Source organism: Micromonospora sp. DH13 (assembly GCF_020873825.1).
Taxonomy (GTDB): domain Bacteria; phylum Actinomycetota; class Actinomycetes; order Mycobacteriales; family Micromonosporaceae; genus Micromonospora; species Micromonospora haikouensis.
The window spans coordinates 1-113,329 of record NZ_JAHWGR010000012.1 but is presented as its reverse complement, the minus strand read 5'-3'; the positions used below and the strand labels follow the sequence as shown (position 1 = coordinate 113,329).

The 113,329-nt window shown below is 72.7% G+C and carries 101 protein-coding genes, 3 tRNA genes, 1 rRNA gene and 4 pseudogenes (1 of these 109 cut by a window edge); 59 read left to right on the top strand and 50 right to left on the bottom strand.

Features of this window, described 5'->3' with window-relative positions; all coding sequences use genetic code 11:
- The 5 genes from LPA42_RS14340 to LPA42_RS34440 form a co-directional block, all read right to left on the bottom strand.
- On the bottom strand, positions 1-665 hold the 5' portion of the coding sequence (locus LPA42_RS14340) for an alpha/beta fold hydrolase (RefSeq protein WP_228986612.1). Its footprint begins 166 nt before the window's first position; only the first 665 of its 831 coding nucleotides appear in the window; the start codon lies at positions 663-665; its stop codon lies beyond the left edge, outside the window.
- 14 nt (positions 666-679) lie between these two features.
- Positions 680-1,489 (bottom strand): alpha/beta fold hydrolase, encoded by an 810-nt coding sequence (locus tag LPA42_RS14335; RefSeq protein WP_077938623.1) that lies wholly within the window; start codon positions 1,487-1,489, stop codon positions 680-682.
- Between the two features lie 136 nt (positions 1,490-1,625).
- Positions 1,626-2,396, bottom strand: a complete 771-nt coding sequence (locus LPA42_RS14330; protein ID WP_228986611.1) for an MBL fold metallo-hydrolase — start codon at positions 2,394-2,396, stop codon at positions 1,626-1,628.
- 151 nt (positions 2,397-2,547) lie between these two features.
- Entirely contained in the window at positions 2,548-5,271 is a 2,724-nt protein-coding gene (locus tag LPA42_RS14325) for a LuxR family transcriptional regulator (protein WP_228986610.1), read from the bottom strand.
- Between the two features lie 154 nt (positions 5,272-5,425).
- Positions 5,426-8,248 (bottom strand): LuxR family transcriptional regulator, encoded by a 2,823-nt coding sequence (locus LPA42_RS34440; protein WP_198956638.1) that lies wholly within the window; start codon positions 8,246-8,248, stop codon positions 5,426-5,428.
- Positions 8,249-9,370: 1,122 nt separating this feature from the next.
- On the opposite strand from LPA42_RS34440, the gene LPA42_RS14315 reads away from it, so the two are divergent.
- From LPA42_RS14315 to LPA42_RS14300, 4 genes and pseudogenes are all read left to right on the top strand, one after another.
- Entirely contained in the window at positions 9,371-10,336 is a 966-nt protein-coding gene (locus LPA42_RS14315; RefSeq protein WP_158229438.1) for an ABC transporter substrate-binding protein, read from the top strand.
- Positions 10,337-10,392: 56 nt separating this feature from the next.
- Positions 10,393-11,235, top strand: coding sequence for an ABC transporter permease (locus tag LPA42_RS14310; protein WP_144082701.1), 843 nt, complete (start codon positions 10,393-10,395; stop codon positions 11,233-11,235).
- Positions 11,232-12,077, top strand: coding sequence for an ABC transporter permease (locus tag LPA42_RS14305; RefSeq protein ID WP_077938629.1), 846 nt, complete (start codon positions 11,232-11,234; stop codon positions 12,075-12,077). The genes LPA42_RS14310 and LPA42_RS14305 overlap by 4 nt, the downstream gene beginning before the upstream one ends.
- Before the next feature lie 128 nt (positions 12,078-12,205).
- Positions 12,206-12,736: pseudogene (locus tag LPA42_RS14300) on the top strand (ABC transporter ATP-binding protein); the annotation flags it as partial.
- A 449-nt stretch (positions 12,737-13,185) separates the two neighbouring features.
- Here the strand turns inward: LPA42_RS14300 and LPA42_RS14295 are convergent.
- The 13 genes from LPA42_RS14295 to LPA42_RS14235 all read right to left on the bottom strand — a co-directional run bounded on the left by LPA42_RS14295 (position 13,186) and on the right by LPA42_RS14235 (position 26,065).
- Positions 13,186-13,728 (bottom strand): dihydrofolate reductase family protein, encoded by a 543-nt coding sequence (locus tag LPA42_RS14295; RefSeq protein ID WP_228986625.1) that lies wholly within the window; start codon positions 13,726-13,728, stop codon positions 13,186-13,188.
- 929 nt (positions 13,729-14,657) lie between these two features.
- The gene (locus tag LPA42_RS14290; protein WP_077938630.1) at positions 14,658-16,280 is read right to left on the bottom strand and encodes a DNA-processing protein DprA; all 1,623 of its coding nucleotides are present in this window, start codon (positions 16,278-16,280) and stop codon (positions 14,658-14,660) included.
- Between the two features lie 1,453 nt (positions 16,281-17,733).
- Positions 17,734-19,296 carry a hypothetical protein gene (locus LPA42_RS14285; RefSeq protein ID WP_077938631.1) on the bottom strand — a complete coding sequence of 521 codons (1,563 nt, stop codon included), beginning with the start codon at positions 19,294-19,296 and terminating at the stop codon, positions 17,734-17,736.
- Positions 19,293-20,222: a bifunctional DNA primase/polymerase gene (locus LPA42_RS14280; protein WP_077938632.1), complete on the bottom strand. Its 930-nt coding sequence runs from the start codon at positions 20,220-20,222 to the stop codon at positions 19,293-19,295. The genes LPA42_RS14285 and LPA42_RS14280 overlap by 4 nt, the downstream gene beginning before the upstream one ends.
- Before the next feature lie 30 nt (positions 20,223-20,252).
- The gene (locus tag LPA42_RS14275) at positions 20,253-20,492 is read right to left on the bottom strand and encodes a hypothetical protein (RefSeq protein WP_077938633.1); all 240 of its coding nucleotides are present in this window, start codon (positions 20,490-20,492) and stop codon (positions 20,253-20,255) included.
- 133 nt (positions 20,493-20,625) lie between these two features.
- Positions 20,626-22,572 (bottom strand): conjugal transfer protein TraB, encoded by a 1,947-nt coding sequence (locus LPA42_RS14270; RefSeq protein ID WP_228986609.1) that lies wholly within the window; start codon positions 22,570-22,572, stop codon positions 20,626-20,628.
- Positions 22,569-22,955, bottom strand: coding sequence for a hypothetical protein (locus LPA42_RS14265; protein WP_077938634.1), 387 nt, complete (start codon positions 22,953-22,955; stop codon positions 22,569-22,571). Before LPA42_RS14265 ends, LPA42_RS14270 begins: the two co-directional genes overlap by 4 nt.
- Positions 22,956-23,100: 145 nt before the next feature.
- A complete protein-coding gene (locus LPA42_RS14260) occupies positions 23,101-23,565 on the bottom strand; it encodes a Pycsar system effector family protein (RefSeq protein ID WP_077938635.1) in 465 nt (154 codons plus the stop codon).
- Between the two features lie 87 nt (positions 23,566-23,652).
- Positions 23,653-24,507 (bottom strand): ABC transporter permease, encoded by an 855-nt coding sequence (locus tag LPA42_RS14255; protein WP_228986608.1) that lies wholly within the window; start codon positions 24,505-24,507, stop codon positions 23,653-23,655.
- Positions 24,504-24,668 carry a hypothetical protein gene (locus tag LPA42_RS14250; RefSeq protein WP_158229439.1) on the bottom strand — a complete coding sequence of 55 codons (165 nt, stop codon included), beginning with the start codon at positions 24,666-24,668 and terminating at the stop codon, positions 24,504-24,506. Before LPA42_RS14250 ends, LPA42_RS14255 begins: the two co-directional genes overlap by 4 nt.
- Complete coding sequence (locus LPA42_RS14245) at positions 24,668-24,976, bottom strand: hypothetical protein (protein WP_077938655.1); 309 nt, start codon at positions 24,974-24,976, stop codon at positions 24,668-24,670. Before LPA42_RS14245 ends, LPA42_RS14250 begins: the two co-directional genes overlap by 1 nt.
- 228 nt (positions 24,977-25,204) lie before the next feature.
- Complete coding sequence (locus tag LPA42_RS14240) at positions 25,205-25,456, bottom strand: DUF6284 family protein (protein ID WP_077938640.1); 252 nt, start codon at positions 25,454-25,456, stop codon at positions 25,205-25,207.
- A gap of 363 nt (positions 25,457-25,819) precedes the next feature.
- Positions 25,820-26,065 (bottom strand): helix-turn-helix domain-containing protein, encoded by a 246-nt coding sequence (locus tag LPA42_RS14235; protein ID WP_228986607.1) that lies wholly within the window; start codon positions 26,063-26,065, stop codon positions 25,820-25,822.
- A gap of 136 nt (positions 26,066-26,201) precedes the next feature.
- On the opposite strand from LPA42_RS14235, the gene LPA42_RS14230 reads away from it, so the two are divergent.
- A complete protein-coding gene (locus LPA42_RS14230) occupies positions 26,202-27,479 on the top strand; it encodes a hypothetical protein (protein ID WP_228986606.1) in 1,278 nt (425 codons plus the stop codon).
- On the opposite strand, the gene LPA42_RS14225 is transcribed toward LPA42_RS14230, so the two are convergent.
- Positions 27,459-28,493: an NAD-dependent epimerase/dehydratase family protein gene (locus LPA42_RS14225; protein WP_077938642.1), complete on the bottom strand. Its 1,035-nt coding sequence runs from the start codon at positions 28,491-28,493 to the stop codon at positions 27,459-27,461. The two genes, LPA42_RS14230 and LPA42_RS14225, sit on opposite strands and share 21 nt — an antisense overlap.
- Positions 28,494-28,746: 253 nt before the next feature.
- Here LPA42_RS14225 and LPA42_RS14220 point away from each other — a divergent pair, with 253 nt between their 5' ends.
- Positions 28,747-29,493: a hypothetical protein gene (locus LPA42_RS14220; protein ID WP_144082702.1), complete on the top strand. Its 747-nt coding sequence runs from the start codon at positions 28,747-28,749 to the stop codon at positions 29,491-29,493.
- A 19-nt stretch (positions 29,494-29,512) separates the two neighbouring features.
- Here LPA42_RS14220 and LPA42_RS14215 read toward each other — a convergent pair whose 3' ends face one another.
- From LPA42_RS14215 to LPA42_RS14200, 4 genes are all read right to left on the bottom strand, one after another.
- Positions 29,513-31,012, bottom strand: coding sequence for a tyrosine-type recombinase/integrase (locus LPA42_RS14215; protein WP_077938643.1), 1,500 nt, complete (start codon positions 31,010-31,012; stop codon positions 29,513-29,515).
- 68 nt (positions 31,013-31,080) lie between these two features.
- Positions 31,081-31,153 (bottom strand) — tRNA-Arg (locus LPA42_RS14210).
- Between the two features lie 126 nt (positions 31,154-31,279).
- Positions 31,280-32,374: an alpha/beta fold hydrolase gene (locus LPA42_RS14205; RefSeq protein ID WP_198956639.1), complete on the bottom strand. Its 1,095-nt coding sequence runs from the start codon at positions 32,372-32,374 to the stop codon at positions 31,280-31,282.
- 96 nt (positions 32,375-32,470) lie between these two features.
- Positions 32,471-32,917 carry an HPF/RaiA family ribosome-associated protein gene (locus tag LPA42_RS14200; protein ID WP_077938645.1) on the bottom strand — a complete coding sequence of 149 codons (447 nt, stop codon included), beginning with the start codon at positions 32,915-32,917 and terminating at the stop codon, positions 32,471-32,473.
- A 337-nt stretch (positions 32,918-33,254) separates the two neighbouring features.
- Here LPA42_RS14200 and ssb point away from each other — a divergent pair.
- The 4 genes and pseudogenes from ssb to LPA42_RS14180 form a co-directional block, all read left to right on the top strand.
- Positions 33,255-33,686 (top strand): annotated as a pseudogene (gene ssb, locus LPA42_RS34435) (single-stranded DNA-binding protein); the annotation flags it as partial.
- 886 nt (positions 33,687-34,572) lie between these two features.
- A complete protein-coding gene (locus tag LPA42_RS14190) occupies positions 34,573-35,679 on the top strand; it encodes a cobalamin biosynthesis protein (RefSeq protein WP_228986604.1) in 1,107 nt (368 codons plus the stop codon).
- Positions 35,676-37,220, top strand: a complete 1,545-nt coding sequence (locus tag LPA42_RS14185) for a cobyric acid synthase (RefSeq protein WP_228986603.1) — start codon at positions 35,676-35,678, stop codon at positions 37,218-37,220. Before LPA42_RS14190 ends, LPA42_RS14185 begins: the two co-directional genes overlap by 4 nt.
- Positions 37,221-37,495: 275 nt before the next feature.
- Positions 37,496-38,557 carry a hypothetical protein gene (locus tag LPA42_RS14180; RefSeq protein WP_077938647.1) on the top strand — a complete coding sequence of 354 codons (1,062 nt, stop codon included), beginning with the start codon at positions 37,496-37,498 and terminating at the stop codon, positions 38,555-38,557.
- A gap of 70 nt (positions 38,558-38,627) precedes the next feature.
- On the opposite strand, the gene LPA42_RS14175 is transcribed toward LPA42_RS14180, so the two are convergent.
- On the bottom strand, positions 38,628-39,029 hold the full coding sequence (locus LPA42_RS14175; protein ID WP_043966639.1) for a rhodanese-like domain-containing protein: 402 nt from the start codon (positions 39,027-39,029) through the stop codon (positions 38,628-38,630).
- Here LPA42_RS14175 and LPA42_RS14170 point away from each other — a divergent pair.
- The 4 genes and pseudogenes from LPA42_RS14170 to LPA42_RS14155 all read left to right on the top strand — a co-directional run.
- Positions 38,964-39,828: pseudogene (locus LPA42_RS14170) on the top strand (uridine kinase); the annotation flags it as partial. The gene LPA42_RS14175 and the pseudogene LPA42_RS14170 overlap by 66 nt on opposite strands.
- Positions 39,821-41,173 (top strand): dipeptidase, encoded by a 1,353-nt coding sequence (locus LPA42_RS14165; protein ID WP_198956641.1) that lies wholly within the window; start codon positions 39,821-39,823, stop codon positions 41,171-41,173. The pseudogene LPA42_RS14170 and the gene LPA42_RS14165, both read left to right, overlap by 8 nt.
- Positions 41,174-41,286: 113 nt before the next feature.
- A complete protein-coding gene (locus LPA42_RS14160) occupies positions 41,287-41,493 on the top strand; it encodes a hypothetical protein (RefSeq protein WP_043966249.1) in 207 nt (68 codons plus the stop codon).
- A 266-nt stretch (positions 41,494-41,759) separates the two neighbouring features.
- A complete protein-coding gene (locus tag LPA42_RS14155) occupies positions 41,760-43,397 on the top strand; it encodes an ATP-dependent DNA ligase (protein ID WP_198956642.1) in 1,638 nt (545 codons plus the stop codon).
- Positions 43,398-43,455: 58 nt separating this feature from the next.
- Here the strand turns inward: LPA42_RS14155 and LPA42_RS14150 are convergent, their stop codons facing one another.
- Together LPA42_RS14150 and LPA42_RS14145 are read right to left on the bottom strand one after the other, a co-directional pair.
- Positions 43,456-44,214, bottom strand: a complete 759-nt coding sequence (locus LPA42_RS14150) for a hypothetical protein (protein WP_228986602.1) — start codon at positions 44,212-44,214, stop codon at positions 43,456-43,458.
- A 236-nt stretch (positions 44,215-44,450) separates the two neighbouring features.
- A complete protein-coding gene (locus LPA42_RS14145) occupies positions 44,451-45,272 on the bottom strand; it encodes an SURF1 family protein (protein WP_077938652.1) in 822 nt (273 codons plus the stop codon).
- A 220-nt stretch (positions 45,273-45,492) separates the two neighbouring features.
- Here LPA42_RS14145 and LPA42_RS14140 point away from each other — a divergent pair, with 220 nt between their 5' ends.
- On the top strand, positions 45,493-46,884 hold the full coding sequence (locus LPA42_RS14140) for a cobyrinate a,c-diamide synthase (protein ID WP_077938653.1): 1,392 nt from the start codon (positions 45,493-45,495) through the stop codon (positions 46,882-46,884).
- Between the two features lie 10 nt (positions 46,885-46,894).
- On the opposite strand, the gene LPA42_RS14135 is transcribed toward LPA42_RS14140, so the two are convergent.
- The gene (locus LPA42_RS14135; RefSeq protein ID WP_077938654.1) at positions 46,895-49,027 is read right to left on the bottom strand and encodes a transglycosylase domain-containing protein; all 2,133 of its coding nucleotides are present in this window, start codon (positions 49,025-49,027) and stop codon (positions 46,895-46,897) included.
- Positions 49,028-49,148: 121 nt separating this feature from the next.
- Between LPA42_RS14135 and cobC the strand changes: the two genes are divergently transcribed.
- The 3 genes from cobC to cobA are packed head-to-tail and all read left to right on the top strand — an operon-like array spanning position 49,149 to position 52,728.
- On the top strand, positions 49,149-50,375 hold the full coding sequence (gene cobC, locus LPA42_RS14130) for an Rv2231c family pyridoxal phosphate-dependent protein CobC (RefSeq protein ID WP_228986601.1): 1,227 nt from the start codon (positions 49,149-49,151) through the stop codon (positions 50,373-50,375).
- The gene (cobT, locus tag LPA42_RS14125) at positions 50,375-51,487 is read left to right on the top strand and encodes a nicotinate-nucleotide--dimethylbenzimidazole phosphoribosyltransferase (RefSeq protein WP_077938658.1); all 1,113 of its coding nucleotides are present in this window, start codon (positions 50,375-50,377) and stop codon (positions 51,485-51,487) included. Before cobC ends, cobT begins: the two co-directional genes overlap by 1 nt.
- The gene (gene cobA / locus LPA42_RS14120; RefSeq protein ID WP_077938659.1) at positions 51,484-52,728 is read left to right on the top strand and encodes a uroporphyrinogen-III C-methyltransferase; all 1,245 of its coding nucleotides are present in this window, start codon (positions 51,484-51,486) and stop codon (positions 52,726-52,728) included. The genes cobT and cobA overlap by 4 nt, the downstream gene beginning before the upstream one ends.
- 144 nt (positions 52,729-52,872) lie before the next feature.
- Here the strand turns inward: cobA and otsB are convergent, their stop codons facing one another.
- The 4 genes from otsB to LPA42_RS14100 all read right to left on the bottom strand — a co-directional run bounded on the left by otsB (position 52,873) and on the right by LPA42_RS14100 (position 57,679).
- Positions 52,873-55,479, bottom strand: a complete 2,607-nt coding sequence (otsB, locus tag LPA42_RS14115; protein WP_077938660.1) for a trehalose-phosphatase — start codon at positions 55,477-55,479, stop codon at positions 52,873-52,875.
- Positions 55,476-56,876 carry a trehalose-6-phosphate synthase gene (locus LPA42_RS14110; protein ID WP_077938661.1) on the bottom strand — a complete coding sequence of 467 codons (1,401 nt, stop codon included), beginning with the start codon at positions 56,874-56,876 and terminating at the stop codon, positions 55,476-55,478. The genes otsB and LPA42_RS14110 overlap by 4 nt, the downstream gene beginning before the upstream one ends.
- A gap of 141 nt (positions 56,877-57,017) precedes the next feature.
- Positions 57,018-57,404: a hypothetical protein gene (locus LPA42_RS14105; RefSeq protein WP_077938662.1), complete on the bottom strand. Its 387-nt coding sequence runs from the start codon at positions 57,402-57,404 to the stop codon at positions 57,018-57,020.
- Positions 57,401-57,679 carry a hypothetical protein gene (locus tag LPA42_RS14100; RefSeq protein ID WP_043966268.1) on the bottom strand — a complete coding sequence of 93 codons (279 nt, stop codon included), beginning with the start codon at positions 57,677-57,679 and terminating at the stop codon, positions 57,401-57,403. The genes LPA42_RS14105 and LPA42_RS14100 overlap by 4 nt, the downstream gene beginning before the upstream one ends.
- Before the next feature lie 214 nt (positions 57,680-57,893).
- Here LPA42_RS14100 and ettA point away from each other — a divergent pair, with 214 nt between their 5' ends.
- From ettA to LPA42_RS14080, 4 genes are all read left to right on the top strand, one after another.
- The gene (gene ettA, locus LPA42_RS14095; protein WP_077938664.1) at positions 57,894-59,570 is read left to right on the top strand and encodes an energy-dependent translational throttle protein EttA; all 1,677 of its coding nucleotides are present in this window, start codon (positions 57,894-57,896) and stop codon (positions 59,568-59,570) included.
- A gap of 2 nt (positions 59,571-59,572) precedes the next feature.
- Positions 59,573-60,028, top strand: a complete 456-nt coding sequence (locus tag LPA42_RS14090; protein ID WP_077938665.1) for a thioesterase family protein — start codon at positions 59,573-59,575, stop codon at positions 60,026-60,028.
- Positions 60,029-60,099: 71 nt separating this feature from the next.
- Positions 60,100-60,813 (top strand): hypothetical protein, encoded by a 714-nt coding sequence (locus LPA42_RS14085; protein WP_077938675.1) that lies wholly within the window; start codon positions 60,100-60,102, stop codon positions 60,811-60,813.
- A gap of 131 nt (positions 60,814-60,944) precedes the next feature.
- Positions 60,945-61,529, top strand: coding sequence for a YbjN domain-containing protein (locus LPA42_RS14080; RefSeq protein ID WP_043966274.1), 585 nt, complete (start codon positions 60,945-60,947; stop codon positions 61,527-61,529).
- 49 nt (positions 61,530-61,578) lie between these two features.
- Here LPA42_RS14080 and LPA42_RS14075 read toward each other — a convergent pair whose 3' ends face one another.
- From LPA42_RS14075 to LPA42_RS14065, 3 genes are all read right to left on the bottom strand, one after another.
- Positions 61,579-61,989, bottom strand: a complete 411-nt coding sequence (locus tag LPA42_RS14075) for a globin (RefSeq protein ID WP_077938666.1) — start codon at positions 61,987-61,989, stop codon at positions 61,579-61,581.
- Between the two features lie 123 nt (positions 61,990-62,112).
- Positions 62,113-63,504 carry an MFS transporter gene (locus tag LPA42_RS14070; RefSeq protein ID WP_077938667.1) on the bottom strand — a complete coding sequence of 464 codons (1,392 nt, stop codon included), beginning with the start codon at positions 63,502-63,504 and terminating at the stop codon, positions 62,113-62,115.
- Between the two features lie 299 nt (positions 63,505-63,803).
- Positions 63,804-64,829, bottom strand: a complete 1,026-nt coding sequence (locus LPA42_RS14065; protein ID WP_077938676.1) for a mechanosensitive ion channel family protein — start codon at positions 64,827-64,829, stop codon at positions 63,804-63,806.
- Between the two features lie 318 nt (positions 64,830-65,147).
- Here LPA42_RS14065 and LPA42_RS14060 point away from each other — a divergent pair, with 318 nt between their 5' ends.
- Positions 65,148-65,690, top strand: a complete 543-nt coding sequence (locus tag LPA42_RS14060; protein ID WP_043966647.1) for an HNH endonuclease — start codon at positions 65,148-65,150, stop codon at positions 65,688-65,690.
- A 30-nt stretch (positions 65,691-65,720) separates the two neighbouring features.
- Here LPA42_RS14060 and LPA42_RS14055 read toward each other — a convergent pair whose 3' ends face one another.
- The 3 genes from LPA42_RS14055 to LPA42_RS14045 all read right to left on the bottom strand — a co-directional run bounded on the left by LPA42_RS14055 (position 65,721) and on the right by LPA42_RS14045 (position 67,881).
- Entirely contained in the window at positions 65,721-66,608 is an 888-nt protein-coding gene (locus LPA42_RS14055) for a class F sortase (protein WP_077938668.1), read from the bottom strand.
- A gap of 12 nt (positions 66,609-66,620) precedes the next feature.
- Positions 66,621-67,097 carry a hypothetical protein gene (locus LPA42_RS14050; protein WP_077938677.1) on the bottom strand — a complete coding sequence of 159 codons (477 nt, stop codon included), beginning with the start codon at positions 67,095-67,097 and terminating at the stop codon, positions 66,621-66,623.
- A 349-nt stretch (positions 67,098-67,446) separates the two neighbouring features.
- Positions 67,447-67,881 carry an Lrp/AsnC family transcriptional regulator gene (locus LPA42_RS14045; protein WP_043966285.1) on the bottom strand — a complete coding sequence of 145 codons (435 nt, stop codon included), beginning with the start codon at positions 67,879-67,881 and terminating at the stop codon, positions 67,447-67,449.
- Between the two features lie 145 nt (positions 67,882-68,026).
- On the opposite strand from LPA42_RS14045, the gene LPA42_RS14040 reads away from it, so the two are divergent.
- From LPA42_RS14040 to LPA42_RS13985, 12 genes are all read left to right on the top strand, one after another.
- Positions 68,027-68,989 (top strand): tryptophan 2,3-dioxygenase, encoded by a 963-nt coding sequence (locus LPA42_RS14040; protein WP_077938669.1) that lies wholly within the window; start codon positions 68,027-68,029, stop codon positions 68,987-68,989.
- A gap of 14 nt (positions 68,990-69,003) precedes the next feature.
- Positions 69,004-70,284 (top strand): kynureninase, encoded by a 1,281-nt coding sequence (gene kynU, locus LPA42_RS14035; RefSeq protein ID WP_077938678.1) that lies wholly within the window; start codon positions 69,004-69,006, stop codon positions 70,282-70,284.
- Positions 70,281-71,618, top strand: coding sequence for an NAD(P)/FAD-dependent oxidoreductase (locus LPA42_RS14030; protein ID WP_077938670.1), 1,338 nt, complete (start codon positions 70,281-70,283; stop codon positions 71,616-71,618). Before kynU ends, LPA42_RS14030 begins: the two co-directional genes overlap by 4 nt.
- A 23-nt stretch (positions 71,619-71,641) precedes the next feature.
- Positions 71,642-73,123, top strand: coding sequence for a 2-hydroxymuconic semialdehyde dehydrogenase (locus tag LPA42_RS14025; protein ID WP_077938679.1), 1,482 nt, complete (start codon positions 71,642-71,644; stop codon positions 73,121-73,123).
- Positions 73,120-73,914, top strand: a complete 795-nt coding sequence (locus LPA42_RS14020; protein ID WP_077938671.1) for a 2-keto-4-pentenoate hydratase — start codon at positions 73,120-73,122, stop codon at positions 73,912-73,914. Before LPA42_RS14025 ends, LPA42_RS14020 begins: the two co-directional genes overlap by 4 nt.
- Positions 73,911-74,699 carry a 2-keto-4-pentenoate hydratase gene (locus LPA42_RS14015; RefSeq protein WP_077938672.1) on the top strand — a complete coding sequence of 263 codons (789 nt, stop codon included), beginning with the start codon at positions 73,911-73,913 and terminating at the stop codon, positions 74,697-74,699. The genes LPA42_RS14020 and LPA42_RS14015 overlap by 4 nt, the downstream gene beginning before the upstream one ends.
- The gene (locus LPA42_RS14010; RefSeq protein ID WP_077938673.1) at positions 74,696-75,124 is read left to right on the top strand and encodes a RidA family protein; all 429 of its coding nucleotides are present in this window, start codon (positions 74,696-74,698) and stop codon (positions 75,122-75,124) included. The genes LPA42_RS14015 and LPA42_RS14010 overlap by 4 nt, the downstream gene beginning before the upstream one ends.
- Before the next feature lie 36 nt (positions 75,125-75,160).
- Positions 75,161-75,685 (top strand): 3-hydroxyanthranilate 3,4-dioxygenase, encoded by a 525-nt coding sequence (locus LPA42_RS14005; protein WP_077938674.1) that lies wholly within the window; start codon positions 75,161-75,163, stop codon positions 75,683-75,685.
- Positions 75,685-76,809 (top strand): amidohydrolase family protein, encoded by a 1,125-nt coding sequence (locus LPA42_RS14000; protein WP_228986600.1) that lies wholly within the window; start codon positions 75,685-75,687, stop codon positions 76,807-76,809. Before LPA42_RS14005 ends, LPA42_RS14000 begins: the two co-directional genes overlap by 1 nt.
- Positions 76,810-76,858: 49 nt before the next feature.
- Positions 76,859-78,322 (top strand): amidase, encoded by a 1,464-nt coding sequence (locus tag LPA42_RS13995; RefSeq protein WP_077938687.1) that lies wholly within the window; start codon positions 76,859-76,861, stop codon positions 78,320-78,322.
- Positions 78,323-78,395: 73 nt separating this feature from the next.
- A complete protein-coding gene (locus LPA42_RS13990; protein WP_043966299.1) occupies positions 78,396-78,680 on the top strand; it encodes a hypothetical protein in 285 nt (94 codons plus the stop codon).
- The gene (locus LPA42_RS13985; RefSeq protein ID WP_043966300.1) at positions 78,667-79,074 is read left to right on the top strand and encodes a DUF5130 family protein; all 408 of its coding nucleotides are present in this window, start codon (positions 78,667-78,669) and stop codon (positions 79,072-79,074) included. Before LPA42_RS13990 ends, LPA42_RS13985 begins: the two co-directional genes overlap by 14 nt.
- A gap of 224 nt (positions 79,075-79,298) precedes the next feature.
- Here the strand turns inward: LPA42_RS13985 and pepN are convergent, their stop codons facing one another.
- A complete protein-coding gene (pepN, locus tag LPA42_RS13980) occupies positions 79,299-81,854 on the bottom strand; it encodes an aminopeptidase N (RefSeq protein ID WP_077938680.1) in 2,556 nt (851 codons plus the stop codon).
- 222 nt (positions 81,855-82,076) lie between these two features.
- Here pepN and LPA42_RS13975 point away from each other — a divergent pair, with 222 nt between their 5' ends.
- The 3 genes from LPA42_RS13975 (at position 82,077) to LPA42_RS13965 (ending at position 84,622) form a co-directional block, all read left to right on the top strand.
- Positions 82,077-82,700: a disulfide bond formation protein DsbA gene (locus LPA42_RS13975; protein ID WP_077938681.1), complete on the top strand. Its 624-nt coding sequence runs from the start codon at positions 82,077-82,079 to the stop codon at positions 82,698-82,700.
- 163 nt (positions 82,701-82,863) lie between these two features.
- Positions 82,864-84,063, top strand: a complete 1,200-nt coding sequence (locus LPA42_RS13970; RefSeq protein WP_043966305.1) for a DUF1015 family protein — start codon at positions 82,864-82,866, stop codon at positions 84,061-84,063.
- Between the two features lie 91 nt (positions 84,064-84,154).
- A complete protein-coding gene (locus tag LPA42_RS13965) occupies positions 84,155-84,622 on the top strand; it encodes a ribose-5-phosphate isomerase (protein WP_043966306.1) in 468 nt (155 codons plus the stop codon).
- A 33-nt stretch (positions 84,623-84,655) separates the two neighbouring features.
- Here LPA42_RS13965 and LPA42_RS13960 read toward each other — a convergent pair whose 3' ends face one another.
- Together LPA42_RS13960 and LPA42_RS13955 are read right to left on the bottom strand one after the other, a co-directional pair.
- Positions 84,656-84,982 (bottom strand): hypothetical protein, encoded by a 327-nt coding sequence (locus LPA42_RS13960; RefSeq protein WP_043966308.1) that lies wholly within the window; start codon positions 84,980-84,982, stop codon positions 84,656-84,658.
- A gap of 66 nt (positions 84,983-85,048) precedes the next feature.
- Positions 85,049-86,281, bottom strand: a complete 1,233-nt coding sequence (locus LPA42_RS13955) for a GNAT family N-acetyltransferase (protein WP_077938683.1) — start codon at positions 86,279-86,281, stop codon at positions 85,049-85,051.
- Between the two features lie 109 nt (positions 86,282-86,390).
- On the opposite strand from LPA42_RS13955, the gene LPA42_RS13950 reads away from it, so the two are divergent.
- Together LPA42_RS13950 and LPA42_RS13945 are read left to right on the top strand one after the other, a co-directional pair.
- Entirely contained in the window at positions 86,391-86,954 is a 564-nt protein-coding gene (locus LPA42_RS13950; RefSeq protein ID WP_077938684.1) for a hypothetical protein, read from the top strand.
- A gap of 265 nt (positions 86,955-87,219) precedes the next feature.
- Complete coding sequence (locus LPA42_RS13945) at positions 87,220-89,100, top strand: propionyl-CoA synthetase (RefSeq protein WP_077938685.1); 1,881 nt, start codon at positions 87,220-87,222, stop codon at positions 89,098-89,100.
- Positions 89,101-89,178: 78 nt separating this feature from the next.
- Here the strand turns inward: LPA42_RS13945 and LPA42_RS13940 are convergent, their stop codons facing one another.
- The 3 genes from LPA42_RS13940 to LPA42_RS13930 form a co-directional block, all read right to left on the bottom strand.
- Positions 89,179-91,863: an Hsp70 family protein gene (locus LPA42_RS13940; RefSeq protein ID WP_228986599.1), complete on the bottom strand. Its 2,685-nt coding sequence runs from the start codon at positions 91,861-91,863 to the stop codon at positions 89,179-89,181.
- Between the two features lie 88 nt (positions 91,864-91,951).
- On the bottom strand, positions 91,952-92,716 hold the full coding sequence (locus LPA42_RS13935) for a pirin-like bicupin family protein (protein ID WP_077938688.1): 765 nt from the start codon (positions 92,714-92,716) through the stop codon (positions 91,952-91,954).
- Positions 92,717-92,757: 41 nt separating this feature from the next.
- The gene (locus LPA42_RS13930; RefSeq protein WP_043966316.1) at positions 92,758-93,321 is read right to left on the bottom strand and encodes a YceI family protein; all 564 of its coding nucleotides are present in this window, start codon (positions 93,319-93,321) and stop codon (positions 92,758-92,760) included.
- Between the two features lie 110 nt (positions 93,322-93,431).
- On the opposite strand from LPA42_RS13930, the gene LPA42_RS13925 reads away from it, so the two are divergent.
- Both LPA42_RS13925 and LPA42_RS13920 read left to right on the top strand, forming a co-directional pair.
- Positions 93,432-93,902, top strand: coding sequence for a MarR family winged helix-turn-helix transcriptional regulator (locus tag LPA42_RS13925; protein ID WP_077938689.1), 471 nt, complete (start codon positions 93,432-93,434; stop codon positions 93,900-93,902).
- Between the two features lie 244 nt (positions 93,903-94,146).
- Positions 94,147-94,896 (top strand): cellulose binding domain-containing protein, encoded by a 750-nt coding sequence (locus LPA42_RS13920; protein ID WP_228986598.1) that lies wholly within the window; start codon positions 94,147-94,149, stop codon positions 94,894-94,896.
- 19 nt (positions 94,897-94,915) lie between these two features.
- Here the strand turns inward: LPA42_RS13920 and LPA42_RS13915 are convergent, their stop codons facing one another.
- Positions 94,916-95,353, bottom strand: coding sequence for a hypothetical protein (locus LPA42_RS13915; RefSeq protein WP_096761680.1), 438 nt, complete (start codon positions 95,351-95,353; stop codon positions 94,916-94,918).
- Between the two features lie 178 nt (positions 95,354-95,531).
- Between LPA42_RS13915 and LPA42_RS13910 the strand changes: the two genes are divergently transcribed.
- Entirely contained in the window at positions 95,532-96,968 is a 1,437-nt protein-coding gene (locus tag LPA42_RS13910; protein WP_077938690.1) for an RICIN domain-containing protein, read from the top strand.
- 84 nt (positions 96,969-97,052) lie between these two features.
- Here LPA42_RS13910 and LPA42_RS13905 read toward each other — a convergent pair whose 3' ends face one another.
- Positions 97,053-97,553, bottom strand: coding sequence for a DUF1772 domain-containing protein (locus LPA42_RS13905; protein ID WP_077938691.1), 501 nt, complete (start codon positions 97,551-97,553; stop codon positions 97,053-97,055).
- Between the two features lie 255 nt (positions 97,554-97,808).
- Here LPA42_RS13905 and LPA42_RS13900 point away from each other — a divergent pair, with 255 nt between their 5' ends.
- Together LPA42_RS13900 and LPA42_RS13895 are read left to right on the top strand one after the other, a co-directional pair.
- Complete coding sequence (locus tag LPA42_RS13900) at positions 97,809-98,099, top strand: RICIN domain-containing protein (protein ID WP_077938692.1); 291 nt, start codon at positions 97,809-97,811, stop codon at positions 98,097-98,099.
- A gap of 49 nt (positions 98,100-98,148) precedes the next feature.
- Positions 98,149-98,268 (top strand): annotated as a pseudogene (locus tag LPA42_RS13895) (type II toxin-antitoxin system VapC family toxin); the annotation flags it as partial.
- A 603-nt stretch (positions 98,269-98,871) separates the two neighbouring features.
- Here the strand turns inward: LPA42_RS13895 and LPA42_RS13890 are convergent.
- Positions 98,872-99,093 carry a winged helix-turn-helix domain-containing protein gene (locus tag LPA42_RS13890; protein WP_077938693.1) on the bottom strand — a complete coding sequence of 74 codons (222 nt, stop codon included), beginning with the start codon at positions 99,091-99,093 and terminating at the stop codon, positions 98,872-98,874.
- Between the two features lie 197 nt (positions 99,094-99,290).
- On the opposite strand from LPA42_RS13890, the gene LPA42_RS13885 reads away from it, so the two are divergent.
- The 6 genes from LPA42_RS13885 (at position 99,291) to LPA42_RS13860 (ending at position 102,709) form a co-directional block, all read left to right on the top strand.
- The gene (locus LPA42_RS13885; protein ID WP_158229441.1) at positions 99,291-99,650 is read left to right on the top strand and encodes a DivIVA domain-containing protein; all 360 of its coding nucleotides are present in this window, start codon (positions 99,291-99,293) and stop codon (positions 99,648-99,650) included.
- On the top strand, positions 99,643-99,954 hold the full coding sequence (locus tag LPA42_RS13880; RefSeq protein ID WP_144082706.1) for a hypothetical protein: 312 nt from the start codon (positions 99,643-99,645) through the stop codon (positions 99,952-99,954). The genes LPA42_RS13885 and LPA42_RS13880 overlap by 8 nt, the downstream gene beginning before the upstream one ends.
- Positions 99,951-100,934, top strand: a complete 984-nt coding sequence (locus LPA42_RS34430; protein WP_077938696.1) for an AAA family ATPase — start codon at positions 99,951-99,953, stop codon at positions 100,932-100,934. Before LPA42_RS13880 ends, LPA42_RS34430 begins: the two co-directional genes overlap by 4 nt.
- 126 nt (positions 100,935-101,060) lie before the next feature.
- The gene (locus LPA42_RS13870; RefSeq protein WP_077938697.1) at positions 101,061-101,900 is read left to right on the top strand and encodes a hypothetical protein; all 840 of its coding nucleotides are present in this window, start codon (positions 101,061-101,063) and stop codon (positions 101,898-101,900) included.
- Positions 101,858-102,145 carry a hypothetical protein gene (locus LPA42_RS13865; protein WP_198956645.1) on the top strand — a complete coding sequence of 96 codons (288 nt, stop codon included), beginning with the start codon at positions 101,858-101,860 and terminating at the stop codon, positions 102,143-102,145. Before LPA42_RS13870 ends, LPA42_RS13865 begins: the two co-directional genes overlap by 43 nt.
- 81 nt (positions 102,146-102,226) lie before the next feature.
- Complete coding sequence (locus LPA42_RS13860; protein WP_228986597.1) at positions 102,227-102,709, top strand: hypothetical protein; 483 nt, start codon at positions 102,227-102,229, stop codon at positions 102,707-102,709.
- 28 nt (positions 102,710-102,737) lie between these two features.
- Here the strand turns inward: LPA42_RS13860 and LPA42_RS13855 are convergent, their stop codons facing one another.
- Together LPA42_RS13855 and LPA42_RS13850 are read right to left on the bottom strand one after the other, a co-directional pair.
- Positions 102,738-103,205: a hypothetical protein gene (locus LPA42_RS13855; protein ID WP_077938698.1), complete on the bottom strand. Its 468-nt coding sequence runs from the start codon at positions 103,203-103,205 to the stop codon at positions 102,738-102,740.
- 1,508 nt (positions 103,206-104,713) lie between these two features.
- Positions 104,714-105,043 (bottom strand): hypothetical protein, encoded by a 330-nt coding sequence (locus tag LPA42_RS13850; RefSeq protein ID WP_077938700.1) that lies wholly within the window; start codon positions 105,041-105,043, stop codon positions 104,714-104,716.
- A gap of 948 nt (positions 105,044-105,991) precedes the next feature.
- On the opposite strand from LPA42_RS13850, the gene LPA42_RS13845 reads away from it, so the two are divergent.
- Entirely contained in the window at positions 105,992-106,549 is a 558-nt protein-coding gene (locus LPA42_RS13845; RefSeq protein ID WP_228986596.1) for a tyrosine-type recombinase/integrase, read from the top strand.
- Positions 106,550-106,602: 53 nt separating this feature from the next.
- Here LPA42_RS13845 and LPA42_RS13840 read toward each other — a convergent pair.
- Positions 106,603-106,676: transfer RNA gene (locus tag LPA42_RS13840), tRNA-Gly, on the bottom strand.
- Positions 106,677-106,913: 237 nt separating this feature from the next.
- Between LPA42_RS13840 and LPA42_RS13835 the strand changes: the two genes are divergently transcribed.
- The 6 genes from LPA42_RS13835 to LPA42_RS13810 all read left to right on the top strand — a co-directional run bounded on the left by LPA42_RS13835 (position 106,914) and on the right by LPA42_RS13810 (position 112,365).
- Positions 106,914-106,987: transfer RNA gene (locus LPA42_RS13835), tRNA-Pro, on the top strand.
- Between the two features lie 145 nt (positions 106,988-107,132).
- Positions 107,133-108,485: a trigger factor gene (tig, locus tag LPA42_RS13830; protein WP_077938701.1), complete on the top strand. Its 1,353-nt coding sequence runs from the start codon at positions 107,133-107,135 to the stop codon at positions 108,483-108,485.
- Positions 108,486-108,656: 171 nt separating this feature from the next.
- Positions 108,657-109,298 carry an ATP-dependent Clp protease proteolytic subunit gene (locus tag LPA42_RS13825; protein WP_043966346.1) on the top strand — a complete coding sequence of 214 codons (642 nt, stop codon included), beginning with the start codon at positions 108,657-108,659 and terminating at the stop codon, positions 109,296-109,298.
- A 14-nt stretch (positions 109,299-109,312) separates the two neighbouring features.
- Positions 109,313-109,975 carry an ATP-dependent Clp protease proteolytic subunit gene (locus LPA42_RS13820; RefSeq protein ID WP_043966349.1) on the top strand — a complete coding sequence of 221 codons (663 nt, stop codon included), beginning with the start codon at positions 109,313-109,315 and terminating at the stop codon, positions 109,973-109,975.
- A 208-nt stretch (positions 109,976-110,183) separates the two neighbouring features.
- Complete coding sequence (gene clpX / locus LPA42_RS13815) at positions 110,184-111,479, top strand: ATP-dependent Clp protease ATP-binding subunit ClpX (RefSeq protein WP_043966350.1); 1,296 nt, start codon at positions 110,184-110,186, stop codon at positions 111,477-111,479.
- 88 nt (positions 111,480-111,567) lie between these two features.
- Complete coding sequence (locus LPA42_RS13810) at positions 111,568-112,365, top strand: carbon-nitrogen hydrolase family protein (RefSeq protein ID WP_077938702.1); 798 nt, start codon at positions 111,568-111,570, stop codon at positions 112,363-112,365.
- A gap of 18 nt (positions 112,366-112,383) precedes the next feature.
- Here LPA42_RS13810 and LPA42_RS13805 read toward each other — a convergent pair whose 3' ends face one another.
- The gene (locus tag LPA42_RS13805) at positions 112,384-112,611 is read right to left on the bottom strand and encodes a hypothetical protein (RefSeq protein WP_077938703.1); all 228 of its coding nucleotides are present in this window, start codon (positions 112,609-112,611) and stop codon (positions 112,384-112,386) included.
- 623 nt (positions 112,612-113,234) lie between these two features.
- Between LPA42_RS13805 and LPA42_RS13800 the strand changes: the two genes are divergently transcribed.
- Positions 113,235-113,329, top strand: a 16S ribosomal RNA gene (locus LPA42_RS13800); the annotation flags it as partial.

The following is a 113,329-nucleotide window of genomic DNA, read 5'->3' as shown; positions in this document are numbered from 1 at the left end:
TCGCCGTGGACGACCAGCGTGGGCACGTCGAACCGGGCGAGGTCGGGGCGGAAGTCCGTGGCCGAGAAGGCGGCGATGCACTCGTAGGCGTTGCGGTGCCCGGCGGCCATCGACTGCAACCAGAACGCGTCGCGGATGCCCTGCGACACATGCACGCCGGGACGGTTGTTGCCGAAGAACGGGCCGTCGGCGAGGTCCCGGTAGGTCTGCGACCGGTCGGCCAGCGAGCCGGCGCGGATCGCGTCGAACACCCCGACCGGCACTCCGCCGGGATTGTCCGGACCCTGGAGCATGTACGGCGGCACCGCCGAGACGAGCACGGCCTGCGCGATGCGGCCGGTGCCGTGGCGGCCGATGTAGCGGGCGACCTCGCCGCCGCCGGTGGAGAACCCCACCAGCGTCACGTCCCGCAGGTCGAGGGCGTCGAGGACGGCGGCGAGGTCGTCGGCGTAGGTGTCCATCTCGTTGCCGTGCCAGGTGCGGGTGGAGCGGCCGTGGCCGCGCCGGTCGTGGGCGACGACCCGGTAGCCGTTGCCGGCCAGGAACAGGGCCTGGGCCTCCCAGCTGTCGGAGTTCAGCGGCCAGCCGTGCGACAGCACGACCGGGCGGCCGGCACCCCAGTCCTGGTAGTAGATCTGTGCGCCGTCGGCGGCGGTCACGTACATGATGGTCGGTCCCTTCAGCGGGTCGCGGTCTTGATGAGGTTCGCGGTGGCCCGCGGCTGCGAGATCATCGCGACGTGCGAGGCGGTGACCTCGGTGGTGCGGGCACCGGCCCGCTGCGCCATGAACCGCTGCGCGGCCGGCGGGATCAGGTTGTCGTTGCGGGCGACCAGGTAGAAGCTCGGGATAGACCGCCAGGCCGGCGCGCCGGACGGCTCCAGCAGCGTGTGGACGTCGCCGGGGCGCTGGGTGGCCGCCATGACGTCGGTGGTGGCCTGCGGCAGGTCACCGGCGAACACGTCGCGGAACACGGCCGGCTTGACGTAGCCGTCGACGCTGCCGACGCCGTCGGGGGTCGGGTAGGGGCGGAAGTCCAGCGCCGCCTCGTCGAGCTTGCTGCCGGGGAACTGCAACTGGAGCCCCTGCAACGTCTCGCCCTGGTCCGGGGCGAACGCCGCCACGTACACGAGGGCCTTGACGTTCGGGTTGCCGGTGGCGGCGTTGGTGATGACCATCCCGCCGTACGAGTGCGCCACCAGCACCAGCGGGCCGGGCAGCGTGGTGAGGATGCTGGCCAGGTAGGCCGAGTCGGCCGAGACGCTGCGCAACGGGTTGGCCGGCGCGATCACCGGGTAGCCGTCGCAGCGCAGGAGGCGGGCGACCTCGGTCCAGCCGGAGGCGTCGGCGAACGCGCCGTGCACGAGCACGACGGTCGGCTTCGTCCCGGCCGCCGGCCGCGCCTGGGCCGCGGCGGCGGGCGCCCCGACAAGGGCACCGGTGGCGACCGCCGCGGTTCCGGCGAGCAGGGTACGACGAGTGGTGTGCATCGGTCGGGCTCCTTCCGTGCAGGTCGATGTGCCAATCAGCGTGAGGGAGCGCACCTGCTCCGGGCATCGGTACGTTGACGGTCCTCCGACGGTGCGTACCGACGATCCGCCGGCGCGGCACCGCCCGATCGGCCGGTCAGCGGCGGTCCCGGGGGCGCAGCGGCAACCAGTGCAGGCGGTCGCCCAACCCGTCGGGCGCGGCGGCGAACGCCTCCTCGACCGCCGCCCGCCCCTGGCTGAAGTGCGACCAGCCCTCGTAGTGCACGGGGACGATCGTGCGCGGGCGGACCAGCGTGCACAGCTCGACGGCCTCCGCCGCCGTCAGGCTGTAGTGCAGCCGACCGGTGATCGGGAACCGCACGGCCCCGAGGTGCAGCAGCACGGTGTCGACCGTCATGCGGCGCGGCACCTCCCGCACGCCGCGATACAGCACGGTGTCCCCGGTGATCCAGAGGACCCCGTGCTCCTGGCCGTCCCAGCGCAGCGCGAAACCGACCGTCGCACCGGTGATCGGGCGGCTCAGCGGCGGACCGTGCCGGCACGGCGTGGCGGTCACCTCGATGGTCCGCCGACCGGGGGCGGCCAGCTCCGTGCGCGCCCACGGGCGCAGCCCTCGCGCGCCGCCGCCCAGCCGCCGCGCCCCGGGCACGGTGGTGACGACGACCGGAACCCCGGCGAGGAAGGCGCGGCCCCGGTCGTCGAGGTTGTCGGCGTGGTGGTCGTGGCTGAGCAGGACGGCGTCGACCGGCCCGAGATCGTCGGGGTCGAGGGCCGGACCGTGCTCCTTGCGGGAACTGGTGCCCCAGCCGAACGAGTAGCGGCGGCCGGGACCGTCGAACGTCGGGTCGGTGAGGATGCGCCAGCCGGCCGCGTCGATGAGGGCCGTCGGGCCCCCGATGTGCGTCACTCGTACGTCCTTCAACGATGCCGTCCTCACGTCGTCCGGTCGCGCGGCGGTGGGCACGCGCCGTGGCCAACGATGCACGGGCTGTGGGTGGCGCGCATCCGTACGTTGACTGCCGTACGTCGACCGCGTCAGCCCGTGCCGTGCGGGAACGTCAGCCCGCGCCGTGCGGGAGCGCGGCGAGCGCCTCGCGCAACTGCGACCGGGCGGTGATGCCGAGCTTCGGAAAGATCCGGTAGAGGTGCGAACTCACCGTGCGGTGCGACACGAACAGCCGCTGGCCGATCTCGCGGTTGCTCAGCCCCGCCGCGGCGAGCATCGCCGTCTGCAACTCCTGCGCGGTCAACTGCTCCCGCGACGGCACCGCACGCCCCGCGCTCTCCTCCCCGGCGGCGCGCAGCTCCTCCCGGGCCAGCCGGCCCCAGGCCGCCGCGCCGAGGGCCTCGAAGCCGTCCCGGGCGATCCGCAGCGGCACCCGCGACTCCAGGATGTGCCGGCGGCGGCGCAGCCACGCACCGTACGCGAGGTTCAGCCGGGCCCGGTGCACCGGCCACGCCCCGAGATCCAGGGCGAACGCCTCGGCGAACCGCGCGCCCGCCTCCCGCTCGGGCGCGAGCACGGCGACGGCGTAGGCGAGCGAATGGTGCAGCATCGGCGACGGGAAACGCGCCGCCCGCTGCGCGGCCCGGGCCACGATGCCCCGGATCTCGTCCTGCCGTCCCGACCGGACGGCCGCGTCGGCGAGGTCCGGCAGCGCCCAGCCGGACATGTCGAGGTGGAACGTCACGTCCTGCGGATCGAACGTGCGCACGAGCAGGTCGAGGGCCTCGTCGTGGTGCCCGGCGGCGTTCGCGGCGACCCCACGGGCGTGCTGGGCGGCCTGGGTGGCGAACCGCACCCCCGTCGCCAGCGGGCTGGCCAGCACCTGGTCGGCGAGCCGGTGCGCGGCGTCGCTGTTGCCGCACATCGCCTCGTGCATGGCGCGCGCCGCGCGGGAGGCGACGAGCCAGAAGTGGTCGCCGGTTTCCTCGGCGAGCGCCTCGGCCTCCTCCAGGTCGGCCCGCACCGACGGCCACCGGCCGAGCCACAGCCGGATGTACCCGGCGGAGGACAGGGTGCGGGCCAGTAACGCCGCCCGGCCCCCGGCCCGGTAGCCCGCAGCCGCCGTCGCCATGAACGACGACGCGGTGACGAAGTCGCCGAGGACCAGCGCCGCCCCACCCAGGGAACGCATGCCGTCGACGTCGGCGCGGTCGGGCACCAGCGTGGACAACTGCCGCAGGATCGCGGCACCGAGCGCCTCCGACTGCGCGTAGGCGGCGATCGCCACCGTGCGCGGATCGTCGTCGGCGAGGCCGAGCTTGCCGAGTACGGCCGTGACCCGCGCGCCGACCTCCGGAGGCAGGCTGGCCCACCAGCAGCGCGACGCCGCCCGCCAACACAGCAGCGCCCCCAGGTCCGTGTCACCGGCGGCGTGCGCCTCCACCGCCAGTTCGCAGAGCAGGTCGATGCGGCCCGGGTCATCCATGTCGCCGGGATCGACGATGTCGCGGACCAGGGCCAGCCGGCCCCGGTCGGCGGGACCGCCCGCCGCCGGGTCGGCCTTGGCGGCCAACTGCCCCGCGACCGTACGGTCGTGCAACTGCGACGCGAGTTCCGCCGCCCGCAGCAGCAGCGACGAACGGCGCGCCGGGCTGTCGGTGAGGTCGGCGGCCCGGTCCAGGTCGGCCACCGCCACGCCCAGCGCCCCCCGTTCGAGCGCCCGCGCGGCGGCGGCCTCCAGCTCCGCGCTGGCCTCCTCGTCCGGGCCGAGAACCGCGGCGCTGCGGTGCCAGGCCCGGCGGTCCGGGTCGTGGGCGAGCGCGTCGGCCAGCACCGAGTGCACCGTGAGCCGGGCGAAGTCGCTGACGGAGCGGTACACCGCCGAGCGCATCAGCGGGTGCCGGAACTGCAGCCGCCGCCCCTGGATCTGCAACAGGCCCGCGTCGATCGCCGGCTGGAAGCTGTCCACGGCCACGTCGGTGCCGGTCAGCGCCCGGGCGGCGGCGAGCACGACCGGCAACCGGCAGGTGGTGTCGGCGGAGAACGCGGCGACGACCGCCCGGGTCGGCGCGGGCAACTGCCCGAACCGGTCGGCGAACGCGCTCTCCAGCCGCTCGTTGAGCGGCAGCAGCTCCGGCAGTTCGTCGAGGCTCCCGGACGTGACGCACCGGGGCAGCTCCACCAGGGCGAGCGGGTTGCCCGCCGCCTCCGCCAGGATCCGGTTGCGCAGGCCCGGCGGGAGCCCGGGCGCATGGTCGGCCAGCACCCGCCCGGCGGCGTCGTCGTCGAGTGCGTCGAGGTGCAGCTGGCCGATGCCGCCACCGGCGAGCACGTCGGCGTGCGGGGCACGGACGGCCATGATCGCCACGATCGGCTCGACGGCGAGGCGGCGCGCGACGAAGACGAGCACGTCGAGCGTCTCCGGATCCAGCCAGTGCGCGTCCTCCGCCACGATCAGCAGCGGGGTCCTGGCCGCCCGCTCCCCGAGCAGCTCCAGCACCGACAGGCCGATCGTGAACAGGTCCGGCCGGGTCCCCTCCTGCCCGAACGCGCCCCGCAGCGTGCCCCGTAGTCGTGGGGTCAGCGACGACAGGTCGTCCAGCAGCGGGGCCAGGAGCTGGTGCAGCCCCGCGAACGGCAGCGCCGACTCCGCCTCTGCCCCGCTCGCGGCGAGCACCAGCATGCCGGCGTCGGTGGCACACCGGCGGGCGGCGGACAGGAGCACGCTCTTGCCGATCCCGGCCTGCCCGCGTACGACCAGCGCCGCGCCCCGGCCCGCGCGGCCGTCGGCCAGCAGGCGCGCGACGGCGGCCAGTTCGTCGTGCCGACCGTGCACTGCCGTTCGGCCGTCACCTGACTGGACCATCGACGGCGGCCCCTCCCTCTCGGCGCCACCCGGCTGTGAGCGGCGGCCCGCCCGCCGACCCGGCCCCTCCAGCCTGCGGGCCCGTCAGCGGGCGCGGACCACGTGCCGCACGTAGTCCCCCGGGTCACGACTGGTCGAGGCGGCCGGCGAGCTGTCGTCGGGAGGTGACGCCGAGCCGCTGGAAGACCTTGCGGAGGTGATAGTCGACGGTGTTCGGGCTGATGAACATCGTGGCGCTGATCTCCGCGTTGGTCGCCCCGGCGGCGGCGAGCCGGGCGACCGCCAGCTCCTGTGGGGTCAGGTCGAGCCGCCGGGGCGGCTCGTCGGTCGTCGGCGACCGGCTGATCGCCGCCAACTCGGTGCGGGCCCGCTGGGCGAACGCCGGCGCACCGGCGTCGTCAAAGATCCCGACCGCCCGGCTGAGCTGCTCCCGGGCCTCCCGGCGACGCCTGCGTCGTCGCAGCCACTCGCCGTAGACCAGGTGCGACCGGCCGAGCTCGACGGTCAACGCGGTCGGCCCGAGCGTCGCGACGGCAGCAGCGTGCCACCGCTCGGCGTCGGTGTCGCCGGACACCAGGGCGCGCGCCCGCTGCGCGAGCCCCCTCGTCCAGGCCGAGCCGTTGACCGCCGCCATGTCCTCCAGGAGCTCCACGAACCCGACCGCCTCGTCGGTGCGCCCGATCCTGCTGGCGGCCTCGACGAAGTCCGCGTAGTTCAGTGGCGTCACCTGGAGGAACGGCGTGTCCATGAGCGGCTTCAGCCGCGCGTACGCGTCGTGGTAGCGGCGCTCGGCCAGGTCGCGCACGGCCAGCGCGGACACCCCGGAGGCGTGCACCCCGCCGAAGCCGGACGCCCGTGCCGCCTCGGCGATCGCCTCCACCCCCTCGCGGGGGCCACCGGACCAGGCCAGCAGCGCCGCGTTGACGACGTGCTCGGCGTCGTAGCCGATGGCCCGGCGCAGCTCGCGCACCTGGTCGATGTGCTCTTGCGCCGCACGCGGAGTGCCGATGTGCAGCAGGGACAGCGACAGGACCCACAGGGCGGTGTCGAGCATCTGCACCGAACCCAGGTCCCGGGCGGTCGCGGCGGTCCGCTCCAGGCAGCGGCGGATCGCGGCTTCGTCCCACAACGCCGTCGTCAGCGCGACGCTGATCACGCCGTACTTCAGCAGGTCGGTGCCGTCGAGACCGTCGATGGCCGCCAGCGCGACCCGCAACTCGGGCACGGCCTCCCGATAGGGCCGCAGGATGAACGTGCCCAGGGCGCGCAGGATCGTCGCGGCGACGCTGTCGCCGCGCTCCGCGCCGTTGTCTCGCTGTGCGCCGTTGCCGCGCTCTGCGTTGTGGCCGAGACCTGCGCCGTCGAGCAGCCGCCGGCCCAGCGCCGGCAGCGGGACGTCGCGCCCCAACCGCTCCACGACGAGCGCACGCAGGAACGCCTGGAGCAGTGCCTCCTGCTCGGCCGCCGCATCGTGGCCGTGGAAGCAGGAGGCCGCCGTGAGCATGTCGGCGGGGCCGCGTACCACGTCCGGGCCGGCGGTGAAGAACGCGTGGTCGACCCGGACGCGGGTCAACCGGCCCTGGGTGACCGGATCCAGCGCCTCCGCGCTCACCTCGTCCACCAGGCTGCGCGCCAGCCCCGCCGCCCCCGCCGCCAACGCGGCCTCGGCCGCCGCGACCAGCCGGCCGTTGCGGACCGGCCCCGGCGGGGTCAGCCTCGACGCCTGCGTCAGGACCCCGGCCCGGGACGTGAACCCGCCGCGCCGCCCCGCCAACTCCGCCACCCGTTCGAGCCGGTCGGCGACGTGCTCGTCGGTGCCGATCGTCGCCTTGGCCGCGTGCCAGGCCGCCAACTCGACCAGCCCCAGGGACTCCGCCGCCTCGGCCAGCGCACCGTGGACCCGGCGACGTTCGGCCCCCGCCGCGCCGTTGTATGTCGCCGAGGGCACCAGCGCGTGACGGAATCGCAGCGACGTGCCGAACTCGACCAGTCCCCGCAGCTCCGCCTCGTCGCCCCACGTGCCGGCGAGCCCGAGCCGCCGCGCCGCCGTCCGGACCAGGTCCACGTTGCCCGTCGACTCGGCCGCGGCGATCAACAGCCACAACTGCTGCTGCGGCGTTGCCCGGCGTACCTGACGCAGATAGAAGGCCTCCAGGCGGCCACCCACCGGAATCGGCTCGGCGCCGACGCTGGACTGGGTCAGCTCCCGCACGCTCAGCTCGTCGGCCAGGTCGATCAGCGCCAGCGGATTGCCCCCGGTGGCGGCGGCGACCCGCGCGGCCGTCGCCGGATCGATCGGCTCCCGCGACACCGACGTCAGCAGCCGCACCGCGGGCCCCGTCGCCAGGCCGAGTAGGCGAAGCACGGGCAGCCCGGCCAGCCGTTCCGCGACCTGTGGCTCGTCCCGGGCGGCGAACACGAACGCGACGCGGTCCGCCTCCAGGCGACGAGTCACGAACGCCAGCACGTCCAGGGACTCGGCATCGAGAAGATGGGCGTCGTCGACCACGCACACGACCGGCGACGTCGAGACGACGGCCGCCGTCAACAGGCCCAGCACGCCGAGGCCGACGAGATAACGATCCGGCGGCGGGCCGTCCGCCAGCCCGGTTGCGACCTGCAACGCCTGCTGCTGCCGCTGTGGAAGGACCATGACGTGATCGCGCAGCGGAATCGTCAGCCGGTGCACCCCGGCGAACGGGATGGCGGACTCCGCCTCGTAGCCGTCCAGGCGCAGCAGCCGGAAGCCTTCCGCCGCCGAGGCCGTCGCCTCCAGCAGCGCTGTCTTTCCGATCCCCGGCTCGCCGTTGACCACCAGCCCACCGCCGTGGCCACCACGGGCCGCCGTCAGCAACTCGTCGATCCGCCGTAGCTCGTCGTCCCGGCCGAGGAGCCGGGCGCGCCGATCACCTGCGGCAGGCGGCCCGCCCCAGGTCACGTCGGCCACGACTGGTTACGGACGTGTCGCCGGGACCGCAACTGGTTCTCACGTCTGCGCACGCTGTCATCGTCGCACCGCGAACCGTGCTGCGGCAGTACCGAGATCCTGGGTGGGGGCCGACCGCAGGTGGTGTCCCGGACGTCGCCGGCCGCCGCGCGCACTGGGGTTAGAGGACCGAATCCGCCTGCCCGGCTGGGGTCTCGGGAGCGGGTTCGGCCTCCATGCGTCGGGGCCTTCCGGGCGAAGATGCAGGTACGCCGCGTCGGCCACCGGCCCGCCGTCGAGGGCGAGGGGTGTGCCGGGGCCACGCGTCGTGCTGCTCAGCGTCTCGTGCCTCTTCGACCACCAGCACGTCGGCCGCCCGCCACGTGGGCGGATGGAGCGGTGGCTGGTGCGAACAGCCCGCCCGGATGTGGGCAGGGTGCTACGAGACGCGGGGATCCCGATCAGAACGGGACGAGCGCCTTCCCAGCCCCGGTGCCGGGGCGGATGGCGGGGAACTCCGGCCCTTTCCAGTGGCCGATCGGCGCGCGGGAGATGGCTGGAACTGCCTCGGGGGGCGTCTCCAAGCTCATGTCCACTCCCGGGTCGACGGGCCGGCGCTGTCTGCTGGAGAAGCTAGCCGCCGCCGCCTGCCCCGTCAACCGGTGAAGACGTATCGTTACGCCTGCTCAGCCTGCCTGTCGGGCGGTCGGGGCGGCCGGCCCTGCCGACTCGCCCCCTCGCGCGATGCGAGATCCCATTCCGCATCTTGACAGGGTTCCTGGTGGCACGTACGTTCGCTCCAAGTCGGCGAGGCGTCAGGGTGCTGCTGGGGTGCAGCCCGTCAGCCTGAACCGACCGGCGACCAACCCTGCTCGGCCATTCCGTGAATCCGCCCGAGGCCCCTTGCGGCACCGGGCCGGATCCCACCGAAGCAGGCACGCGGTCACACACACCCCCTTCCAAGCCAGGGCAAGACGCGTCGAACCGAGACCGCAGGGCGATTCCAGTGCCAGGCGGGCGAGTTCGCAGCGGTGGAGCCCGTATCGCGTCGTAACCGACAAGCGCCTACCCGGCACCGGTCCCTGCTGTTGCCAGCACCGGTGGGAAATGCCGGGTCCCGTGTGGACACATAGGAGTGACAAGATGATTTCACGACGTATCGGTGCGGCGGCGGCCGTCACCGCCCTGCTTTTCGCCAGCGCCTGCGGCGGGGGCGACGACGCCGCCGGCTCCGCGAACGCCACGACGAAGGTCTCCGTCACGACGTTCGGCTGCGAAATCTGGAACACCTGGGCGATCTCGAAGGGCGTCTACGCGAAGCACCGCCTCGACGTCGAACTGGTCCGGTCCGGGGGCGGCTCGGCCGCCGTCGCCGCGGTGCTCTCCGGGGCGGCCGACTTCGGGTACGTCAACGGATACACCGCGATCAACGCCTACAACACCGGCTTCCCCATCCAGATGGTGTCCGGCGCCAACGTCAACGCGCTGCCGCCGGCCAAGCCCGCGCAGGGCGTCTTCGTCGGCAAGGACTCCCCGATCACGTCGCCCGCCGACCTCGCCGGCAAGAAGATCGCGGTCAACGAGATCAACGGCATCAACCAGATCGTGACCGCGAGCTGGCTGAAGGCCAACGGGGTCGAGCCGGAGAGCGTGAGCTTCGTGGCGCTGCCCTTCGCCGAGCAGATCCCCGCAGTGCTCAGCGGGCGGGTCGACGCCGCCCAGCTCGGCTACTCGCTGCTCGGCAACAACAACGACGGCGTACGCAGCCTGGCGGACCCCTTCGCCAGCAGCAACAAGGTCTACATCGCGACCTACGTCGCCGCCAAGAGCTTCGTGGCCAAGGGCGACGCGGCGAAGCGCTTCCACGAGGCGATGACCGAGACCGCCCAGCAGCTCAACGACCCGGCCAACAAGGACGAGTCGTTCCGGTTGCTCTCCGAGTGCCAGAAGGTGCCGGCCGAGACCCTCGCCGCCCAGCCGCAGAACGCCATCGAGGCCGCCGTCGACCTCGCCGCGCTGGACCGGATGGCACAGCAGATGGTCGACCTCAAGATGATGCAGAAGAAGCCCGATCTTGAGCCTTTCGTCACCGACTTCGCCCGGTCCTGAACCGGCGACCGGCGACCGTCAAGGGAGAGGACGTGACAGGGGTGTCGGATGTTCGAGTGAGCCACCCGGTCAAGGCTGATGTCCCCGCCCCGTCGCCCCCCGGCGTGCCCACCGCGGCACGCCGGAGGGGCCCGACGCCCGACTGGGCGTACGGGCTGGCGGGCATCGCGACGATGTTCGTGGTGTGGGAACTCGTGGTACGCACCGGGGCCGTCTCGGCGGACTCCCTGCCGTACCCGGCGGCCACCATGCGGCGGGCCGGCGAACTCCTCGTCGACGCGACGTTCCTGACGGAGGTGGCACAGACCCTGTGGGCCTGGCTGCTCGCCATGCTCGCCGCCAGCGCCGTCGGCATCCCGCTGGGCCTGACCCTCGGCTACTTCTCCGCGTTCTACCGACCCTCGTCCTCGGTCGTGCACGCCGGCCGGTCGATCCCCTCCTCGGCGTTCCTGCCGATCGCCATCCTGCTGTTCGGCCTCGGCACCCAGATGAAGGTGTCGCTGGCGATCTACGCGATCTTCTGGCCGATCCTGCTCAACGCCATGTACGGCGTGCGCGACACCGAACCGCTCATGCTGGCCACCGGCCGGAGCATGGGCTGGGGCAGAACGCGGCTGCTGACGAGAGTCGTGCTGCCCTCGGCCGCCCCGTCCATCGCCACCGGCCTGCGGGTGGCCAGCTCGACGGCGCTCATCGTGGTGCTCTCGGCCGAACTGCTCGGCGCCACCAGCGGGGTGGGCACGGTGATCACCACGTACCAGCAGGCGCAACGACCCGACTTCGTCTACGCGGGGATCCTCCTCGTAGGGCTGCTCGGGATGGCCCTCTACTACGGCTTCAACCTGGTCGAACGCCTGGTGGTCCCCTGGGGCCAGGCCCAACGGGAGAGCGGACGATGAGCGATCACGGTGCGAAGCGGTCGAGCCTGGCCGCCTCGGCGCAGGCGATGGGACGCGGCGTGCAGTCGCTGTGGCTGCTCGCGGCCCTGCTGGCGGTGTGGGAGATCGCCGCCCGGCTGGCCGGGTCCCTGTTCGTCCCGCCGGTGTCGCAGATCTTCGTCGCGTTCGTCGACACCTGGCTCTCCGGCTCGCCGTCGTCGCTCTTCCTCAGCGACCAGTTCCGGGTCGACGTCCTGCCCAGCCTCGCCCGACTCGGCCTCGGCTACGGCGCGGCGGCGGCGATCGGCATCAGCGCCGGCATCCTGATCGGCGTGTGGCGACCCGCCGGAGCGTTCTTCAACCCGTTGATCCGGCTGGGCATGTCCGTGCCGGTGACCGCGCTCCTGCCCATCGCCATCGTGCTCTTCGGCATCACCAGCGGAATGAACGTCTTCCTCATCGCCCTGGGCTGCCTGTGGCCGATCCTCATCAACACCTATGACGGGGTACGGGGACTCGACCGCACGGTGGTCACCGCCGCCAAGAGCATGCGGCTGACCCGACGCCGCTACTTCCTCCAGGTCCTGCTGCCCGGCGCCAGCCCCGCGATCTTCGCGGGAATGCGGATCAGCATCGGGATCGCCCTGGTGCTGATGGTGATCTCCGAGCTGTACGCCGCCACGGCGGGCCTCGGTTTCTACATCGTGAGCCAGCAGCGGCTGTTCCGATTCCCGGAGTTGTGGGCGGCCATCGTGCTGCTGGCGGTGCTGGGCATCCTCTTCAACGCCATCTTCGCCGTCGTCGAGAGGGTGCTGCTCAGCTGGCACCGCAACGTGCGGCCAGAGGGCGCGGAGGGCCACTAGCGGGTCTCGCACCCACAACTCCCCGAGCCGACAGTTCCCCGCGCCCACAACTCCCCGCGCCGCCAACTCCCCGCGCCGACAACTTTCCGCGCCGCCGACGACAACGACATCAGGTAGAGGAGTCCCGGATGAATCCCGTGACGATCCAACCGCACCAACCGGGCCCCGGCACCGACACGCCCGTGCTGGCCGTACAGGAACTCGGAAAGTCCTACCCCTCGCGCAAGGGCGACGTGCTGGCCGTCCGCAGCATCGACTTCGCCGTGCACGCCGGCCAGTTCGTGTCGGTCGTCGGCCCGTCCGGCTGCGGCAAGACGACCCTCATGATGTGCATCGCCGGGCTTCTGCCCATCACCACCGGGGCCGTCATGTTCCGGGGGGAACGCATGTCGGGCCCGCGGGACGGCGTCGCGGTCGTCTTCCAGGACTACAGCCGATCGCTGTTCCCCTGGCTCACCGTCGAGAAGAACGTCGCCCTCCCCCTGCGGGACCGCGGCCTGCCCCGCACCGAGATCCGCGACCGCGTACGAGAATCACTGGAGATGGTGGGCCTGGCCCACGCCGCGGCGCTGCACCCGTGGCAACTCTCCGGCGGCATGCAACAGCGCGTGGCCATCGCGCGGGGCCTCGCCGTACGGCCGGAAATGCTGATCATGGACGAGCCCTTCGCCTCGGTGGACGCCCAGACCCGGGCCAGCCTGGAGGACCTGCTGCTCAAGGTCTGGGCGGAGACCGGCACGACGGTGCTGTTCGTGACCCACGACATCGACGAGGCCGTCTACCTGTCCGACCGGGTGGTCGTGCTGTCGCAGGGGCCGTCCGTCGTCGTCGAGGATCTGCCGGTCGAACTCGACCGGCCCCGCGACCAGATCGCGACCAAGCAGACGGCGCTCTTCGGCGAACTCCGCGAGAACGTCTACTCCCTGGTCATGGCGTCACAGCGGCGCACCTCCCTGTCCGGCGACCCGCACTGCCCCGTCGCACGCCGATGCCCGGTCGCGCCGCCCCGGAACCACCACCGGGAGCGCGACCGGGCACGTCGGCGTCGTCCCTGCGTTGTGGTGCGTCCGGGCAGGGCGCTCCGTCGGACCCGAACCTGCGGCCGCGCTCAGCGCCTGGTCTCGTACCTCGTCAGCACCACGCCGTCAGGGAACGTCCGGGTCTCCACCAGGGTCAGGTTCACCCAGTTGTCGAGGGCCGTGAAGAACGGCTTACCGCCGCCCAGCAGGACCGGGTGGGTGACGAGCGTGTACTCGTCGATCAGCCCGGCGCGCATGGCCCCGGCGGCGAGGGTGGGGCTGGAGATGTCCAGGGAGCCGCCGTCCTCGGCCCTGAGCCGCGCGATCTCGGTGACCGCGTCGCCGGTAAACAGGCGCGCGTTCCAGTCGACCGTGCTGATCGTCGAGGAGAACACCACCTTCGGCATGTCCCGCCAGCGGCGGGCGAACTCGATCTCCGCCGGGGTGGCACTCGACCGCTGGTCGGCGGTCGGCCAGTGGGAACTCATCGTCTCCCACAGCCTGCGCCCGTACAGGGCCGTGCCCGTCGCCCCCACCCGGTCGGACCACCACTGGAACAACTCGTCGCTCGGCACACTCCAGCCGAGGTCGTCGCCGGGCGCGGCGATGTAGCCGTCCAGGCTCAGGTTCATGCCGAAGGTCAGTTTCCGCATCGTGCCAGCCTCTCGTGGGTTGGTGCTCGGCATACAGACCAGCACGGCGCGGAAGAATCATCGGTCAGGCCACACCGAGAGCCGGCTGACCGGAGGAAGAGGCGGCGTGCCCGCCGGGCCCGGTTGTCCTGATCATGGACACCGGGCTGGTGGCCTGTGGTGGGGGATGTGCGCCCGGCAGGATTCGAACCTGCGGCCTTGGGATTAGAAGTGGCATTCACGTTCTGATCCCTGGCTTCATCAGCTTCACCAGCTGCGCAAACTCTTGCTTTGGCCATCCCTGGTTTCTCTGTTGGCCTGCATTTCGCACCACGAGTAGCTCCACGGTCGGCCAGGAAGGTGGGGCGGGGTGCCTTGCGATGCGGTAACCGAACGTAATCCGCCGCCTGAGGTCCACCGATGTGGTTCAAACTTTCTGTACGTCTTCAAGGCGGCCCTGAACGGGCCGCACGCGCCGCCGCCTGGGCGCGCGTCCGGCGCTCCGCTGTCGCTCCACGCCGGGCCACGCAAGACGCCCGTTGGCTGGCGCGGAGAGCGGGATGCCCGGGGCCACCAGCAGACGGTAGCGCCGAGAGTGGCTGAGGTCCGTGGGCCGGCAGCCGGCCGGGACGCGGCGGTCGTGTCGCCGCCGCGCCGTAGGGCGACTCGCTGTCGGCCGTGGTGGGGATACGGCGCGGAGGATGCGGGGCCGCCCCTCCGGCCTCAAGGGCGCTTCGCGTCGCTGCGCGACGGCCCTGCGGGCTGCCCTTGACCCTGGAGCCTCTGCGACCCCTCGGGCCGGCGTTGCCGGCAGGCGAGGGCCTGCCCGAATAGCACGCACCGCATCCCCACCACAGCCTTGCCGTCCGGCCACTGCACGCCCGCGTCAATATCCGCTTGACGTGAGGTGCCGCAATCACACAGCCCGCTTAGTTAACTTGGCTGCGTCCACCGTCTACAAGCTGATCGATCACTTCTGCGGTTAGCTCCTCAGGGCTTGTCAACAGGAGGTCATGGGGCCACCTCATCAGCTCGGCGTGACCGCAATATCCCCAGAGGACGCCTACGCCTTTGACTCCAGCTTTACGAGCCGCCTCTAGGTCCTTCGGCTGATCACCGATATACACGGCAGCATCAGCGGCTACGCCGAAACGCTTAAGAGCGATTTTGATGCCCTCGTCCTTATTTCCGCGGGTATGGTTGTAGGTCAAAACTTCTTCGAACAAGGCCCGAACGTCGGCAGGAAGTGATGCGGCAGCACGACGGGAAGGCTGTGCGGTGATAGCAGCTACCCGTATCCCGCGGTCTTTCATCTCCCGAATCGCCTTCACTACTTCATCAAAAACCCGGACGTTTTGGCATGCATCGACGAATGTCCTGTCGTACTCCCTGCGGTATACCTCATAGGCGTTCCGCACTCCTAGGTCGGCGAGAGCTAGGTGCGGTGCCTTGGTCACAGCAACTGTCTCCGGTTGAATGTCAGCGCCCGTGTACTTCGCCGCAATAGTGGCGATGGCCGCTGCTGAGGCGTCACGCGTATCTACAACCACCCCATCGATATCAAAAAGGGCAGCTTTGGGTTTGACCATGACTGCTTCATTCCTGACATGGAAGAGTGCTGACTGACCAGAATCATCCTGGCCGCTGCTCGACCAGATCTCGCCTAACGTGTCTTCCACTACCTCAACGACCTGGTCGAAGCGTTCGATGACATGTGCACCGCGCCTCACTAGCTCCTCGGCCCAGCCCGTATCCCCGACTCGCAGGTTCCGGCTGAGCAAGAATACTGGCCGGCCGTGCTTAAACGAGAACTCTGCCTGAATAATGGAACCGCAGCCCGGCTTGCCTTCAATGATGACAGTGCCTAGCGCGAGTGTGCACATTACTTCATTGCGTGCAGGAAACATCCAGCGCTGCGGGCCTACGCCGGTCTGGAATTGGCTAATGACTGCGCCATTCCCCGGAATCTGCCCGTAGAGATTCAGATTCTCCTTTGGATATGCATGATCGATGCCATGCGCAATCACCGCGTAGGTTTTGCCTGCCGGAGGCTGCAAAGCAGACCGATGAGATGCGCCATCGATCCCCTTGGCAAGGCCGCTCACAACCGCAATGTCCGCCTCGACGCACTTGCGGGCAAACCTGGTCGCAGCTGCCACGCCTTCATCGCTCGGGTCAACCCTGCCTACAAGTGCCAAGGCGCGTGTTGGCAGACTTTCAATGTCGCCCTTGTAGAAAAGGACCGGAGGTCGTCCTTCCCAGAGCGAGAGATTCTGCGGGTAGTCAGAATCTGACCACAGCTTAAATCCCCCGCCGAGCTTGAGAGTCTGTTCAACAGCCTCCCGATAACGGCTAGCATCGGCCGTCGCTAGAAAATCTCGCACCCGAGAGGGGGTTTTCGCCCCCGAGTTCAAAAACTCTAGCGCATTGCCGGGAGAGCCGAATCGCGTGAGCAGATCGAGCACGCGGCGAGGACCAAGGCCGGGCGCGTCAAGCATCAGCAGGATTTCTGCGGCCTCCGCCTTACGTAGGTCGCTGGCTGCATATGACACAGTTCATCCCCCAACCTCTAGCGCGGACCTCCCCAACGAGTTCCTGGTTATTCAGAAACGTCCACGAGCTGTTAAGCTGTCGCCCTAAGGTGAGCGCTGTAACCGATTGAGCGCCAGCGTGACGCAGCGCTGCAGCCGCACTGGCAATAGACGCGCCTGACGTCCAAGTATCGTCCAATAGTATAACGGATTTTCCTTGAACGCTATTGGATGTCACGATGTAAGCGTCAGGCTTCAATTCTCCCCGTTTGGGGCGAGAAACGGCCCGGTTCCTTGAGATGATGTCGAAGCGCCACTGAAAGGGCGGCTCGCCGCCACCCACGGGAGCAGCTATGCGCTCCAGGTGATCGAACCCTCTCTCAAGATTATCGCTGGGCACGGCCAGTGCCAGGTCAAACGGACCGTAGGCCTTTTTAACGCAGTCGCCATGTCGGGTGGTGAAGTACCACAGCAGTGATCGGAGTGGACCTTCCAGCCACTGGACACCGAAATCCTTGTACCGATGCAGCATCGATTCGAGGCCTTCGTCAAGGCTGTATGTAATGGGTATCAGGGCAGTGACCTCATTACCATAATTTCTGCATTGAGGGCAGCGTGCGAAAGGTGTGCCGTTGTACATTGTGCCCACAGCGCCTCCGCACAGGCTGCAGGAGATTGCCGGCCGTGGTGCCGCCTCCCGGAGGACGTCCTGGCCGAGAAGCCACTGCATCCAGTCAGTCACCGTGGGCGGCGAGCTTGCAAAGACGGGCCTGCTGAAGTCCCGATATCCGGCCACGACTCCCCCTTCCCTAGCGTGCGCGTGATCGTACGCGCAGTGAGGGTCGTGCACGGGGAAGCTCGTACGCATGTTCCAAACCTATGGGTGGGTGTGACGCTCTGACGCGTAGCTCGCTCGGCACTCATAACGGTTCGTGCGGGGCTGCGGTAACTAACGGACGGCCGATGACCATGGCTTTCTGGGGTTTCCCGGGGCAGTAGGAGCCTGCCCAACCAACACTCAGAGCGCCAACCAGGCAGCACCAAATGCACATAGTCGCGTTACCGTCTCACCGGGCAATACGGGCGAACGTGACAGCAGTAAGTGACTTTGGTGGTTCAGGAGATGCCGCCGTGAGCAGCAGGTGGATAGCCTGCCGGTACTGCGCCTTGCCCCAAGGGCAACGACCGGCGAGCAACTTCGCAACGAAGGCGGTTGTTGTTGGGGAGGGCTGAACCATCTCGGCATCTCGGCATCTCGGCAAGGGTGCCGTTGAGCTGCGAAAACGTGTGCCGAGATCGTTTATGGTCCGCTGGTTCATCTCGGCAACCGGGCTTTAATCTCGGCACGAGGTTGCCGAGTTGCCGAGTTGCCGAGATCGGTTTTGGTCCATTGGTTTGATCTCGGCAGGCTGTTTGCCCTGCTAGCTGGCCGGTTCCGCCGAGTTGCCGAGTTGCCGAGATGGTTCAGCGGGTTTCAGTCGTCGTGCTGCTCTACCCAGAAGACGGCTCGGTTACCGCGCTCGTGTTTGCCGGCTCGAACGACGTGGTTGCCGCGCCAGCGTCCGGCCTGCCCGGTGAGCAACCGGCCGAGTTGCAGCGGGTTGGGTAGGCGTCCGGCGTGGGTGGTGATGAACTGGCCGTCCCACGGGTCGTTGATGTCGCTGCCGAGGTGCATCGGCTCGGCGTCGCGGCGTAGGTCGGCGGCGGTCATCGCTCGACTGCCGTGGCGGTCGTGCCAGGTGGTGAGGAACGCGCGCCAGCGCGTTTCGTCTTCGTCGATCTCGCGGACGTCGGCGGCGTTGGTGAGGAACCCGTCGATGCCGTGGTGGGCGAGGAACCCGCCGAGGGCTTGCGCCCACGGGGTGAACTGCCGCATCGATACCCCGGTCACCCGTGGCGCTCCCTGACGGGTCCAGTCGAGGACGAGGACCAGGAGGTGCCACAGGACGGTGAGTTGGTTGGCCGGGTCGGTGATCCACTGGTCGAGGTGCGGGATGCCGAACCCGGACTGATCGCGCAGCTCGGGGCGGGGCATGTTCGGGTCGAGGTGGACGCGAACGGTACGGGATGCCATGTCGCCACCGACCTGGAGGTTGTTGCCGGTGGCCATCCACAGCCGGTCGTTGACGGTGGCGACGTTGCGGGACGCGCCGAGCTGTCGATCCGACCACACGCCAGTGGTGACGAGTTGGGCGAGCACGGCGGAGTCGATGACCGTCCCCTCGGCGAGGTTGTCCCAGATCACCACCCCCACCTGTTCGGCGAGTACGGCAGTGATGGACTTGCGTAGCTCTTCGTCGGAGTACGCCCACGGCATGATCCGCTGCCCGTAGAGCATGCCGGGACCAGCGGTCAGGATCGTCTTCCCGGACGAGGGCATGGTGGCATCGATCAGCGCAAACGGCGTCAGCGAGCGGGTGAAGTGCCGCAGGATCGGCGTCGCCAGCAGGGCCACGTAGTTGGCCCGGTCGGCGGCGCTGGCCCACGGGAAGTCGCGCAGGAACCGGCCGAGCAGGAACGTCCGGGCTTGCCGTACCTGCTCGGCGGTGGGCTCATCCGGCACGGGCGGCAGGGCGACCTTCGACGCAAGGTAGAGGCCGGTGGCCGGGTCGTAGCCGGGCCGCTGCAACAGGGTGCCGTCGCGGCGCAGGACCGGGGCACCGATGATCCCGCGCAGCGGTGGCACGTTCGGCCACGTCTTTGCCGCGAGCACGGACGACAGGATCTCCCTCGGCGGGGTCACCTCCTCCTCGAACACCTCCGGATTGCCGCCGTCGCCCTTGCGGCTCTTGAGCCGGTACACGTAGGCGTGCTCGGCGAGTAGCCCGGCGAGCCCGGCCGGGGTGACCGCGCTGGCTGCGACGGGTAGTGGGGAATCGTCGTCCGGGCCGGTGGTGAGGCCACCGGAGACGGCTTCCATGTGGACCAGCGACCCGGCCGACACGTACGTGTCAGGTAGGACACCGTCGACCAGCGCGGCCTTGAGGACCCGGATGGTTTCCGGCCCTGAACCAACCTGTAACCGGGGGGCGCTCATGCCGCCACCACCCGAGGCTGCCGCGCGCCGACCCGTAGGCCGGACGCGATCGTGCGGGCGATCTCACCCGGCCGCAGCCCGATGGACAGGGCGGCGGGTTCGAGAACCGCGGTGACGTCGTCGTCGGTGAGCGCGCCCCCGGCGGCGAGCTGCCCGAGGGCGACGGCGGACGCGAACAAGGCGTGGTTGCGGCGGCCTTCCGGCGCGGAGGTCAGGTGCGCCACCTGCCGGTGGATCGCGGCGGCGATGTACCGGCCGCGCCGGTCGACGTCGAGGGTCACCGTGACCGCCTGCCGGACCGGCGGCGGGGCGGGCGCGATGAGCTGGCCGAGCCAGTCGGGCAGAGGGGCGGGGTCGACGTCGAGCGCGACGGTGTAGCGCCGGCCGTGGGCGGTACTGCCGGCGGCGACGACGTAGCCGCCGTGGGCGCGGGTGTCGACCAGCCACCCGAGCGCCCCGGCGGTGTTTCGCAGCGTCGGCCCGCTGGAAGGGTGGCGGTAGTAGAGGTGGGTGCCGCCTCGCCCGGTGGTCACCGTGTACGTGGTTTCGATGCGCTGGCCGTGCTGGTGGCAGACGGTGGCGAAGACGTCCACACCGTTGCCGCACAGGTCATGGTCGGCCGGCGGAATCTGACCCGGCTTGGGCACGTCCAGGTCGACCACCACGAGCCGGGACGGTCCGCAGGCGAGGCCGATTCCGTACGGCCGGACCGACCATGCGCGGCGGATGCGGTCGGGGTCGGTGGTGGCACGGGCTTCCCAGCCGAGGTGCCGGCCGGCGGCGCGGCAGCGGGGGTCGGTGCGGTCGCACCGGTCGGCGGCGTGGTTGGGAAACGCGGGCCGCTTGTCGTCGGGGCGCAGCGGGAAGACGTGCCATCCGCGTGCGGCGTGGGCGAGTGCGGCGGCGAGCAGGTCAAGGTGGGACATGGTGCCTCCGATCGGTGGGTGCGGGCGGGGTCAGCGGCGGTGGGTGAGTAGCGCCCAGATCACGAAGCCGGCGACCGCGATGACGGCGGCGGCGGTGAGGGCAGCGGTGGTGAGGTCGCGGATGAGCCATCCGGTGACGCGGGCGCGGGTGAGGGCGGCGTCGGCGTGCCACGCGATGCGTTCGACGCGGCGGCCGAGGGGGATACCGAGAGTGACGCCGAGGATGGTGCCGAGGGCGAGTGCGGCGAGCGCTACGGCGGCCGGGTTCATGGCTGCTCCCTGGTTTCGGGCGTGGTCGACCGGCCGTGGATTCCACGTGGATTCCACGGCGAGTTTGTCTAGGTGGGGGGCCGTGGAATCGGTGTGGATTCCACGTGGATTCCACGGCCCCGACAGGGCTGCGTCAGGCGGTGCGCAGGATGCGGTACCGGCCGTTGCGGTTGATGGCCATAAGCAGCGGTTGGTTACCGGCGGTGAGCTCGGCGAGGGCCTTGGACAGCCACTTGGCCGTGTAGCCGGTCGCGGCGAGCACGTCACCCAGGTCGGCCGGTCGCACCTCGGTGTGTCCCTGGGCGGCGAGGGCGCTGATGTGCTCGCGCAGGATCGCGCGGGCATGCTCGGGGCTGGACTGCTGGGGCAGAGCGAGGGAGAACCGGCGCGGCGTGGGGGTGGTGTCGAGTTCCTGTGAGGGGTCGACGTCGTCGGGCGGGTCGTTGGGGTTGACGCCGGGGCGGGCGGCCATGGCGGGCACCTCCTGGTCCTCATCGTCGTCGGCGGCCGGTTGGGGGCCGGGTGACGGCTTGACGGTGTCGGTGGGCATGACAGGCGCGAGAGCACGCGCGGTGACCGGGTCGAGCGGACGGCGGACGGCGGTCCAGCCGGTGACTGCGGCGGCCAGGTCGGCGCGCTGGGCGAGTTCCGAGCGGCAGGGGATCGGCCACCGGCCGGTGGGGATGCCGGGCGACTCGATGTAGAGGTAGCCGGGTTTGCTGCTGCCCCACGACTCGGGGGATGCTCCGGCGTCGACGGTTTCGCCGGAGAGCGCCAACGACGGGTCGTCGCGGCTGTCGATGCCGAAGCACACGTTCGTAGCGAACTGGCTGCGGAGCGACGTCGGGGCCCGGTCGTGGGTCCAGCGCTGCTGGGACAACACGAGGGAGATGCCGGCCGACCGTGCCCGTTCGGCCACCTGAACGAGGGCTGGGTGACCGGACCACGCGGCCGACTCCTCCACCCACACCGTCAGGTGCGACAGCGAGCATCCCGGCATCCACTCGGTCAGGTCCTCCCGGCCCAATGCCTCAGTGCGGGCGGGGATGACCTGCTCGGCGAGGACGTCGAAGAACGCTTCCGCGTGGTCGTCTTCGGTGACCAGCAGCGTCAACCCGCCCTTGACCGGCTTGACGGTCTGGTCTCGCTTGACGGTGTCGACCACGATGAGCGCGCCGTCGGTGCGGGTCAGGTAGTCGGTCATGACCACCAGGGCCCATTCGGTCTTGCCCGAACCGGTCATGCCGGTCGCCCGGACGTGGGTGGCGGGGCGGACGCCGGGCCGGCCGGTGAGCCACAACCCGACCTGCTCGCCGTCCTCGGCGATGCCGAAGCGAAGCGGCGCGTCCCCGACGGAGCGGCCGGGGGCGGACGGGCCGGCCCACGGGATCGTGTCGCGGAGCTGGTCGACGGGCACGACTTCGATGCGGCCGGTCCGCACCGAGTCGGGGTCGCGGTGCACGCGCACGGCGGTCGGGGCGACGTCGAGGGCGGAGGCGATGGACTCGCGGGAGCCCTCGACGTCGGAGAGGGTGTCGCCGTGCGGCATCGTGATCGACGCTTTGACCTTCGCCCCGTCGATCTTCGGTCGGCCGATGCGGGCGTCGCGCAGCGCGGCGACCGCATCGGCGAGCCCACCGCCGGTGGTGCGGGCGGGTTGCTCGTCGGGGTTGGCCTTGGCCATAAGCCGCATCACCGCGACCGCGACCGACGCGGCGACGGTGCCGCCGGCCCACACGTCCAGCCACGGCCGTTCCCACGGTGCGCCGATGGTCGCCCCCAGCGCCCATACCGACCCGGACGCGGTGAGCAGGGTCGCCACCCGCTGCCGGATGACACCCCGGGCGCGACCGGTGGCCCAGGTCAGCGCGGTGAGTCCGCCGCCGGCGGCGGTGATGCCGGCGGCGGCCCACGGGTTGCTGCCCCACCAATGGTGCGACGCGGCGGCGGCCGGCCACGCGAGGAGGCAGCCGGTGGGGCAGGCGAGGTAGGGCAGGAGCGCCGAGCGCAGGTCGACGTTGTAGGTCATCGGGGACAGACCGCCGTTGCGGGGCATCCGGGACGGGCGGGGCCGCTTCATCGGCCACCCCCGCCGCCGTTGGTGAAGCGGAAGTCGGACTTGCGGGGCCGGTGGCCGACGGCCTCCAGCTCGGGCAGGTAGACGGCCTCGAAGCGGGTCGACGCGGTCACGATGTACTGCGACGCGACCACCAGGGCATCACTCGCGTGGGTGATGGGCTTGGCGACCTGGCGGGCGCGCGCCCGGCCGGTGAGTCCGCCGATGACCACCCCGCCGGAGACGGCCCGAAGTCGGGCGTCCAGCTCGGAGGCGGTCACGCCCAGCTCCAGGGCGGCGGCGTGCAGGACCCGGCGGGTGTCGTTGAACCACTGGGACAGGGCGACGTTGTCGGTGAGGGCGTCGGCGCCGGTGAAGATGCCACGCTGATCGTGGGTGCCTGCCATGCTGATGGTTCTCCTTCGTGGAGGGCCGGGCGCGGAACGTTTCTCAGGCGTGCGCCGCGCCCGGCGCAAACAGGTGGGATGGGGCCGGTCGGCCCCCGCACCCACCCGAACCCTTCGGTGCGGGTGGGCACGGCCGGGTGACCGGTCAGCCGAGCAGCAGGACGAGAGCGGCGGTGACCGCAGTGCCGGCCAGGCCGCACAGGAGCAGGTCGACGGCGGTACGGACGCGGCGGTACTTCGCCACCGTCGTGCGCGACAGCCACACCAGCTCGTGCGCCCGCAGCGACGCCATGCTCAGCGGCGGCAACGCGGCGTCGGTCATCAGGTCACCCGGGGCGCTGACGGCGTAGCGGATCAGGCCGTGCCCGCCGCCGAGCGACGGACGCACCGCGCACGCCAACAGGGCCACTGCGACACCGATCACCGCGACCGTCACCGCGCCGGTGGCCAGGGCGGAGGCGGGCAGGTCGGCGCGGGCCAGCACGGCCAGGCCGACGGTGAGGGCGGTGCCGGCGATCGTGAGCAGCGTCGAGGCTTTCGCGTCCACGCGCACCAGCTCGGCGCGCACGGTGGCCAGTTCAGTGGTCAAGAAGCTGGTGTCTGGCACCATCAGAGGTCTCGCCTTCCATCAGGAGGAGTGAGGGCCGGCGGCACGGCGCAGGTTTCCTAGGCCCAGGGGCCGTGCCGCCGGGCAGAGCTAGTCGTCGGCGTGCATCAGGTGCGCCAGGGCCGCGCCCATGCCGAGCACGGCGACGGGCAGGCAGGCCACGAGGGTGGTGATCCACCACGGGGCCGAGGTGACCCCGGCGGCGATCAGCAGGTGATAGGCGACCTGGCCGAGCGCGCCGATGGCGAGGGAGCCGAGGGCGGACCACTTGGCGAACCGGGCCGCCCGTGCGGGTACGCGGCCGGAGAGCCACACGTAGAGGGCGAACGCCCCGTACGTCTCGACGCCGATCGGGAGAGTGATGGCGGTGTCGATGACCCACCCGGACCCGATGCCGGGCAGCAGGTTGACCTTCCCGAACCCGGTGAGCTTCCCGAGGCCGACCCAGCCGCCCCAGATCGCGACGAACGCGGGCAGGGCGAGCAGGATCACCGGCCACACCACCGCCCGCCGCGACCGGCCGGGCCGAATCTTGGTACCCGGGCTTTCGACCGCGCTGACCTGCTCGACCGGCGAGACGGTCACCGGCGGCGGGGCGGGGGTCGGGTCCGGCGTGGGCTGCTCGGGCCGGTCGGGCGTGTCCGGGTCCGTGTCGACGGTGGTGGTGTCCGGGGTGGGGTCGACCGGGACCAGCACCGGCCGGTCGGCGAGGCTGCCACGCAGCACCATCGCGGCGTGCAGCGAGTCCGACCGGGCCTGCCGGGCGCGCTCCTCCCGCAACCGGGCAAGCAGGTCGTTGGCCTTCTCCGATCCGATCCGGAACCGCTTCATCAGCCGGTTGCGCGACGGCAGCGCGTCCAGCTCGTGAGCGAGCTTCCGGGCGGCCGGAAGCAGTTCGTCGACGGGTTGCGGGTAGCGGGTGCCGTTGATCGTGGGGGCGGTCATCGGGTGCCGTCCTCTCGGGTAGTGGTGGGGGCGGTGCAGCACTGGCCGTCCGGGGCGGGGCAGCCGTGCAGGCACGCGCCGCAGGACTGCTCGGCGCAGTGCTCGCCGGTGTCGTCGGCGGCGCAGGCCTCCGGGTCGCAGATGCAGCAGGCGGGGGGCATCAGTCCACCGCCACGGCGGCGAGCGCGTCGGCGGTGGCCGTGTCCAGCGGCGTAGCGTCGAGGTAGTCGGTGGCGTCGGCGTAGATCTCCCAGCCGTGCCACGTCGGGTAGGCGTTCAGGGACCGGACCGGGCGACCGTCGTTGTTGACGCGCTCACGCTCGCTGATCAGCAGGTTTGGGGCGTTCAGGCCGGCGGCGTCGAGCCAGGCACGCAACTCCGTGACCGACCCGAACGTGATCGCCATGGAACTGCCGTCGCTGTGGACACGGATGCCGGTCGGGGCGGCGAGCAACAGCAGCTCGGCCATCACCGCGCGGTGGCTCTTGCGGTCGGTCATCGCCGGGTCTCCTTCATCCTCGGGGTCGGCAGGTTCAGCGCGTGCCCGATAGCGAACGGGGCGAGCATCACGGCAGGGCCGCCGAGCAGGATCAGCAGCAGAAACAGCCAGTTCACGGGGCACCTTCGATCGACTGGGGGAAGCAGGCCGGCTCGGTGCAGGCCAGCAGGTGACGCGGCAGCCGAGGGACGACGGTCATCACGCGACTCGCCGAACCGGGGCACCGCGTACAGCGAGCAGGGCTCGTGCCTCGCGGAGCACCCGGCGCTGTGCGCGGCGCAACCGCTGCCAGTCCATCTCGCTCAGTACGGCGTCGCTGAATAGGAGCGTGATCTGAGCGTCGAGCAACATCACCTCTGCCTCGATCAACGGCATCTCCTGCTCGATCGCGGCGAGGTCGGTGGCGCTCGGCTCCCGGAACTCTTCGGGGTGTCTCTGCGGCTCAGCCACGTCGGCTGTCCTTTCGATCTAGAAGGGGTTCGATTCAGAGACGCGATTCTCTGTTGCGCAACAAGGTAGCGATACGCGGCGAGGTTGCGCAAGTGGGTAGCGGTAACGTTGTTCGGGTGACTGACCCTCGCGGCGAACTTTCAGCAGCTACGGAGCGCTATCGGGCTACCGAAGCGGCGCATGATGCGGCACGTGAGGCGGTGGTCGCGGCCGTCGTTGCCGCGCTCCGCCAGGGCGTCGGGCCAACCGAGGTAGAGAAGCTGTCGCCCTTCAGCGGTGCGTACATCCGGAAGCTCGCGCGGCAGAACGACGTACCGGCCGCGCCTCCCGGCCCCAAGCGTGCGGCTCGGTGATGGCGAGCGGTCAGCTGGCCTTCCGTCGCGTGTAGTCCTCGGCGTCGACCAGGCCGGTGGCAAGCGCGGATTCCTCCATGTCGTCGAGGACCCGAGCGGGGATGACCAGTCGGCCACGGACCTTGATGGCCGGGAACTGCCCAGCGTGGATCGCTCGGTATAGCGTCACCTCCGACATGCCGAGGATGGTGGCGACCTCCGACACGGAGTGGAAGCGGGGGCGCGGGTGATGGGTGATCGTGCGTACGGTGCTCAACCTGATCTCCTGAACCATCGGGTGGGGCTTGCTCTTGCCGTCTGGAACCAGTGAAATCGATGGAAGGCGCTTCGGCGACGCAAGTCGAATGCAAAGCACGGCAAGGCAGTGCAACCCTCAGCCACGGGAGACGGCAATGACGAGGATCGAGCGGTGGACCGGCGCTCTGGCTTGTCTTCTCCAGTCGGCATCGGGCATGACGAACGAGAGCTTTGCGACGTGGCTTGGTATAGCGGTCAGAACCGTCGCCTACTGGCATAGCCGGCCGGACACCGTGCCCGGAAACTCAAACCAGGAGATCCTTACTGCGGCGCTGGACCGAGTGTCCGACGCGGTGCGGGATCGCTTCTTCCGTATGGTTGCTGATTCGCTCAAGCAATCCGGAATTCCTCGCACGGGAAACGTCGTTCTCGACGTTGTGAGTGACGCCGCGAATTCTGTTGCCAATGATCCCTTGTTGACCAGTGGCCCGGTCGGAGCCGAATCGATCGAGTCGCTACAGGAGGAAATGGCGCTGCTGGCGCGTGCCGGTGGGATGGCCGCGTTCGACACGTTCACCAGCGCCCGTCGTTTGCGGGATGAGGCCAGGAAGCTGGCTGAGCGCACCCGCAGGCCGGGCGACCTCGCTGACCTGTACGTCATCGTCGGCCAAGGGACGGCGCTCATGGCGTCCACCGCGTTCGACCTCGGGCACTGGAACGACTCAGCGGCGCTCGCGCGGGCTTCCACCCAGTACGCAGACCTTGCCGGGCACGCTTCGCTGAAGGCGTGGACGTACGGCCTGCAGATGACGTTGGCGAACTGGCGCAACGAACCCGATGCCGCGCTGACCTACTTTGCCCGCGCGATGCGTGCGGCTCCCGAGGGTGAGCCGAGACTCCGGCTCCGGTACATCGCTTCCCGCTCTCACGCCCTGCTGGCCGATGCGGAATCGGTCGCCGAGGTGTTGGAAGCGGCTCGGCGCGATCGGGATATGGCGGCTTCCCGTCCCGATGATCTCAGCCGGTCGGTCGGCGGTGAGTTCGCATTCGGGGAAGCCAGAGCGGCGGCGTGCGCGGCGGCGGCCTGGCTGGATCTGCGCAACGGCGAGCAGGCGGCGAAGTACGCCCGTGAGGCGTTGCAGGTCTATCAAGCTCTGCCGCTGTCCCGCCGGCCGTACTCCCAGATCAATGGGACGCAGATCGACGTTGCCGCTGCACACCTGCACATGCGCGACCGAGACGGCGCGGCCGAAGCGTTGCAAGGCGTTCTCGATCTACCGGCGCAGAAGCGAAACGTGTCGCTGACCGGGCGGCTGGAGAAGGTCGGTCGGCTACTGACCACGCCCGCGTGGCGCGAGGACTCGGAAGCGCAGCAACTCGCCGAACGAATCTCCGTCTGGCTCGCAGAGACGTCAGCCCGTCCGCTCTCCTGACGCTCGCCACGCGGCGAGCACCCACGCTTCCTTGTCACGGCTGAGCCCGATTTCGGTGGCCCGGTCGTGGGCGCTCACCTCCTCGGTCTCGACCAGCCACCGCCAGGTGTCGGCGACGGTTTCGGCCAGCGGCCGGCAGAGCAGGCCGGCTCGGTGCGCATGGGACGGGTCAACTCGCCAAACACCCTCGAAGGTGCGCCAGAGCGGCAGCTCGGACCACTGCCGCACGCCCTGGTCGAGAAGCACGTCATCTGGCACCCACTCGAACCGCGGTGCGGCGCTGGTCGCGTCGGCGCACGCCGCGAGCAGCTCCCCGAACGTGGCCCCGCCGACGGGGGCGCAGACGTTGAACGCGCCGGAGATGCCCTCGGCGGCGGTACGCAAGGCGAACGCGGCCAGGTCGCGGACGTCGACGGGCTGGATCGACCGATCCGGCGAGCCCGGCGCGAGAACCGTCCCGCCGGCAGCGACCCGGCGCAGCCACCAGGGCAGCCGGCCGACGTACTCGCGCGGACCAAGCACCACACCGGGCCGTAGGACCGTTGTCCGATCCGGGCCGAACGCGGCCAGTGCGGCAGCCTCGCACCCCGACTTCTGGTAGCCGTACTGCGTCGGCCCGTCCTCCGTGTCGGTGCCGTAGTCCGGCCCGGCATCCGGTGGGCAGTACAACACCTCGGATTCCTCGCTGAGCGGCTTCACCGGCCAATCCCGGTAGACGCTCACCGTCGACATGAAGACGTACCGGCCGGCGACGGGATCCAGCGCGCGAGCCACGTCGAGGGTGTTCCTGGGTACGTAGCCGGAGGTGTCCACTACCGCATCCCAGGGGCCGGCGGCGGCTAGGACGTCGACGTTGGCCGGCTGCGTCCGATCGCCCCGGACCGCGCGCACGCCATCGACGTCCGGCCCGGAGGTGCCCCGGTTGAACGTGGTCACGTCCCACCCTGCGTCGAGGGCAGCCGTGACAACCGCGCGGCCAACGAACCAGGTTCCGCCGAGCACCAGCAAGCGCATGGGCCCATCATGGCCGAGCCAGGGCAGCGGTTGGCGAAGGAACGCAAGTTGGCCCGAGGTTCGTTGCCGCACCCGTCCACCTTGGAGATAGCAGGGCTTGATGAGGAAGACCATACTGTCCGGCGTGTTGTTTGCTTCAGTACCGACCCCAGCACCCACAGTCGTGGTGTCGCCTTCCCTCACGTCGGCCGAGGTCTCCCCTGTGCTGCCGGCCAGCCCGATTCCGGAGCCTTCGATCACCGGGCTCGTTGACATGGTCAACAAATCGCCGGGTTTCATCGGACAAATCACTCCGGGCTCATGGCCTGATTGGCTGGCAGCGGCAGGGACATCGCTAGCTTTCCTAATCGCCGCCATCTCCTACGCACGTAGCGTCAAGGAGCGCCGCGAAGGGCAGGCGCGGCTCGTTTACTCCAAGCTAATTAGCCTCAAATTCCATGATCCTGGCACCCAGTTTGAGATGCTTCCTGATGGCGCGAGAATTGGTTGGACGGATGCCCGCTGCGCGGCCATCGTACCGCCCTCCTCGCCGGAGGATAAGGCTCGCCATATCGCGCTCGCGCCGGTAATTCAGCTGACCGCCGCTATTCACAACGGTAGCAAGGAACTTATTGGCCCGGCCAAGGTTCAGGTCGTGAACACTGGTCGGAAGAAAACCTACGGTGACTTCGCCGTGATGGTTGATGCCGTTGGCCCGGAAAGCGAGGCAGTCGTGGACTTCGTATGGCCTAACGTTGACCATCCAGGGCAGCCTGGTCTCGGAACTACCTTGATTTTTCGTGATGCCAGCGGTCGATGGTGGCGACGGCACCTGGCTGAGCCCGTGGAAGCTGTGCACAACGATCCCGAGAACGGAGTTGAGCCTTCGGCCCAGCGCGCTATCTGGGCGGCCAACGCGCGCAAGATGGGGATCGAACCATCTCCGGAGCCTAAGGTGTCTCTCCGTGCCCGTGGGTATCGTCTTTACCGTAGGATGCGAGGAAAGTCGCCCATTCCGTGAACGGCCATTCTCCCACTCGCTATGTAAGAACCTGTGGTGGCCTATGCCTCAGGACGGTTGCCCGTCTACCTCGGGAGACGTTGACCAGGCCGTCTGCTGCCAGGAGAGCCACTGCGCGGTGAGCGGTACCGACTGAGGCCCCATGTGCCGCAGCCAACTCGGTGACCGTAGGAAGCGGTTCGCCTGGCTTGAGACTTCCGGTGCGGATCTGCTCGCGAAGTTCCTCGGCAATCACCCGGTACGGGCTGTTCGGCGGAGTGGTCGACGTCGGGCGGGTCGGCATCCGGGCGGCGAGCGTCCCGGCGGCACGCTGGTCGGACTCCGACAGCCATGCGGCGTAGACCCTGAGCGTGGTGGTTCCACCGCCGCCGTGACCGAGCCGGCCGGCGACGGTCCGCACGTCCACACCTGCATTGATCAGCTCGGTGGCGGAGTAGTGCCGCAGTGCGTGAATGTGGCTGTCGATGCCGAGCCGCTTGGCGAGCCGGCCGTATCGCTGGGTGATGGTGTCGGGGCGGTAGCCGCGACTGTTGTCCGGCTCGGGGGAGAAGACGTAGTCGGCCGGGTCGGGCGTCGCGTCGAGCTGCGCCAGGCGGTCGACGTACCGCGCGTGCAGCTCGGTGAGCACGGCGACCGTCTCGGGGTCGAGGGCGACCCGTCGTTGCTGGTGGGTCTTGGTGTCCTTCTCCTGTAGCGCGCCGTCGGCGTCGAGGTAGGCGCTGCGCCGAAGGGTCAGCACGCCGGCGGCCAGGTCGAGGTGATGCCAGCGCAGCGCGGCCAACTCGCCCCGTCGGGCACCGGTGGTCATGGCGAGCCAGACCAGCGCGCCCCAGTCCGGGTCGCGCCACGACTCGGTGATGATGCGGGCGGCGTCGGTCGGGTTCGGCGGCTGCGGGTCGGGGTGCGGCGGGGCAGGTGGTTCAGCCTGTGCGGCGGGGTTGACCGCGATCCAGCGCCACCGCACCGCGCGACTCAGCGCACCGCTCAGGATCCAGTGGATCTGTCGTACGGACGATGGGCTGAGCGGCTTGCAGACGTGCGGGCGGCATCTCGCGGTGCAGGTGTGCTCGCCCTTCAGCCGGTGCGTCACGAACGCTTTGCCACCGCACCAGTCCCGGCAGCGGCGCAGACTCGCGTAGAACGACTCCAACGTCTCGGCGTCAAGCCGACCGACCGGCAGCTTGCCGAGCGTCGGCCGTACGTGCTTGTTCAGCTTGTTCTCGTACCCCATGCGGGTGGTGGCCTCGATGTCGGCCACCTCAAGCCATCGGTCTAGGAGCTGGTCGAGCGTTGCGCGAGTGCGCGGGTTGCGCCGCTCGTCGACCTGGGCCAGCAACCGGGTGCGTGCCTTCTCCGCTTCCTTGGCGGCGGTGCGGCCGGCGGGGATGACCTCGGTCAGGTAGTGCCGCTTGCCGCTGATCGGGTCTACCCCCGCGTAGACCTTCACGCGGAGTGACCCACTGGGCAGGGTCTCGACCTCGCCGCGCTGCCGCTTCGTGCGTCCGTTCGAACTCGCCACGCGGCAAACCTAGCTCGCTCGCACCACGGATAGCCCCACGCGGCTCGATCGGCTGAGAGAAAGTGCTGTGCGCCCGGCAGGATTCGAACCTGCGGCCTTGGGATTAGAAGTCCCCTGCTCTATCCGCTGAGCTACGGGCGCGCGCTGGTGGGTCTCGCGCCAAGAGGGTACCGCCGCGCCGAGGGTGCCCGGCGCGACGGGGCGGCCCGTCGACGCGCGTTCAGCGTCGCACGGCCTGGTGCCGGCGGGCACCCCTGTTTCGCCCGGTCAGCTCGCTGCGGCGGGCTCCGCGCTCGGCGTGGTCGCCTCTGCAGGTGCCCGACTGGCCGGCACCTCGGGCGTCGGCTGGGCGGCCGACTCCTCGGCCGATGGTGCGTCGCCCGGCTCCTCGGGCGTCGGCTCCTCTGGCGTCGGGCCGGCGGCGAGGAACGCCTCCGCCCACCGGCCCACCTCGACGAAGACCTTCTCCCGCACGGCGGGGCCGGAGAGGGTCAGGTCGTGCATGCCGCCGTCGAAGCGGGCCAGGGTCACGTGCCGGCCGAGGCGGGGCGCCCAGCGGACCATGTGCTCCACGTCCAGGACCGCGTCGGCGAGCGCGGCCGAGTCGTGCCACTTCGTGCCCCGGAAGGTGCGGGTCGAGCAGGCCAGCAGCACCGGCACCGGGATGTCGAGGCCGGCGCGGAGCTGCCGCTGACCGGCGCGGACCGCGTTCAGCCAGCCGGCCCGGACCGGGAACCCGGCGAGCGGCTTCCACGCCAGGTCGTACGTCCACTCGCCCCGATGGTCGGCGTGCAGGCTCTCGCCGTACACGGTGCCGAGGCCGAAGGGGAGGCGGCGGCGCGGCGCGCTGCGGCCCAGGCGCGAGACGGCGGCCGCGAGGGGTCTGCGGACCACCCACGGGGCGTTGATGTCGAAGAAGGGGCTGTTGAGCACGAGCCCGTCGATGATCCCGGCGTCGCGTCGGGCGTGCGCCCAGAGGGAGATGACGAGGCCGCCGGTCGAGTGGCCCATGACCAGCAGCGTGTCGTGGCCGTCGTCGGTGCGGACGATCTTCGCGGCGGCGTCCAGCTCGGGGAAGTAGTCGCTGAGGTCGCGGCAGAAGTTCGGGGTCTGGTGCGCGAGCAGGCTGCGGCCGTACTTTCGCAGGTCGAGGGCGTAGAAGTCCCAGCCTCGCTCGGCGAAGAAGTCGGCCACGTGGGTCTGGAAGAAATAGTCGACGTACCCGTGCACGTAGAGCACCGCGCGGCGGGTCGGCCGGTCGGCCCGGCGGCGGACCAGGGTCGCGACGACCGGGCCCTCGTCGTCGGTGCCCAGGTCGATCGTCTGCCGCTCGTACGGCGGCCCCAGCACATCCGGTTCCACGACCGCGACGGTACGCCCGCAAGCTACCCGACGGTAGCCCCGCCGGGGAGATGGCGGCCCGCCGTGGCGGACACCACCTCCCCGGCGGGGATCGGATCAGGCGGTCTCGGCGTCGGCCCGGGGCGCGTCGCTGCCGGTGTCGGCGTCGGTGTCGTCCAGTTCGGTGCCAGGCAGGCCCGCCTCGGGCTGGCCGGTGTCGCGCAGCCGCTTGTTGTTGCGCGGCTCCTGCCGGGTCTTGGCGTCGTTGAGCCGGCGGCGCAGGTCGTCGCGGACGTCGTTGAGCGCGGCGTGCAGGTCCTCCTCGGCGGAGGTGGTGACGATCTTCTGCCGGCCGGCGATCCAGCACTCCAGGGTGACCTTCTGCCCCCGCGCCTCCCGGTCCTTCACCGACACCTCCAGCTCGGTGGCGTCGGCGTGGAAGCCGGCCAGCCGGGCGTCGAGGGTGGCGAACTGCTCGGCGATCCAGTTCCGGTCGCCCTGGGAGAAACCGGCCCCGACGCGCAGGCACTCGGCCACGGTCGCGGGGTTCGCCACGGCGCTCATCGCTGCGCCTCGCCGTCCGTGCGGACGGAACCGGTCGTACGGGGTCGGCAGGAAGTCATGTCCCGTGGCCTTTCTGATCGGACGGCGTGCCGTCGGTGGTGCTCGCTTGATCAAGGCTGTACCCAGTCACGGGCCGTCCGGAAACGCCTCTGGCGGGTCGCCCGTGCCGCTTCCCGGCCGGGGGCCTAGCACATCCGAGCTTGATCAGGTCTTTGTCCACAGGCCGTCGGCTTGTCCACAGGCGGCGGCCTCGCGGTGGCGGCGGGCCGGCCGGGGCGGCCAGTGTCGGCGGCGAGTCGACTCACGATGGCAACCCCGATCTCTTCCTGGAGGGGCGATGTTCGATACCTACGTAACGATCGTCGGCAATGTTCTGACGGCGCCGGAGTGGCGGCGTACCACCCAGAGCGGCACGCTCGTGGCCAACTTCAAGGTGGCCTCCACCGCCCGCCGGCTCGACCGGGGCAGCGGCCGGTGGGTCGACGGAAACAGCCTCCGCGTCCGCGTCAACTGCTGGCGGAAGCTGGCCGAGGGGGTGGCTGCCTCCGTGATGGTCGGCGACCCGGTGGTGGTCGCCGGGCGGCTCTACACGCGCGACTGGACCGACGACGCGGGCAACCACCGCACGGTGTACGAGCTGGAGGCGGTCGCCGTCGGCCACGACCTGTCCCGAGGGCGGGGGCGGTTCCTGCGCAACCGGCCGAACGTGGCCACCAGCACGGTCGAGGACGACGAGGCGGAGAGCCGGGTGAACGGCGAGCCGACCGAGCGGGTCCCGCGCGGGCAGGCCCCCAGCGGGCCGGAGGGCCGCCCCTACGACGAGGACTTCGAGCCGGACGACTTCGCCCCGGCCCGTGCCTCCTTCGACCCGCGTGGCTTGGACGAACTCGACGAACGGGACGACCTGGACGACGGCTCCGCCGACGACGACGGGCTCGGTGAGGACGACGGGTTCGACGCCAGTGGCGGGATCGACGGGGGCGGCGGGATCGGCCGCAACGGCGGGATCGGCGGGGGCGGCGGGATCGGCGGCGGTGGCGCGGGTCGTCCGTTCGGCGGGGTTGACGCGCTCGGTGACGACGAGGAGCTGACCGGGGCGGGCGTGGCCGGTGCTGGCCCGTCCCCGTCCGGTGGCCCGCTGCCGTCCCCGTCCGGTGGCCCGCTGGGCCTGTCCGGGCACGACGGGCTGTCCGCCGGGGCCGGATCCGACGGCTCCGCGCCGTCCGGCGAGGAGGTCGGCGAGGAGGCTGGCGGCGCGACCGACGGGGTGACCCCGACCCGGCGCGGTCGGCGGGGTCGGGGCCGGGTCGGCGCACCGGCCTGACGGCCCGGCGGCGGACGCCGACCGAGGCGCGGCAGGCTGACCGAGGCGCGGCACGGGGCGCACGCCGGTCGGGCGGCCGGCACGGGGCGCACGCCGGCCGGGGCCCGGCACGGGGCGGGCTCGGGCCGGAGGAGTGATCATGTCGGGGACATGGCGGTGTCCTGGCGCTGGGATACCGCCATGTCGCCGACATGACGTCGCCCGAGCGGTGCCCGGCCCGGCCGACCCTCGCCCGAGCGGTGCCCGGCCCCGGTCCCGGACCCGATCCGGGCGGCATGACGCCGCCCCGCTGAGGAGCGGCGGCTAGGCTGCCGGCCGGAGGTGGTGCCAGGTGCGGCAGTCGATCGCCGTGGCTAACGCGGCAGGGCTGGTGGCGGGGTACGCGCTGGACTCCCTCCTCGGCGACCCGCGACGCTGGCATCCCGTGGCCGGGTTCGGCCGGGCGGCCGGTGCGCTGGAGCGGCGCGTCTACCGGCCGGACCGGGTAGCCGGTGCGGCGTTCACGGCGCTCGCCGTGGCCGTGCCGGTGCTGGTCGGGGCAGCGGCGACGGTGGGCACCCGGCACCGGCCGGTCGCTCGGGCAGTGCTGGTGGCCGCCACCACCTGGACGGTGCTCGGCGGGCGCACCCTGCGCCACGAGGCGAAGGTGATGGGTCGCGCGTTGCGCGGCGGGGACGTGCCGGCGGCCCGCCGCCGGTTGGGGCACCTGTGCGGGCGGGACCCGTCGATGCTGGACGAGCCCGAGTTGGCACGTGCCACCGTCGAGTCCGTCGCCGAGAACACCTCCGACGCGGTGGTCGCCCCGTTGCTGTGGGGGGCGGTCGCCGGGCTGCCCGGCCTGCTCGGCTACCGGGCGGCGAACACGCTCGACGCGATGGTCGGTCACCGGTCGCCGCGGTACGCCCGCTTCGGCACCGCGTCGGCCCGCCTCGACGACCTGCTCAACCTCGTGCCGTCCCGGCTGACCGGCCTGCTCACCGTCGCCGTGGCCCCGACGGCGCACGGCGACCGGGGGCGGGCCTGGCGGGTGTGGCTGCGCGACCGTGACGACCATCCCAGCCCGAACGCAGGGCAGTGCGAGGCGGCGATGGCGGGCGCGCTCGGCGTGCGGCTGGGCGGGCGCAACGTCTACTTCGGGCGGTCGGAGGTGCGGCCGTACCTCGGGGACGGGCCCCGTCCGGAGGCGCGGCACCTGAAGCGCGCGGCACGGATCTCCGGGGCGGTGGGGCTGGCCGCGCTCGGGCTGGCCGCCGCCTACCCGGTGACGGTCGGCCGGCTGGTCGGCGCGGCGGCGAGGACCGTGCTGAGGAGGACCACCGCGGCGGGCGCTGCTGTGGCGGGGACCACGCTGAAAAGGACCGCGGCGGCGGCGGGGACCGCCCTGACGAGGACTGCGGCGGCGAGGGCGGGCCGGTGGGGCGGGGGAGAGGGCAGGTGAGCGGGGGGCTGCTGGTCGCCGGCACCACCTCCGACGCGGGCAAGAGCGTGCTCACCGCCGGGATCTGCCGCTGGCTGCACCGGCGCGGGGTGAAGGTCGCCCCGTTCAAGGCGCAGAACATGTCGAACAACTCGGCCGTGGTGGTCGGCCCCGACGGTCGGGGCGGCGAGATCGGCCGGGCCCAGGCGATGCAGGCGGCGGCCTGCGGCGTCGACCCCGACCTGCGGTTCAACCCGGTGCTGCTCAAGCCGGGCAGCGACCGGTCCAGCCAGGTGGTGCTGCTCGGCGAGGCCGTCGACACGGTCACCGCCGGCAACTACCACGCCCTGCGACCCCGGCTCGCCGAGGCGGCGTTCGCTGCGCTGGCCGAGCTGCGGGAGGCGTACGAGGTGGTGGTCTGCGAGGGGGCCGGCAGCCCGGCGGAGATCAACCTGCGGGCCGGCGACTACGTGAACATGGGGCTGGCCCGGCACGCCGGGCTGCCCACGATCGTGGTGGGTGACATCGACCGGGGCGGGGTGTTCGCCTCGATGTTCGGCACGGTCGCCCTGCTCGACCCGGCCGACCAGGCGCTGGTCGCCGGTTTCGTGATCAACAAGTTCCGGGGCGACCTCGGGCTGCTCCGGCCGGGGCTGGACATGCTGGCCCAGGTCACCGGGCGCCCCACGTACGGGGTGCTGCCCTGGCACCTGGACCTGTGGCTGGACGCGGAGGACTCGCTCGCGTACGGCCGGGTGCTCGGTCGGCCGGCGGCCCCGCACGGCACGGACTGGCTGGACGTGGCGGTCGTCCGGCTGCCCCGGATCAGCAACGCCACCGACGTGGAGGCGCTGGCCACCGAGCCGGGCGTCCGGGTCCGGCTGACCGTGGAGCCGGCCGAGCTGGCCGCCGCCGACCTGGTCGTGCTGCCCGGCTCGAAGTCCACCGTGGCCGACCTGACCTGGCTGCGGGAGACCGGGCTGGCCGACGCCGTGGCGGCGCACGCGGCTGCCGGAAAGCCGCTGCTGGGCATCTGCGGCGGCTTCCAGATGCTCGGCCGGGCCGTGCACGACGAGGTGGAGAGCCGGGCGGGCAGCGTCGCGGGGCTGGGCCTGCTGCCGGTCGAGGTCACCTTCGCCGCGCGCAAGACCGTCCGGCAGGCCGCCGGCACCGCCGCCGCCGACCCGGGCGTCCCGGTCCGGGGGTACGAGATCCACCACGGGCACGTCTCGTCGGCCGACCCGGGGCTGCCGCCCCTGCTGGCGTACGCCGACGGCACCGGCGAGGGGGCCGTGCGCGGCGCGGTGTGCGGCACCCACTGGCACGGGGCCTTCGAGTCCGACGCGTTCCGCCGCCGGTTCCTCACCGAGGCGGCCCGCCTCGCCGGCCGTACCGGGTTCCGGGTGGCCCCAAACACCAGCTTCGCCGCCGCCCGCGAGCGTTCCCTGGACCTGCTCGGCGACCTGGTCGAGGAGCACCTCGACACGGCGGCCCTGTGGCGGCTGATCGAGTCCGGTCCGCCCGCCGGCCTGCCGTTCGTCCCACCCGGAGCGCCGCGCTGACCAGGTACCCCAGCCATCCGGAGCGCCGCGCTGACCCGGCCCCCAGCCATCCAGCGCGTCGCGCCGAACCCACCCGGAACCCGGAGCGCCGCGCCGAAAGGGGCTCCGGCCATGCGGAGCGAGCGTCGCGCCGACCGGCTCCCGGGTACCGCGCCGGCAGTGACGTGTCGCACATGTCCGGACACGCGCAGGTCGGCGACCGCGAGCCGGATCCCGGGTCGCCGCCGCCCCCGTCGGCGGCCGTCGGGGCCCGGCGCGCTCGCTAGGCTGCGCCGATGATCTTCAATCGCAGGGGGAAGCTGGCGGACCGGGTCGCCGACGTCGAGGCGGCCGTGCGCGGGCGCGACGGTGACGCCATGACCAGGGCCGTGGCGCGGGTCTGGCAGGCGGCGCAGCAGGCGTCCGTGGCGGAGCTGGACGCGGTGCTGCCCCGGTGCGTGGCGCTGCTGCCGCAGCTCGGGACCGGCGCGGGCGGCCAGTTCTCCGTCCTCTGCGGCGCGCTGGTCGAGCTGGGGGCCCGCCCCGACGAGCTGGTCACCCCGGCCGCCGACGGGCTCGCCGCCGCGCTGGCCGGCGCGCACCGCTTCCGCTCCGGCTGGCAGCGGGTACGCGGCGACGACGCCCTGCCCGACCCCGACGATCCCGCCACGATGGACGACGCGCTCGCCGCCCTGACGGAGGCGTACGACGACGAGGCCGCCGCCATCGACGCGGTCCAGGGCTGGTACGCGGCCGGCACCTGGGCGATGCCCGTGATCACCCTGTTGCAGCAGTCCGCGTCGGTGCGCGCCTCGTTCCCGCACCGGGAGCGGCTGCTGGAGGTCGGTGCCGGGCTGGCCGGCGAGCGGCCCGACCTGGAGTGCGTCCTGGGCCTGCTGCGGGTGCTCGACGGCGAGCGGCTGCTGGTGCTGCACCGGGCCACGGGCCGGGGCTGGCGGGTCACCATCGACGGGGTGGCCGACAACTTCCAGCTGCACACCCTGCTGGCCGGGGCGCTCGCCGGCCCGGCGGAGCGGGGGCTGATCGAGGGGCTGACCGTCGACCCGGCCTGGGTGGAGGTGGCCACCGACGCGCCCGAGGACCGGTTCGGCGGCACCGTCGTGGGCAGCTTCAACCTGGTTGACGGGCACGGCAAGTGGATCTGGAACGAGGGCTCCCCGGCGGATATCCCGCTCTTCGAGGGTGCCCGCGTCGTGGTCCTCGACCCGCCGCCGTACCAGCGGAGCTGGAACAACATCCGGCGGTTCCCGCTGATGTCGGCGGCCCTGACGGTCGACGGGGCGCTCACCGAGGCCGAGGCGGCCCACTGGCTGGGCCGGGTGACCGAGCCGGCCTGACCGCCGCCCGGTCCCAGCACCGCCGCCCGGCCCGAGCACCGCCAGCGGGCGGTCAGTAGCGAGCGGGCGGTCAGTAGCGGATGTCGGCGGGGCGGTCGGACATGGGCAGCCCCGCCTCCCGCCACGCCTCGACGCCGCCGACCAGGTCGGTGGCGCGGTGCAGGCCGAGCGTCCGCAGGCTCGCCACGGCCAGGCTGGAGCTGTAGCCCTGCCGGCACACCACCACGATCTCCCGGTCGTACCCGGTGGCCTCGGGGATGCGCCACTCGCTGGCCGGATCGAGCCGCCACTCCAGCACCGTCCGGTCGATGACGACCGCGCCGGGCAGGTCGCCCTGATCCCGGCGCTGCGCATCGGTGCGGGTGTCGACGAGCAGCGCGCCGAGGCGTACCGCCTCGACCGTCTCGTGCGGGGTCAGCCGGCGGACCCCCGAACGGGCCTGTTCCAGCAGGGCGTCGATGCCCGGGCTCATCACGTTGTGGCGCACGGCACGATCATGCCTGCGGCCCGGGGACTCCGCGCAACGAAACGGCCTCGGTTCGACCGGACGACGTACGGCCGACGTGCCCGCCGGGGCGGACCGCTAGCGTCGGGGCCGTGGGGGTGCCGGTCGTCGAGACGTACGCCGGGCTGGGCCGGCGGGTGCTGGCTGGGCCGGCGCGGTTGGGGCGTACCCGACTGGTGGCGGTCGACGGGCCGAGCGGCGCGGGCAAGAGCCTCTTCGCGGCGCGCCTCGCGGACGCCCTGGCGGCGCTGCCCGGCGGCGGGCGACCACCGGTGGTGCACACCGACGACCTGCTCGACGGCTGGGCCGACCAGCTCACCTTCTGGCCCCGGCTGGAGCGGTGGGTGCTCGCCCCGCTGCGGGCCGGGCAGCCGGGGTCCTACCGTCGGTACAGCTGGGTGCGGCACCGTTTCCTGCCCGGCGAGCTGCCCGTCCCGCCCGCCGGTGTCGTGATCGTCGAGGGGGTGTCGGCGGCGCGGGCGGCCGTCCGGCCCGAGCTGACCCTGTCGGTGCTGGTCACCGCGCCCGCCGAGCTGCGGCTGACCCGGGCCGTCGCCCGGGACGGGCCGGGGATCCTGCCCGAGCTGCGCCGCTGGCACGTCGGTGAGCGCGCGCACTTCGCCGCCGACGGCACGGCCGACGCGGTGGACCTGGTCGTCGACGGCGCGCCGGACGTGCCGCACGACCCCGGGACCGAGTACGTCCGCCGCCGGCCTCGGTAAGGCCGGCATACGATGCCGGTCATGACCTCACCGATCATGTCCGACGCCGAGGTGCGGGCCGCCGTCGCGCGGGAACTGCCCGGCGTCCGCGCCGACCTGGAACGACTCGTCCGCATTCCCGGCATCGCCTTCGACGGCTTCGACCACTCGCACGTCGAGCGGTCCGCCGAGGCGGTGGCGGAGCTGCTGCGTGGCTGCGACCTCGACGTGCGGATCGTGCGGTCCGGCGGGCAGCCGGCGGTGATCGGGACGCGGGCCGCCCCGCCCGGCGCGCCGACCGTGCTGCTCTACGCCCACCACGACGTGCAGCCCGTGGGCGACCTGTCGCTGTGGGAGTCCGACCCGTTCGAGCCCGTCGAGCGGGACGGCCGCCTCTACGGCCGGGGCGCGGCCGACGACAAGGCCGGGATCATGGCGCACGTCGCGGCGCTGCGCGCGTTCGGTGACCGGCTCCCCGTCGGCGTGGTGATCTTCGTCGAGGGCGAGGAGGAGTACGGCTCGGACTCGCTGGAGCGGCTGCTCGCCGAGCACCGCGACGCGCTCGCCTCGGACGTGATCGTGATCGCCGACTCGGCCAACTGGGACGTCGGCGTGCCGGCGCTGACCACCTCGCTGCGCGGCATCGTCAACTGCTTCGTGGAGGTCCGCACCCTGGACCACGCCGTGCACAGCGGCATGTTCGGCGGCGCGGTGCCCGACGCGCTGACGACGCTGGTCCGGCTGCTGGCGACGCTGCACGACGACGCCGGGGACGTGGCGGTCGCCGGGCTGTCCGCCCGGGAGGGCGCGACCGTGGACTACCCGCAGGACCGGTTCCGGGCCGAGGCCGGGCTGGTCGACGGCGTGTCGCTCATCGGCACCGGCCGGATCACCGACCGGATCTGGACCAAGCCGGCGCTGGCCGTGCTCGGCATCGACGCCCCGGCCACCGGCGAGGCCCCGAACGCCCTGGTCCCGGCGGCGAAGGCCAAGCTGAGCGTGCGGCTCGCGCCGGGCGACGACCCGCAGCGGGCGTACGCGGCGGTGCGCGAGCACCTGACGAGGCACGCCCCGTGGGGCGCCCGGGTGGCGGTGACGCTGGAGCACGACGGTGCCCCGTGCGTCATCCACGCGTCCGGCCCGATGTTCGACGCGGCCCGCGACGCCTTCCGTACGGCCTGGGACGGCACCGAGCCCGTGGACATCGGCATCGGCGGGTCGATCCCGTTCATCGCCACGTTCCAGGAGATGTTCCCGCAGGCGGCGATCCTGGTGACCGGGGTGGAGGACCCGCACGCCCGGGCACACGGGCCGAACGAGAGCCTGCACCTCGGCGAGTTCGCCCGGGTCTGCGCGGCCGAGGCGCTGCTGCTGGCGAAGGTGGCCGCGGCGGCGGAGCGGGGCCGCTGAGGCGCGGGTGACGCCGCCGGCACGAACCGGAGTTAGGTGACGGAACCGTAACGTCCCAGTTCATCGGGGTGTTTTCGGCGTGTCGCGGGACAGCCTGGTATAGCCTTTCGAACATGAGTACGAACGAGGTGATGGCGCGGCTCGGGGCCGCCGTCAGCGCTCTGGGGGACGTGGACGTCTCCGCGTGGTCCGAGGACACGCTCAAGGAACAGCTCGGTGACCTTTCCACCGCCCTGGTGACGCTCGACGCGCTGCTCTCCCGCGTCGCCGACGAGGTGCGCGCCCGCGGCCTGCGCATCGAGGAGCCCGTCGCGGCCTGACCGTGCGGCCTGGGGTCGTGGCTCGACCGGCTGTGCGCGGTCGCGACTCGACCGGCTGTGCGCGGTCGTGGCTCGACCGGCCGTGCGTGGTCGGCGCGGGCCGGGCTCCACCGAGACACCGGTCCCCGCACGCTGGGGGGCGGCGGGGACCGGGCGGTCCGGGCATCCGGCACGGGTGCCGGGCCGGGGTGACGCGGCGGCTCCGGAAGCGGCAACTTCCGGTGGCGTTCCGCGTATCCCCAGCGGTGTCGGGGGTGGCTGGCAGGATGGGGTGCGTGCGGTTCCTCGACCTGGCGGCCACCTCCGCCGCCGTGGGCGCGACCACCGGCCGGCGGGCCAAGGTGGACCTGCTCGCGGCGGCGCTGCGGGCGCTCGACCCCGCCGAGGTCCCGGCGGGCGCCGGTTGGCTCGCCGGTGAGCTGCGGCAGCGGCAGACCGGCGTCGGCTGGGCCGGGCTGCGTGACCTGCCGCCGCCGGCCGCCGAGCCGACCCTGACCGTCCGCGCGGTCGACGCCGCGATCGACGACATCGCGTCGGTGGCCGGCCCCGGCTCCCAGGCCCGCCGCCGGCAACTCCTGCACGGACTCTTCGCCGCCGCCACCGCCGACGAGCAGCGGATGCTGCGCGGCCTGTTCAGCGGCGAGCTGCGCCAGGGCGCCCAGGCCGGGCTGCTCGCCGACGCGGTCGCCCGCGCCGCCGACGTGCCGCTGGCCGCCGTACGCCGGGCGCTGCTGCTCGCCGGTGACCTGCGGGCCGTGGCGGTGGCCGCCCTGGGCGGCGGCGCGGCGGCGCTGGCCGAGTTCCGGCTCCGGGTCGGCCGGCCGCTCGCCCCCATGCTGGCGTCCAGCGCCCCCACGGTCGACGACGCGCTGGCCGCGACCGGCGTCCCCGCCGTGGTCGACGTGAAGCTCGACGGCATCCGCATCCAGGTGCACCGCTCCGGCCCCGACATCGCGGTCTTCACCCGCAGCCTGGACGAGATCACCGACCGGGTGCCCGAGGTGGTCGCCGCCGTGCGGGCGCTGCCCGCCCGGGAGCTGGTGCTCGACGGCGAGGCCATCGGGCTGGACGACACCGGCCGACCACTGCCGTTCCAGCAGACCTCCAGCCGGGCCGCCCGCCGCTCCGCACCGGCCGCCGCGGCCGGCTCGCCCGACGACACGCCCGTGTCCTCACCCGTCGCCGACGGCATCGCCCCGGTCGCCCCGGCCGTGCGCGCCGCCGCCGAGAGCACGGGCGAGGCGGTGCTGACACCGTACTTCTTCGACCTGCTGCACCTCGACGGCGACGACCTGATCGACCGGCCCGGCCGCGAGCGGTGGGCGGCGCTGGCCGGCGCGGTCGACCCGACGCTGCTGGTCGGCCGGATGACGGTCGACGACACCGAGGCGGCCGGGGCGGCCTTCGCCGCGGCGCTCGACGCCGGGCAGGAGGGCGTGGTGGTCAAGAACCCCGACGCGCCCTACGACGCCGGGCGGCGCGGCGCGGCCTGGGTCAAGGTGAAGCCGCGGCACACCCTCGACCTGGTGGTGATCGCGGTGGAGTGGGGCAGCGGCCGGCGCAGCGGCTGGCTGTCCAACCTGCACCTCGGCGCGCGGGACCCGGCCACCGGCGAGTTCGTCATGCTCGGCAAGACGTTCAAGGGGCTCACCGACGAGGTGCTGCGCTGGCAGACCGAGCGGTTCCTCGCCCTCGCCGTGGAGCGCGGCGACTGGGTGGTGCGGGTCCGCCCCGAGCAGGTGGTCGAGATCGCGTTCGACGGGGTGCAGACCAGCTCCCGCTACCCGGGCGGGATGGCGCTGCGCTTCGCCCGCGTGGTCCGCTACCGCAGCGACAAGACCGCCGCCGAGGCGGACACCATCGACGCGGTCCGGGCGCTGCACGTCGGCCACATGCCGTCGTGATGTCGGCGGGTGGCGGCATCCCGAGCTGCGGATACCACCACCTGCCCGACACGACCGGTCAGGCTGACAGCGACCGGGCGTAGTTGACCTGGTTGTTGATGTGCATGACCTGCCCCTGGTCGGTGACGGGGATGCGGGCCACGTACTGGTGGGGGCCGTTGCTGACCGTCACCTGCACCGTGCCGTAGTGCCGGGTCTCCTTGATCAGCAGGAAGAGCAGGCTGAAGATGGTGAGGCAGAAGAAGCCGAGCACGGCGCAGACGATCGCCCAGGTGGCGACCTTCTGCTCCGTCTGCCAGTAGTCGGCGACGTGCCACTGCGTCCCGGCCAGGGGCAGCACGCCGGCCGGGGTGCGGATCTCCGGCGGGGTGACCATGATCTCGCCGATCTGCACCGCCACCACGGAGGACGCCCCGTACTGCGGGGCCCCGAGCGGGCCCGCCAGCGCCGGCGGGTAGGGCCCGGCCGGCGGCGCCGAGTACGGTCCGGGGCCCGGCGGCACCGGGAACGCTCCGGTGGCGGGCGGCGCGGAGTACGGTCCGGGGCCCGGCGGCGCGGAGAACGGTCCGGTGGCGGGCGGGGCCGAGTACGGGCCGGTGGCGGGCGGGGCGGAGAACGCGCCCGTGCCGGGCGGTGCGGAGTACGGGCCGGGCGGCGCCGAGTACGGCGCGGCGGCCGGCGGCACCGGGAACGGGGCCGTGGCCGGCGGCGGGGCGAACGGGTCGGCGGTGGCCGGGAAGCCCGCCGGCGGGGTCGAGTACGTCGTCGAGCGCGGCGTGACCGCCCACGGGTCGGTCGACGGATGCGTCGCGGTCACCGGCTCGGGGGAAGGCAGGCCCGGGGAAGCCGGCCCCGGCGAGGGCAGCTCCGGGAAGGGCGGGCCCGAGGCGGGCGGCTCCGGCGGGTGTGGTGGCGGCGTGGGATCAGGGGTCACCGCGACCCCCCACGGTAGTCGATCACCCGGCGGACACTACAACTTCCCGTCGCGCCCCGGCGACCCGCCGAGTGTCCGGTTTCCGCAGCGAGCCCGGCCGGGGAAATGCCCGGCGGCGGTCAGGCGGGGGTGCTCGGGGAGGGCTCGGCGGCCCGGTCGAGTGGCTTCGCCGGCCCGTCCAGCCCGGCCGCCCGGCGGGCCTCCCGCCGTGCCACCCAGCCGTAGCCGAAGAGCGTCATGACGGCGAAGATCCACCACTGCACCACGTAACCGAAGTTCTGCCAGTTGTTGGTGTGCCCGATCGGCACCGCCTGGAAGACCGGGTCGGCGGCCGGCGTCTGCTCGTCGAGCAGGACGTACGCGCCGTAGACCGGGTAGGGCAGCTCCCGGGCCAGCCGGGGGACGGCGATCCGCCGGGTCTCCAGCCGGCCGTCGCGTCGGTCGACGGCCCCCGCGCCGCTCTCGGTCGGGTGCACCCGGCCCACCACGGTCACCTTGCCCGGCGGCACCGGCGGCAGCTGCGGCTGCGCCAGGGCCCCGCCCGGGGCGGGCGGCACCCAGCCCTGGTCCACGAGCACGGCCGTGCCGTCGGCGAGGACCAGCGGGGTGACGATCTCGAAGCCGACCCGGTTGTCGACCGTCCGGCCCCGGACCAGGACGATGTTCGCCGTGTCGTACCGGCCGGTCACGGTGACCCGCGACCAGGTGGCCTCGTCGGCGGGGGCCGGGCCGGCGGCGCCGCCGCCCCCGGTGGGGGCCGGCACGGCGTCGCGTAGCGGCACCGGCGTCATCCGGCTGCCGGCGTCGATCCGCTCGTTGATCGCGGTGCGGCCCCGGTAGCGGTCCAGCTGCCAGTTGCCGAGCAGCACCATCACGGCCGCGGCGACCAGGGTCAGCGCGAGGATGCCCAGCCAGCGTGGCGTCAGGAGGAACCGGTACACGCGTCGAGGCTACCCGCAGGACCGCCGTCACCAGGCGACCGGCCCCGACCCGGTGACGGGCGGCGCGGCGCGCCCCTCCGGCGCGACCGCGCGACGAAACCCTCCCCCCGCGACGCGAGCCGTTCGGCGGCCGCCGGGCGTCCGTCCGGGCGGGTATCGTCACGCGGGCGGATCGGGGGGCCGACCTCCGCCGCGTACCACCCCGCCGGAGGAGTCGCTGATGACCGTCGTGCCGCGCCTCGTGCTCAGCGCGCCGTCCTCGGGTCACGGCACGAGCGCGGTGGCGCTCGGGCTGCTCGCCGCCTTCGCCGAGCGGGGCCTCGACGTCGCCGGGTTCAAGGTCGGGCCGGACCAGGTCGACGCCGGCTACCTGGGGCTCGCCGCCGGCCGTCCGGGGCGCACCCTCGACGCCCGGCTGGTCGGGCCCGAGCGCGTCCCGGCGCTGTTCGGCCACGGTGCCGCCGGTGCCGGGCTCGCCGTGGTGCAGGGCACCATGGGGCTGTACGACTCGGTCGCCGGCCAGCCGGAGACGGAGTCCACCGCCGCCGTGGCGATCGCGCTGCGCAGCCCGGTGGTGCTGGTGGTCGACGTGGCGTCGATGGGGCAGTCGGTGGCCGCCCTGGTGCACGGCTTCCGGGCGTACGACGAGCAGCTCTGGCTGGGCGGGGTGATCCTCAACCGGGTGGCCTCGCCCCGGCACGAGGCGATGCTGCGCGAGGCGCTCGACGACGTCGGCGTGCCGGTCTACGGCGCGGTGCGCCGCCACGAGCTGCCCCCGGTGCTGCCGGCCCGGCGGCACGGCCTGGCCCCGGTGGTCGGCCGCGACGCCGACGCGCTGCGGGCGGTCCGCCGGCTCGGCGAGGCGGTGGCCGCCACGCTCGACCTGGACCGGCTGCTGACGCTGGCCAGGTCGGCCCCGCCGGTGCCGGGCGAGCCCTGGTCGCCGGAGCCGGCCGAGCCGGCGGACCCGTCGGGGCCCGTGCCGGCCGGCGCGTCCCCGGTGATCGCGGTGGCCGGCGGGCCGGGCGGCGACTACGGCCCCGCCGAGACGGCCGAGCTGCTGCGGGCGGCCGGCGCCGAGGTGGTCCGCTTCGACCCGCTGCGCGACGAGGCGCTGCCCGCCGCGGCGGCCGCGCTGGTCGTCGGCGGCGGCCTCCCCGAGTCGTACGCGGAGCAGCTCTCCGCCAACCGCCGGCTCTGCATCGCGGTGGCGGAGCTGGCCCGCACCGGGCGGCCGGTGCTCGCCGAGGGCACCGGCCTGCTCTGGCTGGCCCGGGAGCTGGACGGGCTGCCGATGTGCGGCGTGCTCGACGCGGTGGGCGCCAGCCGCGACGGCGTGGTGGTCGGCTACCGGTCGGCGACCGCCCGCACCGACAGCGTGCTGGCCCCGGCCGGTGCGACGGTCGTCGGCTACAAGGAGCACCGGGCGGTGCTCACCCCCCGGGCCGGGCAGGCCCCGGCGTGGAGCTGGGACGGCGGCGCGCCCGAGGGGTTCGTCTGGCGGGGCGTGCACGCCTCCCAGCTGATGGTGCACTGGGCCGGGCAGCCCGGGGTCGGTGCGCGGGTCGTCGCGGCGGCCCGGGCCGCCGCGACGCTCGTGACTCCCGCCTGACCGTCGCCGGTCAGCCGACGATGGCGTCGGAGGGCGGGGTGAACTGGCGGGTGGGCTGGCCCTTCAGCCCGTCGCGCAGGGTGTTCGCCACCGCCGCGATCGGGATCTGGGACTGCCCGTCGCCGACCGCGTTGAACGGGTTGTCCGGGTCCGCGATGAAGCTCGCCGCCGCCAGCTCCGGTGTGTAGCCGACGAACCAGGCCGACCGGGTGCTGTCGGTCGTACCCGTCTTGCCGGCCACCGGGCGCCCCACCGTGCCGCGCACGCTGTCGGCGGTCGACCAGCCGCCGCAGCTGCCCTTCGCCGGGGTGTCGCCGGTCGGGCAGCGGGCCGCGTCGGTGGCGGCGCGGGCCGCGTCGGCGCTGACCACCTGCCGGCAGCGCGGCTTGGCGACCTCCCGCTCGATTCCGCCGGCCGTCGTGTACGTGGCCGGGGTGCCGTCCCGCTTGCTGATGGACTGGACGGGCATCGCCTCGCAGTACCGCCCGTCTGCGGCGATCGCGGCGTAGGCGTTCGCCATCTCCAGCGGGGTGGCGTCGGAGACGCCCAGGGTGAACGCGCCCCACTTCTTGGCCTTGGCCGGCGACGCCTGCTCCCGGTCGACGTCGGTGCGCCAGCGCAGCCCGAGCTGCTCGGCGAGCCGCACGGCGGCGTCCGCCCCGACCTTCTCCTCCAGTTGGACGAAGTAGGTGTTCACCGACTTGCCGAAGCCGGACCACATGGTCTGCCGGCCGGTCATCGCGCCGCTGGCGTTGGACGGGGCCCACCCGTCGTACACCTCGGAGCGGTAGCGGTACGGCGAGTCGTACGCGGTGGACAGCGGCATCCCGGCGTTGAGCGCGGCCAGCATCGGGAACATCTTGAAGGTCGATCCGGCCTGGTAGCCGGGGAGGTCGCCGCCGCCGAGCAGGGGCGCCACGGTGTTCGGATAGTTCGCCTTCACCTTCGGCGACGCCTCCGGGTTGGAGCTGGGCCCGTTCTCGCTGACGTCCAGCGAGTAGTTGCGGTTCACCGCCATCGCCTTGATCCGCCCGGTGCCCGGTTCGGCGACGACGATGCCGTTGGCGAACGGGCTGCCGGTGTTCTCCTTGGCCCCGACGTTCTTCTCGGCCGCCGCCTGGATCTTCGGGTCGATGCTGAGCACGATCCGGTAGCCGCCGCGGCGCAGCTTGTCCATCCGTTCCAGCCTGTTCTCCCCGAACGCGGGCTGGGCGCTCCACCAGTTCTTCAGGTAGTCGCAGGCGAAGCCCCAGGTCTGGTACGTCGCCGGCAGCGACGCGCAGTCGTTCGGCGGGTCGGTCAGCTTGAGCCGGATCGGCTCGGCCTTCGCCGCGGTGGCGGCGTCCGGGCTGAGGTAGCCGAGCTGCGCCATCCGGTCCAGCACGTAGTTGCGCCGGCCGGTGGCGTCCTTCTGGTCGGAGCTGGCCGGGTCGTACTCGGAGGGCGACTTGACGAGGCCGGCGAGGGTGGCCGCCTCGACCGGGCTGAGGGTGGCCGGCGTCTTGGAGAAGAAGATCTGCGCGGCGGCGTAGATGCCGTACGCCCGGTGGCCGAAGTACGCCGAGTTGAGGTAGCGCTCCAGGATCTGCTCCTTGGTCAGCTCCTTCTCGACGTCCAGCGCCATCCGCATCTCCTTGACCTTGCGCAGGCTGGTCTGCTGGGTGGCCTCCTGGACCTCCTTCGGGGTCTTGGCGCTGTCCCGGAGGGTCATCCGGACGAACTGCATGGTCAGGGTCGACGCGCCCTGGGAAACCCCGCCGGATTGGGAGTTGGCGACGAAGGCGCGGGCGGCGCCCTTCGGGTCGACGCCCCGGTGCTGGTAGAAGCGGCTGTCCTCGGCGGCCACGATGGCCTGCTGGATGTTCGGGGACATGTCGGACAGCTTCGTGTAGCGGCGGTACTCCTCGTAGAACATCGTCAGCACGGTGCGGCCGTCGGGCGCGTACACGTACGAGGTCTCGGCGGGCAGCGCGGTGCGCAGGATGTCGGCCTTCTGCTCACCGGCGTGCGCGGTGGCCTTGGCGCCGAGGCCGGTGACGGCGGCCAGCGGGTAGAGCGCGCCGGCGATGACGATGCCGGCGATCAGCCCGGCGCGCAGGAGAGGGACGAGACGACCAGCGGAGGCAAGGGGTCGGTAGCTCACGGGGTCAAGTTATGACATTTCCGATTCGTCCGTGAGAACAATTCATAAACCGGCGGCGGGTGACGCGGCCCACGCCGGGATGCGCTGTCCCGCGCGGCGGCTTCCCGGCAGGATCGCGGACATGCGTGCTCACCTGGTGCCGCCACCACCCACCCGGGACGAGCCGGACGCGACCGTCGAGGCGGGCCCCCGTCCCGACCCCGGCCCCGACGGACCGGGCCCCGACCGGACCGCCCCCGGCCAGGCCGGCATCGCCCCCGGCCAGGCCGGTCCGGCCCTCGGCTACGACGGTCCCGTCCCCGACGGTCCCGACCTCGGCCACCACGGGGACGCCGAGGTCGGCGACGGCCTGGTCGACCTCGCCGTCAACGTCCGCCGCGCCCCGATGCCGGACTGGCTGGCCGACCCGATCACCGCGGCCCTGGGCGAGCTGGCCGCGTACCCGGACCCCCGGCCCGCCCGCGCTGCCGTCGCGGCCCGGCACGGCCGCCCCCCGGAGGAGGTGCTGCTCACCGCCGGGGCCGCCGAGTGCTTCGTGCTGCTCGCCCGCGCCCTGACCGGCGCACGCCGGCCGGTCGTCGTGCACCCCCAGTTCACCGAGCCGGAGGCCGCGCTGCGGGCGGCCGGGCACCCCGTCGAGCGGGTGCTGCTCGACCCCGCCGACGGCTTCCGCCTCGACCCGGCCCGGGTGCCCGCCGACGCCGACCTCGTCATGGTCGGCAACCCCACCAACCCCACCTCCGTGCTGCACCCGGCCGCCGACCTCGCCGCGCTGGCCCGACCCGGCCGCGTCCTCGTCGTCGACGAGGCGTTCGCCGACACCACCGCCGCGCCCGGCGTCGACGGCGAGCCCGAGTCCCTCGCCGCCCGGCGGGACCTGCCCGGCCTCGTCGTCGTGCGCAGCCTCACCAAGACCTGGGGACTGGCCGGGCTGCGGATCGGCTACCTGCTCGGCGAGGCCCCGCTGCTGGCCCGCCTCGCCGCCGCCCAGCCGCTGTGGGCGGTCTCCACCCCGGCGCTCGCCGCCGCCACCGCCTGCGCGTCCCCGACCGCCGTCGCGGCCGAGCGCGCCATCGCCGCCGAGCTGGCCGCCGACCGCGACCACCTGGTGACCCGCCTGTCGGCCCTGCCCGGCGTACGCGTCGCCGGCCACCCGGCCAGCGCGTTCGTGCTGGTCCACCTGCCCGGCGCGGCCGGGGTGCGGCAGCGGCTGCGCGAGCGCGGCTGGGCGGTACGCCGGGGCGACACGTTCCCCGGCCTCGGCGCAGACTGGCTGCGGGTGGCCGTGCGCGACCGGGCCACCACCGACGCCTTCGCCCAGGTGCTGGCGGAGATCCTGGAGGCATGATGCTGCACACCACCATCGCGGCGATCCGGCCGCTCGACGAGCCGGCGATGGTCGCCGCCGGTGAGCTGCACGGTCGGCTCACCAAGCCGGCCGGCTCGCTCGGCGTCCTGGAGGAGCTCTCGGTGCGGCTCGCCGGCCTGGCCCGCTCCTGCCCGCCGCCGCTGCCCGAGCCTGCCGCCGTGGCGATCTTCGCGGGCGACCACGGCGTGCACGCCCAGGGGGTGACCCCCTGGCCGCAGGAGGTCACCGCGCAGATGATCGGCAACTTCCTGGCCGGCGGCGCGGTGGTCAACGCGTTCGCCCGGCAGGCCGGCGCCTCGGTCACCGTCGTCGACGTCGGCGTCGCCACCCCGCTGCCGCCGGCCGTTCCCGCCCAGGCGGACGGTCCGCCCGGCGACCCGGCGGGGCGCCCCGCCGCCACCAGGACGCCCCGCCTCGTGGCGGCGAACGTGCGCCCCGGCACCCGCGACCTCGCCGTCACCGCCGCCCTCACCCGCGACGAGGCGCTCGCCGCCGTGGAGACCGGCATCCGCATCGCCCGTGAGCTGATCGACGCCGGGGCGGGCATCCTGCTCACCGGCGACATGGGCATCGGCAACACCACCCCGGCCGCCGCCCTGGTCGCCGCGTTCACCGGCGTCGACCCCGCCGAGGCGACCGGCCGGGGCACCGGCGTGGACGACCCCACGTACGCCCGCAAGATCGGGGTGGTGCGGGCGGCGCTGGCCCGGCACGCCCCCGACCCGTCGGACCCGCTGGGCGTCCTCGCCGCCGTCGGCGGCCTGGAGCACGCCGCCCTGGCCGGGCTGATCCTCGGCGCCGCCGCCCGCCGGGTGCCGGTGCTGCTCGACGGGGTGATCGCGGTCAGCGCCGCGCTCGCCGCCGTCGCGTTCGCCCCGGACGCGGTCGGCGCGCTGGTCGCCGGGCACCGCTCCGCCGAGCCGGGGGCCACGGCCGGGCTGCGCCACCTCGGGCTCGACCCGCTCATCGACCTCGGGCTGCGCCTCGGCGAGGGCACCGGCGCGCTGCTGGCCCTGCCCGTGGTGACCGGCGCGGTCCGGGTGCTGCACGAGGTGGCCACGTTCGACTCGGCGGGGGTGGCCGAGAAGTGAGCGCACCCAATCCGTACCCCCTGGGTCTGCGCCTGGCGGGCCGGCGGGTGGTCGTGGTGGGCGGGGGAGCGGTGGCCACCCGGCGGGTGCCGGCGCTGCTCGACGCCGGCGCGGACGTCCTGCTGGTCTCGCCGGAGCTGACCCCCGCGCTGCGCGCCCACGTCGACGCCGGCCGGCTGCACTGGGAGCCGCGCCGCTTCGCCCCCGACGACCTGGACGGGGCCTGGCTGGTGCAGGCGGCCGTCGACGACCCGGTGGCCGCCGCGGCGGTCAGCGCCGCCGCCGCCGAGCGGCGGATCTTCTGCGTCCGGGCCGACGACCGGGCCGCCGCGACCGCGTGGACGCCGGCCGTCACCCGGCACGGCCCGGTGACGGTCGCCGTCCTCGGCGGCGGCGACCCCCGCCGCGCCATGACGGTCCGCGACGCCGTCCGCGACCTCCTCGGTGCAAGGAAGGGCCCCCTGTTAACGGATTCTGTAGAGGAGGGGGCCCCTGTTAACAACGCTGCCGCAGGGCGCGGGCGGGTGGCGCTCGTCGGGGCCGGGCCGGGCGACCCGGAGCTGATCACCGTGAAGGGGTGGCGGCTGCTCACCGAGGCCGACGTGGTGGTCGCCGACCGCCTCGTGCCGGGGCTGCTGCTCGACGAGCTGCGCACGGGCGTCGAGCTGGTGGACGCCTCCAAGATCCCGTACGGGCCGTCGCGGGCCCAGGAGGAGATCAACCGGATCCTCGTCGACCGGGCCCTGGCCGGGGCGTTCGTGGTGCGGCTCAAGGGCGGCGACCCGTACGTCTTCGGTCGGGGCGGCGAGGAGCTGCTGGCCTGCGCGGCGGCCGGGGTGCCGGTGACCGTGGTCCCCGGGGTGACCAGCTCGATCGCCGCCCCGGCGGCGGCGGGCGTCCCCGTCACCCACCGCGCGGTGGCGCACGAGTTCACCGTGGTCTCCGGGCACGTCGCGCCCGACTCGCCGGCCTCGCTGGTGCGCTGGGACGCCCTCGCGGGGCTGCGCGGCACGCTGGTGATCCTGATGGGGCTGAAGAACCTCGCCGCGATCACCGGGACGCTGATCGGGCACGGGCGGCCCGCAGACACGCCGGTCGCGGTGGTGCAGGAGGGCACGACCGGTGACCAGCGGAGCCTGCGCTCGACGCTCGGTGCGGTGGCCGCCGACGTGGCCGAGGCGGGCCTGCGGCCCCCGGCGGTCGTGGTGGTCGGCGACGTGGTGGGCGCGCTCGACGGCTGACCCCGCCCGCCACCCGCCCGGCGCCACCCGTGCCGGCCTCACCCGTGCGGGGCCCTTCCCGTGCCGAACCCACGAGATCGGGCGTTAAGAAGGGCCCCCTGCTATGCGCAATGCGTTAACAGGGGGCCCTTCCTTACACCTCGGTCACTGCTTGAGCATGTTGTCCAGCAGCAGGGCGCAGCGGATCAGGCCGAGGTGGCTGTACGCCTGCGGGTGGTTGCCCAGCCCGCGCTCGGCCAGCGGGTCGTACTGCTCGGGGAGCAGCCCCGTCGGGCCCGCCGTGTCGACCATCTGGGCGAACAGCTCCTCCGCGTCGGTGCGGCGGCCGGTGCGCAGGTACGCCTCGATCAGCCACGCCGTGCAGATGTGGAAGCCGCCCTCGCGCCCGGGCAGGCCGTCGTCCCAGTGGTAGCGGTAGACGACCGGGCCGCTGCGCAGGTCGGCCTCGATGCGCAGCACGGTGGACAGGAAGCGCGGGTCGTCGCCGGGGAGCAGGCCCGACAGGCCGATCCACAGCGAGGAGGCGTCCATGTCCTCGTCGCCGTACGCGACGCTGTAGGCCTCCACGTCGGCGTGCCAGCCGTACTCCAGCACGTTGGCGCCGATCCGGTCGCGCAGCTCCACCCACTCGGGCCGGTCCTCGCCGCCGTGCTGCCGCACCACGTGCAGCGCCCGGTCGACGGTCATCCAGCACATCACCTTCGAGAAGATGTGGTGCCGCGGGGGGAGGCGGGCCTCCCAGATGCCGTGGTCGGGCTCGTGCCAGCGGCGGCGGACCGCCTCGACCATGTTCTCCAGCACCCGCCACTCGTCCTCGCGGACGGAGCCCCGGGCGTCGGCGACGGCGGCGATGAGGTCGGCGATCGGGCCGAACACGTCGAGCTGGAGCTGGTGGTTGGCGAGGTTGCCGACCCGCACCGGCCGGGAGCCGGCGTAGCCGGGCAGGGTGTCGATGACCGCCTCGGCGCCCAGCTCGTACCCGTCGACGGTGTAGAGCGGGTGCAGCCGCTCGGGGTGCCCGCCGGTGCGTTCGATGCAGCCGTCCACCCAGCGCAGCAGCCCTTCGGCCTCCTCGGTGGAGCCGAGGTCGACCAGCGCCCGCGCGGTCATCGCCGCGTCGCGCAGCCAGCAGTAGCGGTAGTCCCAGTTGCGCACGCCGCCCAGCTCCTCGGGCAGCGACGTGGTCGCCGCCGCGAGGATCGAGCCGGTGGCCTCGTGGCAGAGGCCGCGCAGGGTCAGCGCGCTGCGGGCGACCAGGTCCCGGGCGGTGGCGGGCAGCCGCAGCGAGGCCACCCAGTCCTTCCACGGCTGCTCGGCGGCGGCCTGCCGCTCGTGGACCGTCAGCCGGTGGTGCTCCAGGCTGTGCGTGCCGAAGCGCAGCTCCAGCACCACCTGCCCGCCGGCGGCGGACAGGTCGACGACGGCCTTCGCCGTCTCGTACCCGCCGTCGTTGTCGACCTGCCACTGCACCCCGGGGGAGTAGAGCGCGATCGGCTCGTTGGAGCCGAGCACCAGCAGCCCGTCGCCGACCGGCTGGAGCTGCGTGGCGACCTGGCCGAACTCGGGCCGGGGGGCGAACTCCACCCGGACCTTGCCGGAGCCGGTGAGCACCCGCACCAGGGCGGAGTCGCCGGTGACGACCGCCGGGCCGTCGGGGGTGGTCTCCCGGGCCGGCTTGTCCAGCCAGTCGGTGACGGTGAGGCCCGACCAGCGGGTCTCCACCGTCATCGTGCCGGAACGGTAGCGCTGGCCCAGCGGGATGCCGCCGCGCTCGGGGGCGACGCTGAAGTGCCCCGCCGGGCTGCCGCCGACCAGGTCGGCGAAGATCGCCGCCGAGTCGGGCTTGGGGTGGCAGAGCCAGGTGACCTTGGCCTCGGGGGTGAGCAACGCGACCGTACGCCCGTTGGCGAGCATCGAGTGCCGCTCGATCGGGACGGCGCGCTCCCCGAACAGCCAGTGCCGCCGGGTCTCCAGCAGCAGGCCCAGCGCGCGGGCGGCCTCGATGGGCTCGCCGACCCGGTAGTCGGCCTTCGTCTCGCCAAGGCCGATCTTGATGCCCATGTCGGGGCCGTGCAGGTTGCCGAACGCGTTCTCGTCGGTGACGTCGTCGCCGATGAACAGCACGGCGCTGGCCGAGAGCTGGGTGCGGAGCTGGTCGACGGCGGTGCCCTTGTGGGTCGCCACCACCGACAGCTCGATGACCTCCTTGCCCTGGGTGACGGTGACGCCGTCCCAGGTGGCGGGGCCGGAGCGGACCGCGTCGACGGCGGCGGCGGCGACCTGCGGGTCCACCCCGCGGGTGTGCACGGCGACGCTGGCGGGCTTGCGCTCCAGCCGGACGCCCGGGTGGGCGTTGGCGATCTCGCGCAGCGCGTCGCGCAGCCGGGTGCGCACGGCGATCAGCTCGGGGGAGAGCCGCTCGACGAAGCCGATGTCGAACTCGGAGCCGTGGCTGCCGACGAGGTGGACCTCGCTGGGCAGCCGGGAGAGCGCGGCCAGGTCGCGCAGCGCCCGGCCGGAGACCACGGCGACGGTGGTCTGCGGCAGCGCGGCGAGCGCCCGGACGGCGGCGACCGACTCGGGCAGTGGCACGGCCTTGCTCGGGTCCTCCACGATCGGCGCGAGGGTGCCGTCGTAGTCACAGGCGACCAGGAGCTGCGGGACCCGGGCTATCCGCCCGATGGCCGCCCGCAGCTCCGGATCCAGCACTCCCGCGGCCGGGGCCGCCCCGTCGTGGACGGACGTGTTCACGCAACCTCCGTATCAGGCACACCGAGCTCGGTGAGGAACGACTTCGCCCAGTGCCCCACGTCGTGGGTACGCAGGTGGCGCTGCATGACCCGCATGCGGCGGCGGGCCTCGGGCTTCTCCACGTGCACGGCCTTGAGCAACGCGTCCTTGACCGCGTCCGGGTCGTGCGGGTTACACAGGAACGCCTGGCGCAGCTCTGTCGCGGCGCCGGCGAACTCACTGAGCACGAGCGCGCCGCCCTGGTCGGCGCGCGATGCCACGTACTCCTTGGCCACCAGATTCATTCCGTCTCGCAGCGGGGTCACCATCATCACGTCGGCGGCCACGTACATCGCCGCCAACTCACTGCGACTGTACGACTGATGCAGATAATGCACCGCCGGCACGCCGACCCTGCCGAATTCGCCATTAATCCGGCCAACCTCGCGCTCGACCTTGACCCGTAGGGCCTGGTAGTGCTCCACCCGTTCGCGGCTCGGCGTCGCCACCTGCACCATAACCGCGTCCGGAACTGTCAACTTTCCGTCAGCAAGAAGTTCGCGGAAAGCCTTGAGCCGGAGCTCGATGCCCTTCGTGTAGTCGAGCCGGTCGACGCCCAGGATGATCGTCCGGGGGTTGCCCAGCTCCTCGCGGATCTGCTTGGCCCGGGACTGGATCGCCGGGTCCTCGGCCAGCCGCTCCATCTCCTTCGTGTCGATGGAGATGGGGAACGCGCCCGCCTTCACCTGGCGGCCGTCGACCTGGATCATCTGCCCCTCGTAGCGCAGCCCGAGCAGGTGCCGGGCCAGCCGGACGAAGTTCTGCGCCGCGAGCCGCTGCTGGAAGCCGATCAGGTCCGCGCCGAGCAGCCCGCGCAGGATCTCGGTGCGGAACGGCATCTGCATGAACAGCTCGATCGGCGGGAACGGGATGTGCAGGAAGAACCCGATCCGCAGGTCGGGGCGCAGCTCGCGGAGCATCGCCGGGACGAGCTGGAGCTGGTAGTCCTGCACCCAGACCGTCGCGCCCTCGGCCGCGACCTCCGCCGCGGCCTCCGCGAACCGCGCGTTGACCAGCCGGTACGCCTCGCGCCAGCGCCGCTTGTACGCCGGTGTCTCCACCGCGTCGTGATAGAGCGGCCAGATTGTCGCGTTCGACTGGCCCTCGTAGTAGCGCTCCAGCTCGTCGGCGCTCAGCGGCACCGGGTGCAGCCGGATGCCCTCCAGGTCGAACGGCTCGGGGGCGGGGCCGGTGCCGCCGGCCCAGCCGACCCAGGTCCCCTGGTGCTCGGCGAGGACGGGGTGCAGGGCGGTGACGAGGCCACCGGGGCTGCGTCGCCACTGCCGCCCCTCGGGGGTGTTCACCTCGTCGACCGGTAGTCGGTTCGCCACGACGACAAAGGAACTACGGACGGTCACGTTCGGCCACCTCCGGGTGCTGACGGGTCCACCGCGATTGAGCGTACTGAGCGTAGCTGCGGCGTCTGGGGCCCCGTGCCGGAGTTACCTACCCGTCCCACGCTGGCCGAACCGTGAAGGTGATCACGTCGGCCCCCCGGCTCACAGATCGATGATCGGCCACTCCTTCGGCAGCACCTCGCCCAGCACCTCGCGCCGGTCCGTCATGATCGGCGTCGTCGCCCGGGCGGCCTCCATCGCCGCCTGCGCCAGGTCCATGCTCCCCAGGGTCCGCGACCAGCCACCGAGGATCGCGCACATGTCGTGCTCGACGGGAGTGACGACCACCTGTTCGAGGTCGCCGAGGATGTCCAGGAGCGGCCAACCGTCGCTGGTCACCTGCCGGTACGCGGCGGCCAGGCAGAGGGTGGGGACGACCACGACCTGGAGCTTGTCCGCGACCTTGGCGATCTGCTCGCCGACCGCCTCGGTCCCTTCGGAATAGGCGAGCAGGCAGGAGGTGTCGAGCACCAGGCCGGCCTCGCTCACGAGGCCAGCCGTCCGCGCGAAGCCTCGCCCAGCAGCGCCGCCGCCTTGGCCCGCAGCTCGGGCGTGATCTTCGCCTGCGCCTCGTCGAGCCGCTGCCCGGCTTCGGTGAGACCCGCCTCGGTCAACCGGAAGCCGACCTGCCGCAGTGCCCGACGGGTGCGTTCCCCGGCCATCCGCTGCCGGACGCTCTCGGTGATGAACGCCGAGACGTTCGGCTCCTCGGCCAGCCGCTCCGCCACGTCGTCGGGAACGCTGATGGCGATCTTCTTGGTCATACCGCGAAAGCTATCCGGTTATACCGGGCGGGGCAAGGAGGCGCGCGGGGGTGGTCGCCGGGCGGGGTGATGTGGGCGCAGCTCGGCGTACCTGTCAGGATTGACGATGGCGTGCGTCGTGGCCGGCCCCCGGCCGGCGGCGGCGAGGGGCCCCGGAGCCCGCGCCCGCATCCCGACGCGTCGAGACCAGCAATCAACGGAGGTAGCCCGCACCGTGGCCCAGTTCATCTACGTCCTGGAAAAGGCGCGCAAGGCGCACGGCGACAAGGTCGTGCTGGACAACGTGACGCTGAACTTCCTGCCGGGGGCCAAGATCGGTGTGGTCGGCCCGAACGGTGCCGGTAAGTCCAGCCTCCTCAAGATCATGGCAGGGCTCGACCGGCCGAGCAACGGCGAGGCCCGGCTCATGCCCGGCTACACCGTCGGCCTGCTCGCCCAGGAGCCGCCGCTCAACGACGCCAAGACCGTCCTCGGCAACGTCGAGGAGGCGGTTGCCGAGATCAAGTCGAAGCTGGAGCGGTTCAACAAGATCGCCGAGCAGATGGCGACGGACTACTCCGACGAGTTGATGGAGGAGATGGGCAAGCTCCAGGAGGAGCTGGACACCGCCGACGCCTGGGACATCGACTCCAAGCTCGAACTGGCCATGGACGCGCTGCGCTGCCCGCCGCCGGACGCCGACGTGACCCAGCTCTCCGGCGGCGAGCGCCGCCGCGTGGCGCTGTGCAAGCTGCTGCTGGAGGCGCCCGACCTGCTGCTGCTCGACGAGCCCACCAACCACCTGGACGCCGAGAGCGTGCAGTGGCTGGAGCAGCACCTCGCGAAGTACGCCGGCACCGTCCTGGCCATCACCCACGACCGCTACTTCCTCGACAACGTGGCCGGCTGGATCCTGGAGCTGGACCGGGGCCGGGCCATCGGCTACGAGGGCAACTACTCCACCTACCTGGAGAAGAAGGCCGCCCGGCTCTCCGTCGAGGGCCGCCGCGACGCCAAGATGAAGAAGCGCCTCTCCGAGGAACTGGAGTGGGTCCGCTCCAACGCCAAGGCGCGGCAGACCAAGTCCAAGGCCCGCCTCGACCGCTACGACGAGATGGCCGCCGAGGCGGAGAAGACCCGGAAGCTGGACTTCGAGGAGATCCAGATCCCGCCGGGCCCGCGCCTGGGCAGCACCGTCATCGAGGCGCACAACCTGACCAAGGGCTTCGGCGACCGGATCCTCATCGACAACCTGTCGTTCTCGCTGCCGCGCAACGGCATCGTCGGCATCATCGGCCCCAACGGCGTCGGCAAGACCACCCTGTTCAAGACCATCGTCGGGCTGGAGCAGCCCACCGGCGGCGAGGTCAGGGTCGGCCCCACGGTCTCGCTGTCGTACGTCGACCAGAACCGGCAGGGCCTGGCCGGCGACAAGACGGTCTGGGAGGTCGTCTCCGACGGGCTCGACCACCTCATGGTGGGCAAGGTCGAGATGCCGTCGCGGGCGTACATCGCGGCGTTCGGGTTCAAGGGCCCCGACCAGCAGAAGCCGACCAAGGTGCTCTCCGGCGGCGAGCGCAACCGGCTCAACCTGGCGCTGACGCTGAAGATCGGCGGCAACGTCATCCTGCTCGACGAGCCGACCAACGACCTCGACGTCGAGACCCTCTCCAGCCTGGAGAACGCGCTGCTGGAGTTCCCCGGCTGCGCCGTGGTCATCTCCCACGACCGGATGTTCCTCGACCGGGTCGCCACGCACATCCTGGCCTGGGAGGGCGACGACGAGAACCCGGCGAAGTGGTTCTGGTTCGAGGGCAACTTCGAGGCGTACGAGAAGAACAAGGTCGACCGGCTCGGCGCCGAGGCGGCCCGCCCGCACCGGGTGACCTACCGCAAGCTCACCCGCGACTGAGCATGGCTGACCGCTTCGTCTACCACTGCACGCTGCGCTGGTCCGACCTGGACGCGTACGGCCACATCAACAACTCGCGCTTCCTCACCCTCTACGAGGAGGCGCGGGTGGCGTTGATGTTCGCCGGCGGCAAGGCGTGGGGCGTCGGCTCGTTCGCCGACGGGGTCGTCATCCGCCGGCACGAGGTCGACTACCTGCGCCCGGTCGACTACGCGCTCGGTCGGGCCACGGCGGAGGCCGCCCCCACCGTCCGGATCGAGCTGTGGGTGGAGGAGATCCGGGCGTCCCGGTTCACCGTCGCCTACGAGCTGTACGACGGCGACACCCTCGCCAGCACCGCCCGCTCGGTGCTGGTCCCGTTCGACCTGGCCGCCCAGCGGCCCCGGCGGATCACCGACGAGGAGCGGGCCTTCCTGCTGTCGTACGCCCCCGGCGGCACGTCCGGGAGGCCGGCGTGAGCGGCGCCCCGGCGCGCCCGCAGGGCCCCGGCCCGGCCGGCACGGATCCCGGCCCGGCCGGCGGGCACGGGCTGACCGGGGCGGCCGACGCGGGCGCGTTCCTGGCCCGGCTGGTCCGGCTCGACCCGGCCGCGCCGGTCCGGCTGCGGTCTGCCCCGCCGGTGGGCGGGCCGGGCGCGGCGGGCGGCCGGACGGCGCTCTGGGCCCGGCTGCCGTGGGGCGTGCTGGCCGTCCGGACCGTTGGCGGGCCGGGGTGCGGTGACGTCACGGTGGCCGCCCGGGAGCTGCTGGCCGCGCTGTCGTCCGGCACGGGCGACCTGCCCGCGCGGCGGGACGCGCAGTGGCGTTGGCCGCTGCCGCCGCCGGCGAGCCGGTCGGTGGAGCTGCTGCCCGCCGGGGAGCTGTGGCGGATCGCGGAGGCGGCGGCCGGCACGCTGCGGGACGCCGCCGCGCACGGGGTGGCCGGCCGGGCGGTGGGGCAGCGGGCGCTGCGCGACGCCCTGCTCGACCACGTCGCGGTGGTGGTCACCCCGGAGGACCCGCCCGGCCCTCCGGTCGAGGTCGCCCAGCGGCTGGTCCAGGGGCTGGTGCGGATGGGCTTCCTGGGCCGCCCCGGCAACGCCGCCGGGGCCGCCGCGGGCCCCGGTGCGGGGGCCGGAGGCGGTGACGTCCAGGTGAGGATGGCCGGCCGATGGGTCGGGCTGGTGGGACCATACGGAGCTGTGTGGTCGCAGAAGGTCGCGGATCTTGCCGTTACGCCGCTCGGGACTCATCCGAAAGTATGACCGGCGGTCATTCTTCTGGCCTGGGGCTGTCGTTGGGGGGATGCCACAACCCGGCTGTCCGGGTACCGTCCATCCTCGGATCCAACGCACCGTAGGCGGCTGGATCCGCTGGGGAGTGAGGTGCGCGAGCGATGCCGTGGTGGTCATGGCGCCCCGGTCCCGCCGTTGGCGGCGAACCGGAAACTCGAAGCGGGATCACAGTGGACAGCACCGTCCGGGTCGGACCACCGGCCCCACGTCAACCGGGCGACGACTGCCCGTCCGTCGATCGGCCGATGATCGCCGACATGTCGGCCACCATCGCGCCGGTCACCCTTCGCCGGGTCTGCGACGCGCTCGACCTGCTGGACGTGCGCTACCTGGCCGACGGCGACGGCAACCTGCTGGCCATGTGGGAGCGGCACGCGGTGCTGGTCACCCTGGAGGGTCCCGAGGACGAAATCCTGGTGATGCGGGCCCGCCCGCACGCCACGGTCCCACCCGACTGGGCCGACCGGGCCTACCGGGTGGTCAACGAGTGGAACCACACCCGACGGTTCTGCAAGGCCTACATCGGCGACCCCACCGAGCGGGGGCAGTTGCCGATCTACGCGGAGCTCCAGGTGCCGCTCGGCGCCGGGGCGCACGACGCGCTGCTGGTGGAGATGCTCGACTGCGGGGCCGCGGTGGCCACCACCTTCGTGGACTGGCTGCACGACGAGGGCGCCCTGCTCTGACCCGTACGGTCCTGCCCAGGCCGCCGCCGGCGGCCCGGGCAGGACCGCGTCAGGCCGGGTCCTCCATGACGTTGACCATGAAGTAGGCGGCCCGTTCCAGGTAGTCCCAGAGCGCGGTGGCGATCTCCGGCGGCAGATCCAGCCGGTCCACGGCCCGTCGCATGTGGTGCAGCCAGGCGTCGCGCTCGGCGGCACCGATGCGGAACGGGGCGTGCCGCATCCGCAGCCGGGGGTGCCCCCGCTGGGCGGAGTAGGTGTTGGGGCCGCCCCAGTACTGCATGAGGAACAGCGTCAGCCGGTCCGCGGCCGGGCCCAGATCCTCCTCCGGATACATCGGCCGCAGCAGCGGATCGGTGGCGACGCCGGCATAGAACTCGTCCACCAGCTTGCGGAAGGTGGGTTCGCCGCCGACCGCTTCGAAGAGGGTCACGGCACGCTCGGACTCACCGGTGGGATTCACCGCTCCATCCTGCCAGGTGCGGCCGGAGCCGGCGGGGGCCAACCGGCCCGTGCGCTGCCGACCTCGTCACAGCGGGGCGGGGGCGGTCCGGCCGGCGAGGGGAGTCGGGCGGCCCCGGGTGGGTCAGCTCACCGCCTGGCTGGCCCGGCCGCGCTCGCCCGGCGTGCCACCCTCGTGTCCGCCGCCCGCGGCGGCCGGCCGGGGTCGAGGCTCGCCGCCCCCGGCCGGGGTTGGCGCGCCCGCGTTGCCGGCGGCCTCGACCGCCGTGTCGATCGCCGCCCGCGTCGGCCACGCCGCGGCGGTGAGCAGCATCAGCACCACGCCGGCTGCGCTCCACCCCCCGACCACCACCGGGATCGGGAAGCGCTCGGCGAGCAGGCCGGTGACCAGCACCGCGAGGCCCTGGATCACCTGGACCCCGGTGGCCATCACGCCGAACGCCCGGGCCCGGTAGCCGTTGGGCAGCGCGCGGACGAAGAGACCGTTGGCGACCGGGAGCAGCCCGGCGACCGCGAAGCCGCACAGGCCGGCGAGCAGCGCCACCACCAGCGGCGGCGGGTCGAGCAGCGACGGCACCAGGACGAGCGGGGCGAGCACCGCCAGCGGCCGGATCAGCACGAGCCGGCGGGCCGGGGCGACCGCCCGGCTGACCAGCAGCCCGCCCAGGATGAAGCCGACCGGGTTGGCGGCCATGATCACGGCCTGGGCGACGCCGCTGTCCATGCCGTCGTCGACGCCCTCGCGGGCCCAGGCGGCGGCCAGCCCCTCCGGCACGATGGAGAAGAGCATGGCGCTGAAGACCAGCAGGGCGATCGCCCGCAGCACCGGGGTGCCGAAGACGATCCGGAAGCCGTCGCCCGTCTCCCGCAGCAGGTGGCTGCGGTGGGCACTGGTCATCGCCGGCGGCCGGTCCTGGACGCCGAAGCGGACCAGGGCCGCCGAGAGGGCGAACGTGGCCGCGTTGACCAGCAGGGCGAGGGTCGGGTCGAACGCGGCGAGGGCCGCGCCGACGAGGTAGCCGAGCACCTGGGCGGCCTGGCCGGTGCTGCTGTTGAGCGAGAGCCCGACCACCAGCCGGTCGCCGGTCAGGATGAGCGGCATCAGCGCGGACCGGGCGGCCTGGCTGGGCGGGTTGGCCAGGGTGGTCGCGAAGAGCAGGCAGAGGATCAGCCACGGCTCGTTGCCCGGGAGGGCGACCAGCACCATCAGGGCCATGCGGATCAGGTCGCACGCCACCATCACCGAGCGGTAGCGGTAGCGCTCGGCCAGCGTGGCCAGCAGCGGGCCGCCGATCAGCCAGGGCAGGAAGCTGACCGCGAACGCGGCGGCGGAATAGCCCACGGACTGCGTCTCGCGGTAGACCAGCACCGTGACCGCGGCCTTGGCGATGAAGTCGCCGATCCAGGAGAGCGCGCTGGCGGTGAAGACCGCCCTGTACTCCCGTTGGGCGAACACCTCGCGGAAGGTGGCCGGCCCTTCCTGGGAGGGTCGCTCGTCGGACACCGTGGCCTCCATCGTTCCCACGGTGGGCCACTCGTGATGGCCTGACCGGGAACCGTCGTCAGATCTACGGATCAGCGAGACGTAATCACGCTCCGGCAGGTGGCGTGCGTACCGGATTCTGCCCGATCGTCTGACAACTAGCTAGGGCGAACGGATTGATCGTCGCATCTCCGACTGAACGAACGGACGATACCCGAGGGGCCGCGCGGTCCGCGACCCCTGTATTCTCGGTCAACAAAACCGCAGGTCATCGACGGTTCTCGGTGTCTGGAGCGGGGCGGGGCCGCTGCGGCGGTGGCGGCGGAGCCGGGTCAGGTGGCCCCGCCCTGGCCGGTCGCCGTGTCGTCCGCGGCCCGCAGGGGGACGCCCGGATAGAGGCGGGCGGCGGCGATCTTCGCGGTGATGCCCGAGTTCTCCAGCGCCTCGGCGAGCCGCCGGCGCAGTTCCCGGCCCACCGCGAACTGCCCGTCCGCGGTGGTCTTCACGACCGTACGGATCACCGCGCCGTCCACCGTCATCTGCTCGACGCCCAGCACGTCGGGCTGCTCCACGATCTCCGGGGCCAGGTCCGGGTCCAGGGCCACCGACGCGGCGGCCGTGCGCAGCACCGCCGTCGCCTCCTCGGTGCCGGCGAAGCCGATCGGCAGGTCCACCACGACCAGCGCCCACCCCTGGCTCTTGTTGCCCACCCGGACGATCTCGCCGTTGCGGATGTACCAGAGCACGCCCCGGCCGTCGCGGACCGTGGTGACCCGCAGGCCGACCGACTCCACCACGCCCGTCGCCTCGCCCAGGTCCACCGTGTCGCCCACGCCGTACTGGTCCTCGACCAGCATGAACAGCCCGGCGATCAGGTCCTTGACCAGGCTCTGCGCGCCGAAGCCGAGCGCCACGCCGGCGATGCCCGCGCTGGCCAGCAGCGGCGCCAGGTCGAAGCTGAACTCCCGCAGGATCATCAGCAGCGCGATGCCGAAGACGAACGCCGTGACCATGCTGCGCAGCACCGAGCCGATGGCCTCGGCCCGCTGCCGCCGCCGCTCGGGGATGAACTCGCCGGGCTCGTGGGCGGCGGTCGGCACCCGCTCGCGCAGCGGGCGCAGCAGCGTGGGCACCCCGTCGGCGGTGGTCCGGACCAGCCGCTTGATCATCCGGTGCAGCGCCCACCGGGCGAGGAGGGCCAGCGCGAGGATCAGCAGCACCCGCAGCGGCTTGAGCAGGATCCAGTAGCTGCCCTCCGCGAACCAGGCCGAGCCGCTCGTCTCGTACAACCACTCGCAGGAGGTGCTGCCCTGGCAGTCCGCGCTCGGCGACGGATCCGGGGACGCTCCGGGGGCCACGACGGCGGCCGCGGCGGCGGGAAGGGCGGCGAGGAACAGGCTGGGGGCGCTCACCCTGCTTTCGTACCCCACCGCCCGCGACCGGCCGGCAGCGGGGCGCAAACCCCGGGGCGGACCGTGCGGAACCGGTCATCCTGACACAACCTCGGAATGCTTCGGCTAGGGACCCCGGATTAGTACGTGCAATCCGGGGCCTTATCAGGGACGATTGGCGCAACGGACGTCGGTGATCCCGCCGACGCCGGCGTCGTTCCGCCCTGCGCGGGGCACGCCCGGCGTGCCAGCGGTGGGAGCAGCTGGACCGGGAGGGTGAGCTCGATGCCTGACATACGACCCACGGTGGGCTCCGGCGCGCTGGTTCTCAACGCCACCTACGAGCCGCTGTGTGTCGTGTCGGTGCGTCGCGCCGCCATCCTCGTGCTCTCCGCCAAGGCCGTCTGCGTCGCCGACGGCGAGGGGATCCTGCACAGCGCCCGCAACGCGCTCCCGGTGCCCTCCGTGGTCCGGCTCACCCGGTTCGTGCGGGTGCCCTACCGCGCCCACGTCGGGCTCTCCCGGCGGGCGATCTTCGCCCGGGACGGCTGGCGGTGCGCCTACTGCCGGGGCCCCGCCGAGACCATCGACCACGTCTTCCCGCGCAGCCGGGGCGGCCGGCACGCCTGGGAGAACGTGGTGGCCGCCTGCGCCCGGTGCAACCACACCAAGGGCGACAAGACCCCCGCCGAGCTGGGCTGGCGGCTGCACGCCCCGCCCGCCGTGCCGAAGGGGACGGCCTGGCGGGTGCTCGGGCACCGGGCCCCCGATCCGCGCTGGGCGGACTGGCTCGACCTGCGCGAGGCCGAGACCGAGGCGGCGGCCTGAGGCGCGTGTCCTCCGCCGGCGCGGTGTGCGTCAGGTGGTGCGCGCCTTCACCAGGGAGGCGTACACCACCACGTTGTCGGCGTATCCTGTCTCGCCGCCGACCCACGCGCCGCCGCAGGTGATCAGGCGCAGCCCCGGCCGGCTGAAGTCGCCGTAGACCTCGTCCACCGGCAGCCGGGCCTTGGCGTAGCGCCGCACCTCGTCGACCTCGAAGATGGCCACGGAGCGGTCGGCCCGGCGCACTTCGACCCGGTCGCCGGAGCGCAGCTCCTTCAGCTCGTGGAAGACCGCCGGCCCGGTGCGGGTGTCGACGTGGCCGACGATCACGGCCGGGCCGTACTGGCCGGGGGTCGGGCCCTGGTCGTACCAGCCGGCCTCCTGGGCGCGGTCGGCGTCGGGCACCCCGATGCTGCCGTCCGCGGCGATGCCCACGTCGTGCACCGGGGCGTCGAGGCCGATCGGCGCACTCGCGATGCCCACCGGCCGGCTGGCCGGCAGCACCGGGAACTTCTTCGGCGGGGGCCGCAGCCCGGCGATGAAGCGGTCCGGCAGGAGGCTGTGCCCCGTCACCTGTTCGACGCCGAGCATCGCCACGATCAGCACCATCAGGGCGGCGACGAACAACACCGGGAACCCGGGGCCCCGGCGGACGGCCCGTTGCCACCGGCGGGCGGCCGTACCGGAGGGGTCCGCCGCGCCGACGGGCCCGGCGCGGCCGGGTGTCACGGCGCGGCCGGGCGGCCCCACGGTGGTGACGCTGGCGGAGAACGCCTGCCGGGCCACCCGGGCGAACCGGCCGTAGCCCCGGGCAACGAGCCGGGCCGCCGCCCGGACCGGCCTGCGCCGCGTCCGCCGGGCGCGGTCCCGCCGGTCGCGCTCGCGTCGGGCCGTGGCGTCGGCGCGGGTACGTCGGGCCATGACGGCTCCCGGTCAGGACCGCGTCCCGGTCTGCCGGCGGGAGCCGAACGCACCGAACCCGGCCGCCACGGCCGCCGCCACCAGGCCGCCGACCAGCAGCAGCGAGCCCGTGCCCCGGCCCTCGCCGGCCGTGCCGCCGGCACCGGTGTTCGGGCCCTTGCTCGGCTGCGTCATGTTCAGCACGGTGAGGGTGGTCGTCGCGGTGCCGCCGTTGGCGCAGCGCAGCTCGACGGAGTAGTCGCCGGCCTGCTTGTTGCCGGGGATGGTGACCGCCCCGGTCAGGAAGCCGTTGTTCGGCCGGAGCACGACCCGCCCGAACGCGTCGGACTGCACGTCGGCCTGGCGGTTGTTGTCGTTGTCGCAGCTCGCCCGGATGTCGACCCGGGTGCCGGCCTGGGCGCTGTTCGGGGTGACCTCGATGAAGGTGTTCTCCCCGGCTCGGGCCGGCGCGCCGGCGAACAGGACGAACGCCCCGAGCACGCCGAGCACGGTCAGCACGGCCCGTACGGTCAGCCCGGCGTGTGCGACCGCCGCGACCCGCGCGCCGCGCCCGGCCGGACGGGCCGGGGCCGGCACGGATGGCGTTGCCGGACGGGTCGTGGCGGCCGGTGCGGCGCGCATGGCCGGACGGGCACGGTGTGACGCGGTGAGCCCCCGCATTGTTCCCCCCTCCCGGTGCCGAGGCACCGGAATCCTCCCCGGGACAAGTCCGCGCTGCATTCCCCCTGACGTGGGGGCAAACCTGCCGGCACCGGTCCGTGCGCCGGCTCGGCAGGTGCGCGGCAGGTGTTAGGAGGGGGCCCTTCCTATACAGAAAGCGTTAACAAGGTGCCCTTCCTTACAGGCGGGTGACGGGGTGCCAGGCAAGGGGGGTGGAGAGGACCATCGTGCTCGACGGCTGGCCGTACGGGGCGAGCCGGTCGATCACCCGCTCGAAGTCCCCGATCGAGCCGGCCGCCACCCGCAGCACGCTGCACGCGTCGCCGGTGATCCGGTGGATCTCCATGATCTCCGGCCAACCCGGCACGTCCGGGTCATTGAGGATGCACCGCGACCCGTAGCAGGACATCCGGATCAGGGCGACCACCGTGCGGCCGGCGCGGGCCAGGTCGACGTGGGCGTGGTAGCCGGTGATCACCCCCGACTCCTCCAGCCGGCGGACCCGTTCGGCCACGGCCGGCGGCGACAGGTGCACCCGCCGGGACAGCTCGCTGTACGAGAGCCGGGCGTCGGCCTGGAGTTCCCGCAGCAGCGCCCAGTCCATGTCGTCCACGCCTGACCTTCCTCTCCGAAAGGTGGATGGGGGTTTCGGCTTTGGCTTCGCAGGTCGAAGGGCGGCAGCGCCGTCGAATCGGCATTCCGTTCGGCCCGTCGACCGGGGCACCATGACGCTACCCGGCTCATGGAGGAGACGACAGGTGGAGCAGACGGACCTGCGGGTGCCCGCACCGGCCACGGTGGTCCGTCCGGCGACCCCGCGGCAGCGGGCGGCCCGGGCGGCCCGCAACGGCGGCGAACCGACCCTGGACTTCGCCGACCGGGTGCCCTACGACGCGTACGTGCACGCCAGCACCCTGCACCGGTTGCAGCAGCCGCTGAGCGACGACCCGGGCGAGATGTCCTTCCTGATGGTCAGCCAGATCATGGAGCTGTACTTCGGGCTGACCCGCCACGAGCTGCGCGAGGCCCAGCGCTGCCTGCGCGCCGACCGGGTGGGCGCCGCCCTGGCCCCGCTGCGCCGCGCGGCGCTGCACTTGGAGGGGCTCAACGCGGCCTGGAAGGGGCTGCGCTGGATGACCCCGGCCGACTTCAACCGGTTCCGCAACCTGCTCGGCGAGGGCTCCGGCTTCCAGTCGGCGATGTACCGGCACCTGGAGTTCACGCTCGGCCTGCGCGACGCGGCCCTGATCCGGCCGTTCCGCCGGCAGGCCGAGGTGCACGCCGAGCTGCGCGCCACGCTGGCCGCCCCGAGCCTGTGGGACGACGTGGTGGCCCTGCTGGCTCGCCGCGGCTTCGCCGTGCCGGCCGAGGTGCTGGGGCGCGACGTCGCCGAGGAGCACCGGCCGCACCCGGCGGTGGAGGCCGCCTGGGTGGCGATCTACGACGGCGAGGAAGCCGGCGGCGGGGAAGCCGGCGACGGGGAAACAACCGGCGAGGAAGCCGGCGCGGGCGGGCCGGGCGACGAGCTGCGGCTGCTCGGCGAGGCGCTGGCCGAGGTGGCCGAGCAGTTCGGCGACTGGCGGTGGAACCACGTCAAGGCCGTCCAGCGCACCATGGGCGCGAAGGTCGGTAGCGGCGGCTCCGCCGGCCTGGCCTGGTTGCAGCGCAGCATGGCCCGGGTGGTCTTCCCCGAGCTGTGGTCGGCCCGGACGGCGATGTGAGCGGGGAGGACACGATGACCGTCGCGGAGAGCGAGGCGCACCGCCTCGACAAGGCCGACCCCGGGCACCGGCACCTGTTCCACGTGCCGCCGGCCGACGGCGGGCGCTACCCGGAGGCCGCGTACCTGGCCGGCAACTCGCTCGGCCTGCAACCCCGGGCCACCCGCGCCGAGCTGCTGGCAGACCTGGACGCGTGGGGCCGCCTCGGCGTCGAGGGGCACCTGGAAGGGCAGCGGCCCTGGCTGCCGTACCACGAGCTGTTGACCGGGCCCGTCGCGCGACTGGTCGGCGCGCGGCCCACCGAGGCCGTGGTGATGAACTCCCTCACCGTCGACCTGCACCTGCTGATGGTCAGCTTCTACCGGCCGGCCGGGCGGCGCACCCGCATCGTCATCGAGGACGCCGCCTTCCCGTCGGACAGCTACGCGGTGCGCAGCCAGGCCCGCTTCCACGGCCTCGACCCCGACGCCACCGTGCTGCGGCTGCGCCCCCGCCCCGGCGAGGACGCCCTGCGCACCGCCGACGTGACCGACCTGCTCGCCGCCGAGGGCGACACGATCGCGCTGGTGCTGCTCGGCGGGGTCAACTACCTCACCGGCGAGCTGCTGGACATCCCGGCGATCACCGCCGCCGGCCGGGCCGCCGGTGCGGTCGTCGGCTGGGACCTCGCGCACGCCGCCGGCAACGTGCCGCTCGCGCTGCACGACTGGGACGTCGACTTCGCCGCCTGGTGCTCCTACAAGTACCTCAACTCCGGCCCGGGGGCGCTGGCCGGCGTCTTCGTCCACGAGCGGCACCTCGGCCGGGCCGACCTGCCCCGCTTCGAGGGCTGGTGGAGCACCGACGCGGCCACCCGGTTCGAGATGACCCCGACGTCCCGGCCGCCGGCCACCGTGGAGGCGTGGCAGGTGTCCAACCCGCCGATCCTCGCCATGGGCCCGGTGCGCACCTCACTGGAGCTGTTCGACTCGATCGGCATGCCGGCGCTGCGGGAGCGCAGCCTGCGGCTCACCGGCTACCTGGAGCGGCTGCTCGACGAGGTCACCGCCGACCGGCCGCTGACCGTGGTCACTCCCCGCGACCCGGCCCGCCGGGGCTGCCAGCTCTCCGTGCGCATCGGCGCGGGCAGCGCCGGGGAGCTGACCAAGCGGCTGCGCCACGAGCACGGGGTGATCGCCGACGCCCGGGAGCCGGACGTCGTCCGGTTCGCCCCGGTGCCGCTCTACTCGACGTACCACGACTGCTGGCGGGTCGCCGACGCGCTGGCCGCGACGGTCGCGGAGGTGACCCCATGAACCCCGAACGCGAGGAGATCGCCGTCGTCGGGGCCGGGCTGGCCGGCTGCCTGCTCGCCTGCTTCCTGGCCCGGCGCGGCTACCGGGTGGCCCTCTACGAGCGGCGGCCGGACCCGCGCACCGGCCGCGTCGAGCGGGGCCGCTCGATCAACCTGGCGCTGTCCGAGCGGGGGCTCGACGCGCTGCGCCGCATCGGCCTGGCCGAGCAGGTGCTGGCCGACGCGCTGCCGATGCGCGGGCGCATGATCCACCCCGTGGTCGGTGAGCCGGCGTTCCAGTCCTACAGCGCCACCGGGGACCGGGCGATCAACTCGATCAGCCGGGGCGCGCTCAACAACGCCCTGCTCACCGCCGCCACCGCGCTGCCCGGGGTGCGGGTCGCGTTCGACCACCGGCTCGTCGGCCTCGACCCGGCCACCGGCGAGATGACCTTCGAGACCCCGCAGGGCAAGATCACGGCCGCCGCGCCGGTCGTCCTCGGCGCCGACGGGGCCGGCTCCGCCGTGCGCGGGCAACTCCTCGCGTACGGGGTGCTCCAGGAGAGCCTCGACTTCCTGGACTACGGCTACAAGGAGCTGACCGTCCCGCCGGTCGGCGGGGAGTTCGCCCTCGACCCGGCGGCCCTGCACATCTGGCCGCGCGGCACGTCGATGATGATCGCCCTGCCCAACCCCGACCGCTCGTTCACCTGCACGCTGTTCTGGCCCACCCACGGCACGGCGAGCTTCGCCTCGCTGACCAGCCCGGCGGCGATCGAACGGCACTTCGCCACCCACTACCCGGACCTGCTGCCACTGGCCCCCAACCTGGTCGACGACTACCAGCACAACCCGGTCGGGGTGCTCGGCACCGTCCGCTGCACCCCGTGGCAGGCGGGCGGGCGGGTCGGGCTGCTCGGCGACGCCGCGCACGCCATCGTCCCGTTCTACGGCCAGGGCGCGAACTGCGCGTTCGAGGACGTGGTGGCGCTGGACCACTGCCTCGACGAGTGCGCCGACGACTGGGCGGCCGCGCTGCCGCTGTTCCAGGCGCGGCGGCAGGGCGACGCCGAGGCGATCGCCCGGATGGCGCTGGCCAACTTCGTGGAGATGCGCGACAAGGTGGCCTCCCCGGTCTTCCAGGCCCGCCGCCGCCTCGACCACGCGCTGGAGCGGGCCCTGCCCGGGCGGTACGTCTCCCAGTACGAGCTGGTGTCCTTCTCCACCACCCCGTACGCGCGGGTGCGGCGGCGGGTGCGCCGCCAGCAGGCGGCGCTCGGGGCGGTGGCGGCCGGCACGGCGGCGCTGCTGGCCGGCGCGGTCGGCGCGGCCTGGACGCGGGGGCGGCGGCGGTGAGCGTGACCTGGGATCCGGGCCTGATGGCCGGGCGGGCGGCCGGCGGGCCGCCGCTGCTGCGGCACTTCGTCGGCGGGGAGTTCGTCGACGCGGGCCGGCGGTTCACCAAGCGCAGCCCCGTCACCGGCGAGCCGGTCTTCGAGGTGGTCGAGGCCGACCGGTCCACCGTCGACGACGCGGTGGCCGCCGCCCGGGCGGCGCTGCGCGGGCCGTGGGGCCGGCTGGGGGAGCGGGAGCGCGCCGAGGTGCTGCGCCGGGTCGCCGACGAGCTGGAACGCCGCTTCGCCGACCTGGTCACCGCCGAGGTCGCTGACACCGGCAAGTCCATCAGCCAGGCCCGCACGCTGGACGTGCCCCGGGCCGCGGCCAACTTCCGGGCGTTCGCGGAGATCGTGGCGACCGCCCCGACGGAGTCGTTCACCACCGTCACCCCGACCGGCGGGCGGGCGTTGAACTACGCCGTGCGCAAACCCGTCGGCGTCGTCGCCGTGATCGTCCCGTGGAACCTGCCGCTGCTGCTGCTCACCTGGAAGGTCGCCCCGGCCCTGGCCTGCGGCAACGCCGTGGTGGTCAAGCCCAGCGAGGAGACCCCCGCCTCGGCGACCCTGCTCGCCGAGGTGCTGGCCGCCGCCGGGGTGCCCGACGGGGTGTTCAACCTGGTGCACGGCTTCGGCCCCGACTCGGCCGGCGAGTTCCTCACCCGCCACGCGGGCGTCGACGCGATCACCTTCACCGGCGAGTCCGCCACCGGCGGGGCGATCATGCGGGCCGCCGCCGACGGGGTGAAGGCCGTCTCGTTCGAGCTGGGCGGCAAGAACGCCGGCCTGGTCTTCGCCGACGCCGACCTCGACGCGGCCGTCGCCGGGTCGGTGCGGTCCAGCTTCACCAACGGCGGCCAGGTGTGCCTGTGCACCGAGCGGATCTACGTGCAGCGGCCCGTGTTCGACGAGTTCGTCGGGCGGCTGGCGAAGGCGGCCGACGCGCTCGCGTACGGGTGGCCCGCCGACGAGGCCACCGTCAACATGCCGCTGATCTCCCACCAGCACCGGGACAAGGTGCTCGGCTATCACGGCCTGGCCCGCGCCGAGGGGGCCGAGTTCCGGGCCGGCGGCGGCACGCCCGCCTTCGGCGACGCCCGCGACGGCGGGGCGTACGTGCGGCCCACCGTGCTCACCGGCCTCGGCCCCGACGCCCGCACCAACCGCGAGGAGATCTTCGGCCCGGTGGTGCACGTCGCCCCGTTCGACACCGAGGAGGAGGCGTACGCGCTGGCCAACGGCACCGAGTACGGCCTCGCCGCGACCGTGTGGACCCGGGACGTGGGCCGGGCGCACCGGGCGGGGGCCCGCCTCGACGCCGGCATCGTCTGGGTCAACACCTGGTTCCTGCGGGACCTGCGCACCCCGTTCGGCGGGGTGAAGGCGTCCGGCATCGGCCGCGAGGGCGGCGTGCACTCCCTCGACTTCTACTCCGAACTCACCAACGTCTGCGTGGACCTCACATGACCGTCGACATCGAAGCCGCCGCCCGGGAGCTGACCGAGGCCCGGTCCAGCGGCAAGCCCTGCCCGCCGCTGCGCGGCCGGCTGCTGCCCGAGGGGGACGTCGCGTCGGCGTACCTCGTGCAGCAGCGCCAGGCACGGGCCTGGCACGGCCGGGGCGAGCGCCGGGTCGGCGCGAAGATCGGCCTGACCTCCCGGGCCGTGCAGGACGGCTTCGGCGTGTACGAGCCGGACTTCGGCGTGCTGACCGACGCGATGGCCGTCGCCGACGGCGACGAGGTGCCGATCGGGCGGCTGCTCCAGCCCCGCGTGGAGGCGGAGATCGCCTTCGTGCTCGGCGCGGACCTCACCGTCGGGCGGCCCACCACCGTCGACCTGCTGCGGGCCGTCGACCACGTGCTGCCGGCCATCGAGATCGTCGACTCGCGGGTCGCCGGCTGGGACATCTCCATCGTCGACACCGTCGCCGACAACGCCTCCAGCGGGCTGTTCGTGCTCGGTGCCGCGCCGCGCCGGCTAGCCGACGTCGACCTGCGGCTGTGCGGGATGGTCCTGGAGCACGCGGGGGAGCCCGTCTCGGTCGGCGCGGGCGCGGCGTGCCTCGGCAACCCGCTGCACGCCCTCGGCTGGCTCGCCGGCACCCTCGCCCGCGCCGGCGACCCGCTGCGCGCCGGTGACGTGGTGCTCTCCGGGGCGCTCGGGCCGATGGTGCCGGTGACGCCCGGCGCGGCGTACGAGGCGCGGATCTCCGGGCTCGGCTCGGTGCGGACCTGCTTCAGCGAGGAGAAGTCATGATCGGGGTGGACACCGCCGGCATCGCCGCGAAGCTGGGCGAGGCGGCCGACACGGCCACCGCCATCGGCCAGCTCGCCGCCGAGACCGGCCTCGACGTCGACGGCGCGTACGCGGTGCAGACCGCCCTCGTGCAGCGCCGGCTCGACCGGGGCGAGCGCCTCGTCGGGCTGAAGATGGGGCTGACCAGCCGCGCGAAGATGGCCCAGGTCGGCGTCGACGAGGTGATCTGGGGGCGGCTCACCGACGTGATGCGGGTGCCCGACGGCGGCACGGTCGACGTGGCCGACTTCATCCATCCCCGGGTCGAGCCGGAGGTGGCGTTCCTGCTGGACCGGGTGCCCGAGCCGGGCGAGCCGGTCGGGTCGTTCGCCGACGCGGTGCGCGCCGTGGCCCCGGCGATCGAGCTGATCGACTCCCGGTACGCGAACTTCACCTTCTCCCTGCCGGACGTGATCGCCGACAACACCTCGGCCGGCGTGTTCACGATCGGGCCCTGGTCGCCGGTGCCCGACGGGCTGGACAACCTCGGCGTGCTGCTGGAGGTCGACGGGCGCATCGCGCAGGTCGGCTCGACCGCGGCGATCCTCGGCGACCCGCGCCGGGCCCTGGACGAGGGGCTGCGCCTCGCCGGCCGGCACGGGGTGCGGCTGCGCTCCGGCTGGGTGTTCCTCGCCGGGGCCGCGACGGCCGCCGTGCCGCTGCGGCCGGGCGCGCACGTGCGGGCCGTCGTCGAGAAGCTCGGCGTCGCGTCGCTGCGGGCGGCGTCGCCCGGGGCGGCGTCGTGAGCGGGCGGGCTCGGGTGGTGGCGGGGAAGGCCGTGCCGCGCGGGGCCTTCCCGCACGTCAAGGTCGCGGGCGGCTTCGTCTTCGTCTCCGGTACGTCGTCGCGGCGGCCCGACAACACGTTCGCCGGTGTCGCCGTGGACGAGTTCGGCACCACCGACCTGGACATCCGGGAGCAGACCCGGGCCGTCATCGGCAACATCGGGGACCTGCTGCGCTCGGTCGGCGCGGAGCTGACCGACCTGGTGCAGGTCACCTCGTACCTGGTCAACATGAACGACTTCGGGGGCTACAACGAGGTGTGGGCGGAGTTCTTCGACGCGGGCGGGCCGACCCGGACCACGGTGGCCGTGCACCAGCTGCCGCACCCGCACCTGCTGATCGAGATGCAGGCCGTGGCACTTCTTCCGTCGGAAGGTCAGTCGTGAGTTCGCAAGGTCAGTCGTGAGTTCGGGAGGTCAGTCGTGAGTGAGATCGCCGAGCCGTTCAGCTTCCCCGGCTGGATCGCCGAGAACCAGCACCTGCTGAAGCCGCCCGTGGGCAACAAGGAGATGTTCCCCGGCGGCGACGACTTCATCGTGATGGTCGTCGGCGGGCCCAACCAGCGCACCGACTTCCACGTCGACCCGTACGAGGAGTTCTTCTACCAGGTCAAGGGCAACATGCACGTCAACCTGATGACGCCCGAGGGGCCGCGTACGGTGCACGTGCGCGAGGGGCAGATGTGGATGCTGCCGCGCGACACCCCGCACTCGCCGCAGCGCCCCGAGGCTGGCTCGATCGGCGTGGTCGTCGAGCGGGTCCGCGAGGAGGGCACGCTGGAGAAGTTCCAGTGGTACTGCCCGCAGTGCGGGGCGAAGGTGCACGAGGTGGAGTTGCAGGTCCGGGACATCGCCGCCGACCTGCCCCCGGTGTTTCAGGCGTTCTACGCCGACGAGGCCGCCCGCACCTGCGGCGACTGCGGCGCGCTGCACCCGGGCAAGGGCTGATGACGGCCGGGCCCGCGTCACACTCACCCGCCCCGGACGCGGGCGCACCCGTCGTGGACGTGCACACGCACGTCGTACCGAAGGGGTGGCCGGACCTCGGCGCGGCGTGCGGCGGGTCCGGCTGGCCCTGGCTGCGGGTCGACTCCGAGCGGGCCGCCATGATCATGGTGGGGGAGACGGAGTTCCGGCCGGTCGGCGCGGAGTGCTGGGACGCGCCGACCCGGCTGGCCGACATGGCCGCCGACGGGGTCGACGTGCAGGTGGTCTCGCCGACGCCGGTCTTCTTCGGCTACGACCGGCCCGCCGGCCAGGCGGCGAAGGTCGCCCGGATCTTCAACGACCTGACCCTGGAGGTCACGGCCGGCGGCGGCGACCGGCTCGTGCCGTTCTGCCAGGTGCCGTTGCAGGACCCGGACGTGGCCTGCGCCGAGCTGGACCGCTGCCTCGCGGCCGGGCACGTCGGGGTGGAGATCGGCAACCACGTCGGCGACCGGGACCTCGACGACGCGGGCGTGGTCACCTTCCTCCAGCACTGCGCGCACGTCGGCGCGCCCGTCTTCGTGCACCCGTGGGACATGCCGGACGGGCCCCGGCTCGGCCGGTGGATGGCCCGCTGGCTGACCGGGATGCCCGCCGAGACGCACCTGTCGGTGCTGGCGATGATCCTCGGCGGGGTGTTCGACCGGGTGCCGGAGACGCTGCGGATCTGCTTCGCCCACGGCGGCGGCAGCTTCCCGTTCTGGCTGGGCCGGGCCGACAACGCCTGGCACCGCCGGGGCGACCTGGTCCGGGGCGCGTCCGCCGCCCCGCCCAGCGCGTACGTCGACCGGTTCTGCGTCGACTCGGTGGTGTTCGCCCCGGCGGCGCTGCGGCTGCTGGTCGACACCATGGGGGAGGACCGGGTGCTGGTCGGCAGCGACTACCCGTACCCGCTGGGGGAGCGGCCGGCGGGGCGGGTGGTCCGCGAGGCCGATTTCCTCACCGCCGGGCAGCGCGCCAAGCTCCTCTCCACCAACGCCCTGCGCTTCCTCGGCCTGGAGCGACGGTTCGCGATCCGGGAGCTGCTGTCGATCGACCGCGACTGGGCGGGCCTGCTGGAGGACGACAAGACGCCGCGGTTCTGACCGGTCGTGTCGGGCGGCGGGGCGGGGCGGGGTCGGGCAGGATGGCGGGGTGGCCGAGCTGCACGACCTGACCGCCCTGGAGCAGGGCGCCGCGATCGCGCGCGGCGAGTGCTCCAGCGTGGACCTGGTCGAGCACCACCTGTCCCGGGTCGACGCGCTCGGCGACACCGTCGGCGCGTTCGTCACCGTCACCGGCGAGGCGGCCCGCCAGGCGGCGCGGGCGGCCGACGCCGCCCCCGCGCAGGGGCGCGGCCCGCTGCACGGCGTGCCCACCGCGATCAAGGACCTGACGCTCACCGCCGGGGTGCGCACGACGTTCGGCTCGGCGGCCTTCGCCGACCTGGTGCCCCCGCTCGACGCCGACGTGGTGCGGCTGATCCGCGCCGCCGGGCTGGTCAGCCTCGGCAAGACCACCACCAGCGAGCTGGGCTGCTCGCTCTACTCCGAGGGCCTGGTCGCGCCGCCGGCCCGCAACCCGTGGGACCTGGCCTACACGGCCGGCGGCTCCTCCGGCGGGGCGGCGGCGGCCGTCGCGGCCGGGCTGGTCCCCGTCGCCCAGGGCTCCGACGGCGGCGGCTCGCTGCGCATCCCCGCCTCGCTGTGCGGCCTCGTCGGCCACAAGCCGAGCCGGGGCACGGTCCCCGGCGGGCCGCTCGGCTTCGGCGCGTTCGGCCTGCCGATCAACGGGCCGCTGGGGCGCACCGTCGCCGACGTCGCCGCGCTGCTCGACGTCATGGCGGTGCCGGTGCCCGGCGAGCCCTACCTGCCGCCGCCCGCGCCCGACGGCGGCTACCTCGGCGCGGCCCGCGGCGCCGCGCCCGGCCGGCTGCGGGTCGGCCGGTTCACCGCCCCGATGCTCGCCGACGAGCCCGTCCACCCCGACTGCGTGGCCGCCGTCGACACCGCCGCCGCGCTGCTCGCCGAGGCCGGGCACGAGGTGGTCGACGTCCCCGCGCCGTTCGGCCCGGAGGTGTGGCCGCTGTTCGAGATCGTGTGGTATGTCCTGGCGCTCACCCCCGTCCCGCCCGAGCGGGAGAGCCGCCTGCTGCCGCTGACCCGCCTCCTGCGGTCGCGGGGCGCGGAGATCTCCGCCGGCACCCTGACCAGCACCCTCGGCGAGCTGCAGGCGCAGGTGCGCCGGGCCGCCCGCCGCACCGCCGGCTGCGACCTGCTGCTCTGCCCGACCCTCGCAGCGCCGCAAGCGCCGGTGGGCTGGTTCACCGCCGACGGCGACCCCGAGCGCGACTTCGACCGGCAACGGCGGTTCTCGCCGTACTGCGCCGTGTTCAACGTCACGGGGCAACCGTCCGTGTCGCTGCCGCTGGGGCGCACCGCCGAGGGGCTGCCCGTCGGGGTCCTGCTCACCGGCCGGTACGGTGCCGACGCGACCCTTCTCGGCGTCGCCGCGCAGCTTGAGCACGCCAGTGGCGGGTGGGATCGCCACCCCGCAGTCTGGCGGGCCGTGGGCTCCGCTAACGTGAATACGAGCGGAGTCGGCGAGCCGATGTCATGATCGTCCAACCGACCCGGAAGTTCCTGGTCTCTCTTTCCGCCTGGGGGCGTTGGGATTGTCTGTTACCGAGACGTTGCTGATCTTCGTCGGCATCCCGGCGGCCGTGGTGCTGGTGATCACCGCGCTGGCGTTCGCCGGTGGCCGGTCCTCCGGGGGCGGCGCCAAGCGCTACCGGCCGGGTCGACCCTTCGACTTCACTCCGGTCTGGTTCCTGGGCCGTCCGGAGCAGCTGGCCGACTCGGCCGGCACCGCGCTGGCGGCGGGCGCGCAGGCGCCGGCGCTGACCAGCCACAAGCTTGACCGGGCCGGCGTCGAGGCGCCGGCTGGTGGAACCGGAGGCGCAAGTGACCGTTGGTGAGAAGCAGGCCGAGGCGGGCACCCCGCCCGAGGTGCTGGACGGGCCCTTCTCGACCCGCCAGCTGCTGCGCATCGACGAGGCGCTCCGCCTGGCCGACCAGGGGACCGGGCTGGTCTTCTCGGTCTACGTCGGCGGGCTCGACGAGCCGATCCGCGCGCACGCCCAGCGGCTGCACCGCCAGCTCGCCGACCCCGACCGGTCCGTGCTGATCGCGGTGTCGCCCAACCAGCGCCAGCTGGAGATCGTCACCGGGCGGCAGGCCCGCAAGCGCATCCCCGACACCTACGCCAAGCTCGCCGCGCTTTCCATGGTGGCGGCCTTCGGCGGCGGCGACCTGGCCGGCGGCATCATCAGCGGCCTCGACCAGCTCGCCAGCCACGCCGGCCGGGCGTAAGGAAGGGCCCCTTCCTAACGCATCCGGTCGAGAAGGGCACCCTTCTCACCATCCGCACGGCGAGCAGGAGCCCACGGCGAGCAGCACCGCACACGACGGCGACGCCCGGTCCGCGACAGCGGGCCGGGCGTCCGTGCGTTCGGCGGGTGTGCGCGTCCGGCGGTGCCATCGCGTCCACCTCCGCACGCCACCCCAAACGCCCCGGGGCCGCGTACCACGTGGGGTCAGGCGCTGCGGGCGTCGCGCTCGCGGGCCTTCAGCGCGCGCACGACGGCGTCGCGGCCCTCGGCGACCAGCCGCCGCAGCGACGCCGGCTTGTCGCCGGCGGCGGCCAGCCACGCGTCCGTGGCGGCCACCGTGTCCTCGGAGACCTGCTGCGTCGGGTACGCCAGCTGCACGAACTCCTGCGCCGGCTCGCTGTCGCGCTGGGCCCAGACCTGGTCCACCACCTCGAAGTACCGCTCCCGGTACGGCGCGACCAGCTCCGCCTGCACCGCCGGGGCGAAGCCCTGCAACAGCGCCCGGTTGCGCCAGTTCGGCAGCGCGTCGGGGCCGGTGAGCTGCGCCCAGACCGCCGCCTTGTTCTCCGGCGTCGGCACCAGCGCGTGCGCGTACGCGGCCTCCCGCTCGCCGCTGGCGGTGCGGTCGCCGGCCAGCTCCGCCTCGATCTCGGCCGGCCCGCCGACGCCCTTGCTCACCAGCGACTGCAGGATCACCCAGCGCAGCTCGGTGTCGATGGCCAGCCCGGCGGGCACGTCCACCCCGCCCAGCCAGCCCCGGACGGCGGCCAGGTCCTCCGCCGAGCGGGACGCCTGCACGTACGCGCGGGCCCAGGCGAGCTGGAGCCCGCTGCCCGGCTCGGCGGTGGCCAGCGTCGCCTTCGCGGCGCGGGCCAGCTCCGCCCAGCCCGTCGGGGCCCACGCCGGGTCGGCGTACAGGTTGAGGGTGGTCACCACGGACTGCCGCAGGGTGGCGGTGACCAGGTTGATGTCGGTCTCGGCGGGCAGCCCGGCCAGCACCAGCGCCAGGTAGTCGCGGGCCGACAGCTCGGCGTCGCGGACCATGTCCCACGCCGCCATCCAGCACAGGGCCCGCGACAGCGACGACTCGAACCCGGCGATGTGCTGCACCACCGTGGCCATCGACCGCTCGTCCAGGCGCAGCTTCGCGTACGTCAGGTCGTCGTCGTTGAGCAGCAGCACGTCGGCTGCCCGCACCCCGGCCAGGTCGGTCAGCTCGGTCGCCTCGCCGGTCACGTCGACCTCGACCCGGTCGCGGCGCACCAGCCGGCCGTCGGTCAGGTCGTACAGGCCCACGCCGATGCGGTGGGTGCGCAGCGTCGGGTGCCCCGACGGGGCCTCCTGCCGCACCACGACCCGCTCGTAGCTGCCGTCCGCGCCGATCGTCACCTCGGGGCGCAGCGTGTTGACCTGCGCGGTCTCCAGCCACTGGGCGGCGAACTTGCGCAGCTCCCGGCCGGAGGCCGCCTCCAGCTCCGACAGCAGGTCGTCGAAGGTGGCGTTGCCCCAGGCGTGCTTGCCGAAGTAGGCCCGCAGCCCGGCCAGGAACGGCTCCTCGCCGACGTACGCGACGAGCTGCTTGAGCACGCTCGCGCCCTTGGCGTACGTGATGCCGTCGAAGTTGACCTCGACGGCCTCCAGGTCCGGCATCTCGCAGTAGACCGGGTGGGTGGAGGAGAGCTGGTCCTGCCGGTAGCCCCAGTTCTTGCGGATCGACAGGAACGTCGTCCACGCGTCGGTGAACCGGGTGGCGTGGGCGTTGCACCAGTGGCTGGCCCACTCGGCGAACGACTCGTTGAGCCACAGGTCGTTCCACCAGCGCATGGTGACCAGGTCACCGAACCACATGTGCGCCAGCTCGTGCAGGATCGTGTTGGCCCGCTGCTCGTACTCGAAGTCGGTCACCTGTGAGCGGAAGATGTAGTGCGACTCGGCGTGCGTGACGCAGCCGAAGTTCTCCATCGCCCCGGCGTTGAAGTCGGGCACCCAGAGCTGGTCGTACTTGGGCAGCGGGTAGCGCACCCCGAACTGCTCGTGGAAGAAGTCGAAGCCCTGCTTGGTGATCAGGAACAGGTCGTCGGCGTCGAGGTGCTGCGCCATCGACGCCCGGCAGTAGACCCCCAGGTCGATGCCGTCGTGGCTGTCGCGCACCTCGTGGTACGGGCCGGCGCAGAGCGCGGTGATGTAGGTGCTCATCCGGGCCGACTGGGCGAAGTGGACCGCCTTGAGCCCCTCGCCGGCCGGCTCCTCGCGGGCCACCGGCATGTTGGACACCACCCGCCAGTGCTCCGGGACGGTGGCGTGCCAGGTGTAGACGCTCTTGAGGTCGGGCTGGTCGAAGCAGGCGAACACCTTCTGCGCGTCAGCCGTCTCGAACTGGCTGTAGAGGTAGGTCTCCCCGTCGACCGGGTCGACCGTGCGGTGCAGCCCCTGCCCGCTGTTGGAGTACGCGAAGTCGGCGTCCACCACGAGGGTGTTCTCGGCGGCCAGGCCGGGCAGCGCCAGCCCCTTCTCCGCCGACCAGCCCGACAGGTCGAGCGGGACGCCGTTGAGGGTGGCTGACCGGACCGACTCAGCGGCGGCCTCGATGAAGGTGGCCGCACCCGGCTCGGCGCAGCGGAACCGGACCTCGGTCACCGACCGGAAGGTGCGTCCGTCGGCCGCCTGCACGGCGGTCGACAGGTCCAGACTGATGTCGTACCCGGTCACCTCAAGCAGGCGGGCCCGCTCGGTGGCCTCCACCTGGGTCAGGTTGCGCACTCCCGGCACTGTTCGTCTCCATCCCACTCTCGCCGTGCGCCGCCGCGGCGCCAGCCCACCGCTCGCTCGTGGCGACCGGTTCCGATCCGAGTCTTCCATGCGAGGGCACCTCGCGGTGGTCGAGCTCACGCTCTCATTCCGCTACCGGTCGATGCGCCGTGGGGTGAGGATCGAGGGACGAGGCGCCGGCTTTCGGCCCTCCCGTCGCGAAGGGAACCTCACGTGACCGACCGTGTCGCCGTCGACATGTGGTTCGACCCCATCTGCCCCTGGGCGTGGGTGACCTCCCGCTGGCTGCTGGAGGTGGAACAGGTCCGCGACGTGGACGTCCGCTTCCACGTGATGAGCCTGTCGGTGCTCAACGAGGGCCGGGACGTGCCCGAGCAGTACCAGCAGCTCATGCAGGCCGGCTGGGGCCCGGTGCGGGTGTGTGTCGCCGTGCAGCAGCAGCACGGCCCCGACGCCGTCCGCGCCCTCTACACGGCGCTGGGCACCCGCATCCACCTGGGCAAGGAGGAGCTGGGCCGGGACCTGTACGTGGCCGCGCTCGCCGACGCCGGGCTGGGCCCGGAGTTGGCCGACGCCGCCGGCTCCACCGACTACGACGAGGCGCTGCGGGCCAGCCACGAGGCGGGCATGCGGCCGGTCGGCCAGGACGTGGGCACCCCGGTGATCCACGCGCCGGGCCCGGACGGCTCGCCGGTGGCGTTCTTCGGCCCGGTGGTCACCCCGCGCCCGAAGGGGGAGGCCGCCGGCCGGCTCTGGGACGGCGTCCTGCTGGTCGCCGGCACGCCCGGCTTCTACGAGCTGAAGCGCTCCCGCGAGGTCGGCCCCAGCTTCGAGTAAGGAAGGGCCCCTTCTTAACGCATACGGTCGAGAAGGGTTCCCCGCTCACCCCCCGCCCGGGGCGCGCGCCGGTGCGCGCGCCCCGGGCGGGGCCCCGTTCAGTTGGTGGACTCGGGTGGGGTGCGGCCCGCGGCGTAACCCCGCGGCGGTAGCGTCAGCGGACATGACGGTCGTGCATCCGATCGCCCGGGCCTGGATCACCACTGGCGGCACCGGCGCGCAGAACTACGACGAGTTCGCCGACGACGCGGAGATCACCGCGATCATCGAGGCGAACCCGCACAGTGCCCTCGGCATCGAGATGCCCCACCGGGCCCCGGAGAGCCTGGGGAAGTCGTTCCTCGACGCGCTCCCCGACGCGGTGACCCGGCTCGCCGAGGCGAAGGCCGACGGCAGCTACACCCCGGCCGAGCAGGTCGTGGTCCTCTACCGGATCAGCGCGCCGGGGGAGGAGACCGCGTACGGGATGTTCGCCATGGTCGACACCGACCAGATCTCCACCAGCGCCGACGAGCCGGGCCTGGTCATCCGCAACGAGGACGTGTTCATCGCCAAGGTCCGGGAGCGGGTCGCGCTCGCCGAGGCGCTCGGGCACCTGCTCTCGCCCGTACTCCTGCTCCAGACCGGCCGGGGCGACGAGCTGCACGCCGCGCTCGCGGCGGCGACCGAGACGGCCGGCGCGCCCGCCGCGACCGACACCGACCAGGCCGGGCGCACGCACGCCGTGTGGCTGCTCGGCCCCGGCCCGGAGCAGGACGCGCTGACCGCGCTGGCCGGCGGCGGCGAGCTGGTGGTCGCCGACGGCAACCACCGCAGCCTCGCCGCCCAGACCGGCGGCCTGCCCCGCTTCCTGGCCGTGGTGACCACCCCCGCGTCGGTCGCCATCCAGCCCTACAACCGGCTGGTCAGCGAGCTGACCGTCACCCCGGCCGAGCTGCTCGACCGGCTCCGCGCCGCCGGGGCCGAGGTCGAGCCGATCGACGGCCCGGTCGAGGTCCCGACGGCCGGCGGCACCGTCGCGCTCCGGCTCCCCGACCAGGGGTACGCGGTGCGCCTGCCGCACGTCGACGGCGGCCGGCTGGAGAACCTCGACCACGCCCTGGTCGAGCGGGTGCTGCTGCGCGACGCGCTCGGCCTCGACCCCGGCGACAAGCGGATCACGTACGTCGGCGGCGACTACCCGGCGAGCTGGCTGACCGGCGAGGTCGAGGCGGGCCGGGCCGAGCTGGCCGTGCTGATCGCCCCGGTGACCGTCGACGACTTCGTCGCGGTGAACCTGGCCCGGGAGAAGATGCCGCGCAAGAGCACCTGGTTCACCCCGAAGGCCCGCGGCGGCCTCGTGGTGGCCGAGCTGCCCCGCTGAGCAACACCCTGAACTGCGCTTCTGTGCCGAAACCGGCTCCGCGCCGCCGCCCGCGCGTCGGCGCGTGAGCCGGCCTGACAGACTGCGCGGTATGCGCGTCTATCTGGGATCCGACCACGCCGGTTTCGAGCTGAAGGTGCACCTGGCCAGCCACCTCGCCAAGCAGGGGTACGAGGTGGTCGACGTCGGGCCGCACGTCTTCGACCCGGACGACGACTACCCGGCGTTCTGCCTGCACACGGGCACCCGGGTGGTCGCCGATCCGGGCAGCCTCGGCGTCGTCATCGGCGGTTCGGGCAACGGCGAGCAGATCGCCGCGAACAAGGTCGCCGGCGTCCGGGCGGCGCTGGCCTGGAACATCGACACGGCCCAGCTCGGCCGGGAGCACAACGACGCGAACATCGTGGCCGTCGGCGCCCGCCAGCACACGCTGGACGAGGCGACCGCCATCGTCGAGGCGTTCCTCACCACGTCGTTCTCCGGCAACCCCCGGCACGCCCGGCGGATCGAGCAGGTCGCCGCGTACGAGCAGACCCGCGAGCTGCCCGAGCTGCCCTGACCCGGCGCGAGGATCTGCCCCGCCCCGCGCAGCTCAGCGGCCGGAGCGGGGCAGGTCCTCGCGGGGCACCCAGTTGCGCCGGACGACGACCACCCGCTGCTCCGCCTCGGCCAGGTCCGCCTCGGTCGGCCGGGCGGCGTCCCGGGCCCGCATCGCCGCCCGGGGCCCCACCTGCGAGGAGCCGGGGCCGACCAGGCCGCGCAGGCCCCGTTCGCCGCCGTCCCGGTCGTCGCCGCCGGGGGCGGGCCGGCGGCGCGGCGGCTCGGCCGCAACGTCCTGCGTGCCGGCCGTGGCGGCGGCCGGGGTCTCGCCGTCGGTGTGGTGCCTCGACCGGCGTCGCCGTCGTTCCGCGTCACCCATCCGTCGACCGTACCGCCCGGGACCGCCCCCGCGCCCCGCCCGGGCCGGCCCGACGCAACCAGGGTGTCAGAAGACGCCCATCCCCGACGGGGCCCGGTGCCAGGAGAAGGCCGGGCCGGCGGCGGCGAGCGCACCGGGGCGCAGCTCGGCGACCCGCCCGGCGTCGGCGAGCGTGGTGATCCCCACCCCGCCCAGGTACAGCTCGCCGAGCGCCCGCACGTCGCAGGCCAGGTCGGCCGGGGCGTCGGCGGGCACGCAGCGGGCGCCGTCCGGGCCGCCGGTCAGCCGCCAGCGCCCCGCGTTCTCCGGCAGCAGCTCGTCGGTCACCTCGACCACCACGTCGACGGCGGCGGCGTACCGGCGGGCGGCGAGGGCGGCGGGCACGTCCACCACCCGCACCCACAGCGCTTCGGACACCCGGGGCTCCAGCCGCCGCGGCTCGTTGACCAGGCGCAGCAGCGGATCGTCCACCGGCCCCCGGTAGGACAGCCGGCGGGTCAGGTCGAGCGAGAGCAGCAGCCGCCACAGCGCCAGGCGGGCCGTCGCGTTCTCGGCCACCACCTCGTCGACGACGGTCACCCCGCACGCGCCGGCGGCGTCCTGGCTGAGCCGGGAGCGCCACAGCGCGTACCCGTCGACCTCGCCGTCCGGGGCCTCGTGCAGCAGCACCCGCCGCTCCGTCGCGCCGTCGCGCTGGTCGGCCGGGTCGCCGAGCACGTACCGCCACCACCGGTCGTCCCGGTCGGACCAGCCGGGGCGGTCGGCGCGCTGCCGGTCGTACACCCGGGCCAGCTCGGCCTGCCGCGCGGCCGGGCGGTCCAGGCGCAGCCGGCCCTCGGCGGCGGTCGGGGCGGGCAGCCGCAGCTCGGTGGTGGTGCACTCGACGGCGAGCTGCTGGGCGGCGAGGCCGTAGCCGAAGCGGGGGTAGATCCGGCCCTCGCTGGCCCACAGCACGGCCACCGGCTCCCGGCCGGCGTCGCGGACCTCGCGCAGCTGCCGGCGCATGAGCCGGGTGAGCAGGCCGCGGCGGCGGTGGGTGGGCAGCACCGCGACCATGGTCACGTGGGCGGCCGGCACGACCGCCCCCGGCACGGTCAGTTCCCGGGTGTACGCCCCGGCGGACGCGACGAGGTCCGCGCCGTCGAAGACCAGCAGGCTGCGCTGCGGCTCCCAGATGCTTCGCTCGGCCTCGCGCGTCTCGGCGGGAAGGGTGGTGTGGAACGCGATCTCGAACAGGCGGGCCAACTCGTCGAAGCCGCCGGCCCGGCCGACGGTGATCGGCAGCGCAGTATCGGTCATCGCCCGTGTCTATCCCACGGCGCACGCACGGGCGAGCGGATTTGCCGGCTGGTTACCCTCGGAGATGGCGGGCCGGCGACGCCGGCATCGGTCAGGGGGAGGACACGAGATGGCAGACCAGACACAGCCGTGGGCGGAGCGCACGGTCGAGGTGCCGCCGCAGCCGGGTGTCGGGGTGCCGCCGCAGCCCGACGCCTTCCGCCGGGGCGTGGCGTCCGTCGGCCAGCGGCGCCCGCCGCGCACCGAGCAGTTCCCCACCGTCGAGCACGGCGGCCACGCCGGGCACGACGGGCACGATGGGCAGTGGTCCAACGTGTCGGCGCCCCGCCGGCCGCTGAGCTGGCACCTCAACCAGCTCCGGGTCGGCGGCGAGTGGAGCGCCGCCGGTGCCCTCTTCGCCTTCGTCTGCTGGGGCATCTGGGCCATCTCCGGGCGGGGCAACCTGGGGGCGCCGGTGCTCACCTTCCTGCTGAGCCTGCTGGTCGCCGCGGGCCTGTTCGGGCTGTCCCGGCTGCTCGGCCGGGTCGTCCTGGAACGGCAGCTCGGGCGGGTCCGGCGCAGCGCGCGCGGCGCCCACCTGGTGACTGCCGTCTTCCTGGTCGGCCTGGGGGTCGCCTACCTCCAGCAGACCGAGTGGGTGGTCTCCGCCTGGAACTGGGTCACCGGCAACTGATTCCCCGGTGCGCCCGGGCGGTCGGCCGTGGGCCGGGCCGCCCGGGCGTCGCCGTCGCGGCCCGCGCGACGCGGGCCGTTCCTCACCAGGCCGACGCCGCATACCCACCCGGCGGGCCTTCATCCGCCCCGGCGGGACCGGCCGACCGTCCGGACTGGGTTCGGCGGGCGGCCGCAGCGCCGTTCGGCGACCCGGGGGGTACGTCCGGCGCACCGGAGCCGGCCGGCCGTCGTCCCCACCCGCGGCCCCCGGCGATCATGGTCCGATGGGCGCGTATCGAGCAGCGTACGAGCGGAGCATCGCCGACCCGACGGGATTCTGGCGGGACGCGGCGGCGGAGATCGACTGGCACCGGCCCCCGCAGCGGATCCTCGACGACACCCGGGCCCCGCTGTACCGCTGGTTCCCCGACGGGGAGCTGAACACCTGCCATAACGCCCTGGACCGGCACGTGGCGGCGGGACGCGGCGACCAGCCGGCGCTGATCCACGACAGCCCGGTCACCGGCGTCACCCGCACCTACACGTACGCCGAGCTGCTTGATGCGACCGCCCGGTTCGCCGGGGCCCTGCGTCGGCTCGGGGTCGGCCGGGGCGACCGGGTGCTGCTCTACCTGGCGATGGTCCCGGAGGCGGTGGTCGCCATGCTGGCCTGCGCCCGGATCGGCGCGGTGCACTCGGTGGTGTTCGGCGGCTTCGCCGCGCACGAGCTGGCCGTCCGCATCGACGACGCCCGGCCCAAGGTCGTCGTGGCCACCTCGTGCGGCATCGAGGTGGACCGGATCGTGCCCTACCACCCGATCCTCGACGCGGCCCTCGCCGAGGCCGAGCACGCCCCGCAGCGGTGCGTGATCGTGCAGCGCCCCCAGCATCCCGCGCCGCTGACCCCCGGCCGCGACGTCACCTGGGACGACGCCCTCGACGGCGCGGCACCCGCCGACTGCGTCCCCGTCGCCGCCACCGACCCGCTCTACGTGCTGTACACCTCCGGCACCACCGGCCGCCCCAAGGGCGTCGTACGCGACAACGGCGGGCACGCGGTGGCGCTGCGCTGGTCGATGGCCAACGTCTTCGACATCGGGCCGGGCGACGTCTTCTGGGCCGCCTCCGACGTCGGCTGGGTGGTCGGCCACTCCTACATCGTGTACGGCCCGCTGCTCACCGGCGCGACCACGGTGCTCTACGAGGGCAAGCCCGTCGGCACGCCGGACGCGGGCGCGTTCTGGCGGGTCGTCTCGCAGCACCGGGTGGCCGCCCTGTTCACCGCTCCCACCGCGATCCGGGCGATCCGCCGCCAGGACCCGGACGGCACCCGCATCCGCCGGTACGACCTGACCAGCCTGCGGACGCTGTTCCTGGCCGGGGAGCGGCTCGACCCGGACACCTTCGCCTGGGCCGTGGCGCGGCTGGGCGTGCCGGTGGTGGACAACTGGTGGCAGACCGAGACGGGCTGGCCGGTGGCGGCGAACCCGCGCGGCCTCGAACCGCTGCCGATCAAGGCCGGCTCGCCGTCGGTGCCGGTCCCCGGCTACGACGTGCGGGTGGTCGACTCGCGGGGCGAACAGGTGCCGGCGGGCGTCGACGGCTCGATCGTGATCAGGCTGCCGCTGCCGCCGGGCTGCCTGCCGACCCTCTGGGGCGACGACGAGCGGTACGTGCGGTCGTACCTGAGCACTTTCGAAGGCTACTACCTGACCGGCGACGGCGGCCGGTTCGACGCCGACGGCTACCTGTACGTGATGGGCCGCACCGACGACGTGATCAACGTGGCCGGGCACCGGCTCTCCACCGGGGCGATGGAGGAGGTGCTGGCCGGGCACCCGGCGGTGGCCGAGTGCGCGGTGATCGGCGTCGCCGACGCGCTGAAGGGCCAGGTGCCCAGCGGGTACGTGGTGCTCAAGGCCGGCGTCGAGGTGGAACCGGACGCCCTCGCCGCCGAGCTGGTGGCCCTGGTGCGGGAGCGGATCGGCCCGGTCGCCGCGTTCCGCCGGGTGACCGTCGTGCCGGCGCTGCCGAAGACCCGCTCCGGCAAGATCCTGCGCCGCACCATGCGTGGGCTGGTGGAGGGGCGCGACGAGCCGGTGCCGGCCACCATCGACGACCCGGCCACGCTCACCGTCTTCCGGGACCTCGCCAGGACCGACTGACGGCCGACTGACGGCCGCCCGGCTCCGTCCGCTCCGCACCGGCGGGCGGGGCCGGGCGGCGATCCACCGTTGCCGTCGTCAGGGCGTCGGGGCGAAGCGGTACAGCACGAAGTCCTTCGCCGCGCCGCACAGCAGCACGCTGGTGTTCCACGAGCAGGACTCGCTGCGTACGTCCTCGGCCAGGCCCAGCTCGACCGGGCCGGTGCCGCCGACCGCCAGCCCGGCGACGCTGCGGTCGGCCTCGCCGCCGCTGAGCGGGTCGGCGAAGACCAGCACGTTGCCCGCGTCCAGCCGCACGGCCACCCCGCTCCGGTCGCGCAGCACCGCCCGGCCCGCCGGGTCGAACAGCGTGGACGTCGCCTCCGGGAACTGCCGCCGCACGATCAGGTGCGCGCCCACCGGCACCAGTTCCCTGGCCCCCGGCGTCGCCCAGCGCCTCGCCTTCTCGCCCTCGGCGACGGCCACCACCTCGGCGCGGTCCGCGTCGCCGGCCGGGGCCTCCAACAGGCACGCCCGGTGCTTGCCGCAGGCCACCAGCGCCGCGACCCGACGCCCGTCGTCGGCGGCGCTGTGCAGCACCGTCGGCTCGGCCACCCGGGTGAGGTCGTACCCGAGCAGCCGGTAGCCGCCGGCCCCGGCGTCGTCGACCACGTACAGCCGGTCGTCCCGCGCGACCATCGGGTCGTCGAGGTCGGCGACGGCGGGCCAGCTGCGCAGCACCGTGCCCTCGACCAGGTCGATCAGCCGGGCCGAGCGGTCCGCGCCGATCTGCACGAGCCGGTCGGCCTTGCCCCGCCACGGGTCGCGGGGCGTCCCGTCGGCGTACGCCGGCCCGCCGGCCGCCTCGGCGGTCTCGACCGGCAGCACGGCGCTGCGGGCGTTGCCGGACGAGTCGCGCGGGTTGTCCTCGGTCCAGACCTGCGCCCCGTCGCGCATCCGCAGCCCGACGAGCCGGTTCCCGGTGGTGTCGACCAGCACCGCCACGTCCCGCCCGAAGATCACCCGGTCGTCGTCGCCGATGCTCCGGCTCCACCGCTGCCCGCCGGAGGCGGCGTCGCGCACCACCAGCTCGCGGGGCGCGTCGACGCCGATCGGGTCGGCGAAGGCCGCCACCGCCCCGGGCACGGCGACGAGCGCGTCCCACTGCTGCGCCGTCTGCGTGGTCTGCTTCCGCCACCGGGTCCGGCCGGTCCCCGCGTCGAGCGCCACGATCTCCAGCCGGTCGTCCGGCAGCGGGTACGCCGCGTAGCCGACGTCGCCGAGCAGCGCGGTGAGGGTCTCGACCGGCCGGTCCTCGCCGGCCGGGACGCGTTCGACCTCGGCCAGGTTCTGGAACTCCAGCCCCGGGTAGCGGTCCCGGGTGAACCACAGCGCGGCCCCGACGCCCACCCCGGCGAGGGCGAGCACCGCCGCCACCGTGATCCACAGCGCGCGCCGCTGGCGAGCGGCCGAAGGCGACCCGGGTGCGGCGGGTGACCCGGGTGCGGTCGGCGGCACGGGCGCGGGCGGCGACACGGGCATGGGCCCGCCCCACGCGGTGGCCGGCGTCCCGGCGGGGGCGGGCACGGTCGACGGCAGCCCCGGAGCAGCGCCGGGCGGGGCGGGCGGCGACGCGGGGGCCGGGCGGGGGGTCGGCAGGTCCGTCAGCGCCCCCTCGGCCACCGGCAGCTCCGGCTGCTCCAGCACGGTCGGCGCGACGCCCAGCTCGGCGTGCAGCATGCGGGCCACCAGCGGCATCCGGGTCGGGCCGCCCACCAGGAACAGGCCGGCGAGCCGGTCGGGGGTGAGGCCGGCGGCGGCGATCACCCGCCGGGTCTCGGCGACGGCCCGGGCCAGCAGCGGGGCGGCCACGCCCTCGACGTCCTCGCGGGTCAGCTCGACGACCGTCGGCAGGCCCGGCACGACCACCGGCGCGACCGTCGCCCGGGACAGCATCTCCCGCGCCTCGCGGACGCCCTCCCACAGCTGGTGCCGGTCGCGCCACTGCGGCGCGTCGGCCGGCCGGGTGAGCCGCTGCCACACCTGCGGGTCGGTGGCGGACACCCGCTCGCCCAGCCGGGTCACCAGGGCCGCGTCCAGGTCCAGCCCGCCCAGGTCGGGCACGCCCCCGGTGGCGGTCACGGTGAAGCCCGAGTCGCCCCACGGGTCGGCCCCCTCGTTGCGCAGCACCGCCACGTCGAGGGTGCCGCCGCCGAGGTCGAACACGGCGATCGAGCCGCCGACGGGCACCGGCCGGCGCAGCACCTGGGCGTAGTAGCGGGCGGCGGCGACGGGCTCGCGCAGCAGCCGGGTGCCGGGCGGGGTGGGGCCGGACAGGGTGTGCTCGGCGGCCTGCGGCCAGCCCGCCCGCAGCAGCGCGTCGGCGAGGACCTGCCGGCGGGCGTCGTCCCAGGACGCCGGGCAGGTGAGCACCGCCGGGGGCAGGAAGCCGACCGCGGCGACGGCTGCCTGCCCCACCGCGTGCAGGATCGCGGCGAGCAGGTCGGCGGGGGCGTACTCGCGGTCGCCCAGCGTGACGGCCGGGGCGTCGATGCGGCGCTTCGGGTTCGGCTCGTAGCGCCCCGGGTCGGCCTGCGCCAGCCGCCGGGCGTCCCGGCCGACGTGCAGCCGGCCGTCGGCGTCGGCGTACACCCCGGAGGGGACGACCGGCTGCCCGTCGACCAGCAGCGGGCGGGTCCGCCCGTCCGGCCAGCGCAGCACGGCCACGGTGTTGGACGTGCCGAGGTCGACGCCGAGGGCGAACCCGTCGTGCTGGCCTGCCATCTGCCGTTACCTCCGCCGGGACGAGCCGATGTCCGGCCCCGCATCGTACGCAGGCCGGACACCGGTCCCGTGGCCGCCGCCGGGCGGCTCAGTCGGCGACGGTGGCGTGCATCTCCCAGACCAGGATCTCGGCCGGCTCGGTGGCCGTGACCCGCTGCCCGCCGGTGGCGGTGAAGCGGACCGCGTCGGCGGTGCCGAGCGCGCCCGAGCCTTCGAGGGTCACCGCGCCCCGGGGCACGAACAGGTGCAGGTACGGCGCCTCGGGCAGCTGCACGCTCTGGCCGGGCTGGAGCCGGGCCGCGTACAGGGCGGCGTACCGGTTCCGGATCCGGATGGCCGCGGCGTCGGCGTGCCGGTCCATCCCCGACGCGACCGGGACGAGCCCGCCGGTGAGCAGCTCGTCGCCGATCTCCAGCTGCTCGTAGCCGGGGGTGACGCCGGGCTCGTCGGGCACCACCCACATCTGCACGAAGTACACCGGCTCGGTGTGCCGCTCGCCGCCGAGCCGCCACGAGTCGTTCTTCTCCGAGTGCAGGATGCCGGTGCCGGCGCTCATCCGCTGGGCCAGCCCCGGATAGATCACGCCGGAGTGGCCGGTGGAGTCCTGGTGCACCAGCGACCCCTGGAGGACCCAGGTGACGATCTCCATGTCCCGGTGCGGGTGCGTCTCGAAGCCGGTGCCCGCCCGGACCACGTCGTCGTTGTTCACCAGCAGCAGCCCGTGGTGGGTGTTGTCGGGGGACCAGTGGTTGCCGAACGAGAACGAGTGCTTGGAGTCGAGCCAGGCGATGTCGGTCTTGTACCGGTCGTCGGCCCGGCGGATGTCCACCCGGGGGGTCAGCGTGGCGCTCATGGGATGTCCTCTCAAGGCCGCTGGTGGGAGGGGGAGCGGGGTCAGGCGTTCTTGATCGCCGAGACCTCGAACTCCAGGGTGATCTTCTCGCTGACGAGCACGCCGCCGGTCTCCAGCGCCGCGTTCCAGGTCACCCCGTAGTCCTTGCGGTTGATCGTCACCGCGCCCTCGAAGCCGAGACGCAGGTTTCCGAACGGGTCGCTGGCCGCGCCCTCGTAGGTGAAGGGGATCGTGACGGGGTTGGTGACGCCCTTGACGGTCAGGTCGCCGGTCAGGTCGAAGGTGTCCTCGCCGGTCTGCCGGAACGCCGTGGAGACGAAGGTGATCTCCGGGTGGGTCTCCATGTCCAGGAAGTCGTTGCTGCGCAGGTGCGCGTCGCGCTGGGCGTTGCGGGTGTCGATGCTCGTGGCCTGGATGGTCACCCGCACGTCGGTGCGGGCGGGGTCGGCCGCGTCGAAGGCGACGGAGCCCTCGAACTCGTTGAACGCGCCGCGCACCTTGGTCACCATCGCGTGCCGGGCGACGAAGCCGATGCGGGTGTGGCTCGGGTCGATGGTGTAGGTGCCGGTCAGCTGGGCCAGGTCGGCGCCGGTTGCGGTGCTCATCTCGATCTCCTCCGGGGTCTCATGATGTGTCATGTACGTTGGCCTCAACCTACATGACGCATCATTCATTCCGTCCATGACGTGTCATGCATCACTGGTACGCTGGGGTCATGACCGGCACCCGATGGCTCGACGACGACCAGCAGCGCGCCTGGCGGGCGTACCTGCGCATGCAGGCCGAGCTGGCCGCGCGGCTGGGTCGGCAGTTGCAGGCCGACTCCGGGCTCTCCTTCGCCGACTACGGCGTGCTGGTCCAGCTCGCCGAGGCCCCCGGCGGGCGGCTGCGCCCGTTCGCGCTGCAACGCGACCTCCAGTGGGAGCAGAGCCGCCTGTCGCACCACCTCGGTCGCATGCAGCGCCGGGGCCTGGTCGACCGCGAGGAGTGCCCCCAGGACGCCCGGGGCGCGTTCGTGGTGCTCACCGCCGCCGGCCGCGCGGCCATCGAAGCCGCCGCGCCCGCGCACGTCGACACCGTCCGGCGGCTCGTCTTCGACCAGCTCGACCCCGACGAGGTACGCGCCCTGGAGCGCATCGCCACCCGCGTCGTCGACGGCCTGGACGCCGAACGCCGGCCGGCCTGACCGCGCGCCAGCGGCTGTCCTGACGGCTGCCCGCGCCCGACCGGAACGGCTTATTGCATCGACGTTTATCGAATGGAAGGCTGTCGCTGGGTCGCGCGCCCGGGAGCCGGCGCGAAGCCCCGAACCAGCCTGGGAAGGCGCGCGGGGTGGCAGGGCCATCCGGCGCCGGGCCGCCCTCCCGGCGACCGCCGCCGACCGCTGCCCGCCAGTCGGTCGGCGCGTCCCGCGATCCGAGGAGGTACGGATGTTCCGCATGCCCGGCGTGGTGCTCGCCGCCGCGACCCTGACCCTGGCCACCTGGGCCGGCGCGGCCGGCGCCGCCGCCGCGCCCCCCGCCCCGATGCAGACCCCGGCGCCGCCGATCCCCACCCCGACTGTGGCGTGCCCGCCGGCCCTGCCGATCTGGGGTCAGGTGACGGCGACCACCGCGACGAGCCTGACCATCACCTACACGATGCTGCTCAGCCCGCCCTGCGGCTACGACCCGCCGATGCAGGTCCTCCTCTTCACCAGCCGCTCCGACGCCGAGCAGTGGCACAACCCCGCAGCCCAGGCCCTCACCGGGCCCGAGCGCAACGGGACGGTGACCATCGGCGGGCTGACCCCGGGCACCGACTACTGGTTCCGGTTCAGCGAGCCCGACGGCAAGAAGGACCCGTACGTCATCGGTGGGCCCGCCCGCACCACCGACCAGTCGGTGTGCACCGCGACCGCCACCGTCGACAACCAGTGGATCGGCGGCTTCACCGCCACGGTCACCGTGCGCGCCAGCGGCGGCGAACCGGTCCAGGGCTGGCGGGTGTCCTGGCGGTGGCCCGGCGACGAGCGCATCTCGGCGGCCTGGAACGGGGTGGCGGAGACCAGCGGGGCCGACGTCGTCGTCCGCAACGCGTCGTACAACGGCACGCTGGCGCCCGGCGCCTCGACGACGTTCGGGATGATGGTGTGGTCCAGCGGCGCGGCCGGCGTCCCCACGCTGACCTGCGGCCGGTAACCGTCAGCCCGGTCAGTGTTCAGTCCGGCTCGGGGGCGAAGGGGCGGCGCCGGGGCTGCCGTAGCTCCCAGTCGGCCGGGCAGAGGTACGCCCAGGCGCCCGCCACCACCATGTTGATGTCGGGAAGGCCGGTGCCCCAACGCGGTGGGCGGCCCGCGACGCGCTGCAGATAGCGCTCGTAGACGGCGAAGAAGTGGTATCGCGGCGCGGTCCGCCACAGCGCGTACGGCTGCTCCCGCATCCAGTCGCAGGCCGCGTCGCCCTCGGCGAGCAGGTCGGCGGCGGGCGGCAGCACCGGCACCGGGGCGTCGCTGTGCGGATCGCCGTACTCCTTGAGGTACGCCAGGTAGCCGTCCTCGTCGCGGCGGTGGGTGAGGTGGACGCCGGCGACGGCGACCGGCGCGGCGAGCGCGGCGGCCGTGACCAGTCCGAGGACGACGCGTGTCCGCTTCCGCACGGCACGAGGGTAATCCGGCGGCGGGCGTCCCACACTCCGGTTACCGAGTTGTTGCGCATGGGTGACCATCGATGGGTTAATGCACGTGCAGCCCAGTCTCGGCCGCGTCGCGGCGTCGGGGCCCTGCGGCGGATGTCGAGGTCGGCGCGGCCGTCCTGACCGACGGAAGGACGATCGGATGAGCAGAGGCGGACGTCTCCTGTCGCTGGGAATGGCGCTCACCGTGGCCATCGCGGCGGTGGTCGGGCCGACCACCGTGGCCACGGCCGCCCCGGTGACCGTCACCAACGGCACCCAGTTCACCGACACGGGCGGCGCAGTGGTGCACGCCCACGGCGGCGGTGTCCTCAAGGTCGGCGACTACTACTACTGGTTCGGCGAGAACCGCAACCCCGACAACACCTTCCGGGCGGTCTCCGTCTACCGCTCCACCGACCTGCGCACCTGGGAGTTCCGCAACAACGTGCTGACCCAGTCGTCGGCCGCCGAACTGCAGCGCGCCAACATCGAGCGACCGAAGGTCATCTACAACGCCAGCACCGGCCGGTACGTGATGTGGATGCACAAGGAGAACGGCTCCGACTACAACGAGGCGCGGGCCGCCGTGGCCTCGTCGGCCACCGTGGACGGCAACTACACCTACCACGGCAGCTTCCGGCCGCTCGGACAGCACATGTCCCGCGACATCACGCTCTACAACGACAACGGTACGGCGTACATGATCTCGGCCGCCGACGACAACTACGACCTGCACATCTACCGGCTCACCTCGGACTACCTGAACGTCGCCACCCTCGTGGGCAACTTCTGGGACGGCGCCCACCGCGAGGCGCCCGCGATGTTCAAGCGGGGCAGCACGTACTTCCTGCTGACCTCCGGAGCGACGGGCTGGAGCCCCAACCAGGCGAAGTACGCCACCGCGCCGAGCATCTCCGGGCCGTGGAGCGGCTGGACCGACGTGGGCAACAGCAGCACGTTCAGCTCCCAGCCGGCCTACGTGCTGCCCATCCAGGGCAGCTCCACCACCAGCTATCTGTACCTGGGCGACCGCTGGGCGGGCGCCTGGGGCGGCCCCGTCGGCGACTCGCAGTACGTCTGGCTGCCGATCACCTTCCCGTCCAGCACCAGCATGAGCCTGACCTGGTACCCGTCCGTCACCATCGACACGGCCACCGGGACGGTCACCGGCAACTCGCCCGCCTCCTACCGCGTCACCGCCCGGCACAGCGGCAGGGTGATGGACGTGGTGGGCTACTCCACGGCCAACAACGCCGAGGTCAGGCAGTACACCTGGAACGGCGGCGGCAACCAGAAGTGGGAGTTCCAGGACGCCGGCGGCGGCTACTTCCGCGTCGTCAACGCCAACAGCGGCAAGTGCCTCGACGTCGCCAACGCGTCCACCGCCGACGGCGCCAACATCATCCAGTACACCTGCGGCAGCGGCACCAACCAGCAGTGGCAGTGGGCCGCGACCGGCGACTACTTCCAGCTCCGGGCCCGGCACAGCGGCAAGTGCCTCGACGTGGTCAACGCCGGCACCGGCGACAGCGCGGACATCCAGCAGTACGCCTGCAACGGTGCCGCCAACCAGCAGTGGTCGCGTACCCCGTCCTGACGGCTCGCGCCGAGCGTGACGGATGGGGCGTGCGGGTGATGTCGTGCCGGCCGTCGGCGTGGGTGAGCCGCCTCGGCTGCCGACTCAATCGGCGGTACGGCCGTAGACGAGCAGAGCCCAGGTGAGGCAGCCGAACGCCGCCGTGCTGCACAGGGCGCGGACGATGTTCCAGATGACCCAGCTGGATTCGAAGCGCCCCCGTACGGCTGCGAGGTCGGCATTGTGGCCGGGATCGCCGGCCGCCGCGAGCTTGTCGTTGAGCGGTACGTTGACGGCGATGGTGATGAGGAACATCGCCAGGTACAGGGCCAACCCGCCGGTGATCCACGGCAGCGCTGGGCGGCCTTCTCCGCGCCAGGCCAGGAGAGCGGACAGGGTGGCGAACACCGGTGCGCCCAGGAAGCCCGGCATGAACCAGCCGTTGACTATGGTCACGTTGATCCGCTGCATCGTGTCCACGAACGTCCGGTCCCCGGCCCCTTTCAGCGCGGGCATGACCGCGTAGGCGAAGGCGGCGAACAGCCCTGCCATGAGTCCGGTGGTGATGGTGGCGGCGATCAGCGACACGTGCTGTGCAAGTCGCATGGTGTCCAACTCTCCCAGATGTCGTGTCACGGGTGGCTAGAGCCACCGGGCGAGGGCGTTCGACAGGCGGTCCATCTCGTCGGCGTCCACCACGTGGCCGTCCGGTTGCCCCGGGAACCCGAACACGTTCGGCCCCCGGCGGTCGATGGCCAGGTCAGCTCACGCGGCGGCAGCTCGTCGAACCGGGCGTTGTTCGCACAGGAGAAGCAACCTCGCTGGTTCATCACTGTGCAGTAGAGCCCACGCTGTCGGCTTCTGCCACCCCGTCGCCCGCACTCACGGCGCGCGGCTACGACGTCATCGTTCCCTCGCTCCCACCGGATCCGCTGCCGGTGGCAGTGGGCGGCGACCGGCGACCACTTCCAGCTCCGGGCCCGGCACAGCGGCAAGTGCCTCGACGTGGTCGACGCCGGCACCGGCGACGGCGCGGACATCCAGCAGTACGCCTGCACCGGAGCCTTGTCGTCCTGGACACGGACGTCGCGTCGGCGATTCTGCGGGGCCGCCTGCCCCAAAAGACCGGCCTCGTGCCCGTCTGACGGGTAAGACCCTGTGCATCACGTTCGTCACGCTGGGGGAGTTGACCAAGTGGACCGTGCTGCGGAGTTGGGGGCCACGCAAGCTGGTCGACCTTGCGCAGTGGCGATCCGGCGTGGTGCTGCTGCCCTTCGATGAGGCGGTGGCGACTACCTGGGGCCAGCTCCAGGCGCGGGCGCAGCATCGGGGGCGTCCCCGCCCGACGAACGACTCCTGGATCGCGGCTTGCTGCCTGGCCGACCGCTTCCGCTGGCGACCTTCAACGGCAAGGACTTCGCCGAGTACGACGGCCTACGCCTGTTCGACGTGTCGTAACTTCACGTACCGGGTCCGGCCTGACCTCGGCGGCGACCGACCACCTCCGCGATCGTGCATCGGCGCTGGCCACGTTGCCGATGACGTGGACGGGCGAAAGACGCCTCGCACCAGGGTTCACCTGGCGGACCGTGCCGGGGGCTCGTACCAGGCGCTGCCGTGATCGGTGCTCGCCAGGGCAGCCCTGAGCAGTGACGGTCGAGTGCGCCCGCCCGGCGGGCCCCCGTCTGTTTGATCGACTTCATGTCGGCGACATGGCGGTATCAATCGGACGGGGATACCCCCACCTGCCCGACATGAAGTCGATCAACCGCCCGTTTGGGCGGTTTGCCCGGCCTGATGGGGCGGGCGGGCCGACGCTTGCGCGGTTCCCTTGACCACGTCTCGGGCTGTGATTGCGCCCGGGCCCCGCGCGGCGGCCTGCCCCAGGTCGCGATCATGTTCCTCGGTGCAGCAGCCAGGGCCGTCAGTCCGCCGGCTTGGCCTTGACGTAGACGCCTTCGCCTTGGCGGCCTTCGACGATGCCTTCAGTTCGAAGGATCAACATGGCACTGCGAACAGAAGCGTAGGAAACCCCATGTTCGGCCTTGAGCTCGGTCGTCGACGGCAGCTTGTCGCCGACGGTGAACTTGCCACTGCGGATTTGTTCGCGGATGGCCTCTGCCACTCGCTCGTACTTCGGGGTCATCCGTAACTCCTCGGGTCGCAACCCCGAGTAGATCACTTCCAGATACCCCTAGGAGGGGCACGAGTCCGGTGCCTGCCCGCTTGTCCACCTGCGCGGAGTTGCGGCAGGCACCGGGCCCGATGCAACCAGCCACACCAAGGCAGGCCGTTTCGGCGGTCGGGCCGCGCGTCGCTGTCGACAGCGAGGGACGGAGGCACATGGAGCGGAGCACCGACGAGGGCGGCGGGCTCTACCGGACCACCCAGCACCTGTTGACGCCGGTGGAGGTCCGCTGGCAGCGCTTCCCGATGACCCGCTTCGGTCGGCGAGGGCTCGACCCGGAAGCAGTCGCGACCTTCCTTCGCCGCGTCGAGATCGACACGGACACGCTCTACCGGGAGGCCGTCGCCGCGCAGGACGAGGCCCGCCGCCATCAGGCCACCGTGCTGGAGCTGCAAGCGGAGTGCCGGCGTCCTCGCGAGCTGTGGGCACCCCGGCGCCGCGGTGAGTACAGGCGTGCGCCCGTGTGGCCGCTCTACAAGGGGCGTCCACCGGATGGCGGGCAGGACGATGACTGACTACCCGGCGATGCACGGCCCGTCGAGGCCGGACTGGAACTGCCTCGTCTGCGGCGAGCCCTGGCCGTGCCTCGTCCGCAAGCGGCAGCTCAAGGAGCTGTGCCACTGCAACGTACGGGCGCTTGAGCGCTACATGAGCCCGTACCTGCGCGACGCACACCGGGAGATCGACGGCCTGAGCACCGCCGAGATCACGGATCGGTTCGTGGGGTGGTGCGGCAGGCCACTGGAGATGTGGGCGGTCCCGGAGCGCGGCCGACAGGTTCCGGAGCCCGGGGCCGCCGACGGCCTCCCGTCGTCGTGAGCCAGGTCCCTTCGCCGTGGGACGTCATCCTGGTCACCCGGAAGGCGTCTGTCCAGTTCGTGGAGCCGATGACCTTCCGCGTGATCAAGGTGCTGACCGAGTTGGTCACGTACCACGGTTGGGTGTGGCTTCGGGGCTACCAGCTGGACGACAAGGGCCGCGCGGTCGCCAGCCGCGAGCTATTCGTCCAGCCCGCGGGCCTGGTGACGCTGCGGGAACGCCAGGCCCCGCAGCCGGCCACGCTCAACGCCCGCCGGAGAAGGAACATGCCGCCGCCGGCCAGCGCGACCCGCCGTACCGGGATAGGGGTGTGGTGGGTCGACGGCCCTGCGCCGACGGGCTCGCCCCCGACGGTGGGGGCTCGGCGCGGCGACGTCCTGATCTGTCAGGATCGGCGGATGCCAGTGCGGGAACGGCCGGTGGTGATCGCGGTATGCGGGTGCCCGGGGGCGGGGAAGACGACCGTCGCCTCCGCGACGGCTGGCCACCTCGGCATCCCGTTCCTGACCCGCGACGAGATCAAGGCAGGTCTCGGCCTCTCCTCCGCCTCCGTCGGCGAGGACGGTCGGGTACGCCTCGACGGGGACTTCCACCTCGCCGGTGGCCCCGTCAGCCTCCGGGCCGAGGCCGTGATGGTCGACGCAGCCCGACTGCTCGCGGCCTCCGGGGTGAGCTTCGTCGTCGAGTCCTCGGTGCTGTCCCACCAGTTGCTGGGCGTGCTGCTCGCGGGTGACGCCCGCGTGCTGGCCGTGCACGTCGTCGCCCGGGAGGCGGTCATCGGCCGGCGACTCGTTGCCCGGGCGGCCGGGGGCGGGGCCGTCGGCCAGCAGCTTCTGGCCCTGTTTCAGCGGGGCGAGCTGAAACGGTCGATCTTCGTGCCGCCGGAGGGCGTCGACGCCGTCGTCGAAGTCGACACGTCGGACGACGCGGCTCCGGTCATCGAGACGGTCGTGGCAGCAGCCGTCGCCCTGCTCGGGTAGCCGGCAACGGGCGGCTTCCGCCATCCCGCCAGGTGCCGGAGCTCCGATCCGGGTAGGGGATCGGGTGCGCGCCGGGAGGTGACTCGGCGGCGAGCAAGGGGTGACGTGTTGTGGTAGAGGTGAACGATGGGGCGAACCTTCGTACTGCTGTCGAGCCCGTTTCTCGGCCCGGTGGTGTGGGCTCCAGTCGCCTCCGCACTCACGGCGCGTGGGTACGACGTCATCGTTCCCTCGCTCCCACGGGATCCGCTGTTCTCACCCGACGAGGTGCTACGCGCACTGGACAACGCCGTGCCCAGGCTCGGCGAGCTGGTCCTGGTGCCGAACAGCAACGCCGGCCTGTACGTACCCGCGCTCGTCGCTTCGCGCCCGGTGCGGGCAACCGTGTTTCTCGACGCCGTGCTGCCGCCGGAGAGCGATCGCATACCGGTCGCACCGGCGGGGCTGATCGCGACGCTCCGGGATCGGGTCGGTGCCGATGGCCTGCTGACGCTGTGGAGCGAGTGGTGGCCGGAAGAGGACGTCGCCGCCCTGTTCCCGGACCAGCAGACCCGGCGGCGGGTCGAGGCTGACCAGCGCCGGGTGCCCTGGGACTACCTCACCGCGGAGGTGGACGTCCCCGCCGGTTGGGCGACGAACCCAGCCGGCTACGTGGCCTTCGGTGCCACGTACGCCAATGAGCTTCGGGAAGTGGAGAACCGGGAATGGCCGGCTCGGATCCTGGACGGCCGCCATCTTCACATGGTGTGGGACCCGCGACTGTCGCTGCGACACTGGTCGAGATCACTGACGAGTTGGAACAGCGGTGAATGGGACGAGTCAGAGCCGGAAGCCTACGACCGTTGGTGCCCCTGGGTGACCGTCCTGGGTGCCGTTGTTGGCAGGTACCTGACACGGTGCCCGACACGGACTAGCCTGGGTCGGTGGCCGAGCTTCTGGCGATCGCGCTGGTTGGTGGTTCGTTGACGGCCATCCTGGGCCTTCTCGCATGGCTGGCGGCCAGGGTTCGTCGCCGAGGTATCGGCGACAACGTCATGGGACCGTTCGAGGAGATCTGGCATCCAGCCGCTCATCGATTCCGCACAGAGATCAAGGTGCACGAGGAACGGATGGTGCCCCTACCGTCCCCTGGAGACCCGAAGCGGCGAGTGCGCGGCGGAGTCGCCGGTCCCGGGCAGTCTCCCACCGAACAGCCGCTGAGGAACCCATGACTCTCCAGCACCTCGGACGACTCGGCTCCGGTCTGTGACGGTGGGCGTGTGGGCTGGCGATCGTGGCCTACCCTCCTGCACATGAACGTGTCGCGGGCCCGCCTGCTTGCCTGCGCGGTCATGCCGTTCCTGGCGGCCTGCGGCCCCGGGGCGTCGGGCCCCGCAGAGGCCGCCGCACCGGTGACCTACACCTGCTGCGAGGCTCAGGACGTCGACAAGTCGTACCAGGCGGGGGAGACCTTGACCGTGCACTGGACTGTCGAGTCACCGGAGCAACCGGGCGCAGCCTCGACAGGGTTCGAGTTGACCGCGCGCCTGACAGGTCCGTTCACCACAGCGGGCGATCTCAAGGCCGCGACGGAGGACACCCGAATCATTCCAGGGCTGGTCACCTTCGAGGCTGTACCGATTCGGCCATCCGGCGTGCCCGACGAGCGACCCGTCAGCACCATCGTGATCGGTGTCGATGCCCGGCCGGGTTACTACAACCTGGTCACCTCCTCGGGGGACGGCGACAAGACGGTGAGCGGCGGCAGCATCGTCCAGGTGGTGGCCAGGCCATGAGCGTCGGGGCTCGCGTCCCCTGACGGCGTCAAGCGACCGCCTCGTCGCAGAAGTCCTCGTCATCGTCGTCTAACGGCAGCGGTGTCTGCCACCAGAGGTCGATGAGGAACCTCTGGTAGTCGTCGCGCCCGCTGCGGTGGACCCGGACGCCGTAGACCCCCGCCCCTGGCGGCAGCGTGATCTCTGCCGCCGCTCCGGCGGTGATCACCTCGACGAGCAACGCCCCGGTGGGGCAGTGCAACTCAAGCTGTCGGCATCCGTCCCACGAGCCGCCATCCGGTTCGGGCTCGACGTCCCATGTCCGCAGTTCGAGTCCTACGTCGAGCGGGTCCGAGAGCGCTCGTACGGTGAGTTGGTACGTGGATGCACCGGCCACCTGATTGTGTGAATCTCTGTACGACTCCCCGTCGTCGCCGGCATCGCACCACGCGTCTCGTAGGACGAAGTGGCCGTAAAGGATGCCGACCTCGGCTCGGTGCACGGCGAGCGGCTTCATGCCTCGAGAGGCTGACACCGCAGTCTGACACTCCGACGTCAAAGCCGCTCGCCGACGTGTCTGTGCTCGAGACGAGGGTCGGACACGCGACCGCCCCGGCCGCGCTGATGACACGCAAGCGCATGAAGAGGCCGGGACGAGAACGGCCCGGGTGCAGCGCCCGTCTCGCTGATCTGGCCGGAGGCGGTGGAGCGGGCGACGGGAATCGAACCCGCACCGTCAGTTTGGAAGATCGTAATCGGCTGTCATGATCTGCCCGGATCGCCTGGTCAGCGGCGGGGTCGTGGTGCCCGATCATGACCGCTGGAGACCGTCTGGGACACCGGCTACTGGCACGTGGCTGGCACGGCTGCGCGGAGGGCGCGCGGCTGTCCGGCGGCGTGCGGCTTACCGCCTCCGGCCTCTCGGGCCGGGGGCGGCTTGCCGTGTCGCCGGCTCCCCGCGCGCCTTGACCCCGGTACCCGGTGGCAAGCCGCGAAGCGGCGCGGCAGCCGATCGCCCCGCCCTCGGCGGTGGATGACCGCCTCGCGATCGTCACGACCGCAAGTCGCTGGTCAGTCGCCATGCGGACAGTTTCGACGTCCGGTCTCCGGTACGGTCCCGTAGTGGACCTTCGATCCCGGCGAGCCGCTACCAGACGAGTAGTAGGCACTGCGTCATCGCTGGCGGGCTTGCTGATCTCCGCGCTCACCGCGTTGAGCGACTCAGGGCAGACGGAACCTCACGTCCTCGCCGGCCTCCTGGTACTCGTCGGCGTTGGACTGCGCATAGAGGCTGCGATCATTGCTCCCCAGGCGTAGGACGAGCCATGGTTGGCCGCGCGCGGCCGATGCCGGCCGGAGGCCGCCAGCAGGCCAGTGCGCGGCCAACGCGCCGCGCTTGCGCGGTGCCTTGATCCTGAAGAGAGTAATTCGGCAGTGGTGGGTTGAAGCCGGATGTCCCGTCACTCAGTAAGCCACCCGGCGTACCTGCCATCTGTTGCTACCGTTCTGACCGTGCGACTCGACAGGCGTTGGTTGGCGGGCGGACTGCCCCTTGGACTTGGGGTGCTGTCAGGGTTGGCAGCGGCCGGTGCAGGCGGGTCGATCGAACGTGCTCCTGCCGCTGCCCTCATCATGGTCGCCAGCCTCGGTGGTTCAGGACTGGCAGTCGGCGCGGTTGCAGCATTCCGCGAGCGTGCGCTCTGGTGGGCTGCTCTTGTACTGCTGGGTTTCTATGCCGGAACCTGGCTGCGCTCGTCGTACCACAGCGCCGCCGGGGACGCCCTCGTCCTGGTCCTCGCTGCAGTTCCGACCTCCATAGGAACCGTACTTGGCCTCGCGGCAGGCCAGTACGTCGTTGCTCGACGGGCTCCGACCTCTCGCTTGTAAGTTCTGGGCGCTCCGTCCGGGCATGTCCGCGCACGTCTCTGACGTCGGGCGCTGATCCGTCGCCGACCAACTTCGGCTCGCGCTGTTCGGCCCTGTTGCTGTCACCGATGCTGTCGACAGCAACAGGGCCATCGCCGCTTAGCGTTGGTCGGCAATCGACACTTGCTGCCCAAGGAACTCGCGGAGGAGCCGGCAGAGGTTCGAGATGGCCCGCGTGTGGTCGTCATCGCTGGCAAGGCTGTCCTCGGTCGCACCCTCACCGAAGGTCTCCACCAACACCAGCGACCAGAAGGCAAGGCTGCTGCCACGGTGGCGGACGGACATCCACCCTTGGAACTCTGCCAGCTCGCCCCGGCCACGCGCGAGGTCGAACCCTGTCAGCGCCGAGAACGCTCGCTCGTACCTTGGCCGTCCGACATACATACCTAGCCGATGGTCCACATGCCAGAGGAACTCATCCCAGCCCACTGGAGCATTGTTCCTGACCAAGACCGCTTCGGTGTGAAGGAATGACCGGCCGCCGCTGAGCTGTGCAAGCGGACCGGCGGTGCTGCGCCAACGGTCCGCCAGAGTCCACGGTCGTCCGACCTTGCTCGTGCCCGTCGTCACCCAGCTGGTTACCCAACTGGAGCGCCGTCCCTCAGCGAACACGTCGCCACCACCACGGCCAGGCCTGCGGTGCGGTCGGGTCCGGCCAGGTGATTGCTCGGTACTGACGGTCTAGGGGAGCAACGAGCCGGATTAGCCCACCGCGAGACCACGTAGGCATCGAATTCAAGACCCACTCAAGCCGGTCACGTGGATCGCTAGGGCCACAACACGGGCAGCCGTAGCACGGGTTGTCCGAACTTTGCGCGCCGGGTTTGTAGACGAACGATCGCCACGATCGGTATGCCGACGCGAACGCCCGATCCAACCTGCGGCGTCGAAGCTCCGTGGCCACCCTGGGTGGCATGTCCGGTAGCCGGATGCGGGCGGCGAGTTCCTGCTCAGGCACTCTGCCGAGGGCACGCAAAGCGCCTGGACGCTTACGCCCCATGGACCTTTCTGGTGTCAGCCATGATCCAGAGCATTCCACTCGTACGACGCGATTGTCTAGGAGCTTGCATCGGGCACCCCCACAGACCGCACCCGTTTGCCATCCCGTCTGCCGTCGACCCGCCCCCTGGGGAGCGGGCCGCCGCCCGGCCCGCTACGTCAAGACGGCCTTGACGGCTCGTACGGACGCTGGCGGGTCGGGCGGTGGTCTGCTCGGCTCGTCCGGGTCGACGGTGGGCGGGATGGCTCCCCACCGCCACCGCCCACGGACCGCAAGCCGCCGGCGGACCCCCGGCCATCCTGGAGCCGGAGCGCCCCCGCCGGAGGCGCAGTAACCGCAACCCCGCCACCGACCCGGCAGCCGCCGACGCGGCCGGCGTGCGCTCCCCCACGCCGCGCGGACTACTGGCCGCGCGGCCCGGCCGGCTGCCGGCCCCACCACCCCACCGGACAACGCCGGAGGAGCTGGTCTTCACGGGAGACAAGGGTGCGGTGCTGCGTTCCGGCAACTTCCGTCGGGCGGTCGGCTGGGCGGCGGCGCTGCGGGCGGCCGGCATGCCGGAGGGGTTCCACTTCCACGACCTACGGCACACGGGCAACAACCTGGCGGCGGCGACCGGGGCCAGCACCCGGGACCTGATGCACCGGATGGGCCACGCGAGCATGCGGGCGGCGCTGGTCTACCAGCACGCGAACAGCGAGCGGGACCGGGAGATCGCGGCCGGCATGGACCGCCGCATCGCCAAGCAGGCGAAGCGGGCGACGGCACCGGGCAAGGGCAAGTCGACGAAGGGCAAGGCGAAGGGCAGCGACAAGCCGGCGAAGCAGAAGCCGACCAAGGGCGGAAAGGCCGAGCGGCCGGCACGCGAACCCGCCTCGGACGGCACGGCCGGCGCTACTGGCACGCCAATGGCACGCAAGATCGGTAAGGGCTAGAACGAGAACGGCCCAGGCTCGGCGAGCCCGCCGCTGACCTGGGCCGGAGGGTGTGGAGCGGGCGACGGGAATCGAACCCGCACCGTCAGTTTGGAAGACTGAAGCTCTGCCATTGAGCTACGCCCGCGTGCGCCCCGGTGCACGGGGTGCGCCGACAGCCTACCCGGTGCCCGGGTTCGGCGCGCATCCTGTCCGCGCGTACCCATGATCCACGTCATGCCGGGGAGGTGGTGGTATCCGCGCCCCGGGATACCGCCATGTCGCCGATATGGCGGCGCGGACGCGGCGCGGACGCGGCGCGGACGCGGCGCGTCCGGCCCCGGCACCCCCGCCGCGCCTCGACGGCATACACTTCTCGTCGCCACGGGGTGTGGCGCAGCTTGGTAGCGCACTCGCTTTGGGAGCGAGGGGCCGTGGGTTCAAATCCCGCCACCCCGACTGTCGTCCGCGGCCGGGGCACCCCTGGGAGCCGCCGGTTCCCACCTGGTGCCCCGGGCGCTGCCGAGGGGCCGCGTCGGCTCGCCTACACTCGATGGGCTGAATCACGCCCAGACTCAACTGAGATCCGTCAAGGAGTACGCCTGTGAAGAGCACCGTCGAGACTCTGAGCCCGACGCGCGTGCGGCTCGCCATCGAGGTGCCGTTCGTCGAGCTCGAGCCGAGCCTCAAGAAGGCGTACCGGGAGATCGGTTCGCAGGTGCAGGTGCCCGGCTTCCGGCGGGGCAAGGTGCCGGCCGCCGTGATCGACCAGCGGGTGGGCCGGGGCACCGTCCTCAACGAGGCGGTGCAGGAGGCCATCCCGCAGAACATCCTCGCCGCGGTCCGCGAGCACGACCTGAAGACCCTCGGTCGCCCCGAGGTCGAGATCACCGAGTTCAACGACGGCGACTCCCTCAACTTCACCGCCGAGGTGGACGTCCGGCCCGAGATCACCCTGCCGGAGCTCGACTCGATCGAGGTCACCGTCGACGAGCTCCAGATCGACGACAGCGAGATCGAGGAGCAGGTGAAGAACCTGCGCGAGCGGTTCGCCACCCTGAAGACCGTCGAGCGGGCCGCCGCCGAGGGCGACTACGTGCAGATCGACCTGAACGCCACGGTCGACGGCGAGGACGTCCCGGGCGGCTCGGCGACCAACATCTCCCACGAGGTCGGCAGCAAGCAGCTCCTGCCGGGGCTGGACGAGGCCCTCGTCGGCCTCGCCGCCGGCGAGAGCACCACCTTCACCACCCAGCTCGTCGGCGGCGACTTCGCCGGCCGGGACGCCGAGGTGGCGGTGACCGTGCGCACGGTCAAGGAGAAGGAGCTGCCGGAGCTGGACGACGACTTCGCCCAGATGGCGAGCGAGTTCGACACCATCGAGGAGCTGCGCGCCGACGTGCGCGAGCGGGTCACCCGGGGCAAGCGGGTCGAGCAGATCTACGCCGCCCGCGACAAGGCCCTGGAGCAGCTCGTCGAGGCCGCCGGGGTGCCGGCGCCGGAGGGCGTCGTGCGCGAGGAGGTCGAGGGCCGCAAGCAGGCCATGATCGACCAGCTCGAGCGGATCGGCGCCTCCCTGGAGGAATACCTCGCGGCCGAGGAGAAGACCGAGGAGCAGATCGACGCCGAGCTCAACGAGGCGGCGACCGACGGCGTCAAGATCCAGCTGCTGCTGGACACCCTGGCCGACGCCGAGGAGGTCCAGGTCTCCGACGACGAGTTCGGCCACGAGATCGTCCACCGCGCGCAGCGCGCCGGGATGCCCCCGCAGCAGTACTACGACCAGCTGGTCCGCTCGGGCTCGGCGGCGGCCGTCTTCGGTGACGTGCGGCGCGGCAAGGCGCTGGCCTCGGTGATGGAGCGCATCAAGATCAAGGACACCGCGGGCAACGAGGTGAGCCTCGACGCCATCCGCGCCGAGGGCGAAGAGGCGCACGACCACGACCACGAGCACTGACACCTCAGGTGCGGCCGCCGTCCACCGGTTGCGGTGGGCGGCGGCCCAAGCCCTTTTCCGGGTACGTCCCGAAGGGGCTGCGCTGAGAGCGAAAAGCGCCCCGACCGGGACTCTGCCGCCCGGGCGAGCGGTTAGTGTCGGGTAGGACGGTACGGAGAGCGAAGGGCTGCCATGACCGACATGCACATCCCAGCGAAGCCGCTCCGGGCGATCGATGCCCGCGGTGGCGAGAACATTGGCAACCTCGACGACTCGGTCTACAACCGGTTGCTCAGGGAGCGCATCATCTTCCTGGGCAGCGAGGTGAACGACCAGGTGGCCAACCGCATCTGCGCGCAGCTGCTGCTGCTCGCGGCGGAGGACCCGGACCGGGACATCTACCTCTGGATCAACTCGCCCGGTGGCTCGGTCTACTCCGGCATGGCGATCTACGACACGATGCAGTACATCGACAACGACGTTTCCACGGTCGCGATGGGCATGGCCGCCTCGATGGGGCAGCTGCTGCTCTGCGCGGGCACCAAGGGCAAGCGCTACGCCCTGCCGCACGCCCGGATCATGATGCACCAGCCGTCCGGCGGCATGGGCGGCACCGCGTCGGACATCGCCATCCAGGCGGAGCAGATGCTCTACACGAAGCGGATGTTCCAGGAGCGGGTGGCCTTCCACACCGGCCAGACTTTCGCCCAGATCGAGGCGGACTCGGACCGTGACCGCTGGTTCACCGCCCAGGAGGCGACGGACTACGGCTTCATCGACAAGGTGATCACCGGAGCCGTGCAGGTTCCGGCGGGCGCCGGGACCCTGAGCTGACCGAGGAGCTGACGATGACCGACCTGAGCCTGCCGCCCCAGTTCGCGGCCGTGCACAACCGCTACGTCCTGCCGTCGTTCGTCGAGCGCACGTCGTACGGGGTGAAGGAGTCCAACCCGTACAACAAGCTCTTCGAGGACCGGATCATCTTCCTCGGTGTCCAGGTGGACGACGCGTCCGCCAACGACGTGATGGCGCAGCTGCTGACGCTCGAGGGCACCGACCCCGACCGCGACATCATCATGTACATCAACTCGCCGGGTGGCTCGTTCACCGCGATGACGGCGATCTACGACACGATGCAGTACGTCCGGCCGGACATCTCCACGGTCTGCCTGGGCCAGGCGGCCAGTGCCGCAGCGGTGCTGCTCTCCGCCGGCACGCCGGGCAAGCGCATGGCGCTGCCGAACTCGCGGATCATCATCCACCAGCCGGCCACGGAGGGCGGCTACGGGCAGGGCTCGGACATCGAGATCCAGGCCCGGGAGATCCTGCGGATGCGGACGCAGCTGGAGGAGATGCTCGCCCGGCACTGCAACCAGCCGGTGGAGAAGGTCCGCAAGGACATCGACCGTGACAAGATCATGACGGCCGAGGAGTCCAAGGAGTACGGGCTGGTGGACACGATCCTCACCAGCCGCAAGAAGGGGCTGCTCGCCGCCAACGCGGCCAGCTGAGACGAGCATGGGTCAGAGGTCGGCCAGGCGCTTTGCCGGCCGACCTCTGACACGCCCGATTTGGGGGTCGGAGAAACCCCCGCCAGCGGGTAACGTCGGGCCCGTACCGCTGCGTCGGGACGGTCCGGCGAGCGAACGGAGACGGACGGAGCGCAGCGTCCGCAGGTCATGGCCGGTGCACCGGCCGATGAGTGCAGGGAGAACGTAGGTGGCACGGATCGGTGACGGCGGCGACCTACTCAAATGCTCCTTCTGCGGCAAGTCGCAGAAGCAGGTGAAAAAGCTCATCGCGGGCCCCGGGGTCTACATCTGCGACGAGTGCATCGATCTCTGCAACGAGATCATCGAGGAGGAGCTGGCCGAGTCCGGCGAGGTGAAGTGGGAAGAGCTTCCCAAGCCGATGGAGATCTGCCAGTTCCTCGACAACTACGTGGTCGGCCAGGACCAGGCCAAGAAGGCGCTCGCGGTCGCCGTCTACAACCACTACAAGCGGATCCAGGCCGAGGCGGCCGGCGCGCCGGGTTCCGGCAGTGACGCCGTCGAGCTGGCCAAGTCCAACATCCTGCTGCTCGGGCCGACCGGGTGCGGCAAGACCCACCTCGCGCAGACCCTCGCCCGGATGCTGAACGTCCCCTTCGCGATCGCGGACGCCACCGCCCTCACCGAGGCGGGTTACGTGGGCGAGGACGTGGAGAACATCCTCCTCAAGCTGATCCAGGCCGCAGACTACGACATCAAGCGCGCCGAGACCGGCATCATCTACATCGACGAGGTCGACAAGATCGCCCGCAAGTCGGAGAACCCGTCGATCACGCGGGACGTCTCCGGCGAGGGCGTCCAGCAGGCGCTGCTGAAGATGCTCGAAGGCACGGTGGCCAACGTGCCGCCGCAGGGCGGGCGCAAGCACCCGCACCAGGAGTTCATCCAGATCGACACCACCAACGTGCTGTTCATCTGCGGTGGCGCCTTCGCCGGCCTCGACCAGATCATCGAGGCCCGCACGGGCCACGGCGGGACGGGCTTCGGCGCGCGGCTCCGCTCGGTCTCCGAGCGGTCGACCGACGACATCTTCAGCCAGGTCATGCCCGAGGACATGCTGAAGTTCGGCCTGATCCCCGAGTTCATCGGCCGGCTTCCGGTGATCACCAACGTCCGCAGCCTCGACCGGTCCGCCCTCGTGCGGATCCTCACCGAGCCGCGCAACGCCCTCGTGAAGCAATACCAGCGTCTCTTCGAGCTCGACGGCGTGGAGCTGGAGTTCGAGCCGCCGGCCCTGGAGGCCATCGCCGACCAGGCGATGCTGCGCGGCACGGGCGCCCGTGGCCTGCGCGCCATCATGGAGGAGGTCCTGCTCTCCGTGATGTACGAGGTGCCGAGCAACCCCGACGCCGCCCGGGTGCTGATCACCCGCGAGGTGGTCCTGGAGAACGTCAACCCCACGATCGTGCCGCGCGAGTTCACCGGCCGCCGGGCCCGCCGGGACCGCGAGGAGAAGTCCGCCTGACCCTCCCCGTCCGGCGGGGAGGGTCCACGACCCCTCCGCCGGCGGTGGAGGCTGTCGCGGGGGCCCCGGCAGCCGTACGCTGAGGGTCATGCGCGTCGCCGTCTGCCAGCTGAACTCCCGCGACGACCGGGCCGCCAATCTCGCGGCCGCGGAGGCTCTGTTGATCCGGGCCGCAGCGGCCGGCGCGGACTTGGCGGTCCTCCCGGAGTATGTCGACTATCTCGGCACCGCAGCCGGGATGCCGGCGCCCGAGCCGGTGGACGGCACGGTGGGTCGGTTCTTCGCCGACGTCGCCCGGCGGCTCGGCATCTGGGTGCACGCAGGTTCGTTCCACGAGGCGGGCCCGGACCGGGATCACACCTGGAACACCTCCCTGCTCTTCGACCGCACGGGCGCGCTCGCCGGGACCTACCGCAAGATCCACCTGTACGACGTGGAGATCCCCGGCCGGGTGTCATACCTGGAGTCGGCGACGGTGGCGCCGGGAGACAAGCCGGTGGTGGTCGACGTCGAGGGCGTCCGGGTCGGCTTGTCGATCTGCTACGACCTCCGGTTCCCGGAGCTGTACCGGCACCTGGCCACGGATGGGGGTGCCACGCTGCTGGTGGTGCCGGCCGCGTTCATGGTGCACACCGGGCGTGACCACTGGGAGGTCCTGTTGCGGGCGCGGGCCATCGAGAACCAGTGCTTCGTCGCCGCCGCCGGTCAGACCGGCGACCACGAGCCGGGGCGCACCTGCTTCGGCCGGAGCATGGTCGTCGACCCGTGGGGGACGGTCCTCGGCCAGGTGCCGGACGGTCCCGGTCTCACCGTCGTCGACTTGGACCTGGACCGCCTCCGGACCATTCGCACCGAGCTGCCCAGCCTGGCGAACCGCCGGCTCTGAAGCGTCAGGGCCCGCGGGTCAGCTCTGCAGGAGCACCCCCAGCACGGTGAGCCCGGCGATGGCGGTGGCCGTGATGAGCAGCGCGGCGGACATCCGCGAGCGTCCACGCCGCGCCAGCCGGCCCACGGAGAGCAGGATGACGGCCACCACCACGGCGCCGATGACCAGCTGCCAGAACGGCAGCAGCAGTCCGAGCAGGGCTTCTTCGGCGAGGGGCGTCGCCTGGCGGGGGAGGGCGTCATCCATGCCAGACACTCTGACATGCGCGGGCGCGATTTCGGTGTGCGTGGCGGGGCCCTTTCCGTCAGGACAGTGACAGGCGTTGATTTGCCTTCCCGAGGCCGTACGCGTAACTTTCTCTCTGCACGCGGGAGGCCGGACAAACCGGCTGAGAGCGGGCACAGGCTCGCGGCGGAGACGCCGAGCGAGGCTGGTCCGGGCGGTGCGGGGCGACTCCGGTGAGACGGGGTTGCGATCGCGAAGCCGACCGGGTAGAGTGCTGAGGCCGGCAGGAGCCGGGCGGGTGGCCGCGAAGCGGCGATCGGCCGGTCTGCGGCTCTCCACGACAGAAACGACCGCCGTTCTTCGGCGTGCGTCGCCGTGGGTCCGAGTGAATCTGAGCGCAAACCTTGGGAACAGGGTTGACAGCAAAGATGAGATCGGGTAAGTTAGAGAGGTTGCCCCGGAAGGCAGCCCTACAGTGTAGGGCTCCGGATGGTGTGTGGTTGTTCTTTGAGAACTCAACAGGGTGCTTGATAAGCCAGTGCCAAGTAGTTTGATACCCCGCACTGGGTCGGCCTTCGGGTTGGTCTGGTGGGGATTCCTTTGGCAACACATTTTGTTGTCGGGATGGATTGTTCAACAGGTTTTTGTTGGAGAGTTTGATCCTGGCTCAGGACGAACGCTGGCGGCGTGCTTAACACATGCAAGTCGAGCGGAAAGGCCCTTCGGGGTACTCGAGCGG

What these genes read in the sequence shown, in the direction of transcription:
- LPA42_RS14335 (WP_077938623.1), bottom strand. Translation starts at nt 1,489, where the DNA reads ATGCACACCACTCGTCGTACCCTGCTCGCCGGAACCGCGGCGGTCGCC.
- LPA42_RS14315 (WP_158229438.1), top strand. Translation starts at nt 9,371, where the DNA reads ATGATTTCACGACGTATCGGTGCGGCGGCGGCCGTCACCGCCCTGCTT.
- LPA42_RS14305 (WP_077938629.1), top strand. Translation starts at nt 11,232, where the DNA reads ATGAGCGATCACGGTGCGAAGCGGTCGAGCCTGGCCGCCTCGGCGCAG.
- LPA42_RS14295 (WP_228986625.1), bottom strand. Translation starts at nt 13,728, where the DNA reads ATGAACCTGAGCCTGGACGGCTACATCGCCGCGCCCGGCGACGACCTC.
- LPA42_RS14285 (WP_077938631.1), bottom strand. Translation starts at nt 19,296, where the DNA reads ATGAGCGCCCCCCGGTTACAGGTTGGTTCAGGGCCGGAAACCATCCGG.
- LPA42_RS14280 (WP_077938632.1), bottom strand. Translation starts at nt 20,222, where the DNA reads ATGTCCCACCTTGACCTGCTCGCCGCCGCACTCGCCCACGCCGCACGC.
- LPA42_RS14275 (WP_077938633.1), bottom strand. Translation starts at nt 20,492, where the DNA reads ATGAACCCGGCCGCCGTAGCGCTCGCCGCACTCGCCCTCGGCACCATC.
- LPA42_RS14270 (WP_228986609.1), bottom strand. Translation starts at nt 22,572, where the DNA reads ATGAAGCGGCCCCGCCCGTCCCGGATGCCCCGCAACGGCGGTCTGTCC.
- LPA42_RS14265 (WP_077938634.1), bottom strand. Translation starts at nt 22,955, where the DNA reads ATGGCAGGCACCCACGATCAGCGTGGCATCTTCACCGGCGCCGACGCC.
- LPA42_RS14260 (WP_077938635.1), bottom strand. Translation starts at nt 23,565, where the DNA reads ATGGTGCCAGACACCAGCTTCTTGACCACTGAACTGGCCACCGTGCGC.
- LPA42_RS14255 (WP_228986608.1), bottom strand. Translation starts at nt 24,507, where the DNA reads ATGACCGCCCCCACGATCAACGGCACCCGCTACCCGCAACCCGTCGAC.
- LPA42_RS14250 (WP_158229439.1), bottom strand. Translation starts at nt 24,668, where the DNA reads ATGCCCCCCGCCTGCTGCATCTGCGACCCGGAGGCCTGCGCCGCCGAC.
- LPA42_RS14245 (WP_077938655.1), bottom strand. Translation starts at nt 24,976, where the DNA reads ATGGCCGAGCTGCTGTTGCTCGCCGCCCCGACCGGCATCCGTGTCCAC.
- LPA42_RS14230 (WP_228986606.1), top strand. Translation starts at nt 26,202, where the DNA reads ATGACGAGGATCGAGCGGTGGACCGGCGCTCTGGCTTGTCTTCTCCAG.
- LPA42_RS14225 (WP_077938642.1), bottom strand. Translation starts at nt 28,493, where the DNA reads ATGCGCTTGCTGGTGCTCGGCGGAACCTGGTTCGTTGGCCGCGCGGTT.
- LPA42_RS14220 (WP_144082702.1), top strand. Translation starts at nt 28,747, where the DNA reads ATGGTCAACAAATCGCCGGGTTTCATCGGACAAATCACTCCGGGCTCA.
- LPA42_RS14200 (WP_077938645.1), bottom strand. Translation starts at nt 32,917, where the DNA reads ATGAGCGCCGTGGCGAACCCCGCGACCGTGGCCGAGTGCCTGCGCGTC.
- LPA42_RS14180 (WP_077938647.1), top strand. Translation starts at nt 37,496, where the DNA reads ATGATCTTCAATCGCAGGGGGAAGCTGGCGGACCGGGTCGCCGACGTC.
- LPA42_RS14175 (WP_043966639.1), bottom strand. Translation starts at nt 39,029, where the DNA reads ATGAGCCCGGGCATCGACGCCCTGCTGGAACAGGCCCGTTCGGGGGTC.
- LPA42_RS14165 (WP_198956641.1), top strand. Translation starts at nt 39,821, where the DNA reads ATGTCCGACGCCGAGGTGCGGGCCGCCGTCGCGCGGGAACTGCCCGGC.
- LPA42_RS14160 (WP_043966249.1), top strand. Translation starts at nt 41,287, where the DNA reads ATGAGTACGAACGAGGTGATGGCGCGGCTCGGGGCCGCCGTCAGCGCT.
- LPA42_RS14155 (WP_198956642.1), top strand. Translation starts at nt 41,760, where the DNA reads ATGGGGTGCGTGCGGTTCCTCGACCTGGCGGCCACCTCCGCCGCCGTG.
- LPA42_RS14140 (WP_077938653.1), top strand. Translation starts at nt 45,493, where the DNA reads ATGACCGTCGTGCCGCGCCTCGTGCTCAGCGCGCCGTCCTCGGGTCAC.
- cobC (WP_228986601.1), top strand. Translation starts at nt 49,149, where the DNA reads ATGCGTGCTCACCTGGTGCCGCCACCACCCACCCGGGACGAGCCGGAC.
- cobT (WP_077938658.1), top strand. Translation starts at nt 50,375, where the DNA reads ATGCTGCACACCACCATCGCGGCGATCCGGCCGCTCGACGAGCCGGCG.
- LPA42_RS14100 (WP_043966268.1), bottom strand. Translation starts at nt 57,679, where the DNA reads ATGACCAAGAAGATCGCCATCAGCGTTCCCGACGACGTGGCGGAGCGG.
- LPA42_RS14090 (WP_077938665.1), top strand. Translation starts at nt 59,573, where the DNA reads ATGGCTGACCGCTTCGTCTACCACTGCACGCTGCGCTGGTCCGACCTG.
- LPA42_RS14080 (WP_043966274.1), top strand. Translation starts at nt 60,945, where the DNA reads ATGCCGTGGTGGTCATGGCGCCCCGGTCCCGCCGTTGGCGGCGAACCG.
- LPA42_RS14070 (WP_077938667.1), bottom strand. Translation starts at nt 63,504, where the DNA reads ATGGAGGCCACGGTGTCCGACGAGCGACCCTCCCAGGAAGGGCCGGCC.
- LPA42_RS14060 (WP_043966647.1), top strand. Translation starts at nt 65,148, where the DNA reads ATGCCTGACATACGACCCACGGTGGGCTCCGGCGCGCTGGTTCTCAAC.
- LPA42_RS14055 (WP_077938668.1), bottom strand. Translation starts at nt 66,608, where the DNA reads ATGGCCCGACGTACCCGCGCCGACGCCACGGCCCGACGCGAGCGCGAC.
- kynU (WP_077938678.1), top strand. Translation starts at nt 69,004, where the DNA reads ATGACCGTCGCGGAGAGCGAGGCGCACCGCCTCGACAAGGCCGACCCC.
- LPA42_RS14030 (WP_077938670.1), top strand. Translation starts at nt 70,281, where the DNA reads ATGAACCCCGAACGCGAGGAGATCGCCGTCGTCGGGGCCGGGCTGGCC.
- LPA42_RS14025 (WP_077938679.1), top strand. Translation starts at nt 71,642, where the DNA reads ATGGCCGGGCGGGCGGCCGGCGGGCCGCCGCTGCTGCGGCACTTCGTC.
- LPA42_RS14020 (WP_077938671.1), top strand. Translation starts at nt 73,120, where the DNA reads ATGACCGTCGACATCGAAGCCGCCGCCCGGGAGCTGACCGAGGCCCGG.
- LPA42_RS14015 (WP_077938672.1), top strand. Translation starts at nt 73,911, where the DNA reads ATGATCGGGGTGGACACCGCCGGCATCGCCGCGAAGCTGGGCGAGGCG.
- LPA42_RS14000 (WP_228986600.1), top strand. Translation starts at nt 75,685, where the DNA reads ATGACGGCCGGGCCCGCGTCACACTCACCCGCCCCGGACGCGGGCGCA.
- LPA42_RS13970 (WP_043966305.1), top strand. Translation starts at nt 82,864, where the DNA reads ATGACGGTCGTGCATCCGATCGCCCGGGCCTGGATCACCACTGGCGGC.
- LPA42_RS13965 (WP_043966306.1), top strand. Translation starts at nt 84,155, where the DNA reads ATGCGCGTCTATCTGGGATCCGACCACGCCGGTTTCGAGCTGAAGGTG.
- LPA42_RS13960 (WP_043966308.1), bottom strand. Translation starts at nt 84,982, where the DNA reads ATGGGTGACGCGGAACGACGGCGACGCCGGTCGAGGCACCACACCGAC.
- LPA42_RS13955 (WP_077938683.1), bottom strand. Translation starts at nt 86,281, where the DNA reads ATGACCGATACTGCGCTGCCGATCACCGTCGGCCGGGCCGGCGGCTTC.
- LPA42_RS13950 (WP_077938684.1), top strand. Translation starts at nt 86,391, where the DNA reads ATGGCAGACCAGACACAGCCGTGGGCGGAGCGCACGGTCGAGGTGCCG.
- LPA42_RS13945 (WP_077938685.1), top strand. Translation starts at nt 87,220, where the DNA reads ATGGGCGCGTATCGAGCAGCGTACGAGCGGAGCATCGCCGACCCGACG.
- LPA42_RS13940 (WP_228986599.1), bottom strand. Translation starts at nt 91,863, where the DNA reads ATGGCAGGCCAGCACGACGGGTTCGCCCTCGGCGTCGACCTCGGCACG.
- LPA42_RS13935 (WP_077938688.1), bottom strand. Translation starts at nt 92,716, where the DNA reads ATGAGCGCCACGCTGACCCCCCGGGTGGACATCCGCCGGGCCGACGAC.
- LPA42_RS13930 (WP_043966316.1), bottom strand. Translation starts at nt 93,321, where the DNA reads ATGAGCACCGCAACCGGCGCCGACCTGGCCCAGCTGACCGGCACCTAC.
- LPA42_RS13925 (WP_077938689.1), top strand. Translation starts at nt 93,432, where the DNA reads ATGACCGGCACCCGATGGCTCGACGACGACCAGCAGCGCGCCTGGCGG.
- LPA42_RS13920 (WP_228986598.1), top strand. Translation starts at nt 94,147, where the DNA reads ATGTTCCGCATGCCCGGCGTGGTGCTCGCCGCCGCGACCCTGACCCTG.
- LPA42_RS13910 (WP_077938690.1), top strand. Translation starts at nt 95,532, where the DNA reads ATGAGCAGAGGCGGACGTCTCCTGTCGCTGGGAATGGCGCTCACCGTG.
- LPA42_RS13905 (WP_077938691.1), bottom strand. Translation starts at nt 97,553, where the DNA reads ATGCGACTTGCACAGCACGTGTCGCTGATCGCCGCCACCATCACCACC.
- LPA42_RS13890 (WP_077938693.1), bottom strand. Translation starts at nt 99,093, where the DNA reads ATGACCCCGAAGTACGAGCGAGTGGCAGAGGCCATCCGCGAACAAATC.
- LPA42_RS13885 (WP_158229441.1), top strand. Translation starts at nt 99,291, where the DNA reads ATGGAGCGGAGCACCGACGAGGGCGGCGGGCTCTACCGGACCACCCAG.
- LPA42_RS13880 (WP_144082706.1), top strand. Translation starts at nt 99,643, where the DNA reads ATGACTGACTACCCGGCGATGCACGGCCCGTCGAGGCCGGACTGGAAC.
- LPA42_RS13870 (WP_077938697.1), top strand. Translation starts at nt 101,061, where the DNA reads ATGGGGCGAACCTTCGTACTGCTGTCGAGCCCGTTTCTCGGCCCGGTG.
- LPA42_RS13860 (WP_228986597.1), top strand. Translation starts at nt 102,227, where the DNA reads ATGAACGTGTCGCGGGCCCGCCTGCTTGCCTGCGCGGTCATGCCGTTC.
- LPA42_RS13855 (WP_077938698.1), bottom strand. Translation starts at nt 103,205, where the DNA reads ATGAAGCCGCTCGCCGTGCACCGAGCCGAGGTCGGCATCCTTTACGGC.
- LPA42_RS13825 (WP_043966346.1), top strand. Translation starts at nt 108,657, where the DNA reads ATGACCGACATGCACATCCCAGCGAAGCCGCTCCGGGCGATCGATGCC.
- LPA42_RS13820 (WP_043966349.1), top strand. Translation starts at nt 109,313, where the DNA reads ATGACCGACCTGAGCCTGCCGCCCCAGTTCGCGGCCGTGCACAACCGC.
- LPA42_RS13810 (WP_077938702.1), top strand. Translation starts at nt 111,568, where the DNA reads ATGCGCGTCGCCGTCTGCCAGCTGAACTCCCGCGACGACCGGGCCGCC.
- LPA42_RS13805 (WP_077938703.1), bottom strand. Translation starts at nt 112,611, where the DNA reads ATGGATGACGCCCTCCCCCGCCAGGCGACGCCCCTCGCCGAAGAAGCC.